The organism is Paeniglutamicibacter sp. MACA_103, from assembly GCF_045798555.1.
Taxonomy (GTDB): domain Bacteria; phylum Actinomycetota; class Actinomycetes; order Actinomycetales; family Micrococcaceae; genus Paeniglutamicibacter.
Map to the genome: position 1 here is coordinate 1 of NZ_JBIXLN010000011.1, position 115,343 is coordinate 115,343.

A 115,343-nucleotide genomic window follows, 5' to 3' on the forward strand; every position below is an offset into this window, starting at 1 on the left:
GGCCTTCGTCGTGGACGCTAGTTTTTCAGCGCAGCCCGCACCGCGGGCAGCACCTCGGTGGCCAGCAGCTCGATGGAGCGCAGCGTCTGTGACTGGGACAAGCCGCCGAGCCCTACCTGGGCCAGGAATCGGGTGTGCCCGAGGATCTCGTGCTCCCAGAGGATCTTCTCCACGATCTCCGCGGGGCTGCCGGCGAACACCGCACCGCGCGGCGATGCCCAGGCCTCGAAGGCCGCCCGGTCAAGCCGGCCAGCGCGGGGCATGTTCTGCCCGATGTACGAGCTGTAATGCGGGAAGAACGTGTCCTTGGCTCCCTGCGAGGTTTCCTCGACATAGAAGTGCGAGGTCACCCCGATCTGTCCGGGCTCCCGGCCCGCGGCCACCGCGGAGCGGCGGTAGAGCTCGGCCAGTGGCGCGAAGCGCGGCGGGTCACCGAGAATCGCCAGGTACAGCGGCAGGCCGAGTTTTCCGGCCCGTACGGCCGAGGCGGGGGTCCCGCCCACCGCGGCCCAGATCGGCAGGGACTCCTGGACCGGGCGCGGGAAGACCCCGGCCTCGTGCAGCGGCGGGCGCGTCGAACCATTCCATGTGACCGGGTTTTCGTCGCGGATCTTCAGCAGCAGCTCAAGCCGGTCATCGAAGTACTCGTCGTAGCGCTGCAGGTCCTGTCCGAAGAGCGGGAAGGACTCCAGGTAGGCGCCGCGGCCGGCGGTGAGTTCGGCCCGCCCCGAGCTGATCAGATCCAGCGTCGCGAAGTCCTCGAACACGCGGACCGGGTCGGCGCTGGAGAGCACCGTGACGGTGCTGGTCAGTCGGATGTTCTGGGTCTGAGCCGCGGCGGCGGCCAGCACGACCGGCGGGGAGGAGACCGCGAAGTCCTCGCGGTGGTGCTCCCCCACGCCAAAGACGTCGAGTCCGGCCGCGTCGGCGACCCGGGCCCATTCGAGGATATCGCGCATGCGCGTGGCTGCGTCGATCGGCTGGCCGGCGGAATCGCGGGTGAGCTCGCCGAAGGTGAAGATCCCGATCTCGAACGGATTGGCGGCACTCATGCGCCGGAGACCACCTCGGCGCCGAGCTGGGCGGTGACGAAGTCGCGGACGTCGTCGAGCTCGGCGGCGTTGATGCCGTGGGCCAGTCCCGGGTAGACCTTCTCCACCAGCGTGGAGTGGGCCGGCAGGAATTCGGTGGTGCGGGTGATCGCCACCGGGGCGATGACCCGGTCTACGGCACCGCGGCCCCAGAACACGGCCGGAAGGTTTTCGCGCAGCGACTCGTCGCCGGGCTGGGTGGCACCGAGCACGAATCCGCCGAGGATCACCGGTGCGATGACACGCTCGGGGCGGGTGCGCAGCAGCTGGCTGGCCATCAGGCCGCCCTGGGAGAATCCGACAGGAATGATGCGGCTGGACGGGTCGACGTTGGCCTCGATCCAGGCCCAGATAGCGGCGGTGGCCGATTCGACCGGCGCCGCGTCCGGTGCGCCCGGGGTGGTGATCTCAAACCAGGCTGCCCCGCCATTGCCGAGCTCGAGCGGTGCACGCAGCGAAGCCCACGGCAGGTCGAATCCGAGGGCCGGAGCCAGTCCGCTGAGGTCTTGTTCGTTGGAGCCGAAGCCGTGCAGGAAGAGCATGACGGCATCGGGTGTTTCGGTGGTGGTCCAACCGGTCGAGCGTACGTCGCGCAGTGTCGTGGTCATTTGTGGATCGACTCCTGGGGAAGGGGTGGGAGGGGGAGCTTGTTGCTTCTACGTTCAACGATACACGATTTACTTTAATCTTCAAGCATTGGCGATGAGTTTTTGGCCTCCCTCCGCGAGACTTTGCTGCCTGGTCAAGGTATCGCTGCTGACGAGGCTACAGTTCGCTTGTCCTCATGGTTGCCGTAACTCTCAACCCAATTCACCAGCCAACGGCGAGAACTGTTGAAGCAGAGGCAAAGAAAGCGCCAGAGGCTGGTAAACCGATTTCGGTTCACCAGCCCCTGGCGCTTTGATGTCCAGCCAACCTGCCGGCTCTGGCTACGGCGAGACCGTCTGCCGTTCCAGGGCAAAGCGGGCGTATGCCTTCAACAGCTCCGGATCATCCACCGAACCGAGATCCGCGACGGTTTCCAGTTGCGCACCTTGCAGCATCCGCTTGACGGGAACTTCCAGCTTCTTCCCGGTACGCGTGTGCGGAATTCCGCGCATGAAGACAATCTCGTCGGGCAGGTAGCGGACGGAGAGATGCTCGCGAATGGATTGGGTGATCGCTTCGTGGGCCGCCTCCGGCTTGATGCCCTCGGCCAGGTGGACGAACAGCGGCATGTAGTAATCGGTGCCCAGTTCCGCGCCGACCACCAAGGCCTCGGCAACCTCCGGAAGAGACTCCACGACCGAATAGATGTCAGCCGAACCGAGCCGCAGTCCGTTGCGGTTGAGGGTCGAATCCGAACGGCCATGGATCAGGATGCCCCGGTCCGTGAACTCGATGAAGTCCCCGTGCCGCCACACCCCCGGATACATCGCGAAGTAGCTCTCGTGGTAGCGGCTGCCATCGTCTCCCCAGAAGCTCAGCGGCATCGAGGGCATTGGCTTGGTGACCACCAGTTCGCCCTTGCCCCGGGTCTGATTGCCCACTTCGTCCCACGACTCCACGCGCACCCCGAGGGCCGGAGCCTGGATGTAGCCGACATGTACCGGCAGCGTCGGGGATCCTCCCACGAAGATGGATGCAATGTCGGTGCCGCCACTCATCGAAGCCAGCCAGATGTCACCCACATTGCCGTAGACCCAGCGATAGCCGTCGGCCGAGAGCGGCGACCCGGTGACCTGAAGGGACTTCAGGGCGCCCAGATCGTGATCCCGCATCGGCACCAGGGCTGCCTTCGCGCAGGAGTGGACAAAGCCCGCACCCACACCGAGGACCGCGACCCTCTCGGTTGCGGCAATCTGCCACACCCTATCGACCGACGGGAAGGTGGGGTTTCCGTCGACGAGCACCGCGGTCGCCCCCACGCCCAGGGCGGAAACAACTGCGTTCCACAGCACCCAGCTGGTCGAGGCAACGTTGAGGTATCGGTCCCCCTGACGCAGGTCTGAATGGATGAGGAGCATCTTCATTTCCTCGAGCAAGGCCCCGCCGTGTCCGTGCACGATGCCCTTGGGAATGCCAGTGGTCCCTGAGGAAAACAGCACCCAGAGGGGGTGGCTGAAATCGACGTCGTCAAAGACCAGCTCAGCCGGTTCGGCCACTGCCTGGGCCCACTGAACTGCCGGGGCCCGGGTCTCGATACTCGGGATCGAGGTATGCCGCCCCACCCAGATCACGTGCTCAACGGTGGGGAGCTGGGCAAAGATCTCCTCCAACTCCGCACGGCGGTCCCTGTCCTTGCCGCCGAGCATGTAGCCCGGCGCGGCGATGACGACCTTGGGGTCAAGCTGGGCGAACCGCGAAACGATCGCACCCGGGCCGAACTCCGGGGCGCAGACGGACCAAACGGCGCCGATCGAGGCGGTGGCCAGCAGCCCGGTCACTGCCTCGGCGACGTTGGGGAGGATCGCCACGACCCGGTCCCCGTGGCCCACGCCGCGGGCACGAAGGTGCGCAGCCAGGGAAGCCACCTCGCTGCGCAGCGCATCGAAGGTAACCTCCTCGCGTGTGCCGTCCTCGGCGATGCCGATCAGCGCGATTCCCTCGTGGCCCTGCAACAGGTGCCGGGCAAAGTTGAGGGTGCGCCCCGGGAACCAGCGCGTGTGGGGCATGGGATCGCCAGTGTGCACGGGGCCTGCCGTCCCGCCGAACTCGACTCCCGCAAAACGGGCGAAGTGCTCCCAGAACTGTTCCGGCTCATCCACCGACCATGCCCAGAGCTCGTCGTAGCCGGTGCCGGCGTCGATACCCTGGGCTCCCAGGAAGGCGGCGAAGCGGCCGACGCCGGTCTGCGCAGCATCTTCCGGCTCGGGCTGCCAGATCACCTCCCCGTCGGCTGCTTGGGCGTTGGTGATCATGCGCTCTCCATGGATCGGGCTGCAGCCTTGCGCTGCTCGGCGATCTGGGCCGCGGTTTGCGGCTCGGTCCCGATCAAGACGAACAGGACACGTGCGGTGGTGTCGGTGCGGTTGGACCAGGCGTGGCTGGTGGCGCGTTGCACTGCCACGTCGCCGGCTCGCATGGTCGCCTCGCCCTCGTCCACCAGCAGGGTGATCTCTCCCTCGAGTACGACTGCGTAGTCCAGCGAGTCGGTGCGGTGGAACCAGAAGTGCTTGGAGCCGCTGTGCTCGGCTCCGGCCTCGGCTTCTTCGTGCCCGTCGAGCTCACTGAAGATCACGGAGCCCGCTTCGTCCGGATAGACGGCATCCGGCGGGAAGTCGGCGATGCGCATGATTGTTTGGCCGGGGGCGGGGAAGCTGGGGATCTCGACCTCCGCCGAGGCCGGGTCCGCGTCGGTGACGTGGTCGATGGGTCCGGCGTCGGTCAGCCAGGGCACGGTGGCACCAAAACCGGGAATCAGGTCCGAGGACCAGTGGTTGGGTGCCGCCCCGTCCGAAAGGATGATGGCGCGTCCCGTGTCGTCGTGCCCGGTGACAATTCGGCGAACTGGGGGCCGGGTCATCAGGCCACCCATTCTTCGTGCGGGTAGGTGCGGGGCTCGGGCCACCAAGGGGCCTTTTCGCGTTCGGTGGAGATGGGGGTGCGCAGCGTGCCGACGCCCTCGAGCTCGAGCTCAATGACGTCGCCCGGCTTGAGGAACCTGCCGATCTCCACGCCGGCTCCGAAGCCCATGGTGCCCGATCCGATGAGGTCGCCCGGCTGCAGGCGGTCGGAGATCGAGACGTAGGCCAGCAGCTCCGCCGGGGTGTAGACGAAGTCCTCGACCTTGGTCTCGGAGAGTACCTCGCCGTTGACGCGGATCTGGCCGCGCAATCCCTCGATGGAGTCGATTTCGTCCATGGTGGTGACCCAGGGGCCAATGCCGTAGCCGAAGTCCTTGCACTTCTGCGGGCCCATGCCGATGGCCATTTCCGGACCTTGGATGTCGCGGGCGCTGAAATCGTTGAAGATGGTGATGCCGAAGAGGTGCTCCAGCGCGTTGTCAGGCGTCAGGTTGCTGCCCGACTTGCCCACGACGTAGCCGACCTCGAGCTCCCAGTCGAGGGCCTCGGTGAAGTCCGGGTAGGGCAGTTCCTGGTTGTGGCCGTAGGACATGGCCGTTGTCCCCTTGAAGTAGCCCGGGCGCTCATAGATCGAGCGCGCCGGCTGGGCCTTGGCGACAATCCGGTGGAAGTTCTGGATGTGCTGCTCAAAGGTGAGTCCATCGCGGATGACCGGCGAGTCAACGGCGGCGCGCCAGGAGACCTCGTCGATGGCGTACGAAGCGTCGTCTGCCGCGGCCAGCGCGTCGTGCGCGGCATCCAGGAAGATCGAGCCTCCGCCGATTCCCGCTGCCAGGCTTCCGGGAAGCACTGCCAGGGCGAGTGCACGGGCACGGTCCGGCTCGGCTGCCTTGCGCTGAAGCGTCAGGGCGTAAGCGCGGGCCAGGTCAATGACCCGGCCCTGTTCGGGCTGGGCCGCGACGAGGCGGATCTGTTCGCCGTCGGGCGTGGGCACTGCAATTCTTCCGATTTTCATGATGGCTCCTTTGAACTTCATTCATACGATACGTACAGTATCGCATCGATGTGACGCAGTTGGCAATAGGCAGGGGTCGCACCGGCATAGGTCCCGCGGACTGCAGCGGCACACGGCTCCGCGCTCACGGCGGATCTTGAACATGGGCGCAATGAGGCAGGCGCAGGCCCGGAAGCGCCGGTTCCGATTCGTCATCGGGGGTCGCACGCTTCCAACGCAGCGACGGCGTAGTCAAGAACGGTCTTGGCCCGCTTACTTGGCCTTGCCTCCGAGAGCCAGATGGCTACCACCGAGATAACGCCGCTGCGGGGGCCCTACGATCGGGTAAACATTGGGAGACCCTCGCTCGAGACGGACAGCTGGGTGCTGTGGCCCCGCGACGGCCAAGCCGACAGACGGCCGATTACCGCTTCTTCGTGTTGGTTCAAGAGAGGCCGCGAGTTGTAAGCGCGAGCATGATCTGCACACACATGCTCTTTCCCAAGTGAGGTAACACTGCAGCAGACAATTCAGGAACACGGCGGGGACCGAGCGTTCGATGGACCGCATGGAAATGCCCACGGATCCGGGACAATCCAAACGTCATCTCATTGAGACTCCGCGGTACGAGGCGTTCAATTACCTACCGGTTGCGGATAGGGTGGCCCGCTCGAGCGGAACGGCGGCGCAAAGTCCTTCGATGTCAATGCCGGGTGGCAGCATGCCCAGGCTTTTACGGATCTGTGTCAGGAGGTCCAAACCGCCGTGGTCAACGTCAAGCGTGCGGGCCCGCGAATCCCAGGCAGTCGCGGCCGCTGCCTGGTAACCGCAGCGTTCCAGCAGCTCGATGCCCTGGGCATCCGCCATGGAATTCCCAGCCATGACCCCGCGCACCAAGGCGCCCAAGTAGTGTTCCAGATCCTGGGTTTCGAGGACCTCTGCACGGACCACCAGTCCCTGGCCCGGGAGGTCCGGCAGCAGCACATTGACATCGACCATACGGGTGAACCCGGCCTTTTCGGCCAGTTTGTCGAACGGCGGCCCGAGCAGTGTCGCATCCGCGCTGCCGTCCAGCAGCGCATCCAGGCGTTCGCGCACACCACCGACCACCACAAAATCGACCTCGATGCCGGCGTCCCGCAGCAGTCGCTTGGCGATGAGCGCGAACCCGTTGTCTGGGGCGTCCACCGCGAACCGGCATCCTGCCAGATCCGCCAGCGTTTTTGCCTCGCCGCGGGCATGGATGCCCAGCGGCGTTCTCGCCTCGACCTGTGCCACCAGGCGAAGGTCGGCTCCGGCCCTGGTCCATTCGAAGAGGTTGTCGATCGCCGTGATGGCCATGTCTTGTTCCCCGGCAAGCAAGGCCCTCAGCTGCTCCGCGCTCGAGGTGGTCCGGGTGGGGACCACCTGAACGCCTCTCAGGAATCCCAGCTCGGCCGCCAGCAGATGGGACACCGGCGGCACGAAGTGGCTTTGGCGAAGGCTCACGCGGTGGCTCCGCCGGCCGCTGCGACAGCGACCGGCCGATCCACGTACCAGGGAGGCAACTGCCCGGAAGGCCCACGGACCGTCGAGCGTTGGGTGCCGAGACCGGAGATCTCCGCCTCCATCACGTCACCGTCTTGCAGGAACCGGCCCCAATGCGAACCGTTGCCCGCCGGCGAACCGGTGATAAGCACATCCCCGGGCAGCAGCACTGCAACCGAGGAGGCATAGGCGATCAGGCTCGGGATGTCGAAGAGCAGGTCATCGGCCAGGGCATCCTGCATCACCTGGCCGTTGAGGCTCAGCCGGATCCGCAGCTTCGTCGGGTCCGGCACGAACCGCTTCGGAACCACATAGGGACCGGAGGGGAAGAACGTTGGCTGGTTCTTCGCGCGGAACCAGTCGGTGCCCATCATCGCGATGTCGCTGCGCGGCACGAGCGCGCGCGAGGTGACATCGTTGACGATCGTGTACCCGGCCACAAAATCGAAGGCGTCCGCAGCCGAGACCCGGTGCGCCCTGCGGCCGATGACCACGCCAAGCTCCAATTCCCAGTCGACGTTGCCGCCGACATCCGGCAGTTGCACGTCGTCGTAGGCGCCGCAGACCGCCGAGGGGATTCCGGTCCAGACATAGGGGTCGCCCGTGCGCCCGCGCTCATCGATTTCGGCAGCCGCGTCGGCTGCCAGTTGCTGCGCATCGGCACCTTCGGCACCGAGCTTGTGGGCCACGCTCATCTGGACGACGTGTTCGCGGTAGTTCGCCCCGGCGGCCATGATGGTGCCTACCGGTTGCACCGGCGGGCACACCTTCAGTCCCTCCAGCGGGCGTGCACCGGAGGTTGCCAGATCCAGCCGCTCGAGCGCATCCAAGTGCGTTTCCCAGTCGGCGAAGAGATCCCCGATCCGGGTCACGCCCGGCAGCACCGTGCGCAGGTCAACCACGGTGTCCCCGAAGACTGCCCCGGGAAACTGCACCCCGGCATCCTCAAAGGTGCCCAGCCCGAATCCGATGACAGGTGCCTTTTCCATGAATCCTCCGTTGCTCATCATCGTCCGTGCTATACCGGTGGCGGGACGAACAGGCCCTTGTCCTTGTCGTTGAACATCTCCTTGGTGATGAAATCGTCCATGTCTCCGCCGGTGCCCCACTGGTCGGAGGTTTCGGGTTCGCGCACGTCGAAGATGCTGGGATGCCAGCTGTCCTCGTCGATCACGTCCAGTTCGGTGGTGTACTCCATGGTGTTGCCGTTGGGGTCCAGGAAGTAGGTGAAGGTGTTGTCCCCGGCCCGGTGGCGGCCCGGCCCCCAGAGCTTCTGGTGGCCCGAGCGCATCAGCTTTCCGGTGCCGCGCATGTACTCGTCGATGCCTCGCAGCTCGAATGAGGCATGCTGCAGCGAAGCGTGCGGGCCGCGGGCGATCGCCATGGAGTGGTGCTGCGCATTGCAGCGCATGAAGTAGAAGAGGTCCCCGACCTGCGGGTGGTTCAGGGTGTCGGAAAGGCGGAAGCCCAGGTGCTGCTCGTACCAAGTGCGCATCTTTTCGGGCTCCGGGGAGTTGAGCACCACGTGGGAAAGGCGCACCGGGATGGCTTCGCGTTCCTCGATCTTGCGGTGCTGACGCACCTCGACGTCGGATGAAACCTCGATGGTGCGCCCCTCCAGATCAAAGAAGCGGAAGCCGTATCCCCCGCCGAGGGTCTTGAGGTCATCGGGTTCGCCGATGAGCTTCACGCCTTTGGCGATGAGGTCCGAGGCAAGCTGGTCCACCGAGGAGTTGTCGGCGGCGCCGAACGCGACCATGTCAAGGCGCTTTTCGTCGGCCTTCCGCACGCGCACCGAATACTGTTCCGGGGAGCCCTCGGCGGCGAAGTAGGTGACCCCGCCGTCGTCCTCCATTTCGGTCAGTCCCCAGTGGTTCTTGTAGAAATCGACCTGCTTTTGGTAGTCGGGCACCGCGATGTCGAAGTGCCTCAGGTGTGTGATCGGGCTGAATGCCATGATGGTCTCCTGTAATTCGTTCCGTTGGGGGCGTAGGTGGTTTTAGTGGTGCGCCGGCACGTTGCGGCCGACTTGCGGGATGCTGCCGATGAGGCGTTCGAAGTCCTCGGGGGTATCCCCCAGGCCCAGGATGTAGCGGTCGGGGCGAACGACAACGATCTTGGCGCCGGCGGCCTCGAGGATCTGGCCGACCTTGGCCGGGTCAAAGAGGACGACGATTTCGTCATTTCCATCCAGCTGCTTGCGCAGCGAGGAGGGGAGCCCGGCATACAGTTCGCGGGTGGTTGCCACCAGGAAGCGGGAACCGACCATGTCATCCAGGCGCACCCCGTCGGCGAGGATCGGCTGCGTGGCCAGACGGCCGGCGCGTTCGTCAGTGCCGCCTTCATGCAGGCCCGGTCCCAGCGGGGGCGCAACGGGTGCCGAAGCTGCCGGGTTAGCCCGGATGAAGGCATCGCGCTGCTTGGCGACCTCCGCGTCCGTGGTCTGCAGGAAGCCTGCGGCGTTGGCCGCCTGCTCGACCCAGAACCGTGCGTGCGGCAGCCGCTCGGACTCATAGGTGTCAAGGAGGCTGTCATCCGCTGCACCGCGCTTGACGGCGTCCAGCTTCCACACCAGATTGGCCACATCGCGCATTCCCGCGCACAGGCCCTGCCCAAAGAGCGGCGGGGCCTGGTGCGCGGCATCGCCTGCCAGGAAGATGTTCCCGGCACGCCACTGTTGGGAGATGCGTCCGCGGAACGTGTAGGTCGCCAGCCGGTCCGCGGTGAATTTGTCTGCCGGCAGCACGCCGTGGCTCAGGCGTTCAAGCCCGGCCGAGGTCGTGATTTCCTCGGGATCGTCCCCGGGCATCAGCATGAACTCCATGCGCACGCGCTTGCCGGGGAGCCGGATCCACAAGGCGGGCCGGGTGTGGTGGCCCAGGAAGATCATGTCGGAGGTCAGCCCCGGACTGCCTTCAAGAATCCCGTCGGCGACCAGCCACTGCGTATCCTCGCCCACTCTGGCGCACTCGATACCCAGCGACTTGCGGCTCTGCGAGCGGGCTCCGTCCGCGGCGATGGCCCAACGGGCACGGATGAGGGATTGCTCGCCATCCGCGTTTTGCACCGCGACCTCGACGCCTTCGCCGACATTGCGCACCGAGAGAACTGTCATGCCGCGGCGCAGCTCGACACCGGGTAATTCCTCGACGACTTCCTGCAGCAGGACTTCGATGTCAGGCTGGTGGAAAGTAAGGTCGTCGTGCCAACCCTGGGCCCCAAGCCGGCCGGTCGGGACGGAAATGAGGACCTCGCGCTCCTCGTTCTCGATGTGCATCGAGGCCATCGGCAAGGTTGCCTTGGCGAACCGCTCGGCCACCCCGAGGGACTGGAGGGTACGGAAGGTCTCTCCGTCGAAGTGCACGGCACGGGCGGTCGGCCAAGCCTGGACCTCGCGCTCCACGCCGATGGCCCTCAGGCCGGCGCAGCCCAGCAACGCCAGGGCGGTGACCCCCACGGGTCCTCCGCCAACCACCACTACGTCAACATCAATGACGTTTGCCATCTCACTCCTTCATATTCAGTACGTATCGTTTCGAATAAATGTAACACCCGTCACGAGGCCACACAAGGGGACCAATCCGGTTCCGGGTGATCGTTGGGCCCCCAGGCTCAGGCCTTCCAAACGGTCTTGAGGTTGCAGAACTCCCGGATGCCGTCGGCGGCGAGCTCGCGCCCGAAGCCGGAGCGCTTAATTCCGCCAAAAGGCAGTTCCTGGTAGGAAACCGTCATGCCGTTGATGAACACCGCACCGGCGTCAAGGTTTCCCGTGAACCACTCTTCTTCCAGTGCGTCGCTGGTCCAGACGGAGCTGGAAAGTCCGAAGGTGGTCTGGTTGGCGATCCGCAGGGCGTCCTCGCGATCCGTCGCGCGGTACAGCGAGGCGACCGGCCCGAAGGTCTCCTCCTGGATGATCCGCATCTCTTCGGTGAGACCGGCGAGCACCGTGGGGGCGTAGAAGAAGCCCGGGCGCTCGGGGGCCGTCCCGCCGGTCAGCACCTGGGCACCAAGGGCTCGCGCGTCCTCAACGAGCTCGGCCAACTCGTCGCGTCCGGACGCGGTGGCCAGCGGTCCCACCTGGGTTGCGGGGTCCAGAGGGTCTCCGACAACCAGCTCCGACATCAGCTTCGCGAATTCGGCGGCGAACGCGTCATAGACCTCCGCATGAACGATGAAGCGCTTGCCTGCAATGCAGGACTGGCCATTGTTGCTGATCCGCGCGCGCACGGCCGTCGCGGCAGCGGCGGCAACATCGGCCGAGGGCATGACAATGAACGGGTCGGAGCCGCCCAACTCCAGCACGGATTTCTTCACGTGGTCAGCGGCGATGGAGGCCACCGAGCGTCCTGCCGGTTCGGAACCCGTCAGGGTCACCGCCTTGACCCGGGCGTCGGCAAGCACCGAACCAACCTCGGAGCCGCCGATCAGCAGCGTACGGAAGGAACCTGCCGGGAAGCCCGCCCGCTCAAAAAGCGTGTCGAGGAACAGTGCGGCCTGGGGCACGTTCGAGGCATGCTTTAGCAGTCCGGAGTTGCCTGCCATGAGCGCCGGGGCCGCGAAGCGGATGACCTGCCAAAGCGGGTAGTTCCACGGCATGACCGCCAGGACGGTGCCCAGTGGCTCGTAGCGGGTCCACGCCCGGCTCGCACCGACACTCGACGGGTCCGCCAGCGGGGCATCGGCCAGGAAACCCTCGGCCTCCGCGGCATAGAAACGCATGGCCTTGACGCACTTGTGCACTTCGGCGACCGATTGCGCGATCGGCTTGCCCATTTCGACCGTGATCAGTTCACCCAGGCCTTCGGCCTGGCCCTCCAGGCTGTCCGCCGCAGCCAGCATCCACGCCGCGCGCTGGGCAAAGGTGGTGCCGCGCAGCAGGCGCGCCGCTTCGGCGGCTTCCGCGATGCGGGCCTGGACTTCCTCAGCCGAATGCGACTCAATGATCATTTCGGTCGAACCGGTGGTCGGGTTGACGGTTGCGATTGCCATGGGCTGGGATCCTTTTCCTGGAGACGTGTTCTCTGTCACGACTATATAGGATACGATTCGTATCGGACACCATTTGGGATTGACAAAATGGATCCGCCCGCACCCGCAGCCCGTGGACCGGCTGCCCGAGATCCAAGGAGCGCCTCTATGAGCACCAATGGCGAGCTACCGAAAAACCTTCCACTATTTCTAACCGACGCCGATGTGGCCAGCCTTTCGGACTGGGCCGCGGCAATCGAGGCCATCCGCACCGCGTACAAGGCTCCCGGCGACGAGGCCGGAACTCCGGGGCGGATCTTTGCCCAGACTCCTCGGGAATGGTTGCGGATCATGCCCTCGGTACCGCCCAGCGGCCAGCTGTTCGGGGCCAAGTCGATCGCAGGGTCCTTCGCGGACGGCCTGCGCGTCAGCTATTTGATCTCGCTCTTTGACAAGGACACCGCGGACTTGGTGGCGCTGGTTGACGGAAATCGAGTGACCGGTCTGCGCACCGCAGCGACCACCGCCGCGGGCACCTCCACGATCGTGCCGCGGCGGCCGCTGGTCGTGGGAGTGGTCGGCTCCGGCTTTGAGGCGCGTTCCCACCTGACTGCCTTCTCCCACGTGCTCGAGTTCGCCGAAATCCGCGTGTTCAGCCCGACCCCCGCCAACCGCGAGGCCTTTGCGGCCGAGTTCGATGACGCGTTTGGCGCTCCCGCACGGGCCGTCGGCTCGGCCCGCGAAGCCGCGGAAGGAGCGGATCTGATCCTGTGCGCCGCACGCTCCCGCGATGAATCCCCGACGCTGCAGGCCGACTGGGTGGGCAATAACACCGCGGTGGTATCCATCGGTTCCACCACGGCAGCCCAGCGTGAACTTCCCGCTGAGCTGATCGCCCGTGCAGCGGTGGTTGTGGTGGATTCCCGCGACGAGGTCGTTAACGACAGCGGGGACATGATCGCAGCCCGGTCACACGGCGTCGATGTCGATTCGATTGTTGTCACACTCAATGCCGTCCTGTCCGGTGAAACCGAGATCGACTCGGAAAACGGGATCAGGATCTACAAGTCAACCGGTTCCGGACTGCAGGACATCGTGGTTGCCGAGATGCTCGTGGAGCGCGCCCGCGCCGAGGGCATCGGCACCGTCCTGCCCGTCGGCATCGTCACCAGCCGCAAATAACACCTCACAGACACTTAGGAGAACACCATGGTGGAATACACCAAAGCCGAAGCCCGATCCTGGGCCAAGGAGAACTTCACCGGCACCGTCGCGGTGACGCACCCATCCTTCACCCCCGATTTCTCGGGTATCAACGAGAATGCCATCCGCCACGACATCCTCTTACTCAAGGAACGCGGTTACGCCGGTTCCCTGATCATCGCCGAAGCGAATGTGACCCCGGAGGAAAACGCCCGGATCACTGCCGTCGCCCGCGAGGCTGCCGGGGAAGACTTCGGGCTTTTCTTCCACGCCATTTTCGGCACCCTGGAAGAGAACATCCACGCGGCAAATCTGGCCACCGCCGCCGGCGCCGACCGCGCCCTGCTGGCCTACCCCTCATCGTTCTGGCCGACCTCCTACGACGAGGTCTTCAACTACACCAAGCGCTTCACCGACGAAACCGACCTGGCCACCATGCTGTTCCCGCTTCCGGCCTGGGGCTTTGAGCGCATTCACCCGGCGGGCATGAGCGTTGACTTCGTGCGCCGTGTCCTGGATGCAATGCCGAGCATCGTCGCCATCAAGGCCGAGCAGGGCTACCCGGGCATCCCGGGCCTCATGGAGATGTACCACCACTTCCGCGACGAAGTGGTGATCTCCTGCCCCATCGAGGCCGAGCTGATCCCCCTGATGTCGGTCATGGATATCCAGTTCTCCGGCACCGCGAATACCAACTGGATGGGCGATTACTACCCCAAGGCCTTCGATATGGCCCGCAACGGCAAGTGGGAAGAAGCCATGAAGCTTTACTGGCAGACCCAGCCGGCCCGAGCCGCCAATATTGCTGTTTCGTCCACTTCCACCCCTGGCACCAGCGTTATCAACCGCACCCAGTGGAAGTACCAGGAATGGCTCTCCGGATTTAATGGCGGCGCACTGCGCCCGCCGGCAGCCCGGCTCCCCGACCGTTTCATGAAGCAGCTTCGCGCAAGCCTTGAAGCCTCCGGGCTGCCCGTCACCGATTCGCCTGACTCCGAATTCATGCGAGGACGCGTCAGCGCCTAAGTGCAGCCGGTCTTGTGCCGGCACCGGGAAACCCCGTGGAGGACCGAACCGGATTGGTTCGGTCCTCCACGGGGCTTCTTTCTTGGGGAGGCCTTCCGGCACCTGCACAAGCAACCGGTTGTTGGCCGCTCGGGCACGGGCCGTGTGGACCTCGCCGCCCAAGGGGCACCGGGAACGAATCGTTCGTGGCCACCAATACGGATCCCCGCTGGGAGGGCGGATTTCCAGAACGGACAATATTTCTCCGGCCGCGTAACCCGCGCAACTCGTGTCCGGCCCGGCCGCCGAGTTACACGGGGCAAAGAAACGGCATGGGCCCCCTCACCGGTATTGATTCGACATCAATTGGTGAAGGGGCCCATGCTGTTCCGATTCATGCCTGGAGCGGCGCAGGATCCCGGCCATGGTGGCAACGGGAACCCGGTGCAGTCAATCCATGGCGGTGGCGCGCTCGGTGCTTCCTTGTTCTAGAGCTGGGACAGTTGGAACGTCTTCGATGAGTTCCGGCCCCTGGGTCCGCCGCGACCGCGCACGAAGCCCCGCCAACGAACCGAGAAGCACTCCGATGGGCAACAGCAGGACCAAGAACAGGCCAGAAAGTCCCATTCCTCCGGCGATCAGCGTGCCACCGGCAATACCGCCGGTGGCAGCCCCCAGCCGTCCACCGAATTCCGCCACGCCTATGCCTGCACCCCGCATGCCGGCCGGGTAGGCCATGGCTGCCAAGACGCTGCGTGTGGGGCCAAGGGCGCTTGGCAGAATGAATCCAGTGATTCCCAAAACCACGAGCAGGGATTCGAAACCCGGATCAGGCAAGAGGTAGACCACGACCGACATGGCGGCAGCCAACCCGAGGACAATCCCGATGACCAGGAAACGTGACATCCGGACCAGAATGGCGCCGAGCACCACCCCGCCCACGACACTCGCCAATCCGTAGACACCGACGATGGTGCTGCTCTGCACGGTGTCGAGTCCCGGCTTGGGCAGCTGCAGCAATGTCGGCAGGTACTGGGCGATCAGCAATTGTGTGCCCAAGGAGAAGAAGCCGAAAAGCCACAACAGTACGGTGGTGAGGGCGATTGGACGGGCCAGAATGCTCCCCGCCGGCCCCTTGGGCCTGGATCGCCTGCCCGTCGAACCAAGGCCAGCCGTTGACACGATGCCAGTCGCCCGGCTCTTGGCGGCAAGGAATGCAGGGGATTCGGGGACCACTGCTGCAAGCACCGCGATCACTGCCAACGGAATCAGGCCTGCAACCACGAGTAACACGCGCCATCCTGCGGTGGGAATCAAGGTGCCGGCCAGAATTGCCCCGACAGTTGTCCCCAGGCCCACCCCGGCGTACGCGGTGGCCAGCAGCGCCGCGCGCCGATGCTCAGGAACCAGGTCCGCCAGCAGGGTGTTTCCCGACGCCATGGCGGCGCCCATCCCCAGGCAGGCCAGGATCCGCCAGGCGGCAAATGCCGAGAAGTCGCCCGAGGTGCCGCCCAGCGCGGTGGCCCCTCCGAAGATCAGAACGCTGCAGATGAGTACGGACTTGCGTCCCCATCTGTCGGACAGGCCGCCTGCCGCGACGGCACCAAGGCCCATGGCCAGGAAGCCAACGGCCACCACGAAGGCAATGCCGCCGCCGACGGAGACGCCCCAGCCCTTGATGAGCGTCGGGAATACGTGAGCGACAATCGTGACGTCCATGCCGTCGCAGAGCAGGACAAGCGTGATCAGGCTGAAGTAGATCCAGTGCTTGGCTGTCAGGCGCTCGGAGAGCGAGCCTTGGGCGGATCGGGCGGGTTCATTTCTCTTGCTCAAGGCTCGCTCCATCTTTTATTTCCCCGGGTTCGCGAAGAACTCGTTGAGGCGCTCGGTGGGCAGGTAGTCATCCGGTGCGCCGGCCAGGTCGGTCAGGTCACTGACATCCCATGAGGGGTCCGCAATGGCGGCGAGGTTTTCCCGATTGACGATCACCGACGGTTCAACGATCTGGTTGATCTTCGGGCCCTCGCCCTTCAGGATCCGCAGGGCCACGTCGACCACTGCCTCACCGGTGCGCACCGACGGAGTCGTGGTGCCGAAGTACGGGTAGTCGGGATTTGCCAGCGCCCAGGAGGAGAACCCGTGGCTGGAGCCGTCGTCAGCGATCGGCGGGACCTCCATGCCCGATTCCTCGAAGGCGTTGCGGATGCCCACGCCCATCGTTCCTGCCTGCAGCACGGCGTCAACGCCGGCGGGGTTGGTGGCCAGGAACTTCTGGACCTCGGCCTGGGCCGTGGCCGGCTGGAAGAAACCGGTGACCGATCCGGCGACCTTGATGTCGGGGCAGTTTTCCAGGACTGCGTCGATGCCCAGGGTTGCGAAGGTGGAGACCGGGATGCCGGGGATGCCGTCGACGCGCAGGACGTTGCCCTTGCCCCCGATGGCCCCCACGGTTCCGGCGGTGACCTGGGCGATGGCGAGCGGGGTGTTGCGCGTGACGCTCACTGCGTACTCGGAATCGATCGGCACCTGGGCGGCGACCAGCGGGATTCCGGCGTCGTGGGCGGCCTTGGCCAGGTCCACTGATGGCTCCGGGGCGATGGCCGTGTAGATGATCACGTCGGGCTTGAGCGAGAGTGCCTCGTTGAACTGCTGAAGCTGCAGGGGAACGTTCGACGGATCGTCCGGGGCGAATTCGCCAACGACCTCGACGCCCTCCGCCTTCAGGGCCTTGCGGATCGATTCCGACATGGAGGCGATGAAGGGGCTGGCCGGCGGCATGCCCACGATGGCCGCAGTGAAGCCCTCAGTCTTCTTTGACTTGTAATCGGCCCATGCCGACTTCCGGACCTCGTAGGGGTACAGGTCGTATCCCGCGGCGATTTCTTGGGGGAAATCGGCCAACAGGCCGTTGGGATCGTTGGCCGCATCCGTCGGCAGCGAACCGCAGGTGCCGGCGGCCGGCGATGCCTGCGCGACCGGGGCAGAGCCGGAGGCGGCGGGTTCCGCCGGCGCCGATGATGCGCATCCGCTCAGGGCCAGGGCGCCGGCCCCCAGGATCGCGGCGCCGAACGTGGTGAAGCGGGGGAAAGATGACGTCTTCTTCATGGTCTATCTCCTTGCCGAGTGAAACGATTCGTATCGTATGGAATTAGAGTGCCACATGCGGTACGATTCGTCTAGTTTCGAATGAGATCCACGCCACACAACTCGCATTTCTTAGGAGATCCTCCGTGAACAACCAACCCACCGGCCTGGTGCTCTCCGGGGTGAGCAAGCGCTTCGGGGCCACGCGTGCCCTCATCGACGGGGACCTGCATCTGCGGCCCGGCGAGATCCACACACTTTTGGGCGAAAACGGCTCGGGCAAGAGCACGCTCGTCAAGATCATGGGAGGCGTCCACCGGCCGGATTCCGGCACCGTCGTCTTGGACGGCGTCCCCGTCACCAGCCGGTCGCCACGAGCCTCTATGGATCTGGGGATTGCCACGGTGTTCCAGGAGGTCCTCACCGCCGGGAGCCAATCGGTCCTCGAGAACGTCTGGCTCGGATCCCACGGGACCTTCCGCCGCGCCCTGCCCCGCGCCGAGCAGCGCTCCATTGCACGCGACGTACTGACCCGCATTGCCGGGGACATACCGCTGGATCTTCCCGCCGGACAGCTCTCGCTCTCCGAGCGTCAGTCGGTGTGCATTGCCCGTGCCCTGGTCCGCAAGCCCAAGGTCCTCATCCTTGACGAGTCGACGGCCGCCCTTGATGTGAGATCCCGGGACCGGCTCTTCGTCGAGATGCGCCGACTCGCGTCCGAGGGAACAGCCATCTTGTTCATCTCGCACCGCATGGACGAGGTCGCGGAGATCTCCGACCGCGTCACCGTCCTGCGCTCAGGGCGCACCGTATCCACCGTGGAGCGCACGGAGCTGTCCATCGACCGGTTGATCTCGGACATGACGGGAAACACCGGCCACACCGAGACCCGACGACGGCCGCACGATCCCGGGGAGAGAATCCTGCAGGTATCCTCCGTCCGCCTGGCCCCGGAGTCGACCCCCATCGACTTCGAGCTGCGCGCCGGCGAGATCGTGGGCCTCGCCGGGCTCGAGGGCCACGGACAGGACCAGTTCATCAAGCGCCTGGCAGGCCTCGAAGCCGGGGCCGGCAGCGTCGAGCGGCTTCTGGCCGAGGGTGCGGCCCAGCTCACCGAGCGCAACGGCGATGACCTGGGGGTTGCCTACCTGCCGCGCGAACGTCGCGGCGAGTCGCTCTTCGAGTCCATGTCGATCAGGGAAAACTTCGCGCTCCCGACCCTGGACCAGCACCGCCGCGGCGGGCTGCTGGACTCCGGCAGCATCAACCGGAAGTTCGAGGCCTTTGCCCATCTGCTGTCCCTGCGTTTCGGTGCCGCGCACGATGCCATCTCCACCCTCTCCGGCGGCAACCAGCAGAAGGTGCTGCTGGCCCGCTGGCTTGCCACCGACCCGAAAGTCCTGCTGCTGAACGACCCCACCCGCGGGGTGGACATCGGGACCAAAAGGGAAATCTACGCGATCCTTGACCGGCTCAGCTCAACTGGCATGGGCATCGTGGTCCTCTCCAGTGAGGTCGAAGAGCTCGTGGACCTCGCCGACCGCGTTCTGGTCTTCCGCGACCAGGCGGTATTTGCCCAGATCCCCCACGCGCAGCTTTCCACCGAATCCATCGTCGCCGCCTACTTCGGCCAGAAATCAGAGGTCCTCACATGAACCGCGTCCTGACCCTGTTCCAGCGCTGGCCCTTCGCCTTTGCCTTGCTGCTCGCCCTGGTGCTGCTGGTGCTGAACCTTTTCGTCTCTCCCTCATTCCTCTCCCCCGCGCGCCTGCCCGGAACCCTGGCCACGCTGGCGCCGTTCGTGCTGGTGGGATTCGCCTCCACACCCTCGATCCTCGCCGGCGGCATCGACATCTCGGTCGGCCCCCTGGCCACGTTCATCAACTGTTTCTTCGTCGCCATCCTGATCCCCGCGGGGCTGGGCAACTGGCAGGTCGCGGCTCCCATCATCCTGGCAGTGGCCGCCGGCATCGGCGCCCTGAACGGAATCCTGATCGCCGTGGTTCGCCTGCACCCGGTCGTCGCAACCACCGGGATGCTGTTCCTGCTCGTGGGCATGTCGCTGACCATCGCGCAGAACCCTGTGGCCGCACCGGACAACTGGACCGAGGTCTTCGCCGGAGGCATCGGCATCCTCCCGGGTGCCCTGCTGACCATCGGCGCCGCCGGGCTCATCTGGTTCGGCCTGCGCCGCACCGCATTTGTCAGCAATCTCTTGGCCACCGGCGAGAGCGATGTCTCCGCCTACGGGTCCGGGGTCAACATCAAGGCGATCCGGATCCTGGCCTATACGCTCGGCGGGCTGTTTGCCGGAATCGCCGGAATCGCGTTGACCGCCATCGTGCAGTCCTCGCAGTCTTCGCTCGCCACCACCTATGCCCTGTTGGGGCTCGCCGCCGCGGTGCTGGGCGGAACCAGCCTGGCCGGTGGGCGCGGCGGCCTGTTGGGCGCCCTCTTCGGAGCGCTCTCCATCTACCTGCTCCAGCAACTGCTCACCGCCTCCGGCGTGGCACCGAGCCTCATCCAATTCGCCTATGGCTCGGTCCTCGTCCTTGGCGTTGTGCTGGGCGCAACGCTGCTGGCCCCCCGATTGAAGAGGAAAGCATCATGACCAGTGACACCCTGTCCCCCGCACCGGCGCCCGCCGTCCGGACCCCCCGGACCTGGGCCAGGTTCAAGGCCTGGATCTTCGAGGTCCCTGCCCTGCAGGTTCTGGTCGTGGTGGCCCTGGCGACCTGGCTGGTCATCACCATCCCGGCCATCGCAAACCCGCGGTCCATCACCTCGATCCTGGTCATCAGCTCCCTGCTCGCGCTGGCCGCCATGGGCCAGACGCTCGTGGTGATCCTGGGCGGACTGGACCTGGCCGCACCCGGCTACATCCTCTTCGGCGCCTTCGTGGCGGCAAACGTGGCGGGCAAGCTCGCCGTCCCGGCGATCGTGGCAGTGCTGATCACTGTCCTGCTCTGCGGCGGCATCGGCGCCCTGATCGGCTGGATCTGCCACCGCTTTGCGGTCCAGCCGCTGGTCGTCACGCTGGGCACCGGCGCGGCACTCACGGGCGCGACGTTGTTCCTCGCGGACGGCGATTATTCCTCCGCCCCGCCGCAGGCGTTGCGTTCCCTGGCAAGCCTGCGCGGCACCACCTTCGGCATGCCGTTCCCGCCGATCATCCTGATCGTGCTGCTGTGCGGGGTGGGCATGTGGATTTTCCTCAACCGCACCGCGGCAGGGCGTCGCTTCCACGCGACGGGAGTGAATTTCCGCGCCGCCCGGTTGACGAGGATCCGCACCTCCGCCGTCTGGACCCTCGTCTTCGCCGCCTCCGGCGCATTGGCCGGGATCTCCGGCATCTTCATTGCCGCCTACGGTTCGGGCTGGTCGCAGACCATCGGTGAGCCGTATCTGTTCTCCGGCCTGGCCGCCGTCCTGGTGGGCGGCACCATCTTCGGCTCGATCCGCGGCAGCTACACCCGGACACTGCTCGGCGCCCTCACCCTCACCATCCTGTCCACGATCATTGTGAGCAACGGACTCTCCGAGGCGCAAAGCCGGATCATCTTCGGCATCATCATCCTGGCCGTGGTCTCGCTTTACGGCCGCGAACGCCACGTGCGCGACAGGTTCTGAGTTCCGGTCCTGCTTGCACATACAACAGATGAATGAAGGCCATTGGTTCGGGGCTGAGACAATGCCCCACAGCTTGTGGCGCATCCTACTGGCGCAACATCCGCACCATTCCGGGCAAGGCTCAGGGTAAGGAGGAATGCCAGGGGTACACGGCCGAAGGGCCGAAACACGGCAGATCCCGCAGCAGCTCGTTGCAGAGGATGCCTGATCCGGTCAATGCAGCGCAACAACCAAACAGTTTCTCGCAACCCATATGAAAAGCAGTGTCAATACGATACGATACGACTCGAACGCAATAATGGATGAACGGTTTCATCCTGGTTCCATTGAAAAACCCAAGGAGAAAAAATGTCCTCCGAGACCTCCACCGTCGCCGAGGTGCTTTCCAGCCCCTGGAAAATCGACGGCCTGACCATCAAGAATCGCTATGTGCTCAGCCCCATGGCGGTGCTCCAGCCCACCAAGGACGGCCACCCCAGCGACCAAACGATCGCGTTCCTCACCACGCGCGCACGTGGCGGCGTCGGGCTCCTGATCATCGGTGGCACCGTTGCCACCGAACGCGGAAACCAGGAAGCGCCGTTCCAACCGCTGATGCGCTTCGACAGCGACAAGTTCATCCCGGGCCTGAAGCGCATGGTCGATGCCGTGCACGAGCACGACGTCCCCATCTTTGCCCAGATCTTCCCGAGCTTCGGCGCCATGGGCGTGCCCGGCGAGGGCAGGTCCACGCGGGCCGCGAGCCCGAAACCCGTCCGCATGGCAGCACCGCGCCTGCCTCACGGCCTCTACATCCCGGGCGGTCGCACCAACCCGACTCCGAATGAGATCACCAAGGATGAGATCCTGGAGGTCCAAAACTCCACTGTCGCCTCGGTGCTCCGGGCCAAGGCCGCCGGCTTCGACGGAATCGAGCTCGGTGCGCACATGCGCTACCTCTACTCCTCCTTCCTTTCGCCGCGCACCAACTGGAGGACAGATGAATACGGCGGCAGCGCCGAGAACCGCGCCCGCATCCTCGTGGACACGATTCGGGCCATTCGCGCCGAAGTCGGCACCGAATATCCGGTGGGCCTGCGCATGAGCGTCAACGACCACCTCCCCGACGGCCAGGGGCCAGAGGGGTTCGCGGAGGTCGCGGCGATCATCAACGAGGAAGGTCTCGGATACATCGCCCTCAGCGATGCAAACTACGAGTCGATGGACAACAACGTCACTTCCGAATCGGGCGCCATCATCGAGCACGGAGAGCCCCAAGCCTTCCGCGCGGCCATGCCCAACGTCCCCCTGCTGCTAAGCAGCACCTTTGATCCGCGGCAAAGCGCGGACGCCATCACCGCCGGGTTCGCCGACGGAATCATGCTGGCTCGGCAGTTGCTGGCCGATCCGGACTTCCCCAACAAGGTGCTGCAGGGACGCCAGAATGAAATCAACTGGTGTGATCACGACAATTCTTGCCTGCGCCGGCTGATCCTCAACGTGCCGGTGCGCTGCCACAAGAACCCGGCCATGGGGCGCGAAGCGGTTCTCGCCGGGACCAAGGAACCCGTGTCGATCAAGCTCAAGCGTCCGGTGGAGAACCTGCTCATCGCAGCGACCGGCTCCACCGTCCTCATGGGCATCGCCGACAAGCTGGCGACCGCCGGCCAGAAGGGCTCCAAGGGCTAACCCCTGCGCCGCGTCGGAGATCCGTCCAGCTGACGGTTCTCCGGCGCGGCTACCTCGGCACAAATGCGTGTGCGCCCGAACTCCACCTGGAGTCCGGGCGCACACGCATTTTGACCTATTTAACTGCTGCCGTTCCGAAAGACTTTAGCCGGCCGGGCGCAGCGCCCTGCCGGTTCCGCGGTAGATGGCCACGGTCCGGTCCCCCGCCCGCACCATCACATCCACAATCATCCGGCGGCCCTCATGGAAGCTCACCTCGGCGGTGGCAACCAGTTCGTCGGCGATGTGGGCCGGGGAAATGTAGGAGATGGAAGCCTCGGCGGTCGCAATTCCGGCACCGAAGGTATTGGCGGCCATGGCGAACGCGGTGTCGGCCAGCGCGAAGACCAATCCGCCGTGGGCAATCCCGTGCCCGTTGGCCATCTCTGGCACCACGGTCAGGATCGCCGTGGCGCGTCCCTCGCTGGCACTCAGCACCTGGATGCCGAGGCCCTCCAGGGCCCTGTCGGCTGCCAACATCGAGCGGGCCGGGTCTGCAATGAGCGGTGCCGGGTTCATGAGAGTCGCTCCACTACCATCGCCATGCCCTGCCCGCCGCCCACGCAGAGCGTTGCCAGGCCGAGGGAGCCGTCCGTGGTTTGCAGTCCGTTGACGAGGGTTCCCACCAGCCGCGCACCGGTCGCACCGAAGGGGTGGCCCAGGGCAATCGCCCCACCAAACGGGTTCACCTTTTCCGGGTCCGCACCAAGCTTGCGCACCACGGGCACCACCTGGGCCGCGAAGGCCTCGTTCAGCTCGACGATATCGATGTCGCCGATCGACAGGCCCAGCCGATCCAGCAGGCGGCTGGAGGCCTCCACCGGACCCAGTCCCATGATTTCCGGCGAGAGTCCACTGGCGCCACTGCCCAGGATGCGGGCCAGCGGCTTCAATCCGAGCTCGCCGGCACGCTTGGCGCTCATGACCACCAGGGCGGATGCACCGTCGTTGAGCGGGCTGGCGTTGCCCGCCGTGACGGTTCCGGATTCGTGGAACACCGGCTTGAGGCCGGAAAGCGCCTGGAGGGTGGTGCCCGGGCGCGGGCCGTCATCGGCCCTGACGACGGCGCCGGCAACCGTGGTCACCGGCACGATCTCGCGCGCGAAGTAGCCGGAGCCGATCGCCCGTTCCGCCCGGAGCTGGGACTCAAGCGCCCATTCGTCCTGGTCCTGGCGCGTGGTGCCGGTTTGGCGGGCCACGAACTCGGCGGTCTTGCCCATGGAAAGGGACACATCGGGGAGCTTCCCGGCTTCGCGGGGGTCAACCCACGGCCGTCCGGATTCGAAGACACCATCGGCGCGCTTTGCCGCGTCCGCGAAGGCGGGATGCGGGGACTCGACGACCGGCGGTGTCGAGCTGGTCGATTCGACGCCCGCAACCAGGAACGCTTTCCCGTCGCCGGCCTTCACCGCTTGGGCCGCCATCGCGGTGGCCTGCAGGGAAGAGGCGCAAAAGCGGTTTACCGTCACCGCCGGGACGCTGTCCATGCCCCCCAGCACCATGACACGGCGCCCGATGTTGTCGCCCTGGGCCCCCTGCGGGACCGCGCAGCCCATGTAGGCGTCGGCAAACTCGGTGTGCTCCAGCTGCGGAATGTCCGCGAGCGCGCCGCGGATTGCTGCCAGAGCGAGGTCTTCGGGGCGCTCATTGGCAAGCGATCCCTTGCGGGCCCGGCCGATCGGCGTCCTCCGGTAGGCGACGATGACCGCGTCGTTCGGCGCGAGGGCGGTGTTCACGATGATGTTTCCTTTCGTTGTCGACGTCCCGCCTATCGGACGGGCTCCACGGACTGCGAAGGGATGGGGCCAGAACGGATCGTGCACGTTTGACACGGGCACCGCAAGAGCATTCATCCAACGTCGACTCAAATATATACGAACCGTATCGTATTGCACAATGCCTTCGCATTCCCGGTGCCCGAACTGCCCCTACGCGCCGCGCCCTGCCGGCACCTTGCCCCCTCCCGCCCCCGGGACGCGCACGCCGCCCACACGGTCCCGAGCGACCGGGCCCCGCCGCCGCGAACCCCGCGTCGCCCCGCCGATCTTGACGTCAAGACGAGCCCCGCCCGACTGCTTGTGAGCCACATCACCACGTGCTACAGTCTTCCCACCAAGCAGACATCACTTCCCACTAGATGGGAAAATCCCGCACGAGGGCCCCGGTGAGCAAGGCTCTCGATACCGGGTGATCGCCGTACACAGACGCGCTCGTGAAGAGCAAAGTAGGAGAACCATGACCGATTATGAAATTGCCGTCATTCCCGGGGACGGAATCGGCACTGAAGTCGTTGACGCGGCCTTGGCCGTACTGAAGGAATGCGAAACGCGCTACGGGCTAAAGATCAACTACACGTTCCATGACTTCAGTGCGGACTTGTACCGCCGTACCGGACGGAAGATCACTGCTGCGGACATGGATGAGATCGGCAAGGCGGATGCAGTGCTGTTCGGTGCCATGGGACTGCCCGACGTACGCGGACCGGAGGGCCTCGAACTGGGCGCCCAGGTTGAAATGCGGGCCCACTACGGACTTTTCTCAAGCCTTCGGCCGGTTCGACTTTTTCCCGGCGTTGAGAGCGCGGTGAAGGCGAAGAACGTCGACATGCTCGTGATCCGCGAAACGTCCGAAGGAATGTTCGCGGGGATGGCCGACGTGCATGAACCCAGCGACGAGAGCGCAAGCGATCGCATGACGATTACGCGGGCCACCTGCGAGAAGCTTTTCGACGTTGCGTTCTCCCAGGCCCGGGCGCGCCGCAAGCGCGGAACCCCCGGGCACGTGACCCTGCTGCACAAGTCCAATGCCCTGCGCAGCAATGTGCTTATGGAGAAGGTATTCGACGAAGTCGCCGCGATGAACGACGATATCGGCAGCGCAAAGTTCTACATTGACGCGGGGTCGATGTACATGGTCACCGATCCGGAACGATACGACGTCATCGTCACGGAGAACATTTTCGGCGACATCGTTTCAGAGATTGCGGCAGGCCTCGTGGGAGGTCTTGGCGTCGCCCCGTCGGCCGACGTCAGCCAGACGCACGGCGTGTTCCAGCCATCCCACGGAAGCGCGCCCGATATCGCCGGCCTGGGGATCGCCAATCCGACGGCGATGATCCTGTCCGCCGCGATGATGCTGGAATGGCTGGCCGAGCGCCGCGGGGACGACCGTTGCGCCAAGGCTGCACGGAGCATCCAAGTCGCCGTCGAGTCAACGCTGGCAACAGGTCCTCGTGCACGCGACCTCGGCGGGACGGCGGACACCCAGGAAGTGGTTGACGCAGTCATCGGAGCCTTGCCGGCGTAGTTGAAACCCGGGGGCACGAACACCGTGCCCCCGCCATGACCGCAAGGTCCTCCCCCCACCGACGCGCACGCTCTGATCAGTCAGATTCCCGTGTTGCCGTCGACAGCTCTTGACGTACGAAAGGTGCGTACCAATGACCTACAAGGTCCTGTTCCTAAACCCCTTGAAGGACTACATAGAACGTCTCGTGGAATCAACCCCGGAGGGCTTCAGCGTCACCGTCATGCCGGCCGGGGCTGATGTTGCGGACATGTGCCGTGAAGCCGCGGATGCCGATTTCCTCATCTCCGGCATCGATGTTCCCGAAGAAGTTTTCCGGGCAGCGAAGAACGTGAAATTCATCCAGTACATGAGCTCCGGCTATGGGCAGCTGCCACTGGGCGTCCTGAACGAACTAGGTGTCCCGGTGGCCCAGATGAAGACCCATTCCATCTCCGTCGCGGAGCATGCGCTCACGTTGATGCTGACAGTGATGCGGCGAATTCCGGCGTCCACGCAGTTGATGCGCGACGGAAAATGGCGCCAGGACCTGGACGAGATGTCCTACTCTGAGCTGTACGGCAAGACCGTCGGGATCGTCGGTCTGGGGAACATCGGGCGCTGGGTCGGCAAGGTCGTGCACCACGGCTTCGGCGCCAACGTGGTCTTCCATGACAACGCGGAGATCCCGTTGACTGTTTCCGAGCTCATCGCGGCGCGCCCCGTCCCGCTGGAGGAGCTCATGGCGGTCTCCGACATCGTCTGCCTGAGTGTTCCGTTGAATGCGGAGTCCGACAAGATGATCGGGCGGGACGAACTGGCGCTGATGAAGCGCAGCGGCGTCCTCGTCAACGTCGGGCGCGGTGAGGTCCTCGATGAGGGTGCGCTCATCGAATGTCTGCGCGAAGGGCGCATCGCAGGGGCAGGACTTGATGTCTATGCAAGCGAACCGTTGGCCACCACCAGCGAACTGCTGAATATGGAGCAGGTCGTGTGCACACCTCATATGGCCGGTGTCGGCTGGGAGAACGTCGAGCGACGGATCGCGACCGTGTGGCAGAACTTCGATTCGGTATTGCGTGGCGGCATTCCCGGCGGGGTCGTCACGACCACGAAGCGAGCGGCGAACATGCATGCTCCCCTGCAGCTCGTCGCGGAAGCGACGCGAGTCTAACGGATCGCTGCCGGCGATCCTCCTCGGCGACGGAGTGGCTACTGCGCTCCGGTCAGCCACCTGCACGCGCCGGTCCGCTCCTGAACCAGCTTCCACCTCACCCCGGAAACACCTGCCTGACCCGACCCTAATGCAAAGGAACACCATGTCCACTACCTCGACCCCAAAGCCCGCGGGCACCACCGACGAGGCGAGGCGCGACGCCCTCGGGGCGCTCGAGCAGGAGATCAACGCCGGCACGGAGTCCGTACTGGCCCGTCCGGTCGACAAGACCGTCGACGGCCGCGGCGGCGTGCACCACCCGGGGGCCGGCTGGAAGCGGATCGCCAGCGTGCCGATCATGCTGTACCTGGTCATGGCCGCTGCCGTGGTCACGGCTGCCGTGACCGAGACGCTGCCGCCGTCGATGCTGTCCGGATTCGCCGTGACGATCCTGCTCGGCGGGCTGTTCATCTGGCTCGGCAACCGGGTGCCGGTGATCCGGGACTTCGGCCTGCCGACCATCCTGTGCACCTTTGCCCCGGCCACATTGGCCTTCTTCGGCCTCGTCCCGGAACCGATCATCACGGTGGCCAGCACCTTCATCGACGAGCAAGGCTTCCTGGACTTCTTCGTCATGGCGATCATCGCCGGCTCCATCCTTGGCATGCCACGGGCGCTGCTGGTGAAGGCCGGGCCGCGCTTCGCGGTCCCGGTCCTGGGCACCATCGCCGTCACGTTCCTGGTCATCGGCGCAATGTCCATGGCCTTCGGCAAGGGCTTCATCGAGGGCATCCTGCTGATCGCAGCGCCCATCATGGCCGGCGGCCTGGGCCTGGGAGCCCTGCCGATGTCCGAGATGTTCGCCGCCCGCACCGGGCAGGACGCCTCCGCCTTCATGGGCGACCTGATGTCCGCCGTCGTGCTGGCCAACGTCTTCTGCATCATCTTCGCCGGCCTGCTCAATGGCCTGGGCAAGAACCGGCCGACCCTGTTCGCCGGGTTCTCCGGCAACGGCGACCTGATCCGGGTCAAGGGCAACCGCCAGGACCTGTCGATGCCGAAGAAGGCAGGCCACTCCACCTTCATCACCCTCGGCAAGGGCCTGCTCTTCGCCGCCGTGATCTTCGTGGTCGGCGAAATGACGGGGGCATTCCTGACCTTCCTGCACCCCTATGCCTGGGCCATCATCATCATGGTGGTCCTCAAGCTGACCGGCTGGCTGCCGAAAGACCTCGAGGAATCCGCCACCGACTGGGGCGAACTCATCAACGCCGTGCTGGTCCCGGCCCTGCTGGTGGGCGTCTCCCTGACCTACATCAAGATCGACGAGGTCCTCGTCTCCCTGGCCGACCCTGCCTTCATCATCCTGACCTTCCTGTGCGTGCTCGTGGCAGGCCTTTCCTCCGGCGTCATCGGCTGGTTGGTGAAGTTCAACTTCGTAGAGGTGGCGATCGTCCCCGGACTCGTCATGGCGGACACCGGCGGCTCCGGCGACGTCTCGGTCCTCAGTGCCTCCGAGCGCATGCACCTGATGCCGTTTGCGGCGATCACCAACCGCATCGGCGGCACGCTGGTGCTGTTCCTCACCTCCCTGATGGTGCCTCTGCTGGCCCTGTGACACGGTGAGGACCTGATTTTCCTCCCGATACGAGTGCAGAACCGGTAACCCCCAGGTGCCCTGGGTCGATGTCAATCGACCCAGGGCACCTGGGGGTTTGCCAATGGCCTCCTGCTGACCGCTATGGTCCGGGACGGGCACCACATTCCGAACGTGGTTTCGGAGGGACCGGGTTGCGGCCACGTGGTCGAGGAGACTGCCGGAGCCGGCGCCGAGGGCGCGTGAAACACGAGTGTTTTAACAAATTGGTCTTCAAGGTCCGGATAGCTGGCTAGCGACCGGGGCGGGCCCCAGAGTCGGCACATGCCGGGCACCACCCCACCGGAACGGATGGAACAGGCCCACGCCCAAACCTTGGCCCGACTCACACCACAGCAGCGCGCCGCCGTGCAGGCCGGACTCGTAGAGCAGCTGCCAGCCAGCGCCCCGGGCCGGAGACATGTCGGTACGAACACTGCGCCGCTGGACAGTTTAGGCAGCGGCGTAAATTTCAATCGCACCCACCCAAGGCTCTAATGCACGTCGAATCTCACCATGGCTTCAACCCATCCGTCGCCAATGGCGCGGACGAAACGGCGTATCAATGTCGGCAGCTACCCCGCGGAAAGCCCCTCAAGAGCCGTCTGCATCATGACGCTGGTGACCTTGGCATCCAGGGGGCCGGACTGGAACAACAGCCGGAAGTAGATGGGTGCGTAGAGCAGTTCCGTGACGACCTTGGAATCGAGCCCCTCGCGCATCGACCCCTCACTGATGGCCCGCTCAACCAGGGATTCAACGACCTGCGCTCGCGGGGTCCAGAAATGCTTCTTGAACTCGGCCATCGTGGCCTCGTCCTGCTGGCACTCGCCAATGAGTTGGGCAACGAGCCGGCCCTCGCTACCCGCATAGACCTCTGCAAGCGAGGCCATGTGCTCACGGAGCGCTTCGATGGCGGAAACGTCCTCGCGCACCGGGGTGCGTGCGACGTGGTTGTCCAGGAACGTGTCGATCACTACGGCAACCTTGCTCGACCACCACCTGTAGATGGTGGTCTTGCTGACGCCGGCTTCGCGGGCAATGCGCTCAATGGAGAGCTTCTGCACCGTAAATCCGGCCGCCCCCGAACCGTCGAGCAACTTCATCGTTGCTTCCAAAACCGCCCGACGACTGTCTTCGCTTCTAATGGCCATGATTCAACCCTACTTGCAAAATTATCCAATACGAAACGTACACAATCATTTGTGGACATTCTGGTCCCAAGGACACCACAGGACGGTCTCCGCTGGCCGGTCAGCAAGGACGCGCCACGCAACGAGTACTGAAGCATGACACCCCGCAAGGAGAAGGCAACAAGTACCCAACGGCCGCGGCACGCATCCCCAGGGCGCCAGACCCAGAATCGTGACCCTTTGCCCGAGGCCCGTCGGCGGGTTGACGTAATATCTTTGCGCTGCCCTGTGATGCGGCTTACACTCAATACGAAACGGATCGGTTCTTATTGGGAGGCATCGTGTCTGTAGCCTCTGCCCCGGAGGTCGTGGCAGCAGAAAACTCAGCGAAGGTTCGGGCCTTGGTGGTGGGCTCGGTTGGCGCCCACCGTTCATTGCCTGGCGGGCATCTGCCCGCATCGCGGAACTCTCACCGAACCTCGTTCGAGGTGGACCAGTGACTTCCGTACTGGACACCAGGTCGGTTCCCGCTGCAGAACGCCGGGATTACTGGTCCGCCGGGATCGCCGAACGTTTCTTTCCGATGGAGGTCGAATCGGTCGAGGCTTCTTCCTTCGAGGCCCGCCTGGCCGGTGGCCAGATGGGACAGGTCGGGGTCCAGTCCATTCAGGGACTTGCGCACCGGGTGGCACGCACACAACGGATGATCGCCACCGCCGACCCTGAATGCCTGCTGCTGTATCTGATGACCAAGGGTTCGATCCACATCGATCAGGACGAACGCAGCTGCGTACTCCGCCCCGGTGACATTGCCTGTCAGGATACATCGCGCCCCTCCACCTTCGAGGGGCGGGAGGGCTTTGAGGTACTCGTCTTCAGCATTCCCAAATCGTTTGTCGGGGCGCAGGCCGAAGTCATCTCCCGGCATTCGGCGACACGGGTGGTTTCGGGCCCCGGACGGCTCACCGGGCCGGCAGCACCGTTCCTCGCACAGCTCGCCCGGATCACCACAATCGGTGGCGGGTTCTCGGGCCCTGACGGCGAAGCAGCGGCGGACATGATGTTGCCCCTGCTTCGGAGCATGTATGGGGCACAAGAGACTGCCGATCCGCGTTCGCGCCCCGAGGCACTGCTCGCTCGCATGCAGCGGTACGTCATGGAGAACCTGCACGACCCGGACCTCGGACCCGAGTCAATCGCACAGGCGCACTATGTGTCCACTCGCTATGTGCACAAGATCTTTGCAGCCTCCGGCACCGCGGTGTCGTCCTGGATCCGCGAACGCCGATTCGAAGGTGCCGTGGGCGAATTGCGCCGATCCCCGGAAACGACGATCGCAACCGTCGCGACGAGGTGGGGCTACCGACATCCGGCGAGCTTCAGCCGTGCGTTCCGCGAGGTCCACGGTTGCGCGCCTCGCGATGCACGGCAGCTGCCGCTCTCGGCATAAAGCCCCAACCAATTGGTGGGCAAAGGTTCTCCCGGCTACAGACAGGGAGGTTGTTTTGGCCCGGCATGATGCCGGGCCAAAACAACCTCATTCGAATATTCCCTGGCGCCCGGCCGAGTCGCTACTTGCCGACGTCGATGACGTCCAGGTCCCGACCCACGACCATGCGACCGTCGAAGCCCTTGGCGCATTCGGCCCACACCGATTCGGGCTGGATGACGGGAACGAGGTGCGAGAGCACCAGCGTGCCCACGTTTGCCTCGGCGGCGATGGATCCGACTTCCGACTTCAGCGTGTGTGCCTGGATGAGGTGCTGGTACAGGCCTTCCTCGGCTTCGCTTCGCGGGACGGGGAACAGCTGCCCTGCCCAGTCCTCGTCAATCACCTCGTGCACCAACACGTCCGCATTCCTTGCCAAGCGCACCAGGTTCGGGCACTTGGCGGTGTCACCGGAGAACACCACCGATCCGTCGTCCGTGTCGAAGCGGTATGCCAGGGCGGGGAAAACCGGCGCGTGGTTCACCAGCGTGGCGGAGACCTTGACGCGCTCGTCCTCGTAGAAGGTGAACGGCTTCATGTCCGGCGCCGGGGTGCCGTTGGGATCCTTCAGGTACCTTTCAGGGACCGGGACATCCTTGCCCTCCCACAACTGGGTCGGCGCCGGTTTCCGGTTGTCGAAGATCCTGTCGTTGAGATCGGTGGCAAACATCTGCACCATAAGATCAGTCATTTCCCTGGTGCCGGGCGTCGGATTCCCGGGACTGACCGGGGCGGGGGCGGGGCCCGTACCGAACAGCGGAGGAAGTGCCCCGCGGTTGCCGGGTCCCCAGACCGGGATTTTGTTGACGCTTTGCAGTCCGTTGTAGATCCCGTTGACCAGTACGTTGTTCAGGTCAACGACATGGTCGGAATGCAAATGGGTGAGGAAGATCCCCGCCAAGACGTCGAGCGGGCCGACCTGGGCAGCCGGATTCTCCGGGCCGAGGTTGGCCTTGCGCAGTTGCGTCAGTACGCCGTGTCCGGCATCAATGAGGTAGTAGCGGTCACCGACGACCAGCGCGGAGGCGATGCCCGCACTGTCATTTCCGGGAAAATGGGTGGGCCCACCGGCCGTCCCGAGCAGCACCAGCTTGGTCTTGGACCCGCGGGACGAAGGGGGCCCGAACTTGCGCAGGGGATTCTTGGCGGCGTTGGCTTCACCGGGCACGCCGGCACCCAGCGCAAGGCCGGCGGCACCGAGCCCCAGCCCCGCCATCAGACGACGGCGGCCAATGCCTGAACGCATTTCATTCGGCAGGTCAACACACATGGGTTTTCCTTTTCGTTCGACGGGCGAAGTGTGGGGCGATCCCGGAACCGGAGTCGAATGGGCAGCAAGGTTCCACCCCGAGGAGTTCGAGACGTTCCCCAAGATCGTCGGGGAAGCCCCCGCCCCTTGAATAGGGCGAGGACTTCCCCGACGCCGGGCGATCACATCTGCTGCGGGAAGCCTGCCTCGCGCAGGCGGGTGCCCCAGATCCCCGACTTGCCCGGGGCAATGATCCCGTTCGGGTCAAGCGTGTCCTTGATCTGCTCGTTGAAGCGGCGCAGCGCGTGGTCGTTGAACCCGAACTGGTCGGCCGCCAGGTCCATGAACGACAGGTGCGCCCGGTATTCGCCGTAGCCGCGCTTGCCGGCCTCGGCGACCATGCGCTTGGCCAGGGCATACGCATTGGCGACCTGTTCGGGGTTCTTCGTGTCGAAGGCGATCACGTTGATGAACGTCGTCGACCGCGCATTGATCGGAAGCATGCCGCCGAGGAAATCGAGGCCCGCCTCGGCGCACATTTCCCTCATCATCTTCTGCGCGGCGATTGCGTTTCGGCCGGTGAGCGGGATGACCGGCGAGAAGTCGACGTGGCCGCCCTCTTCGCCGCCGGACCAGCCGGCCATCTTGTACAGGTCCTGGCTCGGAACGCCGATCTGCACCCGCTCGTGCGGGTTGGGCAGCGTCTCCCACGCCTCTTTCCCGTGCTTCTGGCCCACCAGGTCTACGCTCGGGATCTGCAGGAAGCGCGCCTCGAGCTTCGCGAAGTTGTGATCGACCACCGCTTCATCTCCATAGAGGGCAAAGCGCATCATCCAGCGCCCCAGCCCCATCTCCTTGGCGATCTTGTCGATGACCTCCTCCGGCATCGGGCCCTCGCCCGTGTACCACTCGGCGCGGGTGGTGAGCATCGAGGCCATGCACAGCGTGTTCGACAACTGCGGGCGCATGTCGATGGTGCCGTCGAGCATGAGCTCACGCAGGGCATCGACCACCGCGGGCATCTGTTCCTCGTCCCAGACGCGCAGCCACAGCGGCATGTAGGTCTCGGGCTTGGGCATCAGCCAGTAGCCCATCTTGGTGACGATGCCGTAGTTGGACTGCATGAACATCTCGGTCGAGGTCGGACCCAGGCCGCGCTTGTACAGCGGCCAGGTCGGGTTGTTGTCCATGGCACCCGAGCCGGTGCGCATGAGGTCGCCGTTGGGGAGCACCACCTCGAAGCCGCAGTGCGAGGCCTGGTCGATCGAGTACGGCATGTAGGTGAGCCCGTGCTCGAGCGTGTTCGAGACGACGCCTCCCCAGCCGATGTCCACGATGGAGGCCACCAGGTTGTGTCCGCCGGCCTCGATGGCGTCGTGCAGGTCATACCAGCTGACTCCGGGCTCCACGATCGCGTAGCCAAGTTCCTCGTTGATCTCCAGGACCTTGTTCATCTCCCGGAAAGAGAGCATTACCGACCCGCGCACCTGGGGCGCGGCGCCGCCGTAGCCGTTGTTCTTGCCGCGGCCTATGGGCCACAGCGGCACGCGGTACTTGTTGGCGATCCGCACCAAAGCCTGGACGTCCTCGGCGCTTCGCGGGCTGACGACGCCGGAGGGACGGTTGGTGGCCGTTCCCGGGACCTGGAAGGGATCCTGGAAGTCGTCCAGGGATTCGGCATCGGTGGCGACGTTCTCGGCGCCGATGGCCTCGGCGAATGCGGCGAATGCGGCCTCGAGGTCGTCCTCGCTGACGCCTGGAGGAAGCGGGCGGGTCGAGGTCGCGGAAGTGTTGCTCATCTTTTCTGGTCTCCTACGTGCTGCGGTGTGGGTGTGTTGCGTGTCACCCATGGTGCGCGACTTTGCCAACGCATTCGATAGCCACGGGCCGATGGTGCAGTTCGTGCACAGAAGTGTGCACGAACTGCACCATCACCCCGTCGCGGCCTCCGGCCCACTGCGCCCTGTGGTTGCATGGGGCCACTTGGATAAGACGAAATTGAATGGAGAAGGAACCATGGTTGGTGGCCGTCTGGAAGGAAAAGTCGTCCTGTTGACAGGCATCGGAGGCGGCATGGGCCGGGAAACCGCCCGCTTGTTCGCGTCCCAAGGAGCAACGCTCGTCGGCTGCGATCTCGACGCCGCCGGGGCCGCGGAAACGGTAAGGATCATCGAAGCCGAGGGCGGCTCCATCGATTCAAGCGCCCCGGTGGATCTGGGCAACCGGGAGGAAATCGACACCTGGGTCGAGGGCGCGATTGAACGCCACGGCCGCATCGACGTGCTCTACAACAACGCCAGCAAGCCGAAATTCGGGCCGTTCGCGCAGATGAGCAGCGAAGACTACCGCTTCACCATCCAAAACGAGCTGGACCTGGTCTGGCATGCCTGCCAGGCGGCCTGGCCGCACCTGGCCACGGTCGGCGGAGCCATCGTGAACATCGGCTCCGTTGCAGGAGTGCAGGGCGCCCGGGCGCTGCCGCAGGCCGCCCACGCTGCGGCGAAAGGGGCGGTCATCGCCCTGACCCGGCAACTCGCCGCCGAAGGCGTGGCGGTCGGCGTACGGGTCAACTGCGTGAGCCCCGGGGTCATGGCAACCCCGCCGGTGTTGGCGATGTTCGAGGAGTTCGGCGAGAACGCACCCGTCGCGCCGATCCTTGAGCGCACCATCGACGGCAAGCCGGGCGATCCGCTCGCCGTCGCCTACGCCGGCCTGTACCTGGCCTCGGACGAAGCCAAATGGGTCACCGGATCCCACCTCGTGGTCGACGGCGGCGCGCACGCGGTGATGTAGTTTCTGGGCGCGGTCAACGTGAGGATGTCCAACGGCCAAGTGGCAGCTGGACATCCTCACCTATTTGCGTTCGCTGTCGCGGCAAAGCTGGGCAACCCGTTCTGTCTTCTGGTGCCCGTCGTAGGTCTTGTCCCCGCTGGGCCGACCCATGATCACGGTGTAGCCCAGGCCGCGCCCCACCACCGAGCGGATCGTCTCCACGTTGCGCAAGCGCCACCGGACATTGGGCGTGAAGCCCGCGGCCTGCGTCATGGCCATAATGAGGTCGGGTGCCGGTTTCAGGCCAAGGAGCACGGCCGGTTCATCGCCGAGCTCCGCAAAGTGGATTTCGTCCCGGTGCGCCAGCCGGTGGCCTGCCGAAGGCTTCGGCGAACGCGACCTCGAGGTCGCTCTCGGTGTCGCATAGAGAACCGGGGGGTCGATGACGCGGAGGCGTTGCTCATCTCTTCTGCTGTGCCCCCCCGTGCTGCGGTGAGGGTGAGATGTGCTATGACATGGAGCGCCAACTCGCCACCGCATCCGATGGTCGCGGGCAACGATGCGGGTCGCGACCAGGAGTATGCACGAATTGCACCGCCGATTTGAAGCCTCCAGCCTGCCGGTATGATTGCATATTTGGCCAATAAATATACATCTCAGTCAAAGCCAAGTAGAATGGATTTTCCCTTGGTTTAGGTACAGCCTGGCTGTGGGTTCACTACCACCCGAATTGCTAACCATCTCACTTCTCGTCGTTCTCCTTCTAGTACTTCTATGGCCCTCCATTATGGCCGCATCCAAGAAGATCTGGAACTACGGAAAGGAGATAGTCATGGGCGTAATTTCAAGCTACATCTACGACCTCATTACATCTGACACTTCAGTTGGTAGCTGGACCTAGATCAAGGGCATAGCAATACAATTGACACCGCTTTGTCTCAGCGGATTCGCTCTGCAGCCCGTTCACCTTCAGGAGCCAGGAATGCGGAACATCGCGGTTATTTCATAAGCCAACGACTTCGTCTAGCGCGCCGCAGCGCTCGCCGAAGTCAGGACGCTGACCGGCATATCGCGGTGCAGCTTCCAAGTAATTGCGATCGGCTTGGATCCCTTGTGCTCGACGTAGTCAACGGTTCCCAAGCAGGTGAACGGAATGACCAGCCCGTCTATGTCCTTCGCAGCATCGCGGGTAAAGAGCAAAATGTGCGAGGCGTGGTCTTTCCGGTTCAAGTAGCGCTTGCCGGTCGGGCTGGTTGGACTGGTTGCGTTCTGCGATTCCCAATGGAAGAGTCGCGAACTGATCGCATAATCCTTGTACAGCGTGTTCGGGTTGTGGACCGTCTCGTCCTTGTCCAGTGTCACGAACAGCGCATCGGTGCTCGCCTGCGGGCACCAGGCCACTCCTTCGCGGTGGCTGACGCCCCTGCCCTGCTCCAAGGAACCGTACTCGAGGGCCGCGAGAACTTCCGATCGCCAGTACGTGGCGTGCGAGTACAACGGAATCTGTTGCAGGCCGAGCGGCAGCCCCTTCGGCGCATGCGCACTGCGAGCCACACCTCGGGCAAACGCTGCTCGCAATTCCTCGACAAGGTATCCGTTCTCGCGGATCCGGTCCAGCCCTTCGTCATAGGAGTCGTAGCCATTGCCGTTGTCCCAGAACGTGTAGAACAGCATCCGAGCAAAGGTCTGCTCACGTTGATCCAGCTCCGCATATCGAGGGGCAGCGTTGGACAGAAGGGTGGAATAGGCATCGGCGCGCTCGGCGTCGTCAACGTGGAGGAATCGAGTGACCCGTTTGAGCAGCTCGCGTTCCTCGTCTTGTTGGCCAGCCGCGATGGCAACAAGGCCTTCTTCCCAGGGCGAGCGCGAGGAGATCAGGCCAGCACGACGAATGAGATCTGTCCAGGAATCCCCTGTTCTGCGGTAGACGTCTTTGATGTCCCGACCTGATTCCTCGAGATAGTCATCCAATCCAAGCAACCCATGGGACTTGATCTCACGAACCAGCGCCGGCTTGTTCAACTTGAGCTGCGAGCGGATGTTCTCCAGCACAATGGTTCGCGCCACTCGATCAAGCATGAGCTGGCAACCCGATGGCAGCCCGGGCGCACCATCATCGATGATGCGTTCCAGCTTCCTGCGCGGCACATCCAGCAAGGCACGGTACTTGACGTCGAAGCGAAACTCCCGGCGCTGCTGGCCAATGAAGTCCAGCACCGTGAGGACGGCCTTGTCGTCGGCCCGGCGAAGGCCGCGACCGAGTTGCTGCAGGAAAATGGTTGAGCTCTGCGTAGGACGCAGCAGGAGGATCGTGTCGATCTCCGGCACGTCGAGCCCCTCGTTGAAGAGGTCGACGGCAAAGATGCAGTTCAGCTCCCGTGCTCGCAGCTTGGCCAGAGCACCCTCGCGTTCCTCCGTGCTGGAGTTCCCCGACACCGCCACCGAGGGAATGCCGGCCTCGTTGAAGACCTTGGCCATGTAGTGCGCGTGCTGGACCGAGACGCAGAAACCCAGGGCACGCATCACGGACGGGCTGAGTACCTTGTCCCGAAGTTCGTTGATGATCTTCAGGGCGCGGATGTCATTGCCGGTGTAGACATTACTGAGCTGTTCCAGGTCATAGGAACCGCGTTTCCATTCGATTGCTGTCAGGTCGACATCATCGGCCACCCCGAAGTAGTGGAAGGGAACCAGCAGGTCGGCATCCAATGCATCCCAGAGACGCAGCTCCGAGGCAATCTTTCCGTCAAAGTAGGTATCGGCAACGTTGATGCCGTCGCCGCGTTCGGGTGTTGCTGTGAGCCCCAGCAGTTCGATGGGCCTCAGATGCTCAATAAGCCTGCGGTAGGAGTTTGCCTCTGCATGGTGGAACTCGTCGATCACCACAACGTCAAAGGCACGCGGTTCGACCTTGGAAAGTCCGAAGGCGGCCAGAGACTGGACACTGGCGAAAACATGTTTCCAGGCCTCAGGTTTTTGTCCATCCACGAACAGCTCTCCAAAGGCGCCCTTACCCAGGACCCTGCGATACGTTTTGAGCGATTGTTCGAGGATCTCCTTCCGGTGCGCCACGAACAACAGAGTTAGCTCCCGGCCGGCGGCTTCGCACAAGCGTTTGTAGTCCAACGCAGCGAGCACGGTCTTGCCGGTCCCAGTAGCGGCAACCACCAAGTTCCGATGTTCGTTGCGGTTGGTCCGGGCGGCGTCGAGTTCTTCGAGCATTTCCTTTTGATGCAACAGCGGAAGCACTTCCAATCCGGTGGAGCCAAGCATTCGTTCAGCCGTGGTTCCACCTGCCCGCTTCAACGCTGCATCCAGGCGTTCGGCATCCTTATCCGGATCGTAGGGAACGAAGGCGTCGTCTTCCCAATAGCTGTCGAATGTCATCGAGAACTTTTGCAGGAGACCGGGAGTCGCCACGCCAGAGAGCCGGACATTCCATTCGAGCCCGTCAAGAAGGGCCGGACGGCTGAGGTTGGAGCTCCCAACGTAGGCGGTGTCGAATCCAGAATTCCGGTGGAACATCCAGGCCTTTGCGTGAAGTCTGGTCGCATTCGTCTCGTAGTTGATGCGGACTTCTGCGCCGAAACGGCGAACCAGTTCGTCAATGGCGTGGCGTTGGGTTGCGCCCATATATGTCGTGGTGATGACCCGTATCTGGATGCCGTAATCCTTAAGCGCCTCGAGCGATTCGGAAAGCAGTCGCAGGCCCTCCCACTTGATGAAAGCGCACAACAGGTCAACGCGATCGGCCGAGGAGAGTTCGGCTCGCAGTTCGGCGGCCAGTTGCGGATCTTCGCGACTATTCGTGAGCAGTGCTGCCGAGCTCAACGAGGTCTGCGGTCGTTTGAACGAGCGAGCACGGACACCATCGTCGCGTTGCAGCTTCATAAGTTTCTGGGGACCTGGAAGCACATCTTCGGTGTGCCCAACAATGCCAAGAAGCTGGTTGGTCAGCGCAATCATATGGTCAGGTTCAAGCGCGCTTAATCGTGCCTCAATTGCATGGCCAAGAAATCGGGCCAATTCGCCGGGGGCAGTTTCGGCATCGACCGATTCCACTGAGCGCGTGTAGCCGGTCAAGGATTGCAAGCGACCAGCCAGATGATCCGTAATCAGGCTCTCGAAAATTCCTTCGCCCAAGTCGAAAGCGCTATTTCCTTCACGGTTGTCCATCTTGCCAGGCTACGGGACAACCAGGACACTTCGAGGTAGAACCGAAGCCGATCAAGTATCTATACTCTCATTCCACCCTCGACAACGGCGACTCGGTCTCTATTGTCTGCTTCGGCTTCTTTGACGAAGAATCAGAACGCTTGCCGGTCACAGCTGTACATGTACTTCAATGAAATGATGATCGTCGCCACCGATTCGGACCATGGCGGCAGCCGTCGGAGAACGAAAAGGTGGCAAATACCGGCTCCGAGCCGGGTTCGATCCGCAACTACTGCGGGCATTCTGCGCATGCTGCAGCGGCCGGCAATCGTCAGTAGATAAATTGTCACCGTGCCACTATCGATTCACCAGCTTTTCCGGCAGCAGATTATGCAAAGATAGCCTGCCGGAAGACCTGATCAGGACGTCTGTTCGTGGTTAAGGTCATTACCCGAGAGCCAAGCTTGCTCCGCCTTCAGCACCTGCGACATCAGGCCACAGTCGAAGACAATCAAAGGGTACGAATCACGCGGAAACCTTTTATAAGTCGCGAACGATTCACGAAGCTGACCCGTAACGAACACGCTTGCGATCCCAACGGCCGCCGCGTCGATGGCCTTTGGGACGGCCAGGTTGGCTTCGTCCACCATGGACATTTCAATCGTGAGCGCTTTAGAAGCGCCTTTAGTGGTGTGCCTACTGTTAAGCTACTTAGCGGGGGCTCAAAATGAAATCCACGGGAGTTCCCGGCCGATGGGCTAAAAGCACCCCTGATATCTCTTGACCTAAGAAGACGGAGCAACAGCTGGCGATGAAGGACGATTCTCCCCTATGGCATGAACTGGGCGAGCCAGCATCTCCCGCCGAACGGTTAGCGCTTGAGGCCTTTCGAAAGATTTTGCCAGATGATGGGATCACAACTGCCTGGTCAAACCTGACGTTCATCGACGAACAAGGACGCACATCCGAGATCGACGTTTTGCTGCTGACACCCGCTGGCTTTTTCCTGGTGGAGCTTAAGGGATGGCACGGCACGATCCGTGGTGACTCGCATCGTTGGGATCTTCCCGCCAGAAATGTCGCAAACCCACTGCTTTTGACGGATCTCAAGGCCAAGAGGCTGTCCAGTCTTCTAAAAAGCGCCTTCACCAACCAGCAGCAAGCGCAAACGATTTTGCCCTTCATCAAGCCTCTAGTTGTGCTGCATGGGGCCGGGTCCCGTATTGACTTGGATGCGCTCGGTTCAACAGGAGTGCTCATTCTTGACGGATATGACGTCAAGGCGACGGGAGCGCCACTTAATAGCTTCAGTCATTTCCTTGCCGAGCCGCCGGCCAATAAGTGGTCTGCCGTTGATTTGCAACGTGCCCGGGCAATCCGGCACATATGCAAAGAAGCTGGATTCCGCAAGACCCCGAAGGTTCGCATGGTCGCGGACTACCAAGTAAGCGAATCCACGCCCATCGCCGACGGCCCCGACTGGCAGGATGTTCTGGTGGACATGCCCGCCATGCCAGGGGTAAAACGACGCCTGCGCCTCTACGATATCTACCCTAAGGCGCCAGCATCGGAGCGGGTGCGGGTGGAGCAATTGGCCCTGCGCGAGTACCAGCTGACGTATGGCATCAAGCACGACGGGATCACGGTTCCTGTCGACTTCAAGAAAACCGACGATGGTCCGGCGCTCCTCTTCGAATACAACGATGCCGAAATCCCATTGGACGCATACCTTGCCTCGGAGGCAGGGAAATCACTCCAGTTTGAGGATCGTATCGCCTTCGTGCTGCAGCTCGGAGAGACCCTTCGTTACGCGCATCAGCGGCATCTGATCCACCGCGCTTTGGCCCCGCAACGGGTATGGGTTGCTCCATCTTCGTCCGGGCGCCCGCCGCGCCCTATGGTCCGGGATTGGTACACAGGACAAAAAGAACGCACGACATCCGCTGCCACCATTACCGTTATCTCTGGCGGGGCCACGGACATCATGGGGATCAGCAACAGCGACGGTTGGCTCTACCTTGCACCCGAAGCCCGGTCCTCCACAGCGGATGTACCCGGTGTCCCCTTGGACGTCTACGGTTTCGGAGCCTTGGCGTACCTCGTATTGTCAGGCAAGGCCCCTGCCGCGAATTTCCCCGAACTTGAAGAACTACTGAGAACCGAAGGGGCACTGGATCCACGCCGCGCAGGTGCGGGCATGCCGGATGCCGTGGCGGATGCTGTGGTCCAGGCGACCACACAGCGCGAAGCCGATCGCTCAGCAACCCTCGATGAGGTCCTCACGTCCCTACGCACAGCCTGGGATCAAATACGACGCCCCGACCCTGAAGCCGAGCCCGTCGAGGTCGCCGACCCCATCGACGCACAGGCCGGCGACGCCCTGGACGATCGATTCCTGGTGCTCTCACGCCGCGGCGAAGGCTCTTCCGGCGTTGCCCTGGGTGTCGGCGACACCGCCGCTGCCGATCCAGACCGTGAGGTCGTGATGAAAGTAGCCCGCACCGACGCCGCTGCCGGCCGCCTGAGCTCCGAAGCACAAACACTTTCCACTCTGGATCACAAGCGGATCGTGCGTCTTCTTGAAGGTCCCACACAAGTGGGTAGTCGTACGGCCATCGTCATGACGGACGCTGGGACCGAAACCCTGGCAACACGCCTCCTGAAGGAAGGCCGCTCCACGGTGGGCCAATTGGAACGGTTCGGCGGACAGCTCCTGGAAGCTCTGTCGTACTTGGAATCCAAGGGCATCTTCCACCGGGATATCAAACCGGCGAACATCGGCACCTTGACCACCCGCCAACCCGACCTTGTCCTCTTCGACTTTTCCTTGGCCTCGGAGCCGTTGGATTCGATCTCAGCCGGAACCCCGGGCTATTTGGATCCGTTCCTTGGCAAGGGCCGCCGACAACGGTACGACCGGGCTGCAGAGCTTTGGGCTGCCGCTGTCACACTCTTCGAAATGTCTACCGGCCAACTGCCGTGGTGGCCGGAGGGTTCCGGGCAGCCTTCCTCCCCTGCCGAGGCACCGGTGGTACAGCGAGCGAGCTTCGAGACAAGCGTGTCCGAACACCTCGTCGAATTCTTCACCAAGGCCCTGCACCCTGACTCACGCAAGAGATTTGCTTCCGCGGATGAGATGGCGGCCGCCTGGTACCAGGTATTCGCCGCTCTGGATGCCGGAAACGACGATGCCCAAGCCAATGACGACCTCTCAAATCAGGCGACCCTCGAAACCCCGCTGGAACGTGCCGGCTTGTCCGCCAGGGCCCTTTCCGGCGCCCTGCGCTTGGACGAAGTCATCACCGTAGGCGATCTCCTGGGCGTCTCTCCCGTACTGATCAACCGGATCCGCGGTCTGGGCGAGGTCTACCGCAAGGAATTGGTTGCCCACATTCGGCAGTGGCGCGAACAACTTGCCCAAGATGATCCGTCCCAACAGGTCCATGGCACCGAGCAGTTGGTACTGGAGCTGCTCAAAAAAATACGAAAAGCCGACGACCGTGCGGTGATCAAGGCTGTTTTGGAAGGTGACCCGGAAAACGACTGGCCCACTCCATCGGAGGTCGGAAAGCTGCTCGGTCTATCCCGCGATCAGGTCGCCGGTGTCCTGCAGGCCGCTGCGGAGACATGGTCCCGCACCAAAGATCGTTCTTTGGAATCCGTCCGAGACGACGTGCTGGCGATACTGCATCGTTCCGGGCGCGTCATGACGCGCCCGGAACTTGCCAAGGCTCTCGTCGCGGAACGGGGATCCCTACTTGATGGGGGAGCTCGTCTCTGTCAGGGATCGGCCCTGCTGCGTGCTGTCGTTGAGTTGGATGCGCGCCTGCCCGAACCGGCCATCGAGTTGCGGCGCCGTCGTGGCGGTCGCGTGGACCTAGTCGCGCTGCACGAATCTTCTGATCCGGAGCAGACTGGCTCGGATCATCCTGCGGCGGACCTGCTCACCGAGCTGGCCGGCGAACTCGGCGACACCGCAGACGGCTTGGTCGCAGATGGCAGGATTGTGCCTTTCTCACAAGCCTCCGAAGCACTTCGGGATGTTTGGCTGCGCGTCGCGGGAACAGATGCCTTCGGGATGATCACCGAACGTCGACTATTGCGCCTGGCAGCGGCAGCGTCGATGACAGCTGAAGTCTCGGCCGGGTTCGACGAACTCTACCCGGCAAGTTTGGACGCAGTCTCGGCACTGGAAGCGGCATTGCGCGGCAAACCAGGACGCAGCATTTCCGTTGATGCGGTGCGCCGCAACGTGAGCGCCCGATTCCCGAACGTACAAATACCGGCATCACAAGCTCAGCTGGATGCAATCGTTCATAAGGTTCTGCCGGGGGTGCAACGCAACGGGGATACATACGCCGTCCAGACAGCACGGACGCGGACGCAGGAAGCCACCCGCACCCACGTAGGTTTCATGGCTGCGTCTCCGGATGCCTCACGTGCATTGCAGACATCATTCGCCCGGCGTTCCGCCTTGACGCTGTGCACCGCATCAAAAGACTACGCACGCACCGCTCGCGACCTACCAAGCCTCTACACCGCGCAGGGCTTGGCTGTGTTGGATGCCGCTGCGCTACTAGTGGATGCGACCAAGAAGCTTGCCGCGCAGTTCCAGATCAAGTGGGACTTCGTGGTCGACATGGATGCGAAGCCACACTCCACACCTGATTGGGCACAGCTCTCCCAACTCGTACGACAGGCAGTCACACCCACATGGCACCAAGCGCTGACCCAGGATGTTCCCTTGCTCATTGTCAACGTTTCGGCGTTGGTTCGGTACGGGATGACACCACTTCTGGCCGAACTGCTCGACCTTGGTACCCCACGCCCGGCAGCCCGATGGCTCCTGGTGGCGCGGGACGGACGCAACGAAGTACCGCTGCTTGATGGCGACCCCGTACCAGTGGGCCCCTCCGGGTGGCTCGACCTACCCTCCGACCTCTCGGCGTTCAACACCGATCCGACCAGCATGACCACAGGAGCACCACAATGATCGATTCCGCCAGCCTACTCAAGGACCTCAAAGGCCGGCTCAAGCTCCTGCAGACCGACCTCAAGGCCCGAGCCGACGACTCGACCAATGATTGGGGTGCACGTCTCAAGGAGGAGTACGTTGCCGCGCTCAAACGCGAACGCACCGGACATTCGTGGAGCGTGTGGCGGGACAACGAAGTCGACCAAGCGGCCGTTGCCTGGATCATTTCCACCACGTTCCTGCGGTTCTGCGAGGACAACAATCTGCTGGCCGGTGCTGAGCTCGACGGGAAACCGGTGGCAGTCGGATGGATCTCCGGCCCCGGGGACAGTGTCACCCGCTCCGAGGAAAACCTCAGCGCCTACTTCCTGGAGCATCCGGACCACAACCGCCGCCACTGGCTGCAACAGGGCTTCCACGTTCTCGCCGCCCAACCGGCGGGTTCGCTGCTGATCGACCCGGACCACAACCCCGTATGGGCTGCGACAATTTCGCAGGATGCAGCGTCTTCCCTCATCGAATTCTGGCGCACCGCCGACGCGAACGGCGTGTTGTTACATGACTTCACCGACCCTACTTTGGATACCCGCTTCCTTGGAGACCTCTACCAGGACCTCTCCGACCACGCGAAGAAAACCTACGCGCTGTTGCAGACGCCGGTCTTCGTCGAGGAGTTCATCCTTGACCAGACGCTTGAACCAGCAGTGAAAGAGTTCGGGCTCGACGGGTTCAAGATGATCGACCCAACTTGCGGCTCCGGGCACTTCCTGTTGGGCGCGTTTGCCCGCCTGCACCAAAAGTGGCAGGCAGAGTCCCCCGCCATGGGTCCCAAGGAACTGGTCCGCAAGGCCATGGATTCCATCCATGGTGTTGACCTCAACCCGTTCGCGGTTGCGATCGCCCGCTTCCGCCTCACCGTTGCAGGACTCCAAGCCGCAGGCGAAACATCTCTCGTCGGGGTTGCTCCCATGGGCTTCCACCTTGCCATCGGCGACTCACTGCTCGGAGAACAGGGCGGTGCCCGGGCCGGCGAATTCGACATCTTCGGTACCCAGAATGAGTCAACCTTTGAATATGATGGGGAAGACCTCTCCGAGTATGCAGGAATCCTCACACCGGGCAAATACCACGCTGTGGTCGGCAACCCGCCCTACATCACTGTCAAAGACAAGATCCTCAACCTAAAGTATCGGGAGTCATACAAAACGACAAAGGGCAAATACGCCTTGTCTGTGCCGTTCATGGAGCTCTTCTTCCGCCTCGCGATCAAGGGCGCACCTGGCCAGCCTGCGGGATTCACTGGGCAGATCACGTCGAACTCCTTCATGAAGCGCGAATTTGGCAAGAAGCTCATTGAGGAATTTTTCGCAGGATTCCACACGGACAACCCCGTTGATCTGCTGCAGGTCATCGACACTTCCGGTGCGTACATCCCAGGCCACGGCACCCCCACAGTTATCATCGTTGGTCGCCGCCGCCGCCCGCAAACGGAGACTATTCGCGCCGTCCTAGGCGTTCGCGGTGAACCTGGACAACCGAAGGACCCAGCCAAGGGCTTGGTCTGGACCGAAATCACCCAAAACATCACTGACCCTGGGTTCGAGGGGTCCTATGTATCTGTCGCTGACTTATACAGGGCAACATTGACAATGTTCCCATGGTCGCTCAGCGGCGGCGGCGCTAACAAGCTGAAGGAACGGATCGAAGGATCAGCGCTAGAACGACTCATCAATACGATTGATGATGTTGGATTCTCTGACATTACAGGGAACGACGAAGTGTTCTTGATGCCAGGACGTGTAACCCGTGAACTGCACATCGCAGATCAGTGTCTACCATTTGTCGAAGGCGATGTTCTTCGAGATTTTGCATTCGAGGCGCGGTCCATGGCCTACCTTCCCGTAACGCAGAAGGGTATAGAAATTGCCCCTCTACCGGGAGCTGCAAGGCATCTATGGAATTATCGTTCAGTGTTGCGATCTGCCATCTACTTCGGAAAGACAGCTGAGCAAAGGGGTCTCAGATGGTTCGATCACGCGATCTATCAACCCCGAAAACACTCCAATGGCCTCTTATTAGCTTTTGCTTTCGTGGCGACGCACAATCACTTCGCATTGGAGCGTGGTGGTCACCTTTTCAATAAGTCTGCACCGGTCATCAAGCTGCCCACGGGTGCAACAGAGGAACAGCACCTGGAACTGCTCGGGGTGCTGAACTCCTCAGCGGCCTGCTTCTGGCTCAAGCAAGTCAGCTATCCCAAGGGCGGAGACCCCGTCGGCAATAGCGGTGCACGTGTAAGCGCCTCTGGCTGGGATGAGCGTTATGAATTCACCGGAACGAAGCTTCAAGAATTCCCGTTGCCGTCCGGATTGACGGCTGATCGTGCCCGAGTGCTGGACCGGTTGGCACAAGAATTGCAGGCAGTGTCCCCGGATAACGTCATCAAAATCTGGGAGACACTCTCCGAACGCAACCCCTTGCACGCAGCCCTCTCTCGGGCCGCTGCGGACGCGGATCAACTAAGAGCACGCATGATCTTCGAACAGGAAGAGCTCGACTGGGCGATCTACCGCCTTTACGGGCTGATCGAAGAGGACCTCACCTACCAAGGTGAAGGCATTGACCAGATCGCGCTTGGGGAACGAGCGTTCGAGATTACCTTGGCGCGACGCGTTCTGGACGGGACTGAGGAAACAGCTTGGTTTGAACGCCATGCATCCATCCCCCTCGCTGACATCCCCGCGGGTTGGCCGGAGGACTACAGGGGCCTTGTCCAAAAACGTTTGGACCTGATGGAGTCGGATCGCAACATCCGGTTGTTGGAGAAGCCCGAATTCAAGCGGCGGTGGGTCACCGAAACGTGGGACAAGCAGCAGCAGGCTGCGCTGCGAGGCGCCATCCTGGAGCGCTTGGAAGATCCGACGCTATGGCACGATTCCCAGGGACCGGGGCTGCGTACAATATCGGATTTGGCACATGCCCTGCGTGGGGACGCGATCCTTCAGGAGTTGGCTGAAGTCCATTCGGGCACCACTCACCCGGAATTGGTTGACGTGCTTCATTTGGCCTTGACCCAAGCCGTACCGTACCTTGCTGCGCAGCGGTACAAACCCAGTGGTCTGGAGAAGTTCGGGGAGTGGCAAAAAGTCTGGGACCTTCAACGTCTCGAGGATCTGGGAGGGAAGGTTTCCATCCCGGTGCCACCCAAGTACTCGACTCCTGACTTCCAAAAAGTTGAATACTGGAAAGCCCGGGGCAAGCTCGATGTCCCGAAGGAGCGGTTCATCTCCTACCCGGATTTGTCCAAGCCCAACGATCCCACAGCCGTGCTCGGGTGGGCGGGCTGGTCCCACCGCGACCAGGCACTCGCGCTCGCTCGTGAACTACCTGGGCGTATGGCTTTGATCCCGGAGTCGGGCACCGATGCGGTCGTCCCCCTGCTGGCCGGTCTGGTGGAGCTGGAACCGTGGCTGCAGCAGTGGCACCAGAAGATCGAACCGGAGTTCGGCATGTCCCCGGCATCCATGATCACCCAAGTCCTCGACACCGCACTGTCCGGACTGGCCCTGACCCGCGACCAAGTCACTGCCTGGACTCCGCCTGCACCGAGCCGCGGGCGAGGATCCAAAAAGTAATCCGGCCATGTGTGGCCCTGTTAGTACCTTGACCAGGGCCACACCCTAACTTATAGCTGGGGCGCCCGATGGCACCCCAGTAAGACTTGACGAAGGAATCAACGGTGACGAACCTCCAGATGCTCCTGCGGGACGCTATCCATATCCAGCCCGAGGTCCATGACGACGATTTCGTGCTGCAAATCAACCGCATCGGTGAGGCCTCGGCACAAATGGTGCGCGACTATGTGGTCACCGATGACATCGCGACCCAGTTCGATGAGGGCCTCTCGATGGTTTCCGCCGCGGTTAATGGTCAGAACCGTTCCAAGGGCGCGTTTGTCCACGGGTCCTTCGGATCCGGCAAATCCCACTTCATGGCCATGATGCACCTGCTGCTGACAGGCGACGCGGCCGCGCGCAGCATCCCGGGTCTCGCAGGTGTTGTGGGCAAATACCAGGACTTGTTGTCGAAGAACTTCCTGGCAGTCGACTACCACCTCATTGGCGCCACAAGCTTTGAAGACGCACTGTTCTCCGGGTACTTGAAGACCATCAAGGCAAAGCACCCCGACGCCCCGGTCCCAGTGTTGCACCGCTCCGACAGCTTGCTCGAGAACGCCGACCAGCTGCGTGATCGCATGGGGGATGAAAAATTCTTCGAGCCGATGCTGGGCCTCGGCGGCGAAGCATCACCGGGATGGGGTTCCTTCGCCCCACAACACATGAACGCGGCCGAATACGACGCCGCACGGATCAAACCTGCCGGAGACCCGGCGCGCGATCACCTGGTGGCGCAGCTGATCAAACACCATTTCCCCTCAGCGGAAAACACCGGCACCTGGCTTGGCATGACCGAAGGGCTGCAGGCCATGACCCGGCATGCCAAGGCTCTCGGGTACGACGGCATGGTCCTGTTCCTCGATGAACTGGTGCTGTGGCTCTCCAACCACCTGCGCAACAGCGAGTTCATCGCCACCGAAACCTCCAAGGTCACCAAGCTCGTTGAAACCGGCGCGGCACACCTTGACCTGCCACTCATCAGCTTTGTGGCCAGGCAACGCAACCTCAAGGACTTCCTCGGCGACACGGGTGTCGGTGCCGAAAAGGTCGCAGTCGACGATAACTTCAAGCACTGGGAGTCTCGCTTCACCCCGATCACCCTGCCGGCAACCTCGCTGCCGCAGATCGTGCACAAACGACTGTTGCAGGCCACCGGCCCTGATGGCACGGCCGCCTTGAAAGCCGCCTACCAGCAGATCAGCACCCATCCGCTGGCCCAACAGCACCTTTTATTGGATGGGGCCAAATCCGATGGGGTGGCGTTCGAGCAGGTATTCCCGTTCGCGCCGGCACTCATCGATGCGATGATCGCCCTGTCAAATGTCATGCAGCGTTCCCGCACGGCGCTAAAGATCATGAGTGAACTGCTCGCCCGCGGGTACGACAACCTCACCGTCAGCGACGTCATCCAGGCCGGTGACATCTTCGACCTCGTGGTTCTCGAAGACACCAAGGGACCCCTGGATTCCGATCTCAAACCGATGTTCGCCGCCGCCCGCGACTTCTACATCCAAAAGATGCGCCCCTATCTGCTCGCCAAACACCACCTAGGCGAGCCCCAGGCCACGGAGCAGGGCCGCGACTCCGCCTTCAGACGCGAAGACCGCCTAGCCAAGACCCTGCTGATCGCCGCGTTGGTACCCAATGCCCCGTCCCTGAAGAACCTGACCGCTTCCAAACTTGCTGCATTGAACTTTGGTTCCGTCAAGGCGATGATCGCAGGGTTCGAAGCCCACACGGTAGTGAGCATGGTCTCGGAGTGGGCCGCTGAATTCGGGGAAATTTCCATCGCCCAAGGTGTGACGGATCCCGTCATCACCCTGACGCTTACCGGTGTCGATGTCGATTCCATCCTGGGACAGGTCGTCATGGAAGACCGCCCCGCAAATCGCATATCACTGGTGCGACGCATGCTCGCGGAACAAATCAAAGCCGGCAAGGACCCGTCCATATCGGGTGGCGATTACACGCTGCAACACACCTGGCGCGGGCAGAAGCGCGATGTGGACATCGTCTTCGGCAACCTGCGCGATACCGAGAACCTCAAGGTTGAATCCATTCGCGCCCAAGAAGGCCGGTGGAGGCTCATCATCGATTACCCTTTCGACGATGACAATAAAAGCCCCCAGGACGACGTTGTACGTTTGCAAACGCTGCGGGAGGACGGGGAGGAAACCGACACCATCGCCTGGATGCCTCAATTCCTCACCGCCTCGCGCGTCAAAGACCTCGGCTTGCTGGTTCAGCTTGAGTACCTGCTAAACGGCAGCATGTTCGACAAGCATGCGAGTTCTCTTGCGGTCGCGGATCGGGAGCCGGCACGTCGGCAGCTAACCAGCCAGCGCGATAGCCTCAGGGCACAACTTCTCACCGCGCTCAAACAAGCCTACGGACTTGAGTCCCCCACCGACGCGCATGTCTCATCCAGCAAACCCGGATGGCACACATTCCGTACCCTCGCACCGGATTTCGAACCAACCAACCCGGCTGCCGCCACGTTTGACGTGGTTATCAAGGACGTCTTGGCTTCGGCGCTGGATGCCCGTTTCCCTCAGCATCCGAAAATCGAGAACTCTGAGACCGAAGTACGCCGCGGTGAACTAACCGCAGTGCTGGAACTCGTCCGTACTGCCATGCCGACCGGCGGGCGCATTGAAAACGTGGACAAAGCTACTTTGTCCAAGGTGCGCCGCGTCATCAACGGCTACGGTATCGGCACCCTGAAGGAGTCCACCTACTACCTGGCTCCTTCGACTTTCCGTTGGAACGATCAATTTCTCAAAGCCTCCATCACCGACCCCACGGTGGCCTCACTGCGCACCGCACTATCGGAGTTCGGGCTGACCGATGATGCCGAAGATCTCCTGATCCTGGCATGGGCGGAGCTTTCAGACCGGCAGCTGGTGCGTCAGGGGAACGTGCTGCCTCCACTCACCCTTGGCGGCCCCATCAGATTGACTGCAGAGGTTGTATTGCGCGAACCTCCACTACCTGATGCCGCCCAATGGGCCACCGCACTGGATCGCGCCCGCGAAGTGTTTTCCGTGGCCAAGAATGAGCATGCATTCCTCAGCTCCGTTGTGGCCCGCGTGGCACAGGAAATCAAGGCACGAGCCACCGCCTTGGCCCCTGGTGCAGGAAAGCTCGTCAAGGAATTGACGGATCACCAGTCGACCCTGGGGTTGGGCGATGACAGTCCCCGTATGTCCACCGCACAAAGTGGAGCCGAGCTGGTCAATGAGCTCGTTGGAGAACGAGATGACCTCGCCCTGCTGGAGTTGCTGGCCCAATTCGATATCTCCGGGAGCATCCCCGCCTTGAGGATCAGCCTGGAAACCGCAGCGGAAGTAGCAGGCCGCATCCAGGGGGCCAACTGGCAGCTTATCGACAAGCTTTCCACTCTTGGCATCGAGGGCTCAGCCTCATTGGCAGAGCTTCAGGAGGTTGCAGCCCGCGATCAGCTGTCCGCACCCCTTCAAAACGCCCTGACACAAGCGGCGTCCGCTGCGACCACGCTCCTGTCAAAACCTGGCAGAGGAGGTGCGGATCCGGATGAGGACGCCGATAAGAAGGCGCGTGAGGAGGCGCGTGAGGAGGCGGAACGGAAGGCTGCTGAGGAAGGCCGCAAGCGCAGGGAACTCGAAGCCGAGCTGGACCGCGTCAAGAAGGAAGCAGAAGCACGGGAACGCGAACACGAAGAGCGACGAAAACGTGAAGATGAAGAACGTAAGAGACGTGAAGACGAAGAACGTAAGAGACGTGAAGACGAAGAACGTAAGGCCGCTCATAGCATGGCACTGGCGAAGGCCGCGGACATCAATGATCTCGGCAGCCAGCTAGCCAGCGAGTTCCTGAAACCTGTCGATGGCAAGACCTTGACGGTCACGTGGAGATGGCAGTGAATACGAACCGCATCCCGCTGGCTTCAAAAGCACTGGTGGCGCAAAAGGCACTCAGTCTGCTCGCCTCCCCCACACGAGAACAAATCATGGTCCTGCGCGCCCGCCCCGAGTGGAACCACGACAGCGTGCTCACGGTCAGCGGTCAAAAGGTCCGGGTTATCGCAGGGATTTCCCACATCGGCATCCTTGAATCGATCGTGCGCTTGGAACACGGTGAAAAGGCAGTCATCCTGACGGATCGGCCCAGAAGCGACCTGGGTGACACGATTTTGACCCTCGCGTATGGGCAAGACGTGCAGATCCCCGAGGAGTGGGGAGCAGTCCCTGGTCTCTTCCCTGGTGCCAGTGAGGTTTCCCGCGATCTGCGTGCCCACAAGTGGGCTGCGACCGCGCTCCTTGACCATGCACCGGTCGGAGGATGGGCATCCTCCCAACAGATGGCCGTCACAGCAAAACATGCGCTGGGTGGGTTACTCGCCCATGTACTAGGTTTTGGCATGTCCACCGAGGTCGACCAGGCCATGCTGCTGACCCAACTGGACAAACATGAAGTCCGGGCCTCCTGGTCCGGTGTCGATCCAAAACTCCGGGAAAACCTGATCCGCTGGGCCGGAATGGATCTGGGTCCAACTGCTGCTTTTGCCCTTCGCGTGGCCCAGCACAACGAACATATCGGCCCGCTCCCTGTCGCCCTCGCACTAGATGTCTTGTGGCCCGCCGATGATGATGCTCCGGTCCCGGAGCAAGTAGCCGCTCGGGTACGGGTTGAAAAATATCTCGGCGGCAAGAGCATCGAACCCGGCGAGGCACGTGCTGTCGCCCGTATGGCACGCACCCTCATTCTGCGCCTGGATGCGGACCGCGGCAACGACGGAACACTCGGTATGCCACTCATGCAGGCCACCGCCCTGCTCGATGACATCGGCTGGGCCGCCGGCGCCGAACGCTCCCTCGTGCTTCATACAGGGCTCCTGCACCGTCTCCGCGCCCTAGCCGTGGCTCTTGACCGCGGCACCGCCTACGAAGAAGCCCTCACAGCCGTGCTGCAACACCGCGAAGGCCCTGCTTCCTCCGACGCCCCCCGCATGGCCGTGCGGCTCGCGCGCTGGCTTGAAACCCCCGAACCCTCAACCAACTCACTATCCCAGGATCTGTCCCTCCAAATGAGCGACGGGTCCTGGGTCGATGATGCAATGGGGAACATCTGGGCAGGATCCCACGATCCCCTAGTCAGCGACGCTTACAAGCGTCTGGCGGAAAAAGTCAGGGCCCGGCGAAAGCAAAGGGACCGTATCGCCGCCCAGCGGATCGACCAGGTCCAGCCGTGGAACGCCGAGAAATCCATCGACGACGTCTGCAGAGACGTCATGGGGATCGAAGATGTTTTGCGCGCCGTCGTTGCCCCGTGGAAGAACCGCAAGGACACCGGCGGCACCCTACTGGTGGTCCTTGATGGAATGAGTGCCGCGATCGCGCACCAGATCGTGGCCGATACCACGCAGGTCGGGTTGATGGAGTGGGTTCCCACCGCCACCCAGCAGCGCCTCGCGGTAGCTGCCGCGCTGCCATCCCTGACCGAGGTCTCGCGTGCGAGCCTGTGGGGCGGACGCATCATGCTTGGTGATGCCAGAACCGAGGCACGTCAGCTCAACATTGCTTTCCCGGGATCCACGCTGTTCCACAAGAATGACCTGCGTGCTCCGGCCGGGGCAGCACTGTCCCAGGGGGTGCTCGAAGCCATTCAGGCTGAGGTAGGTAAGGTTCCAGTTGTCGGGGTTGTCATCAACGCCATCGACGATGCCACACACAGAAACGACATGTCCGCGCAGAAGTGGGGCATCGATTCGCTGGCACCGATGACCGCACTGCTCAGGGCCGCCGTGGCGGCCGGTCGCACCATTGTGCTGACCTCAGACCACGGACATGTCGTCGAACGAGAGACCCAGCAGATCTCCTCGACCGGGAGCGGATCCCGGTGGCGGCCTGCGGATTCCGGACCGGTGAAGGACGGCGAGATCCTGGTATCAGGTCCGCGGGTCAGTGCCGATGGATCGTCGGAAGCCGTGCTGTTGTGGGCCGATGACACCCACTACGGGCCGCGGGCTGCCGGTTACCACGGAGGTGCCTCGCTGGCCGAAATCACGGTTCCTGTTATCGTCCTGCAAGCGGCAACCATTCACGAAGGAGCCCCCGGTTGGAGCATCGCTCCCCTGCAACAGCCGCTCTGGTGGAACGAACGCACCTCTACACTCGAAGAATCCATAGCGGAACGAACAACGTCGACAGACACAAGGAAACGCAAACGCACGCCGGCCGCCGACATCCAATTCGCTCCGTCCACCGATCGCAGTGACGGGCTTTTCGAAATCGAAAAGGTCATTCAAAACGAACCAGGTTCCAACGACGGCGCGGTGCCGGCTCCGGACCTGATTGATAGCTTGCTTGCTTCTCCGATCTATGCGGAACAAAAGGCCATGGCAAAAAAAGCCGCGGAGGGTGCTGATGAGTTGGTCTCCGCAGCCCTGCGGGTGTTGCTCGCCCACAACGACCGAGCCCACCAAAACACCGTCGCTGTCGCGCTTGGTGTCCAGGCTGGAGCGATGTCCCAGGTCCTCGCGACGATTCGCCGTATGCTCAACGTTGATGGGTACGCCGTCATCGAAACCGACGCCGATGGCACAATCCGACTGGACAAGCCGCTGTTGCTTGAACAGTTCGCCCTCTAAAGGACCCACGAAGGAGAACGTTGAACACCCCACAGGTCAGTCCACGTCGCCGCCGCGACATCATCGACGCCCTGCGCCGCGGTACGGTCCCCCAACGCGGCCTGGACGTTATGGCAGTGGGCCTGGACCGGTTCTCGGCGGCCTTGGACGACGAGCTTGACGCCGTCAGCCAAGGCAGCGCCCACTTCAAGGCGCTGCGCGGTGAATACGGGTCCGGCAAGACCTTCTTCTCCCGCTGGCTGACCGAATCCGCCAAGAAGAAAGGGTTCGCGACCGTTGAGATTCAAGTCTCCGAGACCGAAGCACCCCTGCATAAACTGGAAAAGGTTTACAGGCGCATCGTTGAAGACCTTGAAACACCGACGACCAACAAGGGCGCATTCCGGGACATCATCGACGGGTGGTTCTACCTACTGGACAAGTCGATAGCAGCATCCGGCGACGAGACATCCGAGACCATCGATGAACAAATAGACAAGCTGCTTGAACAGCGTCTTGCCAAGGTGTCCCAAGGCGCCCCGATGTTCGCCCAGGCACTGCGAGGCTATCGTCGGCTCACCCAAGAAGGCAACCGCGCCGACGCCGAAGGCGTCTTGGCCTGGCTCGGCGGGCAACCGCAAGTGGCTGCCCAAGCAAAGCGTGAAGCCGGGGTCAGGGGGGACTTGGATGCGGTGGGCGCTTTGAGCTTCCTGCAAGGACTGCTGACCGTGCTGCGCGATTCCGATTATTCCGGACTTGTGCTTGTGCTTGACGAGGTCGAGACCCTCCAACGCGTGCGGTCCGATGTCCGGGAAAAAGCGCTCAACGGATTGCGACAGCTCATGGATGAGATTGATGCCGGCCGGTTCCCCGGTTTGTACCTTTTAGTCACCGGCACTCCCGCGTTCTTCGACGGCCAGCAAGGCGTACAGCGTTTGGCCCCACTGGCACAACGGCTGCAGACCGACTTCGGCGACCCTCGCTGGGACAACCCCCGGGCGGTGCAGATCCGTCTCCAGGGGTTCACCGGCGAAGCCTTGATCGAACTGGGGTTGAGGGTCCGCGACATCTACGCTTCCGGAGCGCAGAACCCGGAGCGGATCACCTCGCTCGTAGATGATTCCTACGTACAGATCCTGGCAGAAGCCGTCAGCGGGGAACTCGGCGGCAAGGCAGGGGTGGCCCCGCGCTTGTTCCTCAAGAAGCTCATCGCCGACGTACTCGACCGTGTTGACCAGTTCCCCGACTTCGACCCACGCCGTCACTACCAGCTAACCATCGCAAGCAGTGAAATGGATGTCGCAGAGGCGGACGCCCGCGCACTCGGTGATCGGCGGCAGGCGGACACCATCGATGACATCGACCTGGACATCGATCTCGACCTGGATGCCAGTCTGTGAGTACGGAGGATAGTCTCCATCCGACCATCGAATACCACTTGGTCAACACACTGCAGTGGCCGGCCCTGCGTCCACTGCAGAAAGCCTCCATTTCCCCGGTGCGTTCCTCCGCGGATTGCGTGCTGGTCGCTCCCACGGCCGGTGGCAAGACCGAAGCCGCATTGTTCCCCTTGCTCACGCAAATGGAACAGGAGAACTGGACCGGGACCTCAGTACTGTATGTGACTCCGCTGCGTGCACTGCTCAACAACCTGCACCCCCGGGTGACAACGTACGCCTCCTGGCTTGGACGGACGGTGGGGTTGTGGCACGGTGACGTGGGGCAAAGCGCCCGCAAGCGTATGCTCTCCGATCGCCCGGACGTGCTGCTAACCACTCCGGAATCCCTGGAAGCCATGCTGGTCTCCCGCAACGTGGACCACGGGAGGTTCCTTGGAAGCGTGAGGGCAATGATTGTCGACGAGTTGCACTCCTTTGCCGCCGGGGACCGAGGTTGGCATTTGCTAGGCGTAATGGAGCGCATCGAGCGAATCGGTGGCCGGCCGATCCAGCGCATCGGCCTTTCGGCCACGGTCGGCAATCCCGAAACCGTCGGCCGCTGGCTGCAAGGGTCCACTCCGGATCGGCGTGAGCTTAAAGTGGTGCGGGACGGCACCCCGGAAAACCTGCTCGACGCCGAAGTCACCCTGGACTACGTCGGGTCGCTGGAAAATGCAGCGCTCGTGATCTCTCGCCTCCATCGCGGGGAAAAACGCTTGGTTTTCTGCGAGTCCCGCAAGACGGCAGAGCTCCTGACGTTCTCCTTGCGTGAGCTCGGTATAGAAACCTTCGTCTCTCATTCCTCGCTGTCCTCCGATGAACGGCGGTTAAGCGAGCAGGCATTTGCCGAGGGCCAGAACACCGTCATCGTGGCAACCTCAACCCTGGAGCTAGGCGTCGACATCGGCGACCTCGATCGAGTCATCCAGATCGATGCGCCCCGCACCGTATCGTCCTTCCTGCAAAGGCTTGGCCGGACCGGACGAAGGCCCGGCACCCGGCGGAACACCTTGTTCCTCACGACCAGCGGACAGGCCTTGCTGGAGGCTGCTGCAGTCCTGCTGCTGTGGGAGCGTGGATTCGTTGAGGATGTCGTGGCCCCGCCTCATCCGCGGCATCTGGCAGCCCAGCAGCTACTCGCCGTTGCTTTGCAGGAGGGGTTCCTCGCCGCCTCCGCCTGGCAACGTTGGTGGCGGGATCTTTCTCTGATGGACGATGGGGCCGAGATCCTGGCGTACCTGCGAGAGCAGGAATTCCTTGTCGAAGATTCAGGCCGATTCATGATCGGACCCAGTGCTGAGAAGGTGTTTGGGCGGCGGCACTTCATGGAACTGTTGAGCTCGTTCATCGCCGAGCCCGAGCTGCGGGTGCTGACCGGGCAGAAAGAGGTCGGGTTCGTCTCGCCCCTCGTCATTCCGTCCAAGGAGTCCCGTGAGAACCAGCTATTGGTTCTTGCCGGTCGTGGCTGGCAGATCGACGACGTCGACTGGGACAGGTTCACCGTTCATGTCACCGAAGTCCAGCTCAAGGGTCGAGCACGATGGCATTCCGGGGCGATCGCTTGGTCCTATGCTCTTTGCCAGGCGCAACGCGAAATCCTGCTCGGCGCCGTGCCCGGGGTGACGGTCTCCAAAAGGGTTCCGGACGTTTTGGATCTCTTGCGCGAGGAACACTCGAATAAAGTCAGCAGGCGAGGCGCGATCATCCACCAGCGCAGCGACGAGACTTTGCGCTGGTGGACATGGGCCGGACTGAAAGCGAACGCTACGTTGGCAGCAGCATTGGGCGTGGACGCCCCTCAACCGAAAAACGAATACCTCGACCTACTCGTCGGGACAGATTTCGCCCAGCGCGTCGAGGCGGTGACCGCCGAAACCGTGCCCTACATTCCACCTGAAGCTGTCGCCGGCTTGAAGTTCTCGGCTGCGCTGCCCCTGGAGCTCGCAACCCGTACGATGGCGCAGCGTCTGGCTGACGCAGAAGGAGCCAGATATGCGGCAGAGACAGCTATGGTTCGGCTGCCTGACCCCATAAGTTGAGCAATACGGCGACAGCAAAGTGTGCAATTCATAGGCACGCTTGGATGTAATGCGCCTCTGGCTGCCGCTTACAACTTGTCGATCCAGGTATCTTCTTCTCGGTTGTCCCACGTGGAGCCCGTCATGGGCGCGTCTGATTTCCCTGAGCTTGCAATTCGGCGCATGACCACATTGAACTCGCGAGCGTAAAGCTGGCGAATGGTTTCAATCGGACGAATCATGCAGCCTTGTATAAGCTCCCGCCGTTCGGACATGTCGCTAATCTGGGCTTCGTCAAACGCACGACGAAGCCATGCGATCTGTTCCTCACTGATCAGCATCTCGTCGAGCCGTTGCGGCACTAGTTCGGCATCCAACTGCACCTCAAAGAGGCCTGGCTGGCTAGAAGTCATCGGTATTTTCCATCGATTTGTATTGGCGCGGCCAAGTCATTCTAGCTGCATACTCGGCAGAGTCAGGATCCGTTTACTTTGAAGTCTCGGCGGCGAAAGGCAACGAAATGAGGCAGCCCGTTGAGATCGAACAGCTCAATGAAGGCTCCCCCGTCCGGTTGTTAATGGTGCTAAGGGGGATCACGGCAATTGACTCGATGTCGCAAAGTCCACGACGATGCGCTCTCCCGCAATTCGGCACGCCCATTGTGTTTTCGTTGCGCATGTACCTCGGCTCAGGAATCGATTTGGTCAGCAATGCAGACACACCGAAGTTGCCCAAACCATTTGGCTCCAGGTAGACACTGTCGCCACCGACCGAAGATTTGTCCCCAGTGAAATCAACCCAGAATTTCACCAAAGCGGTTGTACCTCAGTCGCGGGGTTGTCAACTCGGAGCGCATTTTGGCGGAAAGCCTTGAATAACGTCCTGCCAGGCTCCTTCAGGTGGAAACAAGTCCAGTTTCGCGGCACTTCCTTCCTTTGGATCGTGGGTTGGCGTGGCCGAGCCCAGCACCAGTTGCACACTGGCCTGCTTCAGGTTCGGCCTAGACACTAGATGCTTTGCCATGTCGGCGAGCAGCACCGATATCATCGCCACACTCAATGCCCCATTTATCCAGTAAGGAACAACGCATGGTTAGGTTGCTATCAGCTCGGGGATCTCCCTCGGTGGTGGGTGGCAGGCCGGCGGCGTTCCCCGCCAGGACCGGCGACCTTCAGTAGCAGGTGCGGGCGAGGGAGCGTTCTGCGATGAGATTGATTTCAAGAACGCGACTCCTTTTCCCAAGACGTTTAGGACGGCGTCCGAGGACGCCAGTTATCCGCGGGTGCGTTCGTAGGCGGCCCGTTCGGCGGCCAGCGCCTTGGCCAGCTGGGCGATCTCGGACTGCTCGGCGGAGTTCTTCGGTCGGCCGCAGGGCGCCGCCGATTTCTTCTCGAAGACCCCGGTTTTGACGGCTGCGCGCCATTCCTGGATACGTGAGCCGTAGAGCCGTTCGCGGCGCAGGATCGATCCTTTGGTTCCGTTCGAGGCAGCATCGCATTCGTACACGATCGCGTGCTTGAACTCGGTGGTGAACGTCCGGCGTGCCGATCGGTTGGTGCGCGGCCCCTGGCCCTGGTCCGGGCGGTTCCGGCTGGGTGCATCTTCGGGATCGGGCTGTCCGGTTCCTGCTGGTGTCGGGTGGTCATGGCGTGGTTTCCCCACTGCCTTCAGTTTCTATTCTCGTTCTAGAGGCGGTCTCTAACGAGCCTGGCGGAGCGGAGACCCTCGTCGTCCGAGCCCCAATGTCGGCACCACTCGCGCCAAAGCGCTGCGGGCGCAAAAAGCCTGTGCCTGTGATCAGATCTTATGGATTTGAGCCCGGACTTTGTTCATTCGGTGGCAAATACTGGATTGGGACAAGTGCAAGCGTTGCCAGTTGATTTACAGTGATTTCACGTATGTGATCAACTGGTGCACGCCACGTCATCCCGTCTGGCAATCAGTGGGAAACAACGGAAGCATGGAGGGCAACAGGTCATCTCATGTCGGGCCGTGTCGTGTGGTGCGTGCTCACAGGGTGATCACCGCGAGGTGAATTAGGGGATCAAAGATGAAGCCCGAAGGGCGGCAGGCGGCGTGCGATCAGGAAAATGTCCGCCCCATGTGCCAAAATTGATGAAGAAGATGATCGGGCTAGGCTGGGGAATGTGGGGATTCTGTTGAGTGACGAGTGGTCACACCAAAACAAGGAGTGGCAAATAACCCTCGACTTGGCCAGAAAATTCGGCTGGACCAGCGTGAAGAACACAAACCATGGCGGTTTGAATCTCATGTGCCCTGGAGGGGTACATGAGTTCCCTGTCTACTCCACTGGCCGCTCCACGGAAAACGTTGCACGGACCAAAAGACGTGTCATTCGCAGCTGTCAGCATCGCAACATTACTGAACCTTTGGACCAGGTCGAAGAGTGGCTCGATAGCGCGGAAAGACTACTCTCCGCCGCCGAGCAGCTGATGTCTCGGTCTGCAGCAGAAAGCAGGATGAAAGAAGCGCTGGAGATGCTCGGTCTCGCTGAAGATAACCTGACGCAAGCCGAAGCGACGTTCGACACCGCCGCTCAAGAACTGGACCGCGCCACGGAAGCACTGGATGACATGCCGCCCAGTGTTATCTCAGCAGGCGCGAGTAGCCTCGTCGGAGACGCGGCATCCCAAATCCGGGAAGCGACACTAGCCCTCCGAGACCTACCTGAGGGTCATGAGCGTGTGGTCTTCCTCCATGAACAAGCAACTGACCTGAGGAATCGGGCGCGGGCTCTCAAAGCCCGCCTTTCAAGCCAGTAAGACGGCCGCAAAAAGATGCCGCAAAGTTACCTACAAGAGTTGGCAACTGCCAACCCCATATGCAATAGTCAATACACGACAAGTAGGGGGTTCACACATGATTGAGGTGACACTTCGCGTCCAAGGTACGGACATTTCAGATGCTTCCGTAGACGCGGTCATTGCCGAACATTTTCCAGACACATCGTGGGATAAAGTCGACGGCCTGACTACCTTGACTGTCTTCGTTGAGCGCGAAGATGCAGTAACCGAAACCGTAGGCATCGTACGCCGCGTAGAAGCAGCAATACCTGGCCTGAAAATTATTGGCGTTCATCGCGACCTTGTAGGCACTACGGACGTTGCTTTACGCGTTGGCGTTAGCCGCGAGGGTGCACGCAAGTGGAGCCTTTCCGCTGACTTCCCGACTCCCTTTGACTACATAGGCGCAGGTTCCATGAAGGTATGGGTTTGGGCAGAGGTTGTTCAATGGCTGGAAGAAGCACGGGCTCTGGACATGGACCAGGAACTGCCCAGCCTGGAGCTCATGACTCATATAGAGAACTGCATCATGCGCAATCCGGACCACACAACGGTTCAGTGGCATCAAACTATGCCGAAATTTCCAAATGTGCAAAAGCCCATTTTCCAAGTGGTTCAGCCGGCAGCTCGCGTTTCAGCGGGCGGCCGTGCCCAAGAGTTCGCGGTCAACTTCCGTGAGCTCGTGGGGGCGGCCGCCCCAAGAACTTAGATTGAATCGGAGAAATTGTGACCTTGCTGCGAATTCGTACGGGAGAGAAGGATACGCCTGTCGCTGCTTCTGACGTAGCGATGATCATAGGATCAACGGAACCCATTGAGGTCCGGTTGGACGAGGTACACGCAGGTCCTGTGCAGGCAGCGGCAAATGAAATGCAGGTCAAGCTGGAGCGTGGAGACCCCGGTTTTGCCTATATTGAAGAAAGCAACGTACTGATGGTTCGCCTTGAGCATAAGGTGAGCTGCTTTACTGAAGCTGAACCAGACTCTGCAACCACCTTGCACCTCCATCACATTGTGGCGTTCAAAGTTCTGCAGGAGCTTGAGACCAGCGAAGCCGCGATTGGGGCTTTCATTGAGACAAATGCTTATTTCATCGCCTATCCGTATGTCAGGCAGTCGATCACGCAGCTAACCGCTGCCTTGGGCTTGCCTCCTGTCGTCCTGGGGTTCATGAAGCGCGACGAGTGGCCCTTCCAAGAAGATCCGAGCGAATCCGCTTCCAATTCAAGCCAAGGGGCCTTGGAGGCAAGTAAGTAGGTTTCCACTGGCAGATACAGCCACCTGGGTACTTCTTGGCCTACCTCAATCTTGGGGTACGCAATTTTCGTTTACCCCAGCCGAAATCACCGGTTGCCTCCCAGCCCTCGATCACCCCGCGATTCCTACTCTCCTGCCGAACGGCAGCGTAGGTGGCGCTCGCTATTCACTCGCCTGTGGTCCAGGCCATTCCGAGATGATCAAGTCGGCCATGGAAGAGCTTCTCTCATCAATAGTTGATTCGTCGAAGACCAAAGGATGGTCGCTCACTAAGTGCGCGTTGAGCCGCAGAGCACTGTGCTTTGCGAGTTCCTTTCGTTTGAACTCCCACGGGTCGTTGCCCAATGCGGGATTCAAGTTGGAGGTTACTAGGGTCAGGTTACCGATGCGGTGGAGGTGGGTCTTTCTACTGTCTTCAGCTTCTGCACTGGAGGGAGACGGTAGGGGCCAAGTTTTCATCCAGGTCTGCGGGATGATGTGTTCGATGGACAGTCTCGAGGGTAGAACTAACTTCTCCGTCTTGGACGAGAAAAGGCCCGCCTCCACTGCTTTGAGGAGCATACGCACGCGCGCTTGGGGCAGCCATTTGTACAGGTCCCGATTGAGCAGGTGGTATCGGAAAGCTTCGTCCGTTGGCCACCATCCACTGGCGGTGTCTTCGTCAAAGGATTTCAGGTGCCCGATGATGGAACCGACAGGGTCTGCTGCCCCATCCGTGCTTTTCAGCAGTTCAAGCATGATCCTGTTGTAGTTCTTGGTGGTTAACCTGAGCGTCATCCGTCGAACCAACCATGATTCCAATGCCGCAAGAGCGTCATGGAGGCGTATCTGGGAAATCTGCCCCTGCTGTACGCTGCGCCACACCCGCAGAGCTACAGGATAAATAACCCCAATATCCAGGACTTCTCTCCGGGAGAAGAACAGCCGTTCCCTAGTTCCTTCTTCCAGGTCGTGGAAATTGCGGTAAATCCCGGCGTCAGAGACCAAGTCATCAATGAACGCTTTAACACCTTCTTTGCTATCCGCATGGTTCCCGAAGAGGCGGCTGAATTCAACGAAGAGACCCGTTGCGGAGATTTCCGAGTTCGTCCGTTCCGTTAGCCAATGCATGAGGAACAACTCCGCCCGAGGCCTCAGGTAGCGCCCCTGCTTGGTTTTTTCACGCCACCAGGGTTCCCCGAAGGTGGCCTGCCATACTTCACGGTCGAGCTTATCCAGATCGAGGCCAAACGTTTTTGCACTGCGGAACACGTGGTTTTTGACCAGGTCAATGGCAAGCAGTCGTTCACCTTGCGCATTGAGGGACTCGAAAATACCTTGCGGATTATCTCCTGGTTGGAGTTCTATTACGACAAACAGAAGTTGCTCATACAAAGTGTCTCGTAGGCCATCGAAGTACTCATCGAGCCGATCTGCGGGAAGTTCGGAAGCCCAGTCCTGAAGGCTTCGTTCGAAGAATTCACGTGCTTTCCAGACCAACGCCTGGGATTCTGACTCATGCTCGTTGGCCTGCATAGTTTCGGTAAAAACGTCACGGTCATGTCTTGTGGGCCTGAGCTTGAAAACGTCTTCTTCATCAACTTCGACGTCGTCGTCCTGCGTCCAGAGTTTGCGGAGCCGGGATGCATGTTTGGGTTTGTCCCATGTTGCGCAAACGGCTGTGGCCGCTGACAAGAGCAACTGGGAAGTAGTTAACCGCTGCTGGCCATCGATGACTTCCTGTGCCACAACTCCGCCCTTGCCTGTGGAGGGTTCCCCGATCACAACAGCACCAAAAAAGTGCGGCGTCATCGGCGCCACTTTTGAAGGATCACCTGCTTGCTGCTCAAGTCGACGGTGGTCCACGAGGCGGTCCACAGTCTGTTTCACGTCATCCCAGAAAGGGCCAATCCGATCGTTTTCCGGATCTTCTTCACGATGTTGCCAAACATAGGGACGCTGGTAGAGCGGGACCTCGTACCGCACTGAACCTTGGAAAATACGTTTCAGAGACTGCGACTCAGCTTTCACAACTCAAGACTAACTTGCGCCGCCAACATCCTCAGGTGCGGTTATTCCAAACTCCACACCTTAACTTTTTCTGGTTGGCTCTGTGGCTTGGCTTCATACTTCGAATGAAGAACACAGAGTTCAGGCGCTCGCCATAGCGTCCCGCGGCAAGTACCGCGGGCCACCAATGCCGTTCAAGCCCGCCAAGCAACGAATTGGAAGACACAAAGTTTGACCAGCCCCGCGATCATAGACGCGGTGAGTTGGACCCTGGTACGGAGTGGGATCGATTTTCAGGTGGCCAATACCGGCATTCACCCCGTCGTGACAAGGTCACGTCCTATACTCATTAAATGTCTACATATGAACCTGTCGAACTTGCCCGAGAACTTGGCTACACGAGCGAGCAACGACCTGGAAAGGTAGTCCGGGATTATCTTCGCAAGAAATACCCAGAGCACCCGAAATACCAGCGGTGGGTGCTCGATGACGTCCAGGCGGCCGATGTTCGCGCCAACATCCCCCGGAGAATTTGACACTTCGCACAGATAGTAAATCCGCGATCGAAACAGTTCTGGACTACGGCATGCTGCGGAACGTGGGAGACCCTCACCTCGGGTCTGCCCAAATCCCAAAAACTTCCACGTCGCGCCCGTGCGAACGAACGTCTTCGGAATTTATGCCTCGAATTCACCAACCCTAATCAAGACCTTCGAGGACGCGGCCGAATCCAGTGCCATGGCGAAAGCAGCCTCGGCTTCGGCCAGCGGGAAGTCATGGCTGATGACCTGCGCCAGGAAAGGGTGTTTGGCCAGCAGCTCCACTGCTTCATCCAACTCGGTCTCGAAACGCTGCGAGCCAAACACTGTCAGCTCGCGCAGACCGAGTTCCGAGAGCGAGATCGGCACCTTGTCCTTGGGCAATATCCCCAGCTGCACGACCGTTCCGCCACGACGAGTCGCATCCAGCACCGTCTGCAGGCTCGCGGCAGCTCCTGCCGCTTCCACGCTCACGTCGTAGCCGAGAGATTCAGGACCTTCGCCTTGCAGGACGTTGAAAGTCTCTTCGACGCCCATTGAACTAGCCACATCCAGCGCACGCTGCTGCAGATCGGAAATCGCCACCGATGCCGCGCCGCGCAACTTCAACACCGCCGCGGCCAGCAGCCCAATCGGCCCCGCCCCGCTGACGAAGCAGCGCGATCCCTCGATGCGGCCCGCTGCCCGGTCGATCCCGTGCAGGGCAATTGCCAGCGGCTCGGCCAACGCGGCTGTTCGCAGGTCCAGGCCTTGGGGCAATCGGCGCAGCTGTTGCGCTTGGACGTGCAGCACCTCGACCAGACCTCCCTGGGTGTGCGGCGTGGTGCTCGCGCTTCCCAGATAGGTGCCGCCCTGGATCAGGTGCATGCCCATTGGCTTTGCCCCGAGCTCGGGGCACGGCGTTGCCGGGTGGATCGCCACGGCGTCCCCGACGCTCCATCCCGTGACGCCGTCTCCCAGCTCACGCACGCGCCCGACCACCTCGTGGCCCAGGACCAGCGGTTCCTTGACCTCGAAGGAACCATTGCGGCCATGCTGCCAATAGTGCAGATCGGACCCGCAGATCCCGCCGTAGGCGATATCCACGGCCACTTCCCCGGGACCAACCGGGGATTCCGGGACCTCTTCAACGCACAGGTCCTTGGGCCCGTGCACAACTACTGCTTTCACTATAACTCCTTGGTTTTTGTCTGTCTGGTCTTGCCTGCTAGCCCTATCGGGGGCTTCTTAGCGGGCCACCGGTTCGGTGTGCTCGAGCAGCCCGAGCTCGTCGCGTCGCGGCATGCCCTCCCAGTCGCCCGGGACCATGCAGGCAAAGGCACCGGTGCGAACGGCGGTTTCCAGCCGCTGGTGCGGATCCAGGCCGTTCAACAACTCGGCAATGTATCCGGCGACAAATGCGTCACCTGCGCCGACGGTGTCAAGGACCGGGACCTTCACGGCGTCCAACCGGAACTCGTTGCCGTCAATCAGCGCCGCGCAGCCAGCACTGCCGAGCTTGATGATGACCTGGCGCGGGCCCAACGCGGCGATCCGGCGGGCCAGCTCCATGGGGTCCTCGCTCGGCCCCACGGCGATGGCTGCTTCCTCGTCCCCGGCAATGACCACGTCGACCTTGGGCAGGATGGCGCGGTAGGCCGCCCCCGCTTCTTCCTCGCTCCACAGCGCGGCGCGGTAGTTCAGGTCGAAGGACACCAGCACCCCGGCGGCGTGTGCCATCTGGATGGCGGCGTCCACCGCACCTGCGGCTTGTGTCGAGAGTGCCGGGGTGATCCCGGTTAGGTGTAGCAACCGGGCACGCGAGATCAGCGAAACCGGAAGGTCGGCTGCGCACAGCTTCGAACCGGCGGAACCGGCGCGATAGTACCAGACCTTCTGGTGCGCTTCGGTGCGGCGTTCCTTGATCATCAGACCCGTGGGGGCTGACTCGTCGCGGACCACCACGGTGTTCACGTCCTCGGCCCGGATCTCGCGCTGCACCAGGTCTCCGAGGCTGTCCGCCCCCAGCCGCCCGATCCAGGACACGGACGTTCCCAGTCGGCGCAGTGCGATGGCGAAGTTCGATTCGGAGCCGCCCATGCCCAACCCCAGGGTGGAGGCGTGGGCCAGCGGACCGGCACTGGTGCCGCGCATCAGCGCCATGGTCTCCCCCAGGGTCACCACGTCGGTGTGCTTGTCCTGACTCATGCCTTTTCCTCGTCCCTGGCCTCGGCCACGGCGTTGACCAGGGCCTTGGCCCGGGCCGTGAGCTCGTCCAGGTCCCCGCCCTTGAACGCGTCACCCAGCAGTGGCCCGCCCACGCTGACGGCCAGCGCCCCGGCACGGATCCATTCCACGGCCTCGGCAACGCCTACCCCGCCCGAGGGAACCGCCTGGATGTCCGGGAACGGTCCGCGCAGGTCCTTGAGGAACCCGGGGCCCACCTGGGATGCGGGGAACACCTTGACCGCGGTGGCCCCGGCCTTCCATCCCGCGAAGAGCTCGGTGGGGGTCATTCCGCCCGGGTAGACGGGAATGTTCGCCTTGACCGCCGCGCGGACGATCGCCGTGTCGGTGATCGGGGTGACAATGAAACCGGCGCCTCCGGCGATGGCGGCCTCTGCCTCCTCCACCGTGGTGATGGTGCCGACACCGATATCCGCGCTCGCTCCGTAGCGGGCGCGGAGGGACGGAAGTTCCTCGAACACGCCGGCGGTGCTCAGCGTCAGCTCGATGCTGGTGATGCCTCCTGCGACAAGCGCGTCGATGACCGGGGCGTATTCGCTTGCGTGCTTGGCACGCAAGACAGCCACGATCGGGGTTTTCTGCAACAGCGCACCGGGAGCGGTGCGAATCGTTTCGGTGTTCATCGCGAGAGCCACCCGCCGTCCACCGGAAGAACTGTTCCGTGGATGTAGTCTGCGGCGCCGCTGGCCAGGAAGAGGACAGCGCCGGTCAGGTCGTCCGGGTTGCCCCAGCGTCCGGCCGGGATGCGCACCAGGATCTGCTCGTTGCGTGCCTCGTCGGCCAGCAGCGCCTCGTTCATGTCGGTGGCGATGTAGCCCGGGGCCACGGCGTTGACGTTCACTCCGCGTCCTGCCCATTCGTTGCACAGGGCCTTGGTCAGCTGCGACACCGCACCCTTGGAGGCGGCATAGGCGGGAACCCGGAAGCCGCCCTGGAAGGTGAGCATCGAGGCGAGGTTGATGATCTTGCCGTTCCCGCGTTCGAGCATCGGCGCGCCGAAGAGCTGGCAGAGCTGGAACACCGCACGGGTGTTCACGTTCATCACGGTGTCGAAGTCGGCCAGCGGGAATTCGACCGCGTCGTGGCGGATCTGGGTTCCTGCGTTGTTCACCAGGATGTCCACCTGCCCCAGGGCCAGCGCCTGCTCGGCGGCCGCGGACACCGAGGCCTCGTCGGTGAGGTCCACCGCGATGGCGTGTGCGGTGTGCCCGGTTTCATTGGCCAGTGCGGCCAGCTCGGGGGCGAGCTCGCCGCGCTGCAGGGTGATCACGTTGGCCCCCTGGCGCATGAGCCCTGCGGCAATGTGCAGTCCGATGCCGCGGGATGCTCCCGTGATGACTGCGGTTCGGCCGGAGATGTCGAAGACTCCCCCGGCCCGGGTCGTGTTGGTGGACACGGTAGAGCTCCTAGCGGGCAACAGCGAGTGCTGCCGGGTTGTAGATGTTGCGTGGTTCCTCGCCCTGGCACACGTCAATGACGTTGCCCAGGGCGCGTGACTTCAGTTCGGTGTAGGACTCCTCGGAGTACCAGGCCGCGTGCGGGGTCAGGACCGCGTTGGGCTCGGTGAGCAGGTCCGAGTCCGTGGGGAGTGGTTCTTCCTCAAAGACGTCCAGACCCGCGCCGTAGAGCTTGCCGCTGCGGAGGGCGCGGACCACGGCGGCGGATTCGACAACCCCGCCACGGCAGGTGTTGATGAGCACCGCGCCGTCCTTGGCCTTGGCCAGGAACGCGTCGTTGACCAGGTGGTGGGTGTGGCTGTTCAGTGGCACGTGCAGGGAGATGACATCCGCCTGCTCGAGCACCTGCTCCATGGTGAGCACCTCGATGCCTTCTTCGGTGGTGGTGCCGACTTCGCGGGCAGGGTCTGAGCCGATGACCTGGTAGCCCAGGCCCTTGGCCTTGCGTCCGGTGGCGGCACCGATCAGGCCCAGGCCGATTACGCCGAAGACGCGTCCGCGGATGCGGCGCAGCGGCTTGACCGATTCGAGCGAGAAGGACCCGTCGCGCAGCTCGCGGTCCAGGCGGGTGATCCCGCGGGCCAGGGTGGCGGCCAGGCAGATCGCGTGGTCCGAGACGTCCTCGGTGCCGTAGTCAGGGACGTTGGAGACCACGATTCCGCGTGCGGTGGCTGCCTCGATGTCCAGGGTGTCAACGCCCACGCCGTAGCGGCCAATGGCCTTGAGCTTGGGCAGTGCGTCCATGACGCGTGCGGTGATCGGTGCGTACTGCACCACGATTCCGTCGAAGTCGGCGGCCGCGGCAATCACCTCGTCCTCGGTGTGGCACTGGGCCAGGACCAGCTCGACGCCGGCCGCGGCGGCGACCTCCTGCTCGACGGCGATCGAGTCGTGGTCGCAGTCGGTGATCAAGATGCGGATGCTCATTTGTGGGCGTCTTCTTCCGTGAGTAGGTCGCGGTCCCGGGTTTCGGGGGCCTTGAGTGCGGCGATGAAGGTGATGGCCATCATCAACATCATGTAGATGGCCACGGGAATCCAGGAGCCCGAGGCCCAGGTGACCAGGGCCGAGCAGATCAGCGGGGCGATGCCGCCGCCGAAGACCGAGGAGAATTCGCGTCCCAGGGCCACGCCGGCGTAGCGGTAGCGGGAGCCGAAGAGCTCCGGGAAGTAGGCTGCCTGCACGCCCACGGTGCCCTGTGCGGCGAAGATGAAGCCGAGCACGATGACCACGCCGATCCAGAACAGGTTGCCGGTGTTCAGCAGCATGAAGGCGGGGAACGGGAAGAGCAGCAGGAAGCCGGTGATGCTCAGGTAGAGCGGGCGGCGTCCGAACTTGTCGGAGAGGTTGCCGGCGATCCAGGCCGAGATGCACGCGAACATGGCGCCGATGAACAGCACCTTCGGGATGAAGGTCGAATCCACCGCGAGGTAGGTGATCAGGTAGGAACCCATGAAGGTCTGGAAGATGTAGGAGTGGGCGTTGGCGCCCACGTTCATGAAGAACACGCTGAACAGGCCGCGGCGGCCGTTCTTGAACACGTCGGCGGCGGGGGTCTTCTGGCGTTCGGCCATGCCGACCTCGGCCTTGAGCTCCGCCATGACCGGGGATTCCTTGAGGTTGCGGCGGATCAGCCAGGCCGCGATGGTGACGAAGATCGAGGAGAAGAAGACCAGGCGCCAGCCGTAGGACAGCAGGGCTTCCTTCGGCATCAGCTGCACCAGCATCCAGACGACGGCGCCCATGGCGGTACCCGCCGCGGCACCGACGAAGACCAGCGAGGCGAAGCGGCCGCGCCTGCCCTTGGCGGCGATCTCGGTCAGCAGCACCACGCCGCCGGCCTGTTCGGCTCCGGCGCCGAAGCCCTGGAGGAAGCGGCAGGCCACCAGCAGGATCGGTGCCCAGACGCCGGCCTGTGCGTAGGTCGGCAGCAGGCCGATCGCGAAGGTCGCAACGCCCATCAGCATCAAGGTACAGACCAGCACCCACTTGCGTCCGAGGCGGTCGCCGTAGCGGGAGAAGAACAGCCCGCCGAGCGGGCGTGCGCCGAAGCCGACGGCGTAGGCGCCGAAGGAGGCGATGATGCCCACTGCCGGGCTGACGTTGGGGAAGAAGATCGTATTGAAGATGATCGCCGACGCGGTCCCGTAGATCACGAAGTCGTACTGCTCGAGTGCCGTGCCGACCAGGCCTGCCCAAGCGGCCCGGCGGACGTTCTTCTGGTCATGCCGGGCAGTCGTGGCGGCGGGCTGAGGGCCAGCCGTCACTGTTCCGCCGGCGGGAACACCGTTGTTCTCGTTCATAGTCACCAATCCAAAGAATTGTGCCATCCCTATTATCGGGATGACGTCCCACTTTCAATAAACCAACTATAAGCCACCTCACACCCCGAAATGCAACCCCGGTCACACCCGCCGGAGGCCCGGCAGGGAAAGCCCCAAGTCATGTAAGACTGTTGGCATGGAAAAAACGACCGGAGCCAAGACTCTCGAGCGAGGCCTCGATCTGCTGGACCACGTTGCAGCGGGTGTCGACAGGCTCGACGAGATCGCCGCAGCTGCCGGCCTGAGCCGCTCCTCCACCCACCGGATGTTGACTTCGCTGGTGGCCGGACGCTACCTCTCTTTGGGCCCGGACAACCGCTACAAGCTCGGCCTCAAGCTGATGGAGCTCGGCGCCCAGACCCAAAAAAGCCTGAACCTGCCGGAGGAAATCCAGTCCAGGCTGGCCGAGATCGCCGTGGCCACCCGCGACACCACGCACCTGGGAATCCTGGAGGCGGACGACGTCCTCTATCTCGCCAAGGCGCGCGGAACTCGCGGCATAGAAATGGCATCACGGCCCGGCGGCCGGCTGCGCGCCCAAAACACCGCGATGGGAAAGATGATCCTCTCGCTGCGGCCGCGAGCGGAGGCGCTGACCCATTTCGATCCCACCGCCACGATCACCGATTTCTCCATCAAGACCGTTGAGGATTTCGACCGCGAGCTGACTCTGGTCCGCGACCGCGGTTACTCGCTGGACAACCAGGAAAACGAGCTCGGCATCATCTGCGTGGCCATCCCCATTCCGGATCTCAGCGGCCAGCCGGTCGCTTCGATCTCGGTCTCGGCCCCCAGCGTCTACATGACCCCGGAACGGATCTCTGACCTGGTCGCGCTGTTGAACTCACACGCGCCCCAGATCACCAGCTGCCTGCCGCCGGGGTTCAAGGACTCCTGGGAATGAACCGGAACTTCTGTACCGCGTGACCTGGGTGCCTGCATCCTCCGTTCCACTGAATCACGATTGTTAGAGCTTGCTCCTCTTCGCCGGAAGGCGTCCGGGATCGGGCTCGTTCTTGGGCACGCCACACGATCGATCGGTTCCTGGAAGCTGCGATTCCAGCCCCTTCCCGCTCCCCCTCGACAGACATCCCGGGTCCAGCTGCCCGGGCCGTGAAGCCGCGCCCTCAATGATCGGCAAGCCGGCCTGTATTGCTGTGGACATCCAGCCGGCCACCGCGTCGTGCCCACTCCGTTCACACGGTCTGAAATGCCCGCCGAGCGCCGCAAAAGTCCATCAACGCATTGGCCCCCGTCAAGAAGATGTCGCCTCCCTGCACAGGTTTTACAGCGCTTTCATGCTTCGGAAACATCAGGTCTATCAAGATTTTTCCCTTATTCTGCGCGAAACAAAACCGAAAGCCGTGCGGAATCTTGCGCCGATACGTTTGTCCTACTCGGACAAACATTTTGGGAAGGGAGCATCGCATGGAACCCGCAGATACCGCATGGATACTCTCTGCTTTCGCCTTGGTTCTACTGATGTTCCCGGGCATTGCCATGCTCTACGGCGGCATGCTCAACGGACGCAACGTCCTGAACATGGTGCTGATGGTCCTCAGCTCACTGGCCGTGACGGCGGTGGTGTACGTCGTGGTGGGTCACGGTTTGGTCATGGGCGACTCGGTCGGAGGGGCAGGCATCATCGGCAACCCCTTCGAGCACTCGTTCCTCACCTCCATGATGGAGGATGACGGTAGCGGCGGCCCGCTCTGGGCAGCGTTCTACATTCTCTTTGCCGGCATCAGCGTCGCCCTGGTTGCCTCCGGCGCCGCGGGCCGCATGAAGTTCGGCGCATGGCTCGTCTTTGTCGCCATCTGGGTGCTGCTGGTCTACGCACCGCTGGGCCATTGGGTCTTCGCCTTTTCCAACGAGGAAACCGGAGCCGTAGGAGGCTGGATGCGCACCCAGCTGAAACTGCACGACTTTGCCGGCGGCACCGCCGTGCACCTGAACGCCGGCGCGGCCGGCCTGGCTCTCGCGTTGGTCCTGGGCCGACGCAGTTCCCCCGCCGGGCGTCCGCACAACCTTCCCTTGATGCTCGTGGGTGTCGCCCTGATCGTCACCGGGTGGATGGGGTTCAACGGCGGCACGGCGGGCGGCGCAAACTTCCTGGCCCAGTACGTCACGCTCACCTCCCTGCTGTCCCTGGCCGGCGGCATGCTTGGCTTTATCACCATTGAACGGTTCCGCGACGGCCACGCCACCATGCTGGGCCTGGGCACCGGAGCGATCGCCGGGTTGGTCGGGATCACACCGATCGCCGACGCCGTGGGCCCCCTCGGTGCCCTGGTGGTCGGCTTCGTGGCCTCGGCAGCGGCCGCCTGGGCCATCACCTGGAAGCGGCGGCACCGGATCGATGATGCACTGGATGTCTTTGCCATCCACGGCATTGCCGGAATCACCGGTTCCCTGTTCGCGGCCTTCTTTGCCAATGCAGCAGCCCCGGCGGGATTCAGCGGTATCGTCTTCGGCGGCAGCTTCGACCTGCTGTGGCACGAGGGCCTGGCCCTGCTGGTCACCATGGTCTACAGCTTCGCCATGACCTACGCCATCGCGTGGACCATGAACAAGATCGTTCCCCTCCGAGTGAGCGCCGGGGAGGAGGAACTCGGCCTTGATCGTTCTCTCCACGCCGAAACGGCCTACGAGGGCCGCACCTTCTGAATCCCCCAAGTGGCACACACTCCCCAAACGCGTGAAAGGCACCCAAGCATGAAACTCATTACCGCAGTGATCAAACCGATCCGCGTCGAATCGGTGTCCAAGGAATTGGAAAGGGCCGGCTTCACCGGATTGAGCGTCATCGAGATGCAGGGCCGCGGCGCCCAGGCCGGACGCACCGAGTACTACCGCGGCCAGGCGTTCGCCGTGGAGTTCCGCACCAAGATGTGCATCGAGCTGCTGGTCGACGATGAGGAAGTCGACAAGGCCATTGACGTGATTGTCGCCAACGCTCGCACCGGAGATGACGGCGAGATCGGCGACGGCAAGGTCTGGGTGACACCGGTGGAACGCATTGTGCGTGTGCGCACCGGCGAGCTCAACGAAGCGGCCATCTAACCCATCACCCTAATTCCTGCTGCGGCGGCGCCCCGGTCCTTGCGGCCGATCGGCCGCCGCAGCAGCAGTACCAGCATGGCCGGCCTCCCGGCCCTCGTGTCTATTCCCACTAGTTCTGCCAGAACGGATAGTCGGTGTAGCCGCGGCGCCCTCGGTGTAGAACGTGGAGGCATCCGGTTCGTTCAGCGGCAGGACCTCCTGCCAGCGGCGCACCAGCAGGTGGGCTGGCTACTGGATGAGAACGGCAGGGCCACCCGCGGCGTGGTGGTCTGATTTCCAACGACCTCCCAGGGATATCCGCCACGTGCGACATGCCGCACAACTAACCTCAAGCACTCATTAACTGGGCGATGATTACGGCCATATGGTTTCCGGGCAGGTTTCCATGACGACCGGCCTTCAACGCTGACGAATGCCCCCCGGGGTTTAAGTTGCCTCCGGAGCAGCTGGCCGTATGAAGTTCGGTGCGTGGCTGGTCTTCGTCGCCATCCGGTGCACCGAAGTAACCACCAAACCAATCCAGGCCGGCGCTTCAGTGCCCGCTGGGCAGACGCTGGTCCAGCTGCGAAAAACCCTGCTCAAAAGCGGAGCGGAGCATCCACTTCGGCCACGGCAGTTGGACGGTGTCAAGTGCCTCCTCGATACCAGCACCCGCTGCATGGGCACTCTTAATAGCATCCTCCACCGCATGCAGGGCAATGGCTTGCCGCGTGACAAACTCCCTGTCAACCAGCCGCCCATGCCCCGGGACCACCACGTCGTTCGGCTGCATCCTGAGCAGAACCTCGTCCAATGCCGCTGGCCATTCAATTGGCCAACAGCCAGAACCGAACATGGGTGGGCCGGATTCCTCGATCGCGTCACCGAGCGCCCAGACCCCGGCGTCGGGCACATATACGATCAGGTCCGTGTCGGTGTGGCCGCGGGAGATCGGAATGAGTTCGATGTTGCGCCCGCTTGCGGTGAGCGTCGTGGACCGTTGGATAAGGACCGTCGGCTGCGTCAAGACCACGTGGTCCCACTGTTTGTCGGGTTCGCGAGCCGGGTCGGCTTGCCAGGCGCGCAGCCGGGGCCCTTCGAAGGCAGCGTAGTGATCGGGAATCCGATGGTGCCCAATCACCGGAACACCGAGGTCGACAAAGACTGAGTTGCCGAAGCTGTGGTCGTAGTGTGCATGGGTGTTGACCGCACCAACGATCGGTGTGCCGAATCGTTTCGCCACGTCCCCGACGATCTCGCGCGCCTCCGCCGGCGAGCCTCGCGTGTCGATGACAGTCACTCCCTTGGGTCCCAGGATTGCCACCACGTTGACGTCGCCCGCTTCATATCTCTTGACGAAAACGTCGGCTGCTACTTCATCCCATGCCATGTAGTTGATGCTACTCCGGGTCATTACTTCTCGACGGGCAGCCAAAGTTCGCACGAAGCGTAGGTGTCGGTGAGCTCGAGGTAGCGCAGCATCGATGGTCCGGGACGCATTCGCCACGGATTCGAGGGGAACCACTCCGTCGCCGTCGCGGCCCAGAGTTGTTGCAGCGCCTCTGGGAACGGGCCTCGGGAGGAAAACACCGCCCAGGTCCCCGTCTCGAGCCGGATGGTGTCGAGGTCATCCGGAAGCGCGGTTGCCGCATTGACCGCGACCCCGTGGAGGTAGGTGAGCATCGACCCCTCCGGCGCGTCCGGTCCCACGTCTGCTGTGACGGCCAGGATCCCGGCGGGGTCGCTGTCCCCCAGCGCCTTGAGCCGTACGTGTTCCTCGGGCGCGATGCCGGCAATGTGCTGCTGGATGTGCGGGTTGACGCCCTCGTGGATGAGCGGGACCTGCGCCGCGTATCCTGCGAGAACGAATTCGGGCTTGTGGGTGATGGTTACGTCCATCGGGGTGCTCCCTTCGACGCTCAGGCGGAACCTGAGCATGGGTTGTGTGCTGAGCGGACCGCCATGACGGCGCACCTCGGCCGGACCGGTGCCGTGCACCGAGCGGAATGCCCGCCCGAACGCCTCCGTCGATCCGTAGCCGTAGCGCACAGCTACATCCAGCAGGTTGGGATCCCCCGCCGCGAGGTCGGCTCCGGCGAGCGTCATCCGACGGCGGCGCGCATATTCGGACAGGGGCATCCGGGCCAGCGCCGAGAACATCCTGCGCAGGTGGTATTCGGTTGTCCCGTGTTTGCGGGCGAAGGCCGCAACGTCGATCGAATCGCTGGAGTTTCGCTCGACGAGGTCTATCAGGGCATTGAGTGTACCGATCATGTGGTCCTCCTTTCAGAAACAATCCTCTCCCAACCGATGTGGGGTGCACCCGATCATCGTGGCCACATTCGATCGGCTGCAAGGGAGACATGCCGAGTCTACGAAACAGTGCAAGACGAGACCGCGCCCTGGCGATCGCTGGAACACCGTGGCTCGTTCGAGAGTTGCAACGATTCCCCATGCGGGACCGTTTCGCCGTGGACTGCGGCAGGGCCGCCTGCCCACGGGGAACCATCATCAGGCGGGCTTCCGCCTTAGTTCTCCCAGAACGGGTAGTCGGCTTAGCCTTCAGCACCCTCGGTGTCGAAGGTGGAGGCCTCGGGCTCGTTCAGCAGCAGGCCCTCCTGCCAGCGGCGCACCAGGTCGAGGTTGGCAATCGCCGGGCGTTCGACAACTACGGCGTCTCCCCAGCCATTGGCAGCAAACGCGGCGGCGTCGTCGTCGAAGGTGGTGACGGTCTGGAACCCGGTGTTCAGCCCCGACCTTGCAACCTGGTGGCGCTGTCGAACTCCCACATGTATCCAGCGGCCAGGCCAGTGCCCCATTTTCCCAACAACGGATATATCTGGGAAAAGGGGCCCCTGAATTCCCACTGGGACCCGAGACACGGCCGCGCAACCAGCACCACGCGAGGCACCCATGGGCATCGCCCGCACCAGTTGGCCCGCGATTCACGTCGAGAAAGCCCCCAGGACGTGCTTACCGATGCCAGTGCATCCAACGCATCCATGCAGACTTCGGTGGCCGCCGCCGGCCTGGCGACGGCAGCCTCCGAACCAGCGGTTAATTCTGCTAGTTCTGCCAGAACGGGTAGTCGGTGTATCCGGCCGCGCCCTCGGTGTAGAACGTGGACGCATCGGGCTCGTTCAGCGGCAGGCCCTCCTGCCAGCGGCGCACCAGGTCGGGGTTGGCGATCGCCGGGCGGCCGACCACCACGGCGTCTCCCCATCCGTTGGCGGCCATCGCGGCCGCGTCGTCGAAGGTGGTGACGGTCTGGAACCCGGTGTTCAGCAGGACCGGTCCGTCGAACCGCGAACGCAGGTCCTGGACGAGAGCCCCGGACGGATCGGCGTGCAGGATGCTCAGCGCGGCCAGGCCCAGGGGCGCGATCCCCTCGATGAGCGCGGCATAGGTGGCAGCGACATCGGCCGGGTCGCTCTCCACCGCGCCCTGGACATTGTGCTCGGGGGAAATGCGCAGCCCCGTGCGCCCCGCCCCGATGGCGTTGGCCACGGCTGTGACGACCTCGATGACGAAGCGCGCCCGGTTTTCCGGGGATCCACCGTAGGCGTCGGTGCGGGTGTTGGCGCTGGGTGCCAGGAACTCGTGCAGCAGGTAGCCGTTGGCGCCGTGCAGTTCCACGCCGTCGAACCCCGCGGCCATCGCATTGCGGCATGCCGTCACGAACTCCTCAACGATGCCCGGCAGCTCGCCGGCCTCCAGGGCGTGCGGGACCGGGTAGGCATGCTTACCGGTGTACGTCCGGGAGACGCCGTCCACCGCGATGGCGCTCGGGGCCACGACATGGCCCTGCCCCGTGGTCTCCGGGTGCGTGACCCGGCCGGCATGCATCACCTGGGCGACGATCAGGCCGCCCTCGGCATGCACGGCATCGGTGACGCGCTTCCATCCGGCGACCTGTTCCTCGGTGGCCAGGCCCGGCTGGCGGACGAACCCCTGTCCGGTGACGCTGGGGTAGACGCCCTCGGACACGATCAGGCCCATCGAGGCGCGCTGGCGGTAATACTCGACGACGTCGTCGTTGGGCACGCCGTCCACGCGGGAACGGGAGCGGGTCAGCGGCGCCATGATGAGTCGGTTGGGCAGCTCGAGGTCACCGAGGGTGAGCGGGGAAAACAGGTCCATGGGGTGGGACTCCAGAGGTTGGGGGTGGTTGTTTGGTGCAACCGGCCCCGCTGCGGCGATATTCCTTTCACGTCCTACGAGTGAGGCGGAACGCGGTTCCTGAGGCGTCGGCCATGCCGTGTCGACTCGACTTCAGTGGCTTGGCAGCTGTGCGGATTCTGGACCCTTTGCAGGCGCTTCAGCGGCGGATCACCACCCACTTCGGGCGTCAACCAACTTCCCCAAAGGTTATCGTCCGCCCGGGGATTTAGCGTCACACGGCAGAGTTTGAAAACAAATTCTTGTGCGATCCAGATCACAGTGCTAGATTCTTGTCGCTTTCTGGAGGATCGAGTCCTTACATGCAGGACAGTCACCTTCGTCGGACCACCAACCAAGGACGTTCATGAGTACCGCCGCAACACAGCAAAGACCGCCCCAACAGATCATGCATCCCCGGTGGCTGGGGGCGCTGCAGCCCAACAGGCTCAGTGCGGCCCGAAGCTTCGTCGCCAAGATGGTTCGGGAGCAATGGGACATCCAGCTGGTCAGCACCGAGGTCGATGGCCAGGGCAACGGCACCATGGTCTACCGGCTCGACACCCCTGGCGGCATCATGTCGTTTGTCGCGTTCGTGTCCGAACCCCGCTCGGTCAACCGGACATCCAGGATAATCGGTTCCAGCTGGGACATGCTGGGAAGCCTCATGGACGGCGAACCGGATCCGGCCCGAATCGAACAAAACCGCCGCGAACTGCCCAAGCTCTACGCCGGCCGGGCACCGGAAGGCACCCTCACCTGGTTCCGCGCCAACCAGAGCGTGCGCCTCTTCGAACACGTCCGCGAACGCCTGGCCGCCGGCCGCCAGCCGGAGACGGAACTGGTCGCCGAGGTCGGCTACCTGATGCGCAACACCGGCCTCGATGGCAACGGCACCTTCGGCACCCGCGATTTCCGGGAGCTCGGCCCCGACCACCCGCTGTCCGCCCCGTACCACGCCCAAATGCTCTCCGCCTACCTGATGCGCGAGCTCTCCATCGACCTGGTGCAGCACCTGGCCAAACTCGACCACGAGGGTGCAGCCACCCTCTCCCCCGCCATCCGGCGCGGCATCGCAATCGGCAACGGCTCGGCCCTGGGCCTGGTGCTCTTCGCCTTCAACCGGCCGCACCTGATCGGCACCCTCATCGGGCAATACGAAATGGCGCTGGCACATGCGCTGGACCTCCCGCTCACCATCGACGACCCGGCCTGGGAGCGACTGGAGACTCTGGTCAACCGATCCATTCTCTACCGGCAGCAGGACGTTGGCCGCTACGTCACGCTGCCCAACGGGCCGCAAATCTCCTCGGATCTCCGCTCGGTCAAGCGCCTCATCGATGCGGCACGCACCAGCGGGGCCCCCCGATCCCTGCGGGTGCTGGAGGAATCCATGAACGGGATGTTCTTGCCCGAAACCATCGAGACCATTCACGCGATCTTGCTGGAACTGGATCCGGAGGCAACCGACTCGTTCCTGCTGGCCGACGCGGTCGACGAGAGCCTGCTGGCCGACGGGGCACAGACCATTGATGCCCTGCGGCTGGACATCCAGGAGCACTTCGATTGGGCGCTGGAGCTCCAGCTCGCCGACGACCACGAAGCCAACCGCGTTTGGTACAAGTCCAGGGATTCGGAGGAGCCGCGGTGCGGCCCGGCCGGAGAGGTCCCCGAGGGCACCGTCGACCTTGCCTTCGACATTCCGCGCGAGATCCAGCGCCTATTGGGCCGGATCGACCGGGACTCCAGGTTCAAGACCGTCGGCGCCCTGCTGGTCGCCGACCCGACGCTCGAACAGACCGTCGCCCACGTGCAGAACCTGGCGGAGCTCCCCTACGCTATTCCACGCATGGACATCAAGGACGATTACCTGGTGCCCGTCCACCTCATCCACCTGCTCAACGGCTTCGCCTTCGGCCTGGACAAGACGGTGGACAGGCTCGAGCGCATCCTGCGCGGAGTCATCTTCGACGGCGCCCCCTACCGCGACGAATTGGCCGGCCCGGAAGCCGCGGACTGGTACTGGGCACCGCACCACGACACCTATGCCCTGCCCGTCATCGAAGCCATCCAATGGAGCGAGAAATAATGACCATCGAAAAGACAGCAACCGGCGGGACCAACCTGCTGAGCACCGGAGTGAAGATGCTCCAGGTCATCGACGCCGTGGCCGACTACAAGAACGGCGTGGGGGTCTCCGAGCTGGCGCGGGTGCTCGGCTGGTCGCGCAACGTCACCCACCAGTACCTGACCACCGGGGTGGCGGCGGATTGGTTGGTCCAGGGCGAGAACCAAAAATACTCGGTGGGTTTCCATGCCGCCGTGGTGGCCAGGAACGCCTCTCCGCACGGCCGGATCCGCTCGCTGCTGCTGGCCGAAATGAACGACCTGGTGCAGATCGTGAACGCGGCGGTGTCCTACGCGGTCCTCGACAAGGAAAGCCCGATCGTCATCGACCGCGTCGAACCCGACCGCGCCATCCAGATACGGAGCGGGCTGGAGTCGCGCTTCTCGCTGCGCACCTCCGCCTCCGGGCAGGTGTTCCTCGCCCACGCACCCGGACTCATCGAATCGTCCGCGATCGACAGCAACGAGGAGGAACTGCAGCAAATCGTGCACCGGGTCAAGACCCGCGGCGCCTCGCGCGTGCACTCGCGCTGGCTCGGCGACGAGATCATCGCCGTGGCCAGCCCGGTGTTCCTGCGCGGACACTGCGTCGGTGCGCTCAGTGTCATCATGCCCGCGACACGCAACGATGCGGATGCCGTCGAGGCCGCACTGGTTGCCCGCAGCGAATCCATCAACCAGCAAATCCTGAACCAACAGAACGGAATGAGCCAGTGGTGAACCCCATGAACCCGGCCCAGGACCATCTCGACATGGTCGACCTGGAGAAAATCGGCGACGAGCCGCTGCTGCTCAAGCGCCGCGAGCTCACGCTCATCAGCGAGCGGGTCTTCCAGCACCGGGGCGTGCCCAACGGGGCCTGGGCAGCGGCCCGCAACAACTTTCTCGACGTCGCGGTGCTGCTCAAGGCCGAGGCCGTGGCAGGACTGATGGAGATCATCGCCTCCCCCCATCCGGTACACCCCGATGGACTGGGCGTGGACATCTCCCACGACGGCCACAGGATCGATGCACGCCACCAGCATGCGCTGGTCGTCGGTGCCATCCTCGGAAACGCCATCGAATCGCTGCTCGCCCACACGGACAGCGCCACGCTGTCGGTGCTGAACGTCGCCAGTCCCCGCTTCCTCGCCGGGATCGTGCACCGGCTGGCCCGCCGCGGCGTGAGGGTGCAGATCGTCGAGGGAGAGAACTCGGCGACCTTCCTGGCCCAGGGCACGATCCAGCGCACGCGGCCCTCCAGCCACGGCGACCTCGTGGAGGGAATCACCGTCGACCCGTCCCTGTGGTGGCCGATCTACAACGCCTCGACCCTGGCCCTGAGCCACGTCACCGAGATCTCCCGCTTCCACACGGGCAACACCCCCTCCCCCACCCCTCGCCGCCTGGCGATCACTTAAGGAAACGGCATGTATTTGGATAGCTTGATCTGTTCGCGCCTGGACCGGGCCGGCCTGCAGGACCTGGTCGACGGCGGCGTCCGTTGCGCCACGGTGACCTGCGGCTTCTGGGAGGACGCCACCGAATCCATGGATTCACTGGTCTCCTGGCACCGGCTCATCGCCGAAAATTCCGACCTCGCCGGGCTCGGCACCAGCGCCGCAGAGATCGAGGCCATCGCGGCCGACGGCCGCGTGGCCATCATCCTGGGGTTCCAGAACAGCGCCTTCCTGCAGGGGCGCCTTGGCTACGTCGAGATGTTCCACAAGATGGGAGTGCGCGTCGCCCAGCTGACCTACAACATCCAGAACGACATTGGCGGCAGCTGCTACGACCCCGTGGATTCGGGGCTGACGCGGTTCGGCGAGGAAGCGGTGGGGGAAATGAACCGCGTGGGCATGGTCGTGGACCTGTCCCACGTCGGAAACCGCACCTCGCTCGACGCCATCGAAGCCTCCTCCAAGCCCGTCGCGGTGACCCACGCCAACTGCTCGGACCTGGTTGAGCACCCGCGCAACAAGCCCTCCCACGTGCTGAAGGAACTTGCGACACGCGGCGGCATGGTCGGGCTGACGACCTACCACAACATCACGCGCGGCTTCAATGCGACCCCCGACGACTGGGCCGTCATGGTGGCCAAGACCGCCGACCTGATCGGTGCCGGGAACATCGGCATCGGCACCGACGACAACCAGGGCGGGGACGCCGCCTACCTGGCGTGGATGCGCAACGGGCGCTGGAGCTTCCGCACGCAGGAGGGCGCAAGCGTCGGCCCGGGACTCGCCGGCGGCGTCAAGACCGAGTGGTACCGGGGTCCCGGCGACTTCCAGGTCTTCGGCCCGGCCCTGCGCCGCGTGGGATTCAGCGCCGACGAAACCGACAACATCCTCTGGGGAAACTGGAACCGCTTCTACAAGGAGGTCATGTAATGACTGCCGCACTCACGGAGTTGCCGGCCACCCAGGCCACCGCCATCTCGATCCAGTCCGTCACCAAGCGCTACCACCGGGCCGGCAAGACCATCCACGCGCTGGCCGAGACCTCGCTGGACTTCGAGGCCGGGAAGTTCATCTCGCTGATCGGTCCCAGCGGCTGCGGGAAGTCCACGCTGCTCAAGATCATGGCGGGGCTCGAAACCGCCACCTCCGGGCGGGTCGTGATCGACGGGAAGACCCTGACCGGGCCGCAGGACGGCGTCAGCGTCGCGTTCCAGAAGCCCACCCTGCTGCCCTGGCGCAACGTCATGGACAACCTGCTGCTGCCGATCCAGATCTCCGGCAGGAAGATCGATGCCGAACTCAAGGACCGCGCCCAGCAGCTCCTCAAGGTCATGGGCCTGGAGGACTTCTCCGGCCACTACCCCCGCGAGCTCTCCGGCGGCATGGAACAGCGTGCAGCCATCGCCCGGTCCCTGATCTCCCGGCCCAACCTGCTGCTGATGGACGAGCCCTTCGGTGCGCTGGACGAGTTCACCCGCGAGGACCTCAACGACGAGCTGCTCTCCCTCTGGGCCCGCGAACCCAAGACCCTGGTTTTCGTCACGCACAGCATCTCCGAGGCCGTCTTCCTCTCGGACCAGATCGTGGTCATGAAGGCCCGCCCCGGAGCGGTCCACGAGGTGATCGATGTGCCGCTGGCGCGTCCCCGCCACCGGGACATCCGCAACAGCCAGGAGTTCTACGACCTCATCCGCACGGTGCGGCTCAGCCTCGAAGAGGCCAAGTCCGGCCACGACGCGCAGCAGAAACGGAAGGCATCATGAGCATCCTCGAGAAGACACCGAAGCTCGAGCGGCCGGGGGCCATCACCACCACGGCGGCCGACGAGTTGCCGACCCGGCTGGCCCTCATACTGAAATCGACGTCGTTCCGCGCGGGCGTCATCGCCCTGGTGCTGCTGGTCGGCGGGTTCATCCTCTGGAATGTCTCCACCAAGAACGAATGGGTCTCGCCCCTGGTGATCGCACCGCCAGACGAGGTCGGCAAGGCGCTGCAGGACATGTTCGCCACCGGGGCGGTGTGGAAGAACCTGGGGGCCACGGCCTACGTCACGCTCATCGGGTTCGTCGTGGCGACCGCCGCCGCGCTGCTGGTCAGCTTCATCTTCGTCTTTTCGGAGTCGCTGCAGAAGGCCATCTACCCGTTCCTGGTCATCATCCAGACCTTCCCCAAGGTCGCCATCGCCCCGCTGATCATCGCTTCCTTCGGCTACGGCCTGCTGCCCAAGGTCGTGCTCGCCGCGTTGATGGCCTTCTTCCCGGTCCTGGTCAACGCCATGGTCGGCCTGACCAACATCAACGCAGACCAGCTCAACCTGTTCAAGTCGATGCGGGCCAACACCTGGCAGGTGCTGTTCAAGCTCCGGATCCCCAACGCCATCAGCTACATCCTCCCGGCCCTCAACACGGCCCTGGTGCTGTCGCTGATCGGCACCATCGTGGCGGAGTTCGTCTCCGCCCGCCAGGGCCTGGGCTTCGCCATCCAGTCGGCGACACAGACCGGCAGCGTCGCAACCACCTATGCGCTGCTGCTCGTGCTCGGTGTCTTCGGCGCCATGATCTGGGTCGTCATGGCCATCCTCAACCGCGTTTTCAAGAACTACAAGCAGTAGGAAAGGACCAACCATGAACATCAAGAATCTCGCAGCGTCCTCGGCCGCGCTGGCCCTGGCCATCGGACTCACCGGATGCGCAGGCTCCGCCACGGAAGCCGACGGCCTGGACAAGGTCACCTTTGCCGTGGCCGACCAGTCGCTGAGCGCCACCTCGGCCAGCTACGCCACGGTCCCCGGATCCATGGGCTACTTCAAGGAGGCGGGCCTCGAGGTGGAGATGCAGCCGGTCGAATCCGCCCTGGCGGCGATCCAGTCGGTGGCCTCGGGCAACTCCTTCTGCACCTACGCCTCGACCTACAACGCGCTCTCCGCCATCAAGGACGACCCGAACCTCGTGATCGTCGGAACCACCACCGGCAACATCTTCCGCGTCATCTCCCCCGAATCGCTGGGCATCAAGACCTCCAAAGACCTGACTGGCAAGAGCATCGGCGTCTCCTCGCTGACCTCGATCGCCACCGACATCGCCAGCATCGGCATGCGGTACGACGGGGTGGAGCCGGATCCCAACCAGTTCCTCGCCGTGGGCTACGGGGCCCAGACCGCACAGGCCTTCAAGAACAACGACATCCAGGCATACTCCGGATTCGACGGACCCAACATGGTCATCGAGTCACTGCTCGGTGAACCCGTGGTCAACGTTGCTTCGGCGGCCGACTCGATGACCGGGACCTCCTCGCTGGTGTGCCGGGCCAAGGACGTAGCCGAAAAGCCGGACATGGTGTCGGGACTGTGGACGGCGTTCTTCAAGGCCCTGGTCTTCTCCCAGGAAAACCCGGAAGCCGCCGTGAAGATGCACTGGGAGAAGTTCCCGGCCAGCAAGCCGACCCAGGGCGACGAGGCAGAGAACCTGAAGATGGCCACCGGCCAGTTGGCATTGCGGATGAAGACCACGGCACAGGTCGGTTCCGCCGGCCACTATGGCGAGCAGACCGACAAGGACATGCAGCGCCTGATCGACGACGGCCTCGAGGGCGGAATCCTCGAGGGCTCGGGCTCCGACTACGCACTGGAAAAGATGTTCAACTACGACCTGGTCGACGAGTACAACGACTTCGACGCCAAGGCGGTCATCAAGCAGGCCCGCGAATGGCAGGGCAAGTGAGTCCCGCGGCCCCAAACCCGCCCATGTTCTCACGCGTCGGCGAGATCGTGTGGACCGGCGGCCACCTGCCCCGGCTCCCCGACGGCACCGTCCCGGCAACCTTCGCGGAGCAGGTGACACTGGTGTTGGCGAAGGTCGCCCGGACGCTCGAGTCTGCAGGTTCCGGGGTGGACCGGCTGGTCAAGGTCAACGCCTACCTGTCCGACATCGACAACCTTCCGGAGTTCAACGACATCTACTACGGGTTCCTGGCCGGTCACCCGCTGCCGCCGCGCACATCGGTGGAAGTGACCCGCTTCAGGGATGCGTCCATGCTCGAAATCGAGGTCGTCGCGCACTCCAATTAGCGGCTGTCGGGGTTGGGATCCGGGTTCGCTGAATCCGGATCCCAACCCCGATTTTTCCGTCTCTCGCCGGCCGAGGTCCACCTGACAATGCGGGATCATCAGAGCAAGGCCGGTTGCCTTGCAGGGACCGCGACCTCGCGGGACATGACTGCCGCTGGCCTTGGCCCCTGTACCGGCGTGGCGGACAGCTGCCCGGCACCGACCTTGATGACGCTGAACCAACTGGTGTCCAGGTCGTGGACCTGGCCGTCGGGCGCCAAGAGGTTGTGGTTGTAGGAGACTGCCGGGCCGATCCAGACCGGAATGGATCCGAGGCTTCCGAAAGTGGGCAGGTGGTAGTGGCCGCAGAGGATGCCCTTGACATCGCTGCCGGCCAGCACGGCGGCCAGTTCCTCGGGGCGGGTCAGTCCCCGGCCCGCCAGGGCCGGCAGGACGGAGTCGATCGGCGGATGGTGCAGCGCGAGCACCGTCCCGCGTGGCGCGGGTATCGCCAGCACGGCACGCAGCCAGTGAAGCTGCGGCCGGCTGAGCCGCCCTGCCGACTCGCGGAACCCGTGGGTGTCCAGCCCAATGATCCGCAAGCCCCCGTTCATGTGCACCGTGTCGGCGGGATTGGGGCCGCTGGCGATGCGCTTGCGGTTGAACGTCGCACCCACCGAGCCGGCCGGGTCGTGGTTGCCCGGCACCACGATGACCGGGCACCGCAGTTCCCTCGCCGCGTGCTCAAACAGCTTGGCCGCACCGGCATGGACCTGCGCACCGCGGTCGGCAATGTCTCCAGTCACCACGACGGCGTCGGGGGAAAAGCGGGCGGCGGCCTCCAGCGCCTCGGCGGTGCGCGCCCAGGTGTCGATCCGCCCGTGCAACAGGGCTCCGCCTGCCAACAGGTGGGTGTCCGTCACGTGCACCAGGGTGAGGTCGTTTGCGCTCATACGTCGGGGCCGGCTTCCTCCGCGGCGCCGGGACCTGCCAGTTCCTCGCGCAGGATGGTCAGGTCGGCGGGGTCCAGCCCGTGGGCCAACAGGTAGCAGGCGGCGGAGCCGAAGCGCGCTTCGACCATGTCCAAGGCTTCATCCAAGGCGGCGGCCGGGCTGTCCAGATGCAGGTGCAGCGCCGCCTGCAACTCCGCGCTGTCCCCCAGCGCACAGGTCAGCTCCTGGTTCACGCGCTCGCGGTATCCGGCAGGTAGGTCCCGGGCGCTGCGCGCATAGTCGCCAAGCAGGATCTGGCGCGGCACGCCCGCGACCTCCAGCACCAGGGCCACCACCAGGCCGGTGCGGTCCTTGCCCGCGGCACAATGCACCAGCACGCCTCCCGGCAGGCCGGCGGCGACGGCGCCCACCGCCTTGGCGATTTCCGTGCCCCGGGTGGTGAGCAATCGGCAGTAGACGTCCTCGATGGCCGTGGCCACGGGCAGCGGCCCGAGGTACAGCGGGACCGAGACGTGCTCGGCGCCTTCGGGGACGTAGCCGCGGCGTTCGGCAATTTCGAACGGCTCGCGCAGGTCCACGACCGTACCAACCTCGAGGGAGTTCAGTTGCCGGATGCCCTCTGGTTCAAGTCCGCTGGGGGCAGCGGACCGGAACAGCCGACCCGCGCCGGCGGAGGGGACCCGGCGCAGGTTCGGCACCGCGGTGGTGGCTTCCATGGTGCGGGGCATACCGGACTTTCCTCAATGACTTGCCTCGTTTCCCTCCAGTGGGAAACCTGCTGGACATTGATTCAAGCTTGGCCACATGACCGATTGGTTAACATCCGACCACCCTCCGGTGGCCCAACGGTCAAGTCTTTGTCGCCGACTTCGTCAGCGTCAGCGTTCAGTGCCGAAATTCCCGGCTGCGGCCGCATGACGGCCGTAGTCCAAATGAGACAGCCCTGTCCATGCCTGCGGATACCGGCTGTACGATCTCCACGACATGGGCGGGACAAACAGGCCGACCTGGCACCATCCCGACTGCTCCGCAGGCAGCCATGCGTCGGTGACGTCCGAATTCTCAAAGCATCGGTACGTGTAGGAATCCGTGGCTACGATTTACAGATAGTGGGCCCGTGAACTCCCCGCCGGCCCTGCAGCTCGCGTCCCTTCCCTGCCAGATGCCACCCGTGGCCTGAAGCGCGCGCACGTCGTCGTCGGACTTCATTCAGTCCAGTTGGAACCGCCTGAACCGTCTAAGCTTTAGCGAGCTTCCGCTGATTCGTTCTCGCTGGTTTCTACGGACGTTGAGACGGTTCCGCCCCTCTTCGTTGCGCGGGACCGAACCATCAGCGTTGCCAAGCCGGCGAGCACGAGCGGAACGGCGAGCACCATGAAGTATCCGGACACCCCGAGGCCGGTCAGAATGAAACCACCGAGTGCCGAACCGACAATCGAACCCAGCCGGCCAATGCCGATTCCCCAGCCGGTCGCGGTGGCCCGAAGCTGGGTGGGGTAGGCATTGGCGATCAGGTAGTTCAGCGCGAGTTGCTGCCCTCCGATACCAAAACCGGCCAGTGCAATCAGGATGAAAACGACAGTGAAGTTGGATCCTGCAAGACCCAGGCCCAACGCGACAACGATGCCGGTGGCAAACATGCCCAACAGCAGTTTCCTGGCATCCACCTTCGGCAACAGGATGGACAGCGGGATCGCGAACAGGATGAATGCCCCGTTGACTGTCACGGTTCCCATGGCAGCCTGCGAAGCTTCGAGCCCGAGCATCTTGAGGGCGGTTGGCATCCAGAGAAGCAGCAAGAACCAGGCGATCCAGTTCAGCAGGTATGTAGCGAAGACCGCGATGGTGACCGTGCGGTACTGGGCCGAGAAGAGTGCGGCAATGGAGCCGCGCGCTTCCTTCTTGTCATCGGTAACGAGCACGGCGTCGGCTTCGAGGGTGTGGCCCGAAATGCTGGACATGATCTTTCGAGCGTGAGTGTCCGCATCTGCCGTGCCCTTGTTTGCAAGGAACACCGGGGATTCGACCAGCCCCTTCAGGCTCATCAGCAGAAGAGCCAGCGGAATGATGCCGCCGATGAAGAAGATCCCTCGCCAGCCGACCACCGGCAGCCATGCGGCAGCAACCAAGCCACCGATCAGTGCACCGCCTGGCAGACCCAGAAGTACCAAGGTCATGAACGTGCCCCGGCGGTTCTTTGGACTGAACTCTGCAGTCAGGGCCAACAAGGCAGGCGTGGCCCCGCCCATGCCTAGGCCGATCAAGAAGCGAAGCAGCACGATTTGCTCGAGCGACTGAGCGAAGGCACCGGCCAAGGAGAACACACCGAAAATCGCAAGCGCCAGCAGAATCGTCTTCTTGCGGCCAATCCTGTCACCGAAGGTTCCCAGCGTGATGGCGCCCAAGGCCATGCCTATGGTGCTGGCAGTGATCACCCAGGTCATATCTGTCGCCTGTAGCTGGAAATCTTCTGCGATGGATGGGCCGATGAAGGCAATCGACTGGGTATCGAACCCGTCCAGGAGCGCGATCACAAAGCAGAAGACTATAACAGTCCATCGCTTGCGGCCCATCGGGGTGGTGTCAATAACGTTTTGGACGTTATAGGAACGATTTTTCACGAGGCATACTTTCTTACCGAACGAGGTCTTGCCGACACGCCAGTTAGGCACGGCAAAGTGACGTAATTCATGGGAGATTTTCGTCAAGCTTGCCGCAGGTTCACAATTAAGAGAAATATATAGATTGGTCAGATTAAGACCTTCTAGATATATGATCCGAATTCAGTCTGGAACTCGGGGGAATAGCACTCATCGGTGCAAGCCAGAACGCTCCCACCATTTTGGGGAACTCGTCAATTGTGGCGTTTCGGTCGATGAGCGCATCGGCATCCTGCGTTGTCACCGGGTCGTGATCCAAGCGCCAATCCACGGTTGAGCCACCCTCCTGATTGGAGGTTCCTCGTCTAGTTCTGATATCAGCAGATCCGTATCGTCAGCTGCCGGCTTGGGATCGACATGCCGAGCGCGCGAATCACGGGATTGCTGGATCAGCATGGATTGGATCCCCATGGGAAGGCCTGGTTCGGAGTCCTTACTCATCAGATCGTGCGCAACTATTCTGCGTAACTGTCCCAAGTCATAAAAAGGATGTGAGCGTCGGTGCGAAAGTCCTGGAGGCAAAGACGGCGGGCTGAACCATCCAGCCATCAGTGCTGCTGCTCCCGCAGACGAGCGGAAACGTCGTCGTGGCTAGGCGCGTTGCTGGTCCACCGGCGGGTGCTCGGCCACGCAGAACAGGTTTCCTTCCGGATCGGCGAGGGTGGTCCACTGGACGTAGGGCACCTCGTCGAGAACGTCCCACTTGTGCGTGGCGCCGAGCCCGATCAGGCGCTGGACCTCGGATTCCCGCGAACCCCATGGGACGGTGAGGTCCCAGTGGGCCACCTGATTCTCGGCCCGCGGCGTGGTTCCCGGCTGGAAGAACATCCCGAATCCTCCCGCCCCGTTGGGCGGCAGGTAGACGCTGTCCCCGCCGGCCGAGCGTTCGGCTCCGGTGACCGCCGCCCAGAACGCGGCCAGGGCGGTGGGATCCTCGGCCTCCAGGTTGATGGCGCCGAGGGTGATTGCATGGTTTGTCATGGGTGCAAGACTACGCCGCGGCACTCAGCGTTTGGATCACCCGTGGACGAGCGTGCGCATCGGCAACCAGGACCACGTCCGCCCGATATCCCGCTTCCAAGACGCCCCGGTCGTGCAGTCCCGCGGCCACCGCGGGATTCACGGTGACCATGGCGATGGCCGCCGGAAGCGTTGCGTGGCCCAGCCGGGCAAGTTCGAAGGCGGCGGAAAGCAGGCTCGAGGGCAGGTAGTCCGAGGCCAGGATATCCAGCACTCCGGCCCGTGCCAGCTCCAGGGCCGAGACGTTCCCCGAGTGGGACCTCCCGAGCAGCACGTTCGGCGCCCCGGCGACCGTGGAAATTCCCCTCATCGATGCGTGCCGAGCCGCCTCCAGGGTCGTGGGAAACTCTGCAATGGATGCGTTGCGTTCGATGAGCTCGTCGACTTCCTTGGGAGTCACGGGATCGTGGCCCATGAGCCTGATGGACTTGGCCGCGGCCAATTCTCCAAGCCAGGCCAGGGTCTCGACCCTGAAAGGCAGTTCCTCGTCGCGTTCGGAAATCAGCCGATCCACGTGGTCGGCCGCCGACCTGGCATCCATGTGCTGGGCCTCGCGCAGCCAGCGTTCCATCACCGTTCGGTCGCGATACTGACCTTGCCCCGGGGTGTGGTCCTCGTAGGAGACCAGCGGGATGTGGCCCGTGCCGAGTCGTTCGCGGAACATCTCAACGCCGCCGCGGCAACGCACATCGAGGCGGTGCAACACCCGGTGATCCATCCGCGGATCCCGGTAGTTGTTCACCGCGTCGTGCACGTCCGGTGCCCGGGGCGAACCAATGGGAATCCCGACGGCGGACTTGAGCTGGAAGGACACGGCGTGGAAGGCGGTGGTGACGCCAGCTGCCAGCAGGTTGCCCTCGGCCGCCTGCATTGCCAAGTCGATGGGAAGAAAAGCACCCGGGCGGGGACGGTATTCCCTGGCCAGGGCGTCGCTGTGCAGGTCGACGAGGCCCGGCAGGCAGAGCATGCCGCGGCCATCGATGTCGGCGCGGAAGCCGGCCGGGTGCGAACGCACCTCCTCGATTCTCCCGTCGACCACACTGATGAGCCGGTCCTCAAGGATCCGGTCCCCGGCGAGCGCCCGGACGTGCCCCAGGGTGTAGGTGGCTACCACTTGCCCACCTCGGTGACCACGTCAAAGACGTCCGGGCGCAGGTAGCTTTCCACGTATTCAAGTTTCTGTCCGGAATCGGCGCAGGACACGAGTCCGCGCAGCAGGATCTGCGGCGGGCGTCCGCGCAGGCCCAGCGCCTCGGCGACCTCGGGCGGCGGCGAGGCGAGGCGGCTTTGGCTCCATTGGCGCACCGGCGTGTAGCCGTAGACCCGGCGCAGCACGGCATCCAGCGAATCGTCGGAGGCCATCGACGCGGCAAGGCGCGGCACCCCGGCCGCGGGCAACACCGAAGTTGCCGTGCTTACGGGTGCCCCGTCGATGAAGCGCACGCGCTCCAGCACCGTCACCTGGGCGCTGGCCGCCAGACCGAGGATTTCCCGTTCGGTCGCATTGGCCGGGCGCGTCACGGGCTTGCTGTTCTCGGTGCGCGGTTCCGCGCCTGCTGCCCGCACGGTTCGCGTGAAGGACGGGGCAATGTCCGGGCCGATCCGGTATTCATAGCGTCGCGTGCGGAAGGTTCCGCTGCCCTTGACCCGCCGGATCAGCCAACGACGCTCCAGCTCCTCCAGCGCGGCCCTGATGGTCTGGCGGTTGACACCAAACTGAGCTCCCAGAACATGCTCGGACGGCAGCGGGCGCTGCGGTGGAACATCCGCATACTGCTCCAAGATCTGTTGGGACAACTTGAGATAGGTGGCTTCTGCTTGCATATCCAGATCCTAGCCCAAAATCCGAGAAATTCCTTATGAAACAAGGGAACCAACGTTAGGTGAACATTCAACAAACGACCCCAATCTGTCTAGACAAATTCCTTTTCCGGCGGTCATGCTGAATACGAACGCGCCACCGAAGCCCGACTTCGAGGCCCTGCCCAAACCCCACACCGCAGAACAGGTTTCCCCCCATGAAACGCAAAGCACTCGCCATGACCGCCGCACTGGCAGCAGCCACCCTGCTCACCGCATGTGCCCCGGCCGAACCCGAAATCAACGCCGCCGGATTCCCCGCCGAAATCGTCATTGGCGCCATCCCAAACGAAAACTCCGCCGACCTCACCGGCACCTACGAGCCGTTGATCCAGATGCTCGAGAAGGAAACCGGCTCCACGGTGAAGCTGCAGCAGGCCAGCGACTACGCGGGCATCGTCGAGGGCATGATCGCCGACCGCGTGGACATCGCCTTCCTCGGCCCGTTCTCCTACGTCATCGCGACCACCAACCAGGCCGACATCAAGCCGCTGGGCGCGCTGGCCGGGGAAAAGGGCGAACCCTCGGGCTACCACGCACTGGGCATCACCCAGGCCGGGAACACCGGGGTCAACGACATCAAGGACTTCGCCGGCAAGGACACCTGCTTCGTCGATCCGGGCTCCACCTCCGGGTTCCTCTACCCCTCGGCCGGGCTCATCCAGGCGGGGGTTGCCGCAAGCGGCAAGGAAGCTGACATCAGCGCCGCGCTGAAGCCCATCTACGCCGGCGGCCACGACGCCTCGGCACTCTCGGTGAAGAACGGCGACTGCGAGGTCGGCTTCGCCATGCAGTCAATGGTCGAGGAAACGCTGCCGGGCAAGGGCGAACTGGCCGAAGGGGACCTCAAATCGGTCTGGACCTCGGAAAAGATCCCGGGCTCGGTCTTCGCCGTCCGCAACTCCCTCGGCGATGAAACCACCAACAAGCTCACCTCGCTGTTCACCGAAAAGGCCAACGCCGACTACTTCGAATCCCAGGGCTACTGCGAGGCCGAGGACTGCCTGATCACCGGCGAACACGCCTGGGGCGTCGTGCCGGCCACCGACACCGACTACGACGGCATCCGCACCGTCTGCGCCGCCACCAAGTCCGAAAAGTGCGAATCATGAGCCTGATGCAAGGGACCCACGTCGAACCGGGGCATGACATGGCACCCGAACCCGAAATCGCCATCGACGCGACCGGGCTGCGCAAGAGCTTCGGCGAAACCCACGCCCTGAAGGGCGTCGACCTGCAGGTGGCCAAGGGAGAAATGACGGTCCTGCTGGGTCTCTCCGGATCCGGCAAGTCCACCCTGCTGCGCTGCCTCAACGGACTGCACCCGCTGACCGGCGGCGAGGCCACGGTGCTGGGCGAACCCGTGCACAAGACCAGGGCCCGGCGGCTGCGCGCACTGCGCTCGCGCGTGGGCTTCATCTTCCAGCACTTCAACCTGGTCGGGCGGCTGTCCTGCCTGGAAAACGTGCTGATCGGGTCGGCGGGGCGGATCCGCGGACCGCGCTACGGCCTGCTCAGCTACACCAAGGCCCAGCGCCGCGAGGCCCTGGGTCTCCTCGAACGCGTGGGGTTGGGCGAACTGGCCTTCCAACGCGCAGATGCGCTCTCCGGCGGCCAGCAACAGCGCGTTGCCATCGCCCGGGCCCTGATGCAGAAGCCCGAGCTCATCCTGGCCGATGAGCCGGTCGCCTCCCTGGACCCGCAGAACGCCGCAAACGTCATGGACCTGCTCTTCCAGGTCTGCCTGGAAAACCGCATCACCGTGGTGTGCACCCTGCACCAGGTGGACCTGGCCCTGAACTGGGCCCACCGGATCGTGGGCCTGCGCAACGGCGAAAAGGTCCTGGACGAGGCCACCTCCACCCTGACCAAGGAACGCGTGCTGGATGTCTACCGGCAGCTGGATCCGGGCGCGGGTGCCACCACCCCATGATGCCCACCGAGACCCGCCCCGCCGCACCCTCGAAGCCGAACGACGCCCCGGCACCCGGCCGGCCGGCGACATTGCTGCCCCCGGTCACCCGCGAAAAGACGACCCTCTGGCTCCTGCTCGCGGCCTTGGTCCCGCTGACCCTGGCCGGTGCCGGCCACATCGAGTTCGACCTGCGCGCCCTGGGCGGCGGCTTCAGCGACGTGGCAAACCTGCTCGCGCGCATGCTCCCGCCCGATCTCAGCGATCCCCCGCGGATCGGCGAGCTGCTGCTCGAAACCCTCATGATGGCGCTGCTGGGCACCGTGCTCGCCACGCTCATCTCCGTCCCGCTGGCCTTCCTGGCCGCGGCGAACACCACCCCGCACCCACTGGTCCACCGTGCCGCGCGCATGGTGATCACCATGTGCCGTGCCATCCCGGACCTGGTCTTCGCGGTCCTGTTCGTCCGCGCCCTGGGCATCGGCGTGCTGCCGGGCATCCTGGCCCTGGGCCTGCACTCGGTGGGCATGATGGCCAAGCTCTTCGCCGACGCGATCGAGTCCTCCGAGGCCGGACCCCGCGAGGCGGTGCGCGCCACCGGCGCCGGACGCCTGGGCGAGCTGGTCATGGGCGTGCTGCCCCAGGTGGTCCCCGCCTGGTTGGGCACCTTCATTTACCGCATCGACATCAACCTGCGCACCTCCGTGGTGCTGGGCTTCGTCGGCGCCGGCGGCATCGGCTTCGCCCTGCAGGATTCCCTGCGCGGGCTGATGTACGAAAGCGCCATGGGGATCGTGTTGGTCATCCTGCTGGTCATCGCCGCCATGGAGCTGGCGTCCATCGCGCTGCGCCGCACCCTGCTGAACCCCGTGGGTTCCGGGCCCGCACCCCGGGTCATTGATCCGGGCTCGGCCGTCAGGCCTCCGTGGACCAGTGACCGGCTGACCCGCAGCCTCGCGGGCCTCGCCTTGTTCGCCGCAATAATTTATTCCTTCATCCACCTGCGCATCAACCCGCTGACGCCGCTTTTGGGCTTCGGCGAACTCGCCGCGGTATTCGGCCGGTTGCTGCCGCCCTCGATCGAGGGCGTGGAGGAGTTGCTGCTGACCGCGGTGGTGGAAACCCTTGCGATCGGGTTGGTGGCCACCGTCATCGGGGCCGTGCTTGCGGTGCCGGTGGGCATCCTTGCCGCCTCCAACATCTCGCCCTCGCGTCCCGTCTATGCCGCGGCGCGCGCCGTGGTGCTGGTGGTGCGGGCCATCCCGGAGCTGATCCTGGCCGTCATCTTCGTCGCGGCGATCGGCCTGGGACCCATGGCGGGCGCCATGGCCCTGGCCGTGGGAACCATTGGCTTCTTGGGCAAGCTGGTCGCCGACTCCATCGAGGAAATCCCGGTGGGTCCCCTCGAGGCGGTGCGCGCGGTCGGCGGCGGATGGTGGGACACGCTGCTGAATGCGGTGATCCCCCAGGCCCTGCCGCAACTGGTGGGGCACGCGATGTACATGCTGGACGTGAACATCCGCACCTCCACGGTGCTGGGCATCGTGGGCGCCGGCGGCATCGGGTTCCTGCTGATGGAATCGGTGCGCACCCTGAACTTCAACGTGGCCGGAACCATCATCCTGATCATCTTCGCCATTGTCTTCATCATCGAAAGGCTGTCCGCATGGATACGCAAACACGTCGCCTGACCCTGGGCGCGCAACTCTGGACCGGCGGGCGGGACTTCCAGGCCCGCACCCTCGAGCTGCCGGAACTTGCCGCCGGCGAGGCGTTGGCCAGGATCGACCTGGCGACCGTCTGCGGATCCGACATCCACACGGTCTCCGGGCGCCGCCCCGGGCCCTTCCCCTCGATCCTGGGACACGAGGCGGTCGGCACGATTCTTGCCACCGGTCCGGGCGGGGTCCGGGATTTCCAGGGCAAGGAGCTGCACGCGGGCGACCGGGTCATCTGGAGCGTGACGGTTTCCTGCGGACAATGCGACAGGTGCACCGCCGGGCGCACCGCCAAGTGCAGGTCCCTGCTCAAGACCGGCCACGAACCGCTCGACGGACCGTGGGGGATTTCCGGCGGATACGCCTCGCACATCCTGCTGCCGCGCGGCATCACCCTGGTCTCGGTGCCCGATTCGGTCACCGATGCGGCGGCCGCACCCGCGGCCTGCGCCACCGCCACCGTGATGGCGGTGCTCGAGGCCGCAGGCGAATTGCGCGACAAGCGTGTCCTGGTCAGCGGCGCGGGGATGCTGGGCATCGTCGCCTGCGCCGTGGCCCGGCACCGCGGGGCAGCAGCGGTTCAGGTGCGGGATCTGGACCCCGAGCGCCTGAGCCTGGCCCGCGCATTCGGCGCCACCGCCACCCGGCGCGCCGACGAGGAAAGCGCAGCCGGTGTCCATGACGTGGCCGTGGAACTTTCCGGGGCCCAACCCGCGGTCCTGGCCTCCCTCGATGAGCTGGATACCGGGGGCCGGCTGGTGCTGGCAGGCTCGGTCTCCCCCGGGCCCGCCGTCGCCCTTGACCCCGAACGCCTGGTGCGTTCGCTGCTGTCCATCACCGGCGTGCACAACTACGAACCGCGGCACCTGCAGCAGGCCATGGATTTCCTCACCGAAACCCGGGACGTCCACGACTGGGACTCGCTGGTGGCGCCGCCGGCCCCGGCCACGGCACTCGGCTCGCTCATGAGCCCTCCGGCCGGCGGCATCCTGCGCAACTCGGTGACTTTCTTCTAGCTCCGGCCCCTGCAGGTTCCGCCCGCCGCTTTCGTGGCGGGCCATAAATCCACGAACACCAAGGAAAAGAATCATGATCGAACTAGTGGTGCTGGACATGGCCGGCACAACCATCAACGAGCACGGCGATGTCTACAAGGCCCTGGCCCACGCGGTCACCTCGGCCGGGGCAACCCTCACCCCGGAGGACCTCCAGGCGTGGATGGGGGCGGACAAGACCGAGGCCATCGCCGCCCTGCTGGAACTCGGTGGCGTCGCGGCCGACCCCGCACTGGTGGAGCAGCAATTCGCCGCGTTCCGCCGGCACCTGTCGGAGGTGTACGCCGAAAACCCGCCCGTGGCGCTGCCCGGCGTCGAGGCCGCTCTGGCCGAGCTGAAGGCCCGCGGCATCAAGATCGGGTTGACCACCGGGTTCTCCCGCGACGTGGCCGCACCAATCCTGACGGCCTTGGGCTGGGGCATCGGCGAAGGCCAGCTGCTGGATGCCGTGGTCACCAGCGACGAGGTGGCGGCCGGGCGGCCCGCGCCCTTCATGATCCACCGGATCATGGAGGCAACGGGTGTGCATGATGTCCGTGCCGTCGTGGCCGGCGGGGATACCGTGGTCGACCTGCTCACCGGACGAAATGCGGGTGTGCGCACCCTGGGCGTGCTCACCGGGGCGCTGGACCGCGAACAGCTCGAGGCCCACCCCCACGACTGGGTGCTGGACGGAGTGAAGGACTTGCCCGGCGTCATCTAGGCGGCTTGGGTGGGCTCGCCCCTGCCGGGCCCCGGTCCGCATCTGTCCGGGTTGGCCTCCGGGTTCTAGAATCGGGATGGACGCAACCGGGACGTGCCTGCGGAGGCTGCCCGCGTATGGGGTTCCGGGAAAGGACACAGACCATGGCCGATGCCCGGGGACCCGCCGACCCGCTGCGGCCCGGGCGCGGCTCCGGTGCACGGGCGAGGCGCGAAAACGGGTCCGTCCGGGATGTGGCCATCGGCTACCTGGACGGCCAGGTCACCGAGTTGCTTACCCAGGATCCCGAGGTTCGTTCCGGAAGCCCGGAGGCCGTCCACGACATGAGGTCGGCAACCCGGCGGCTGCGCTCCGCCCTGGAAATCTACGCCGGTATTTTTGACCCACATGCCACGGCAGATCTTGGGCACGAGTTGAAATGGCTGGCCAAGGTTCTTGGCCGTCCCCGGGACGCCGAGGTCGTGCGCGAACGACTCCGTGCTCGAATCGCTGAACTGCCCAAGGAATCGGGAACCGAACGCGTTGCCGGGCCCATCGAGCAAAGAATCGGCGCGGCGTACGATGTCGCTTACGCCAGGGCCCGCAAGGCCCTGAAATCCAAGCGCTACCACCGGCTGCTGGAGGACCTCGGGGACTTCCGCGACCATCCCCCGGCCACGGACAGGGCCCGCCGAACGGCCATTTCCGCGGCAGCCGGACTGGTCAACCACCAGGCCAGGATCGTTGACCGCGCTCACCGGGCCATGGTGCGATCCTCACCCGGGCACGCTCGCGACGTCGCGCTGCACCGGCTCCGCAAGGCCACCAAGCGACTGCTGCACGGGGCCGAATCCGTCGCCGGGATCTACCCGAAACACGCCCTCACCCTCGCCCGAACGGCCCGCCGGCTACAAAGGATCCTGGGCAACCACCAGGACAGCGTGATGACCCGGGCGTTCCTGGATTCCCTCGCAGCGGACCCGGACCTGCCCGCAGATACCCAGCTCGCCTGCCGCCGGATTAGTGACATCGAGGAAGACATCGCGCGGACCGCGGCGAAGACGTACGCCAGGACGCGAAGGAAGTCGCCGGCGCTCCGGCTGCGCCGCTGACAAACAGGCCTGCCAGGCACCGTCCGCCCTGCCCTGGAATAAAGTGCGCAAAAAACGCGCCACGCACCAAGCGCTGTGGAAGTATCGGGACCAGCAATTTCACGCAGGAGCAGGTATCGGGAAAGGAAGCGGCCGGGCATGCGCACCAGCCGCTTGGAGGCATTCAGTGATGGCGTATTGGCCATCATCATCACGATCATGGTCCTGGAACTCAAGGTCCCGGACGGCCACGACCTGGCCTCGCTCCTCCCGGTCATCGGTTCCAGCCTGCTGACCTACCTGCTGAGCTTCGTCTACATCGGCATCTACTGGAACAACCACCACCACATGTTCCAGGTCACCGAGAAGATCACCGGCGGAGTCCTCTGGGCCAACCTCCACCTGTTGTTCTGGCTTTCCCTCCTGCCGTTCAGCACCGCCTGGATGGATGAAAGCTCACTGGCCAGGACGCCCGTCGTCGCCTACGGCATCAACCTATTGGCGGCGGCCGCCGCCTACCTCATCCTGCAGCGCGTGATCATTCGCGGGCAGGGTGCCGACTCGGCGCTCAAGCGCGCCATGGGACGGGACTTCAAGGGCAAGGCATCCCTGGTGCTCTACACCGCCGGCGTGCTCACCGCGTTGCTGGGCGGAGAGCACGACAGGATCTTTGCCTACGTCGGCGTGGGGCTCTTCGTGGTCGTCGCCATCCTGTGGCTGGTCCCGGATCGCCGGATCGAGCGCAACCTCGGCGCGGGGCATCAACCCGCCTGAGCCGGCGTTCAGGACTCCTCGTCGGAAATGGCTTCCACGTCCTGTTGGCCCTCCGCGATCGGCGCGCTCTCCGGAGCCGTGGCATAGGCGACCGAGAGCCGCCGGTACGACCGCGTGGTCAAGGCTGCGAGCCCCAGGAAGATCGAGGCGATGCCGGACACCAGGAACACCAGCGCGATCCCTCGGGCGTTCCCCTCCCCCAGCAGCCAGCCCCAGCTTTGCTTGCCCTGCTCGGATGCCATGTAGGGAATGATCCAAAACTCGGCCAGCGGCGCAATCATGAACGCGGTGATCGGGGCGGCGGCCGACTCGAAAGTCATGGCGAAGCCGAACACCCTGCCCTGGATCTTGTACGGGACCACCTTCTGGATCACGGTCTGCTCCGCTGCCTCGACTGCGGGGATGAGCATCATGTAGATCCAGATGCCCAGGGCGTAGAGCCACCACCATTCGCGGATCGTGAAGGTCGCTCCCAACACGCCGCTGAAGGCGACCATGATCAGCATTGTGCGGATCGGGTTCTTGCCCAGCCCGAACTTGGCCACCAATCCGCCGCCGATCAGGAACCCGGTGGCCGTCACCCCGAGCACGACGCCCCAGATCTCCACCGGGAAGATCGTCAGGCCATAGGGGTCCATCAGCGCCATGAACACGCCTCCGGTCAGGTTGTTGAACGTGGTGAACAGGATCAGCGCGAACAGGCCCTGGGTCGCGTGGACCGCGGCGATCCCGGCGCGCAGCTCGGCGAAATTCTCACGTCCCTCGGCGCGCACGATCTTGGGCTCCGGAATCCTCAGGAACAGCAGGTGCACCAGCACCGCCCCGCAGGCCACGAGCGCAATGATGATCGTGCCGCCCATGCCGAGGAACCCGATGGCCAGGCCGCTGAAGACGGAGGTGATCATGAACGCGAGTCCCTGCACCGTGCCCACCAGGCCGTTGGCGTTGGCCCGGCGGTCCGCGGGCACCAGCAGGGTCACGGTGGTGGACAGTGCGATGTTGCGCAGCTGCTCGACCACCGCGCCGATGAGCACCACGAGGGCAAAGAGCCAGAACCAGATCCCCGTCAGGCTCATCAGCTCGGCCTCGGGAACCAGCATGAACATCGCCCCGGCCACCGCGAAGCAGGCCACGGTGAACAGCGTGGAGCCCACCATCACCGCGTGCTTGCGGTAGCGGTCGACCAGGACGCCGAAGAACAGGCCGAAGAACGCGACCAACAGCATGTAGGTGCCACCAATGAGGCCGGTGGCCAGCACCGAACGGGTCTCCAGGTACACCCAGAAGGTCAGGGCAAACCAGAGAAAACTGGTGATCACGTTCGCGAGGGCCGTATTGACCAGCACATGCATGAACGTGCGGTGCCCCGCTTTTGGTGGCGTCGCGTTGGTGGCGGTTTGCCTGTCGGTCGTTCCTACGTCCGCGGAGGACGGATCTTCCTGCGACATGTTCCAAGCCTAGAACCGGGGACCGATGCTTCGGTAGGGGTTAGACCGGCAAGAATGGCTCGTTCCCCGCTGCCCCCAGGCCTTCCGCGCAGACTGCCCAAGCCGCGGGCCTTCGGGGTGACCTTGCTGAAGCTTACGGGCGCGAGAAGCTGTAAGCAATATTAAGCAGCCCTTGCCTTCCCCGAGCATGCGCGCCCGACAATGTCCGACATTATCGGCCTGATTTCGGCCTCGGCAGCCAGGTCCTCTTGCCCCCGGTCACTTAACGTTGCTTAACGCTGAGCTGTGGTCTGTAATGGTGATCACACGCCAAGGATTTACCGGCTCTGGACCCAACACCGAAAAGGAGGCACACATGACGAGCACCGCCAGCACCGCGACGGACCGACCCACCCGGGTGTCCGCCGCCGCGGTGGCCCGCGCATCTGGTGTCTCCACGGCTACGGTCAGCTACATCATGAACGGGCGTCCCGGAGCCTCGATGGAAACCCGGCGGCACGTCGTGAAGATCGCCAACGAGATGGGCTTCCGGCCCTCCGGCAACTCGGCGGGCCGCGATCCGCTGCTGACTCGGGTCGTGGGGTTGATCCTTCCCAACATCGTCAACCAGATGTACACGGGGTGGGCGCAGCACATCATCAACGCCACCGCCGCCGAGGGGTTCGAGGTCTTCGTCGCCACCACCCAGGACGACCCCGAGTCGCTCGCCCAGGTGGCCGGAACCTTGGCGGCCCGCAACGTGGACGGTGTCATCATTGCCGCCGCGTTGCGCGAGGACTCCCGGGCGCTGCGGACCCTGCGCCAAAAGCGCATCCCGTACGTGTGCCTCTCGCGGCGTTCGGACCACCTGCCCGGCGACTTCGTGGGCATCGACGACGACGCCGCGGCCGCCGACCTGATGGGACATATCCTGGGCCATGGCTACACGGAAATCTCCACGGTCATCGGCCCCCGTTTCTCCACCGCGTCGCTGGCCCGCGAACAAGCCTTCGTGCGCACGGCGAGCGCGGCAGGCGTCACCATCACCGGGGATCGGAAAATCAGCACCCGGCTCAATTCCGACGGCGGTCGGGTCGCAGGCGAAAAGCTGCTCGGTTCGCCCAACCCGCCACGGGCCATCGTCTGCGGATCCGACGAGATCGCCATCGGCGTCATGGAACACGCACTCTCCTTGGGGTTGCGCATCCCGGAGGATGTGGCGGTGGTCGGCAGCGACGGATTACCGCGCAGCCGTTCCCTGCTCATCGGCCTGACCACGATCGTCCAACCGGTCAAGGAAATGGCCGAGCGTTCCTTCGAGCTACTCCTTGACCAAATCACCCGCCCGCGCGGCACCTACAAGCACTCGGTGTGCGCCCACCGACTGCACATCGGCAGAACCTGCGGATGCCCTCCCGACACGGGCGCCCGGTAACCCACTCCCTTCCCTTTGCCCCACCACTCCACGAGGCGCTCGCGCCCCGTTCCCCGCCATGCCCCGATCCAGAAAGACATGACCATGCCCACCACAGCTAGGACGACCACCATGCGGTCCCCCGAAGTCGTCAACAAGATCATTTTCCGGCGCATCATGCCGCTGCTGATTGCCGCTTACGTCATGGCATTCATCGACCGGACGAACATCGGCATGGCCAAGGACCGAATGGAAATCGACCTCGGCATCTCGGCCACGGCCTATGGCATCGGCGCCGGGCTGTTCTTCCTGACCTATGCCCTGTCCGAGATCCCTTCCAACCTGATCATGCACAAGGTCGGCGCCCGCTTCTGGATCATGCGCATCATGATCACCTGGGGCATCCTCTCGGCCTGCATGGCGTTCGTGCAGGGCGAATGGTCCTTCTACATCCTGCGCATGCTGCTGGGCGTCGCCGAGGCCGGGCTGTTCCCCGGCGTCATCTACTTCATCACCCAGTGGTTCGTGGTCAAGGACCGCGCCAAGGCCAACGGCATGTTCCTGCTCGGCGTCTCCATCGCCAACATCGTCGGTGCCCCGCTGGGCGGCGTGCTGCTGACCCTTGACGGATTTGGCGGCCTGCACGGCTGGCAGTGGATGTTCATCATCGAGGGCATCCCGGCCTGTTTCTTGGCCTTCGTCGTCTGGAAGGCCTTGCCCAACAAGCCCACCGAATCCAGGTTCCTCACGAGAGAGGAGGCCGAGGACCTCGAGGCCCGCATCCTGGCCGAGGAGACCGCCGGTGCCAAGGCCTCGGGCAACTCGAAGCTGCGCCACGTGCTCAAGGACAAGCAGATCCTGCTGGTCGTGGCCATCTACTTCACCCACCAGATCGCCGTCTACGCGCTGAGCTTCTTCCTCCCCTCGATCATCGGCACCTACGGTGAGCTGAACACCATCCAGATCGGCCTGCTGACCTCCATCCCGTGGATCTTCTCGGCCGCCGGAGCCCTGCTGCTGCCGCGCCTGGCCACCAATGCGTCGCGCTCCCGCCTGATCGCCACCTCAACCATGGTCGGCATCGTCGCCGGCTTCACGCTCGGGGCCGTCGGCGGACCGATCCTGGGCATGCTCGGCTTCTGCCTGGCCGCCTTCAACTTCTTCGCCCTGCAGCCGATCCTCTTCACCTACCCCGCAACGCGCCTCTCCGGCGCGGCCCTGGCCGGCGGCATCGCCTTCGTGAACACCGTGGGCCTCTTCGGCGGGTTCCTGGGCCCCTACGTCATGGGCTTCATGGAGGAAACCACCGGAAGCAAGCTCTCGGGCCTCTGGTTCATCGTCGCCATGTGCGCCATCGGCGCGTTGCTGACCCGCAAGCTCAAGCGCGGCACCGAGGACCCCGCCAAGTCCTCCGTCGCCGCCCACTAGATTCCCCCACGACCAGGAAGACACGCATTATGGACAACAACAGACTCGACTTCACCCACCGCAGGGTGCTGGTCACCGCGGGAGCCGCCGGCATCGGCCTGGCCATCGCCACCGCATTCAAGGACCTCGGCGCGGCCGTGTTCGTCACCGACATCAACCCGGCCGCCGTCGAGGCCGCCCGCGAGGCAGGATTCGCCGCAATGGTGAGCGACGTGTCGGACGAATCCCAGGTCATCGAGCTCGCCACCGCGGTCGGCACCGAGCTTGGCGGACTGGACGTGCTGGTCAACAATGCGGGCATCGCCGGCCCCACCGGACCCATCGACACTCTCGACTCCGAGGCCTGGAAAACCACCTTCGACGTGAACGTCCACGGCCAGTTCTACTGCATCAAGCACCTGCTCCCGCTGCTGCGCGAGGGGCGCGACACCTCGATCATCAACCTCTCCTCGGCCGCCGGCCGCCTGGGCATGGCCGGTCGCAGCCCCTACTCGGCGTCCAAGTGGGCCGTGATCGGGTTGACCAAGACCCTGGCCATCGAGCTGGGTGAGGAGCGCATCCGCGTCAACGCCATCTGCCCCGGAGCCGTGAACGGCCCGCGCATCGAATCGGTCATCCAGGCCAAGGCCGCCATGCTGGACCGCCCGCTGGAGGAGGTCTCGGACCTCTACCACCGCCAGTCCTCGCTGAACCAACTGGTCGATGCCGGCGACATCGCAGACATGGCCCTCTTCCTGGCCAGTACCCTGGCCCGCAACGTCAACGGCCAGGCAATGGCCGTCGACGGCAACACCGAAAAGCTCTACTAAGGAATTCGACACCACCATGGCAAATACACGCAAGGTCATCATCACCTCGGCCGTCACCGGCGCGATCCACACCCCCACCATGTCCCCGCACTTGCCGGTGACGGCCGATGAGATCGCCGACGCGGCGATCGGTGCCGCCGAGGCCGGGGCCTCGATCGTGCACATGCACGCCCGCGATCCCAAGGACGGGCGTCCCTCCCAAGACCCCGCACATTTCGAGCCGATCCTGGCCAAGCTGAAGGCCAACACCGACGCCGTCATCAACATCACCACCGGCGGCTCCCCGCATATGAGCGTCGAGGAACGCATGCGCCCGGTGATGGAGTTCAAGCCGGAGCTCGCCTCGCTGAACATGGGCTCGATGAACTTCGGCCTCTACCCGATGCTCGATCGCTTCAAGGAATTCGGGCACGAATGGGAACGCGAAGGCCTGGAAAATTCCCGGGATTTGGTCTTCAAGAACACCTTCGCCGACATCCAGAAGATCCTGGAGATCGGCAACACGAACGACACCCGCTTCGAGTTCGAGTGCTACGACATCTCGCACCTGAACAACCTCGCGCACTTCCAAGCGCGGGGCCTGGCCCGCGGCCCGCTCTTCGTCCAATCCGTGTTCGGGCTGCTCGGCGGCATCGGGGCGCACCCCGAGGACCTGATGCACATGCGCCGCACCGCCGACCGGCTTTTCGGCGACTCCTACGAGTGGTCGATCCTGGGTGCCGGAAAGAACCAGATGCCGCTGGCCACCATCGGTGCGGCCATGGGCTCCCACGTCCGCGTGGGCCTGGAGGATTCGCTCTGGATCGGCCCGGGCCAGCTGGCCGTCTCCAACGCCGAGCAGGTCACCCGCATCCGCACCATCCTCGAGGCGCTGAACTTCGAGGTCGCCTCCCCTGACGAGGCCCGCGAAATGCTGCAGCTCAAGGGTCGCGAAAACGTCGGTTTCTAGGAAAGAACCATGAAAATCCTTATTGCCCCCGACAGCTTCAAGGGCACCTTCACCGCCGCCCAGGTCGCCGCGGCGATCGCCGGTGGCATCAGGTCCATGGGTGCCGAAGCCATGGAACTGCCGGTGGCCGACGGCGGGGAAGGCACCGAGGAAATCCTTGGTGCCGCCCTCGGCGCCGAGCGGATCCATGCGGACACCGTGGGCCCCTGGCGGGATCCGTTACGAGCCGCCTACTCGCTGTGCCCGGACGGCACGGCCTACATCAACCTGGCCGCGGCCAGCGGCATCACCCTGCCGGCCCCGGGCGGGCGCAATGCGCCCACTGCCGACACCTATGGCACCGGCCTGCTCATGGTCGATGCGGTGAAGCGCGGTGCCGGGCGGCTCGTGGTTGCAGCGGGCGGGTCGGCCACCACCGACGGCGGAGCAGGTGCGTGCGCGGCGATCACCGAACACGGCGGGCTGCGCGGCGCACAGGTTGTGGTGCTCAGCGACGTCACCACGGCTTTCGAGGACGCCGCAGTGGTCTTTGGCCCGCAGAAGGGCGCGACCGTGGACGAGGTGCAGTTGCTGACCGCGCGCCTGCACGCACTGGCCGCCACCCTGCCGCGGGACCCGCGGGGCGTGCCTGCCACCGGCGCAGCCGGCGGATTCAGCGGCGGGCTCTGGGCCTGCTATGGGGCCGAGCTGCGCTCCGGCGCCGACTTCGTGCTCGACGCGATCGATTTCGACCATGCCGTCGCGGACGCCGACGCGGTGGTGGTCGGCGAGGGGCGCCTGGATTCCCAGACCCTGCAGGGCAAGATCATTTCGGTCATCATGGCCCGTTGCGGGGGCATTCCGGTCTACGCCGTGGTCGGTTCTGTCACCGAAGATGCTCCGCGCGAAGCCTTTGCGCGGGTTCTGGTGGCCGGCGACGAGGTGCACATGCGCGCCGCCGGCGCGCAGATCGCCCGCGAGATCCTCGCCACCGGGAGCCGATGACAGCCGCAGGCAATCAGCCCGGCGATCCCACGCCCGCCGCCCCACTACCGGGAAGGGCACCGCGATAGGCCAATCGGAGAGGCATCGGCGCCTGAATCTGCAATGCCGAACAATGGCTGTTAAAAGGAGAGGGACGGTGCTTGCGCACCGTCCCTCTCCCCATGGCATGGGGTAATTAGTACCCCGAGGTTGCCGCGGTTCCCTGCAACAGATTCCGGGTGCCGGAAACTCCCAGCCGGGTGGCCCCGGCAGCAATCATGGCCAGTGCGGTTTCCTGGTTCCGGATGCCGCCGGAGGCCTTGACGCCCAAACGCCCGCCCACGGTCTTGGCCATCAATTCCACGGCGTGGATGCTGGCACCACCGGCCGGGTGGAAGCCGGTGGAGGTCTTGACGAAATCGGCGCCCGCGCGTTCGGAGGCCTCGCAGCAGCCGATGACCTGCGCATCGCTGAGCGCTGCCGATTCGATGATCACCTTCAGGACGCGTGGCGCCGACACCGCCGCCCGGACAGCCGCGATTTCGGCTTCCACGGCTGCGAAGTCCCCGGCCGTGGCCAGACCCAGGTTGATGACCATGTCGATCTCTGAAGCGCCGTTGGCCACGGCCTCGGCGGCCTCGGCGGCCTTGATGGCGGCCGAATGCTTGCCGGAGGGGAATCCGCACACCGCCACCACGGGAACCGTGCTTTCGGGCAGCGGCAGCATGGCCGGGGAAACGCAAAGCGAATAGGTGCCCAGCGCGGCCGCCTCGGCCGCCGCGGCCAACACATCTTTCCGGGTCGCCTCGGGCGTCAGCAGCGTGTGGTCAATCAGGCCGGCCAGTTCGGGGCCGCCCACGGTGTTCTCGGTCATCGTTGTTCCTGTCTTGTTGCCTGTTACTTGCATGTGGTGGCGTCGCCGAGGCCGGTGAGGTAGTCGCAGAACCCGGCGACGTCGTCCTTGACGACGATCCGGCCCTGCAAGACCTGTTCCTTGTTGACGTCGTTTCCGGCGGCAACCTCCCCGGCGATCCGCACGACTTCCTGGCCGAGGGCGAAGGGGGACTCGGCGTTTGTCGCATACATCTGGCCGGCCTTTACCGCGCTCAGGGCATCTCCGATGCCGTCGTTGCCGACGATCTGCACTTGGCCCACGAGGTTGCGGGACTTCACGGCGGCCACCGAGCCCAGGGCCATTTCGTCGTTGGCCGCATAGATGCCGTCGAGGGACGGGTTGGCCTGGAGGATGTTGTTGGTGACGTCCAGGGACTTTCCGCGGTCAAAGTTGGCGGTCTGCGTCGCCACGATCTTCACGCCGGGGCATTCCTTCATGCCCTCGCGGAAGCCGTTGGAACGGTCGCGTGCCACGGACGTGCCCAGGATGCCCTGGACCTCGGCCACATTGCCCTTCCCTCCAACGGCCTCGCACAAGGCCTTGGCACCGTTCTTGCCCGCCTCCACGGCGTCGTATCCGATGAAGGCACGCAATTCGCCCTTGTCGGGCATGCGGTCAAAGGCGACCACGGGAACGTCCGCGGCGTTGGCCTGCTGCACGATCGAGCCACCCGATTCACTCGAGGTCGGGTCCAGGATCAATACGTCGGGCTTCTTGACCAATGCCGTGGTGGCCTGGTTCAACGCGGCGGTGTCGTCGTTGTTGGCGTTTTGCACATCCAGGGCAATCTCGTCCGCCTCGGCCTGGGCCTTGGACCCGTCGGCAACGGAGACGAAGAACGGGTTGTTCAGCGTGGAGATCACCAGGGTCGCGCTCTTGGCCTCGGCGACGGCGGAATTGCCGCGGTTCACCACCGTGACGACGGCAATGACGGCGATGGCGACGATGACGGCGATGGCGGGCAGCACAAATTTTCCATTGGGCCGCTTGGTCGCCTTGCCCACGGGTGTGCCCCTGAAGATGCGCGCCAGCATGCCTGAGTTCCGGTCAAGGTAGACGGCGATCAGGATGACCAGGCCCTTGACGACATTCTGCAGGAAGGGCGAGACGTTGAGCAGGTTCAGCCCGTTGTCGATCGTGGCCAGCAGGATGCCGCCGATCACGGTGCCGATGATGGCGCCGCGGCCTCCGGCCAAGGAGGTGCCGCCGATGATGACCGCGGCAATGGCTGCAAGTTCGAGTCCCGTGCCGGCCGTCGGCTGGGCGGTTCCCAGGCGGGCCGTGAGGATGAATCCGGCGATGGCCGCGAGCAGGCCCGAAATCGTGAAGGCCAGGATCTTGACCCGGTCGGTGGAGATGCCCGAGAGCCTCGAGGCTTCGACGTTGTCACCGGTGGCGTAGAGTTCGCGGCCGAACTTGGTGCGGGCCAATATGTATCCTGCGACCGCGGCGACCACCAGCATGATCCAGATGGGGTTGGCGATGCCCAGGAACTTGCCCTGGCCCATGGCCAGGAACGCGTTGGACGTGACGCCCACCGGGTTGCCCTGGGAGAGCTGCAGCGCCAACCCGGCAAAAATCGACATGGTGGCCAGCGTGGCAATGAAGGATGGCATCCGGGTCTTGGTGACCAGCAGCCCGTTGACCAGTCCTGCCCCGGCGCCAACGCCAAGTCCGACGAGGAAGCCGGCAATGAAGCCGTGCTCGGCCATGACCATGGCGGAGGACATGGCGCTGAAGCCCAGGACGGCACCGACGGAGAGGTCGATCTCGGCCAGGATGATGACATATGTCTGGCCGATGGCCAGCAGGGTGACCACCGCCGCGGTGACCAGGATGTTCAAGAGGTTGGTGGGCTGCTGGAACAACGGGGTTGCGATGACCAAGGCGATGGCCACGATGGCCAGCATCCAGACCGCGCGGAGTTGATCCGCTACTGCTGCAAATCGATTCATGACGAGGTACTCTCCAAAGCGTGTTCAAGGACTGAATGCTGGGTTAGTTGGGGGCCGCTCAACTCGGCGACCGGGGTGCCATTGCGCATGACGATCACCCGGTCCGACATCTCCACCAGTTCGGGGAGGTCCGAGGAGACCATCACCACGGCCATTCCCTCGGCCGCGGCGTTTTGGATGATCCGGTAGATCTCTGCCTTCGCGCCGACGTCCACCCCGCGCGTGGGCTCGTCCATGAGCAGGACCTTCGGGTTGCTCAAGAGCCACCGCGCGAGCAGGACCTTTTGCTGGTTTCCGCCGGACAGGGACGAGACCAGGGCGTTGACGCTCGTGGTCTTGATGTTCAGCTTGCCCGAGACCTCCAAGGACCGTGCACGTTCCCTGGATCGGCTGACGATGCCGCCGGTGCTGATCTCTTCGAGCGTGGCCAGTGACTGGTTGTGCGCGATGGATTGGCCCAGGGCCAGGCCCTCGGCCTGCCGGTCGGGTGTCAGGTAGGCGATGGACCGGGAGATGGCCTGCTTGGGGTTCTTGGCCCGTGCATCCTTCCCGTCGATGCGCACCTGCCCCTGCGCCTGCTCGAGTCCGAAGAGCGAGCGCAAGATCTCGCTCTTGCCGCTGCCCATCACTCCCCCGATGCCCAGGACCTCTCCGGCGTTCACGGTGAAGCTGACGTCGTGGAAGTCGTCGCCACGTGAGAGCCCGGAAACGACCAGTCGTTCCGTGGAGGTGGCGTGCTCTTCCTTGGGGTAGAAGTCGTCAACCTGCTCGCCGACCATGGCCGCGACCACCTGCTTTTCGGTCAGCTCATCCGGGGTCCCGCGCAGCGAGACCTGTCCGTCGCGCAGCACCACGATGTGGTCCGAGAGGGCAAAGACCTCCGGGAGCCTGTGGCTGATGTAGATGATGGCCACGCCTTCGGACTTGAGCTTGTTGACCTGCTCAAAAAGCTGCTCGGACTCGCGCTGGTCAAGGGCCGCGGTGGGCTCATCCAGGATCAGCACCCGCACCTGGTTGTGGATGGTCTTGGCGATCTGGACCATCTGTTGCTCCCCCACGGACAGCGAGGAGACCGGCGCTCGGGTGTCCACCTTCAGGCCCACCCGGGCCAGGACGTCGGCGGCCGTGGCATGCATGAGGTTCTTGCGGACGAACAGCGAGCCGAAGCTGCGCTCGTGGTCGCGGGCAAAGAGGTTGGTGGCCACGTCCAGGTGCGGGAAGAGGTTCTGCTTGATCTCCTGGTAGATGACCTGGATGCCTTCGGCCATGGCCTGTTGCGGGGAGGAAAACCTGTGCTCGGTCCCGTCGACGAGGATCTTGCCGGAGTCCTGCTTGTGGGCTCCGGAGATGATGCTGGTCAGCGTGGACTTGCCGGCGCCGTTCTCCCCCACCAGGGACACGATTTCTCCCGGGGCCAGGGACAGGTTGATGCCGCGCAGGACCTCGTTTTCGCCAAAGGACTTGTGGATGTCGACTATTTCAACGCCCATGCTTAGTACACCACCCCGGCCTGGAGAATGACGTTTGCGTACGAGGTCGTTTCACCGGAGCGGACCGCCGCGCGAGCGCCCTTGGTGCGTTCCTTGAAGTCGGTGTGCGGGATCAGTCGCAGGGCGATGCCCAATTCATCGAAGCGGGATTTGATCTCCGCGAACATCGCTGGACTCTGGTCCTGGATTTCCCGGGCGAGAACCACTCCCTCGACCTCCATCTCGTTGAGCACCACATCCAGCACCTCGAGGAATCCGGGGGTGCCGGGCTTCAGGGCGAAATCGATCCGCTCGACGCCGGCCGGAATGGGCAGTCCGGCGTCGGTGATGACGATTTCGTCGGTGTGACCTGTCTCGGAGATGACCCGGCTCAGTGCCGGATTCAGTGTTCCGTTGTTCTTGCGCACGCTTGACGTCCTTGTCGTTCGGGGTGGGCCTGGGTCTATTTGTGTGCGGCGAGGAATTCCTCGACCGCAGCACGGGTGGGGATGCTGGGGCTGGCTCCGGCGACCGTCACGGCCAGCGCACCGGAGGCCATGGCGGTGTTGAGTGCTTCTTCCCAGTCGTTGCCGGCCGCCATGGCGGAGCCAAGTGCGCCGGCGAATGCGTCTCCGGCCGCGGTGGTGTCGATGGCCGTCACCTTGAACGCCGGGTAGTGCTCCGCACCCCCGGAGGAGACCACGACGGTTCCTGCCCCGGCCAGGGTGACAATGGCCCGGCCCACGCCGCGGTCGGTGAACCAGCGTCCTGCCTCGACCGCCGTGGCGGCATCGGTGACGTTGATGCCGGTGATGAGCCGGGCCTCGGTTTCGTTGGGGGTCACGATGTCCACGGAGGCCCACAACGACTCGTCCAGGGCGGTGGCCGGCGCCGGTGCGGGATCCAGCACCACGGTCATGCCGGAGGCGTGGGCCAGGTGGGCCGCGGCGATCGCGCTGGCGTGCGGGATCTCAAGCTGGATCAAGGCCACGTCGCCTGGGCCACCGAGCGGGGCCAGCGCGTCCCTGACCTGCTGCACGCCGAGCTTGGCGTTGGCCAAGGGAACCATGACGATGTCGTTCTCGGCGGAATCGTCAACCCGGATGTGCGCGATTCCGGTGGGACCGGCGACACTGAGCACCGAGGTGGTGTCGATGTTCTCGGCGTTCAGTGAATCCAGCACCAGGTCCCGGAAGGAATCGTCGCCCACGCACCCGATCATGTGGACCTCGCTGTCGGCCCGCGCGGCGGCGATCGCCTGGTTGGCGCCCTTGCCGCCCAGGACCATGGAGAAGTCGTTGCCCAATATGGTTTCGCCGGGCTTTGGCAGGCGGGTGGAGAACGTGGTCAGGTCGCAGGTGATGCTGCCAATGACCACGACCTTGCTGGCGCGGGGCGTAGTGGGGTTCATTTTTGGTGGCCGTGTCCTTTGTACTGGGCTGGGTGCCGGGAAAAGCTGGTGGTTGAAGGCGTCTAGGGCGCCGTGGGCGGAGCCGCCGTTGAGGCACGCAAGGTCAGGCTCACCGGCAGGATCCGCTTGACCGCGGGGGTGTCGGGCTCGGCGAGCCGGTGCAGGATCCGCTCGCCGGCAATCTGGCCCTCGAGGCCTGCCGGTCGCGAGATGACCGAGTGCGGGGGGTTCAGAAGTTCAGCCAGGGCGAAGTCGTCGAAGCTCAGCATGGACAGCTCGGCAGGCACGGCGATACGGGCCTCGTTGAGCGCCTTGAGTGCACCGTGTGCCATGAGGTTGTTGCCGACGAAAATGGCGGTGGGCCGCTCGGCTTCGGCCAGCAGTTCGCGGGTGGCCGCGTACCCATATTCCTGGGTGAATTGCCCGATCTTGCGGAACGATTCGGGGATGAAGACATTCGCCTCGGCAGCGGCGGCAATGAATTGTTCGTGGCGGATCCGGCCGGGCAGTGAAGTCTGGGGGCCGCTGATGATTGCCAGGCGTGTGTGGCCGAGCCCGGTCAGGTGCCGGGCTGCCAGCTCGGCACCTGCTGCGTTGTCCACGACGACGACGTCGAAGGCCGATTCCTCATGCAGGACGCGGTCGACCAGGACCGTGGGCAGGGCAATCCTTTCCAGCGCGACCTTGGTGGCATCGGATTCGATGGCGGGTACCAGCACGAAGGCGTCAACGGCATCGCTGAGTCGGTTCAGCAACTGGACCTCGGTGTCCGCGTCCTCATTGCTGCTGGCGACGACAACGCGCAGGCCAGCCGGGGCGATGGTTTCCTCCAGACCACGCACGATCTGGGCGAAATAGGGGTTGGAGATGTCCGGAACGATGGCCGCGACCGTGTTGTGGCGCCCCAGCCTGAGACCGCGCGCACTGGTGTTGGGACGGAAATCCAGTTCCGCAATGGCTCTTTCAACCGCAGAAGTGGAGCGGATCCGCTGGCCCGCCAGGTGCCGGGAAACGGTGGCGATCGAAACGCCCGCGGCACGTGCAACATCGTGGATATTTGCCACGTCGTCCCTTCGCTTTCACTGTCTTCGTTGACGAGTTCAGGGTCCCGAATGCTGCACCAGTGGTGCCGGTCACCAAAACTGTAAAGGTTTACAGTAAACCAGAATGAGGCAAGTCACACCGGCTGTCAAGCGGGCCTTTAGCATCTCCGGCGGCCACGGGAGTTGAATCGCCACAACCTTGCAAGCCCCGTCAGACGCGGGGATGTGTTGGGTAAGCACAGGTCATCAACCCTTTACGGGCTACCGCAAAGGACCGATCGGAACATCGGGCGCAGTCGCCCGGACGGGCCGGTTTTCAATGCCGGGCCCCGACAAGGTGAGGGCTGGTCGCGTGAAGTCGGCTGCGGATTGCCTGCCCTCAGCCCGCCGCCGGTGGCCGGAGGAAAGGGCTCGGTTCAGCGAACGGGCAGCGCCTGTTCGCCGCGCAACTTCTTCGACAGCTCGTGGGCATGGTGCATCAGCAGGCGTCCCATTTCGGGGCGTCGCTCGGGCGAGAAACGCGACTCGACTCCGGTCAGGCTCAATGCCCAGGCGGGCTGGCCGGCTGCGTCGAAGACGGCGGCACCCATCCCCCAGCTTCCCTCCACGATCAGTGCCGGGTTTTCCGCCCATCCGCGCTCACGCGTCTCGGCAATGCGCCGGCGCAACGGCTCGGGGGCGTGGTCGCTTCCATGTTCCGTAGCCAGGTCCCTGCCCTCCAGATAGCGCTCGATCGCCTTTTCGGACAGGAACGACAGGATCGCCAACCCCGCCGAGGCTACACCGAGCGGGAATCGCTTGCCCTCGTAGAGCACGAAGGAGCGGATCGGGAATGCCCCGTCGGCCCGCAGCAGGCAAACGGTCTCATCTCCGCGGCGCACCGAGAGAAACGCGCTCTCGCCCGTGGCCTCGGCCAGGGCCGCGACATGGGGACGGGCGATCTCGGTAATGTCGTAGCGTTCGGCCGCCACGGTGCCCATCAGGTACATTTCGGGACCCAGCAGCCACAGACCCTCCCGGTTGTCGTGGTCACAAAACCCCTCGGCCGCCAACGCGGCCAGCAAGCGGTGGACCGTGGGGCGCGCCAGCCCTGTCCTCCGGGCCACCTCCGCCGTGGAAATGCCCCTGGGCATCGCGGTGCTGACGGCACGCAGCACGGCCGCCATCCGGCCCACCACCTGGGCCCCGGGAAACGCGTTATTCATGTCCATATTATGGACGAGATTCAATCAACAAACCACCAGCCGAGCAATCCAGGTCACATTGACCCGATTCGTTGACCGGAAATGCTCGCAATCAGTACGGTCAAAGCAGGCAAGTGATCCAATCCACATCGTGGACGAATCAAGGAGAATCATGGCAACGAAAGTCATCGGCGATGCCGCTGCGGCATTGGCCGCAACCGTGCGCGACGGAATGACCATCGCGGTGGGCGGCTTCGGCCTTAGCGGAATCCCCACCCGGCTGATCACCGCCCTGCGCGACTCGGGGGCGACCGGCCTGACCATCGTCTCGAACAACATGGGCGTGGACGGCAAGGGGCTTGGCCTGCTGCTGGAGAACAAGCAGGTTTCCAAGGTGCTGGCCTCCTACGTGGGCGAGAACAAGCTCTTCGCCCAGCAGTTCCTGGACGGCGAGCTCGAGGTCGAGTTCGTTCCCCAGGGCACGCTGGCCGAGCGCCTGCGGGCAGGCGGCGCGGGCATCCCCGCCTTCTACACCCCCACCGGCGTCGGCACCCCGGTCGCCGAGGGCAAGGAAACCATGGAGTTCGACGGCCGTGCCGCGATCCTGGAGCGCGGCATCGTCGCCGACATCTCCCTGGTCCGCGCATTCGAGGCAGACCCGGAGGGCAACCTGCGCTACCGGATGACCGCACGGAACTTCAACCCGCTCGTCGCCGCGGCCGGGCGAATCACCTTCGCCGAGGCCGAGCTCATCCACGACGACTACCTGGATCCGTCCCTCGTAGACACCCCCGGCATCTTCGTGCAGCACGTCGTCGCCGCCGACGGCATCAAGGACATCGAACAGCGGACCGTGCGCGTCCGCCAGGAGGCATAAGCAGCATGTGGACACGCGATGAAATGGCGGCCATTGCCGCCAGCGAACTGACGGACGGCCAATACGTGAACCTGGGCATCG

92 protein-coding genes (1 of these 92 running past the window's edge) are annotated in these 115,343 nt (G+C 63.8%); 45 read left to right on the forward strand and 47 right to left on the reverse strand.

The features are described 5' to 3' along the window. Positions 1-17 precede the first annotated feature (17 nt). The 10 genes from ACIPVK_RS07030 to ACIPVK_RS07075 all read right to left on the reverse strand — a co-directional run bounded on the left by ACIPVK_RS07030 (position 18) and on the right by ACIPVK_RS07075 (position 12,107). On the reverse strand, positions 18-1,052 hold the full coding sequence (locus tag ACIPVK_RS07030) for an LLM class flavin-dependent oxidoreductase (RefSeq protein WP_407611246.1): 1,035 nt from the start codon (positions 1,050-1,052) through the stop codon (positions 18-20). Next, the gene (locus ACIPVK_RS07035) at positions 1,049-1,699 is read right to left on the reverse strand and encodes an alpha/beta hydrolase (protein ID WP_407611247.1); all 651 of its coding nucleotides are present in this window, start codon (positions 1,697-1,699) and stop codon (positions 1,049-1,051) included. Before ACIPVK_RS07035 ends, ACIPVK_RS07030 begins: the two co-directional genes overlap by 4 nt. Before the next feature lie 321 nt (positions 1,700-2,020). After that, a complete protein-coding gene (locus ACIPVK_RS07040) occupies positions 2,021-3,991 on the reverse strand; it encodes an acetoacetate--CoA ligase (protein WP_407611248.1) in 1,971 nt (656 codons plus the stop codon). Then, the gene (locus tag ACIPVK_RS07045; protein WP_407611249.1) at positions 3,988-4,596 is read right to left on the reverse strand and encodes a cupin domain-containing protein; all 609 of its coding nucleotides are present in this window, start codon (positions 4,594-4,596) and stop codon (positions 3,988-3,990) included. The genes ACIPVK_RS07040 and ACIPVK_RS07045 overlap by 4 nt, the downstream gene beginning before the upstream one ends. Beyond that, positions 4,596-5,612: a fumarylacetoacetate hydrolase family protein gene (locus tag ACIPVK_RS07050; protein ID WP_407611250.1), complete on the reverse strand. Its 1,017-nt coding sequence runs from the start codon at positions 5,610-5,612 to the stop codon at positions 4,596-4,598. The genes ACIPVK_RS07045 and ACIPVK_RS07050 overlap by 1 nt, the downstream gene beginning before the upstream one ends. 618 nt (positions 5,613-6,230) lie before the next feature. After that, complete coding sequence (locus ACIPVK_RS07055) at positions 6,231-7,079, reverse strand: ABC transporter substrate-binding protein (protein ID WP_407611251.1); 849 nt, start codon at positions 7,077-7,079, stop codon at positions 6,231-6,233. Then, the gene (locus tag ACIPVK_RS07060; RefSeq protein ID WP_407611252.1) at positions 7,076-8,107 is read right to left on the reverse strand and encodes a fumarylacetoacetate hydrolase family protein; all 1,032 of its coding nucleotides are present in this window, start codon (positions 8,105-8,107) and stop codon (positions 7,076-7,078) included. The genes ACIPVK_RS07055 and ACIPVK_RS07060 overlap by 4 nt, the downstream gene beginning before the upstream one ends. A gap of 29 nt (positions 8,108-8,136) precedes the next feature. After that, positions 8,137-9,075 carry a VOC family protein gene (locus ACIPVK_RS07065; RefSeq protein ID WP_407611253.1) on the reverse strand — a complete coding sequence of 313 codons (939 nt, stop codon included), beginning with the start codon at positions 9,073-9,075 and terminating at the stop codon, positions 8,137-8,139. A 42-nt stretch (positions 9,076-9,117) separates the two neighbouring features. Next, a complete protein-coding gene (locus ACIPVK_RS07070; RefSeq protein ID WP_407611254.1) occupies positions 9,118-10,623 on the reverse strand; it encodes a bifunctional 3-(3-hydroxy-phenyl)propionate/3-hydroxycinnamic acid hydroxylase in 1,506 nt (501 codons plus the stop codon). A gap of 107 nt (positions 10,624-10,730) precedes the next feature. Continuing rightward, entirely contained in the window at positions 10,731-12,107 is a 1,377-nt protein-coding gene (locus ACIPVK_RS07075) for an aldehyde dehydrogenase family protein (RefSeq protein WP_407611255.1), read from the reverse strand. Between the two features lie 147 nt (positions 12,108-12,254). On the opposite strand from ACIPVK_RS07075, the gene ACIPVK_RS07080 reads away from it, so the two are divergent. Both ACIPVK_RS07080 and ACIPVK_RS07085 read left to right on the forward strand, forming a co-directional pair. Beyond that, complete coding sequence (locus ACIPVK_RS07080) at positions 12,255-13,268, forward strand: ornithine cyclodeaminase family protein (protein WP_407611256.1); 1,014 nt, start codon at positions 12,255-12,257, stop codon at positions 13,266-13,268. A gap of 27 nt (positions 13,269-13,295) precedes the next feature. Beyond that, positions 13,296-14,315 carry a dihydrodipicolinate synthase family protein gene (locus ACIPVK_RS07085; RefSeq protein WP_407611257.1) on the forward strand — a complete coding sequence of 340 codons (1,020 nt, stop codon included), beginning with the start codon at positions 13,296-13,298 and terminating at the stop codon, positions 14,313-14,315. A gap of 429 nt (positions 14,316-14,744) precedes the next feature. Here the strand turns inward: ACIPVK_RS07085 and ACIPVK_RS07090 are convergent, their stop codons facing one another. Beyond that, positions 14,745-16,127, reverse strand: coding sequence for an MFS transporter (locus ACIPVK_RS07090; RefSeq protein ID WP_407611258.1), 1,383 nt, complete (start codon positions 16,125-16,127; stop codon positions 14,745-14,747). Positions 16,128-16,142: 15 nt separating this feature from the next. Then, positions 16,143-17,399: a substrate-binding domain-containing protein gene (locus ACIPVK_RS07095; RefSeq protein ID WP_407611259.1), complete on the reverse strand. Its 1,257-nt coding sequence runs from the start codon at positions 17,397-17,399 to the stop codon at positions 16,143-16,145. 125 nt (positions 17,400-17,524) lie between these two features. On the opposite strand from ACIPVK_RS07095, the gene ACIPVK_RS07100 reads away from it, so the two are divergent. From ACIPVK_RS07100 to ACIPVK_RS07115, 4 genes are all read left to right on the forward strand, one after another. Then, positions 17,525-19,033, forward strand: coding sequence for a sugar ABC transporter ATP-binding protein (locus ACIPVK_RS07100; RefSeq protein WP_407611260.1), 1,509 nt, complete (start codon positions 17,525-17,527; stop codon positions 19,031-19,033). Then, positions 19,030-19,989, forward strand: coding sequence for an ABC transporter permease (locus ACIPVK_RS07105; protein WP_407611261.1), 960 nt, complete (start codon positions 19,030-19,032; stop codon positions 19,987-19,989). Before ACIPVK_RS07100 ends, ACIPVK_RS07105 begins: the two co-directional genes overlap by 4 nt. Continuing rightward, the gene (locus ACIPVK_RS07110; RefSeq protein ID WP_407611262.1) at positions 19,986-21,008 is read left to right on the forward strand and encodes an ABC transporter permease; all 1,023 of its coding nucleotides are present in this window, start codon (positions 19,986-19,988) and stop codon (positions 21,006-21,008) included. The genes ACIPVK_RS07105 and ACIPVK_RS07110 overlap by 4 nt, the downstream gene beginning before the upstream one ends. Before the next feature lie 348 nt (positions 21,009-21,356). Then, positions 21,357-22,676, forward strand: coding sequence for an NADH:flavin oxidoreductase (locus ACIPVK_RS07115; RefSeq protein ID WP_407611263.1), 1,320 nt, complete (start codon positions 21,357-21,359; stop codon positions 22,674-22,676). 144 nt (positions 22,677-22,820) lie between these two features. On the opposite strand, the gene ACIPVK_RS07120 is transcribed toward ACIPVK_RS07115, so the two are convergent. After that, entirely contained in the window at positions 22,821-23,234 is a 414-nt protein-coding gene (locus ACIPVK_RS07120) for a hotdog fold thioesterase (protein WP_407611264.1), read from the reverse strand. After that, positions 23,231-24,451: an acetyl-CoA C-acyltransferase gene (locus tag ACIPVK_RS07125; protein WP_407611265.1), complete on the reverse strand. Its 1,221-nt coding sequence runs from the start codon at positions 24,449-24,451 to the stop codon at positions 23,231-23,233. The genes ACIPVK_RS07120 and ACIPVK_RS07125 overlap by 4 nt, the downstream gene beginning before the upstream one ends. Positions 24,452-24,902: 451 nt before the next feature. On the opposite strand from ACIPVK_RS07125, the gene ACIPVK_RS07130 reads away from it, so the two are divergent. From ACIPVK_RS07130 to ACIPVK_RS07140, 3 genes are all read left to right on the forward strand, one after another. Next, positions 24,903-26,021 (forward strand): isocitrate/isopropylmalate dehydrogenase family protein, encoded by a 1,119-nt coding sequence (locus ACIPVK_RS07130; RefSeq protein WP_407611266.1) that lies wholly within the window; start codon positions 24,903-24,905, stop codon positions 26,019-26,021. 133 nt (positions 26,022-26,154) lie between these two features. Next, positions 26,155-27,174 (forward strand): NAD(P)-dependent oxidoreductase, encoded by a 1,020-nt coding sequence (locus ACIPVK_RS07135; protein ID WP_407611267.1) that lies wholly within the window; start codon positions 26,155-26,157, stop codon positions 27,172-27,174. 145 nt (positions 27,175-27,319) lie between these two features. Beyond that, on the forward strand, positions 27,320-28,774 hold the full coding sequence (locus ACIPVK_RS07140; protein WP_407611268.1) for a 2-hydroxycarboxylate transporter family protein: 1,455 nt from the start codon (positions 27,320-27,322) through the stop codon (positions 28,772-28,774). Positions 28,775-29,367: 593 nt separating this feature from the next. Here ACIPVK_RS07140 and ACIPVK_RS07145 read toward each other — a convergent pair. After that, a complete protein-coding gene (locus ACIPVK_RS07145; RefSeq protein ID WP_407611269.1) occupies positions 29,368-29,898 on the reverse strand; it encodes a TetR/AcrR family transcriptional regulator in 531 nt (176 codons plus the stop codon). A gap of 523 nt (positions 29,899-30,421) precedes the next feature. Between ACIPVK_RS07145 and ACIPVK_RS07150 the strand changes: the two genes are divergently transcribed. After that, complete coding sequence (locus tag ACIPVK_RS07150; protein WP_407611270.1) at positions 30,422-31,375, forward strand: helix-turn-helix domain-containing protein; 954 nt, start codon at positions 30,422-30,424, stop codon at positions 31,373-31,375. A gap of 121 nt (positions 31,376-31,496) precedes the next feature. On the opposite strand, the gene ACIPVK_RS07155 is transcribed toward ACIPVK_RS07150, so the two are convergent. Then, the gene (locus ACIPVK_RS07155; RefSeq protein ID WP_407611271.1) at positions 31,497-32,684 is read right to left on the reverse strand and encodes an MBL fold metallo-hydrolase; all 1,188 of its coding nucleotides are present in this window, start codon (positions 32,682-32,684) and stop codon (positions 31,497-31,499) included. Between the two features lie 161 nt (positions 32,685-32,845). After that, positions 32,846-34,462, reverse strand: a complete 1,617-nt coding sequence (locus ACIPVK_RS07160) for an FAD-binding oxidoreductase (protein ID WP_407611272.1) — start codon at positions 34,460-34,462, stop codon at positions 32,846-32,848. A 217-nt stretch (positions 34,463-34,679) separates the two neighbouring features. Between ACIPVK_RS07160 and ACIPVK_RS07165 the strand changes: the two genes are divergently transcribed. Continuing rightward, a complete protein-coding gene (locus ACIPVK_RS07165) occupies positions 34,680-35,456 on the forward strand; it encodes an SDR family NAD(P)-dependent oxidoreductase (protein WP_407611273.1) in 777 nt (258 codons plus the stop codon). 60 nt (positions 35,457-35,516) lie between these two features. Here ACIPVK_RS07165 and ACIPVK_RS07170 read toward each other — a convergent pair whose 3' ends face one another. The 3 genes from ACIPVK_RS07170 to ACIPVK_RS07180 all read right to left on the reverse strand — a co-directional run bounded on the left by ACIPVK_RS07170 (position 35,517) and on the right by ACIPVK_RS07180 (position 40,240). Continuing rightward, positions 35,517-35,975, reverse strand: coding sequence for a LysR substrate-binding domain-containing protein (locus ACIPVK_RS07170; RefSeq protein ID WP_407611274.1), 459 nt, complete (start codon positions 35,973-35,975; stop codon positions 35,517-35,519). A 483-nt stretch (positions 35,976-36,458) separates the two neighbouring features. After that, entirely contained in the window at positions 36,459-39,611 is a 3,153-nt protein-coding gene (locus ACIPVK_RS07175; RefSeq protein ID WP_407611275.1) for a DUF3427 domain-containing protein, read from the reverse strand. Positions 39,612-40,009: 398 nt separating this feature from the next. Continuing rightward, the gene (locus ACIPVK_RS07180; protein WP_407611276.1) at positions 40,010-40,240 is read right to left on the reverse strand and encodes a hypothetical protein; all 231 of its coding nucleotides are present in this window, start codon (positions 40,238-40,240) and stop codon (positions 40,010-40,012) included. A gap of 161 nt (positions 40,241-40,401) precedes the next feature. Between ACIPVK_RS07180 and pglW the strand changes: the two genes are divergently transcribed. The 6 genes from pglW (at position 40,402) to ACIPVK_RS07210 (ending at position 58,327) form a co-directional block, all read left to right on the forward strand. Continuing rightward, positions 40,402-44,583, forward strand: coding sequence for a BREX system serine/threonine kinase PglW (pglW, locus tag ACIPVK_RS07185; RefSeq protein ID WP_407611277.1), 4,182 nt, complete (start codon positions 40,402-40,404; stop codon positions 44,581-44,583). Next, on the forward strand, positions 44,580-48,200 hold the full coding sequence (pglX, locus tag ACIPVK_RS07190) for a BREX-2 system adenine-specific DNA-methyltransferase PglX (RefSeq protein WP_407611278.1): 3,621 nt from the start codon (positions 44,580-44,582) through the stop codon (positions 48,198-48,200). The genes pglW and pglX overlap by 4 nt, the downstream gene beginning before the upstream one ends. A 104-nt stretch (positions 48,201-48,304) precedes the next feature. Next, on the forward strand, positions 48,305-52,144 hold the full coding sequence (locus tag ACIPVK_RS07195; protein WP_407611279.1) for a DUF6079 family protein: 3,840 nt from the start codon (positions 48,305-48,307) through the stop codon (positions 52,142-52,144). Further along, complete coding sequence (gene pglZ / locus ACIPVK_RS07200) at positions 52,141-54,870, forward strand: BREX-2 system phosphatase PglZ (protein WP_407611280.1); 2,730 nt, start codon at positions 52,141-52,143, stop codon at positions 54,868-54,870. Before ACIPVK_RS07195 ends, pglZ begins: the two co-directional genes overlap by 4 nt. A 20-nt stretch (positions 54,871-54,890) precedes the next feature. Then, a complete protein-coding gene (gene brxD, locus ACIPVK_RS07205; protein ID WP_407611281.1) occupies positions 54,891-56,249 on the forward strand; it encodes a BREX system ATP-binding protein BrxD in 1,359 nt (452 codons plus the stop codon). A gap of 38 nt (positions 56,250-56,287) precedes the next feature. Beyond that, a complete protein-coding gene (locus tag ACIPVK_RS07210) occupies positions 56,288-58,327 on the forward strand; it encodes a DEAD/DEAH box helicase (protein WP_407611282.1) in 2,040 nt (679 codons plus the stop codon). A 68-nt stretch (positions 58,328-58,395) separates the two neighbouring features. Here the strand turns inward: ACIPVK_RS07210 and ACIPVK_RS07215 are convergent, their stop codons facing one another. After that, positions 58,396-58,719: a hypothetical protein gene (locus ACIPVK_RS07215; RefSeq protein WP_407611283.1), complete on the reverse strand. Its 324-nt coding sequence runs from the start codon at positions 58,717-58,719 to the stop codon at positions 58,396-58,398. An 859-nt stretch (positions 58,720-59,578) separates the two neighbouring features. Beyond that, positions 59,579-59,968 carry a hypothetical protein gene (locus tag ACIPVK_RS07220; RefSeq protein ID WP_407611284.1) on the reverse strand — a complete coding sequence of 130 codons (390 nt, stop codon included), beginning with the start codon at positions 59,966-59,968 and terminating at the stop codon, positions 59,579-59,581. Positions 59,969-60,453: 485 nt separating this feature from the next. Here ACIPVK_RS07220 and ACIPVK_RS07225 point away from each other — a divergent pair, with 485 nt between their 5' ends. From ACIPVK_RS07225 to ACIPVK_RS07235, 3 genes are all read left to right on the forward strand, one after another. After that, positions 60,454-61,089, forward strand: coding sequence for a hypothetical protein (locus ACIPVK_RS07225; protein WP_407611285.1), 636 nt, complete (start codon positions 60,454-60,456; stop codon positions 61,087-61,089). 97 nt (positions 61,090-61,186) lie between these two features. Then, the gene (locus tag ACIPVK_RS07230) at positions 61,187-61,819 is read left to right on the forward strand and encodes a helix-turn-helix transcriptional regulator (protein ID WP_407611286.1); all 633 of its coding nucleotides are present in this window, start codon (positions 61,187-61,189) and stop codon (positions 61,817-61,819) included. A gap of 17 nt (positions 61,820-61,836) precedes the next feature. Continuing rightward, the gene (locus tag ACIPVK_RS07235; RefSeq protein WP_407611287.1) at positions 61,837-62,367 is read left to right on the forward strand and encodes a hypothetical protein; all 531 of its coding nucleotides are present in this window, start codon (positions 61,837-61,839) and stop codon (positions 62,365-62,367) included. A 162-nt stretch (positions 62,368-62,529) separates the two neighbouring features. On the opposite strand, the gene ACIPVK_RS07240 is transcribed toward ACIPVK_RS07235, so the two are convergent. The 7 genes from ACIPVK_RS07240 to ACIPVK_RS07270 form a co-directional block, all read right to left on the reverse strand. Then, positions 62,530-64,377, reverse strand: a complete 1,848-nt coding sequence (locus tag ACIPVK_RS07240) for a DUF262 domain-containing protein (protein WP_407611288.1) — start codon at positions 64,375-64,377, stop codon at positions 62,530-62,532. Positions 64,378-65,033: 656 nt separating this feature from the next. Next, positions 65,034-66,065 carry an L-idonate 5-dehydrogenase gene (locus tag ACIPVK_RS07245; RefSeq protein ID WP_407611289.1) on the reverse strand — a complete coding sequence of 344 codons (1,032 nt, stop codon included), beginning with the start codon at positions 66,063-66,065 and terminating at the stop codon, positions 65,034-65,036. Between the two features lie 57 nt (positions 66,066-66,122). Beyond that, complete coding sequence (locus ACIPVK_RS07250) at positions 66,123-67,082, reverse strand: sugar kinase (RefSeq protein ID WP_407611290.1); 960 nt, start codon at positions 67,080-67,082, stop codon at positions 66,123-66,125. Then, the gene (locus ACIPVK_RS07255; RefSeq protein WP_407611291.1) at positions 67,079-67,744 is read right to left on the reverse strand and encodes a bifunctional 4-hydroxy-2-oxoglutarate aldolase/2-dehydro-3-deoxy-phosphogluconate aldolase; all 666 of its coding nucleotides are present in this window, start codon (positions 67,742-67,744) and stop codon (positions 67,079-67,081) included. Before ACIPVK_RS07255 ends, ACIPVK_RS07250 begins: the two co-directional genes overlap by 4 nt. After that, the gene (locus tag ACIPVK_RS07260) at positions 67,741-68,517 is read right to left on the reverse strand and encodes a glucose 1-dehydrogenase (protein ID WP_407611292.1); all 777 of its coding nucleotides are present in this window, start codon (positions 68,515-68,517) and stop codon (positions 67,741-67,743) included. The genes ACIPVK_RS07255 and ACIPVK_RS07260 overlap by 4 nt, the downstream gene beginning before the upstream one ends. A 10-nt stretch (positions 68,518-68,527) precedes the next feature. Further along, positions 68,528-69,505, reverse strand: coding sequence for a C-terminal binding protein (locus ACIPVK_RS07265; protein ID WP_407611293.1), 978 nt, complete (start codon positions 69,503-69,505; stop codon positions 68,528-68,530). Next, complete coding sequence (locus tag ACIPVK_RS07270; RefSeq protein WP_407611294.1) at positions 69,502-70,881, reverse strand: MFS transporter; 1,380 nt, start codon at positions 70,879-70,881, stop codon at positions 69,502-69,504. Before ACIPVK_RS07270 ends, ACIPVK_RS07265 begins: the two co-directional genes overlap by 4 nt. Positions 70,882-71,038: 157 nt before the next feature. Here ACIPVK_RS07270 and ACIPVK_RS07275 point away from each other — a divergent pair, with 157 nt between their 5' ends. The 3 genes from ACIPVK_RS07275 (at position 71,039) to ACIPVK_RS07285 (ending at position 73,965) form a co-directional block, all read left to right on the forward strand. Continuing rightward, positions 71,039-71,806: an IclR family transcriptional regulator gene (locus tag ACIPVK_RS07275; RefSeq protein WP_407611295.1), complete on the forward strand. Its 768-nt coding sequence runs from the start codon at positions 71,039-71,041 to the stop codon at positions 71,804-71,806. Between the two features lie 524 nt (positions 71,807-72,330). Beyond that, the gene (locus tag ACIPVK_RS07280; RefSeq protein ID WP_407611296.1) at positions 72,331-73,569 is read left to right on the forward strand and encodes an ammonium transporter; all 1,239 of its coding nucleotides are present in this window, start codon (positions 72,331-72,333) and stop codon (positions 73,567-73,569) included. A 48-nt stretch (positions 73,570-73,617) separates the two neighbouring features. Then, positions 73,618-73,965, forward strand: a complete 348-nt coding sequence (locus tag ACIPVK_RS07285; RefSeq protein ID WP_407611297.1) for a P-II family nitrogen regulator — start codon at positions 73,618-73,620, stop codon at positions 73,963-73,965. A 532-nt stretch (positions 73,966-74,497) separates the two neighbouring features. On the opposite strand, the gene ACIPVK_RS07290 is transcribed toward ACIPVK_RS07285, so the two are convergent. The 4 genes from ACIPVK_RS07290 to ACIPVK_RS07305 form a co-directional block, all read right to left on the reverse strand. Further along, the gene (locus ACIPVK_RS07290) at positions 74,498-75,334 is read right to left on the reverse strand and encodes an MBL fold metallo-hydrolase (RefSeq protein ID WP_407611298.1); all 837 of its coding nucleotides are present in this window, start codon (positions 75,332-75,334) and stop codon (positions 74,498-74,500) included. A 23-nt stretch (positions 75,335-75,357) separates the two neighbouring features. After that, entirely contained in the window at positions 75,358-76,218 is an 861-nt protein-coding gene (locus tag ACIPVK_RS07295; RefSeq protein WP_407611299.1) for a GyrI-like domain-containing protein, read from the reverse strand. 281 nt (positions 76,219-76,499) lie between these two features. Continuing rightward, positions 76,500-76,733 carry a hypothetical protein gene (locus tag ACIPVK_RS07300; protein WP_407611300.1) on the reverse strand — a complete coding sequence of 78 codons (234 nt, stop codon included), beginning with the start codon at positions 76,731-76,733 and terminating at the stop codon, positions 76,500-76,502. Between the two features lie 277 nt (positions 76,734-77,010). After that, complete coding sequence (locus tag ACIPVK_RS07305; protein ID WP_407611301.1) at positions 77,011-78,084, reverse strand: alkene reductase; 1,074 nt, start codon at positions 78,082-78,084, stop codon at positions 77,011-77,013. A gap of 385 nt (positions 78,085-78,469) precedes the next feature. Between ACIPVK_RS07305 and ACIPVK_RS07310 the strand changes: the two genes are divergently transcribed. Genes ACIPVK_RS07310 through ACIPVK_RS07345 form a run of 8 tightly spaced genes read left to right on the forward strand, consistent with a single transcriptional unit; the run spans position 78,470 to position 85,734 of the window. Then, the gene (locus ACIPVK_RS07310; RefSeq protein ID WP_407611302.1) at positions 78,470-80,191 is read left to right on the forward strand and encodes a hypothetical protein; all 1,722 of its coding nucleotides are present in this window, start codon (positions 78,470-78,472) and stop codon (positions 80,189-80,191) included. Then, the gene (locus tag ACIPVK_RS07315) at positions 80,191-80,949 is read left to right on the forward strand and encodes an IclR family transcriptional regulator (protein WP_407611303.1); all 759 of its coding nucleotides are present in this window, start codon (positions 80,191-80,193) and stop codon (positions 80,947-80,949) included. The genes ACIPVK_RS07310 and ACIPVK_RS07315 overlap by 1 nt, the downstream gene beginning before the upstream one ends. Further along, positions 80,946-81,629, forward strand: coding sequence for a hypothetical protein (locus tag ACIPVK_RS07320; RefSeq protein ID WP_407611304.1), 684 nt, complete (start codon positions 80,946-80,948; stop codon positions 81,627-81,629). The genes ACIPVK_RS07315 and ACIPVK_RS07320 overlap by 4 nt, the downstream gene beginning before the upstream one ends. 9 nt (positions 81,630-81,638) lie before the next feature. After that, complete coding sequence (locus tag ACIPVK_RS07325; RefSeq protein ID WP_407611305.1) at positions 81,639-82,598, forward strand: membrane dipeptidase; 960 nt, start codon at positions 81,639-81,641, stop codon at positions 82,596-82,598. Continuing rightward, positions 82,598-83,431 (forward strand): ABC transporter ATP-binding protein, encoded by an 834-nt coding sequence (locus tag ACIPVK_RS07330; RefSeq protein WP_407611306.1) that lies wholly within the window; start codon positions 82,598-82,600, stop codon positions 83,429-83,431. The genes ACIPVK_RS07325 and ACIPVK_RS07330 overlap by 1 nt, the downstream gene beginning before the upstream one ends. Then, positions 83,428-84,279, forward strand: a complete 852-nt coding sequence (locus tag ACIPVK_RS07335; protein WP_407611307.1) for an ABC transporter permease — start codon at positions 83,428-83,430, stop codon at positions 84,277-84,279. The genes ACIPVK_RS07330 and ACIPVK_RS07335 overlap by 4 nt, the downstream gene beginning before the upstream one ends. 13 nt (positions 84,280-84,292) lie before the next feature. After that, entirely contained in the window at positions 84,293-85,387 is a 1,095-nt protein-coding gene (locus tag ACIPVK_RS07340) for an ABC transporter substrate-binding protein (RefSeq protein ID WP_407611308.1), read from the forward strand. Next, positions 85,384-85,734 (forward strand): RidA family protein, encoded by a 351-nt coding sequence (locus tag ACIPVK_RS07345; protein ID WP_407611309.1) that lies wholly within the window; start codon positions 85,384-85,386, stop codon positions 85,732-85,734. Before ACIPVK_RS07340 ends, ACIPVK_RS07345 begins: the two co-directional genes overlap by 4 nt. Positions 85,735-85,832: 98 nt before the next feature. Here ACIPVK_RS07345 and ACIPVK_RS07350 read toward each other — a convergent pair whose 3' ends face one another. From ACIPVK_RS07350 to ACIPVK_RS07375, 6 genes are all read right to left on the reverse strand, one after another. After that, a complete protein-coding gene (locus ACIPVK_RS07350; RefSeq protein WP_407611310.1) occupies positions 85,833-86,666 on the reverse strand; it encodes a metallophosphoesterase in 834 nt (277 codons plus the stop codon). Further along, the gene (locus tag ACIPVK_RS07355) at positions 86,663-87,394 is read right to left on the reverse strand and encodes a tyrosine-protein phosphatase (protein ID WP_407611311.1); all 732 of its coding nucleotides are present in this window, start codon (positions 87,392-87,394) and stop codon (positions 86,663-86,665) included. Before ACIPVK_RS07355 ends, ACIPVK_RS07350 begins: the two co-directional genes overlap by 4 nt. Before the next feature lie 516 nt (positions 87,395-87,910). Further along, a complete protein-coding gene (locus ACIPVK_RS07360) occupies positions 87,911-89,287 on the reverse strand; it encodes an MFS transporter (protein ID WP_407611312.1) in 1,377 nt (458 codons plus the stop codon). Positions 89,288-89,917: 630 nt separating this feature from the next. After that, a complete protein-coding gene (locus ACIPVK_RS07365) occupies positions 89,918-90,307 on the reverse strand; it encodes a VOC family protein (protein ID WP_407611313.1) in 390 nt (129 codons plus the stop codon). 10 nt (positions 90,308-90,317) lie between these two features. Further along, entirely contained in the window at positions 90,318-91,460 is a 1,143-nt protein-coding gene (locus tag ACIPVK_RS07370) for an alpha-D-ribose 1-methylphosphonate 5-triphosphate diphosphatase (protein ID WP_407611314.1), read from the reverse strand. After that, the gene (locus ACIPVK_RS07375) at positions 91,454-92,170 is read right to left on the reverse strand and encodes a GntR family transcriptional regulator (RefSeq protein WP_407611315.1); all 717 of its coding nucleotides are present in this window, start codon (positions 92,168-92,170) and stop codon (positions 91,454-91,456) included. Before ACIPVK_RS07375 ends, ACIPVK_RS07370 begins: the two co-directional genes overlap by 7 nt. A 194-nt stretch (positions 92,171-92,364) precedes the next feature. On the opposite strand from ACIPVK_RS07375, the gene ACIPVK_RS07380 reads away from it, so the two are divergent. From ACIPVK_RS07380 to ACIPVK_RS07410, 7 genes are all read left to right on the forward strand, one after another. Beyond that, positions 92,365-93,318 (forward strand): phosphate/phosphite/phosphonate ABC transporter substrate-binding protein, encoded by a 954-nt coding sequence (locus ACIPVK_RS07380; RefSeq protein WP_407611316.1) that lies wholly within the window; start codon positions 92,365-92,367, stop codon positions 93,316-93,318. After that, positions 93,315-94,139 carry a phosphonate ABC transporter ATP-binding protein gene (gene phnC, locus ACIPVK_RS07385; protein WP_407611317.1) on the forward strand — a complete coding sequence of 275 codons (825 nt, stop codon included), beginning with the start codon at positions 93,315-93,317 and terminating at the stop codon, positions 94,137-94,139. Before ACIPVK_RS07380 ends, phnC begins: the two co-directional genes overlap by 4 nt. Further along, positions 94,136-95,809: a phosphonate ABC transporter, permease protein PhnE gene (gene phnE, locus ACIPVK_RS07390; RefSeq protein ID WP_407611318.1), complete on the forward strand. Its 1,674-nt coding sequence runs from the start codon at positions 94,136-94,138 to the stop codon at positions 95,807-95,809. Before phnC ends, phnE begins: the two co-directional genes overlap by 4 nt. After that, a complete protein-coding gene (locus tag ACIPVK_RS07395; protein ID WP_407611319.1) occupies positions 95,785-96,852 on the forward strand; it encodes a zinc-binding dehydrogenase in 1,068 nt (355 codons plus the stop codon). Before phnE ends, ACIPVK_RS07395 begins: the two co-directional genes overlap by 25 nt. A gap of 73 nt (positions 96,853-96,925) precedes the next feature. After that, positions 96,926-97,594: a phosphonatase-like hydrolase gene (locus ACIPVK_RS07400; protein WP_407611320.1), complete on the forward strand. Its 669-nt coding sequence runs from the start codon at positions 96,926-96,928 to the stop codon at positions 97,592-97,594. Positions 97,595-97,737: 143 nt separating this feature from the next. Beyond that, complete coding sequence (locus ACIPVK_RS07405; protein WP_407611321.1) at positions 97,738-98,685, forward strand: CHAD domain-containing protein; 948 nt, start codon at positions 97,738-97,740, stop codon at positions 98,683-98,685. Positions 98,686-98,823: 138 nt separating this feature from the next. Further along, a complete protein-coding gene (locus ACIPVK_RS07410; RefSeq protein ID WP_407611322.1) occupies positions 98,824-99,438 on the forward strand; it encodes a TMEM175 family protein in 615 nt (204 codons plus the stop codon). Between the two features lie 8 nt (positions 99,439-99,446). Here ACIPVK_RS07410 and ACIPVK_RS07415 read toward each other — a convergent pair whose 3' ends face one another. Further along, on the reverse strand, positions 99,447-100,886 hold the full coding sequence (locus ACIPVK_RS07415; protein ID WP_407611323.1) for an MFS transporter: 1,440 nt from the start codon (positions 100,884-100,886) through the stop codon (positions 99,447-99,449). Between the two features lie 355 nt (positions 100,887-101,241). On the opposite strand from ACIPVK_RS07415, the gene ACIPVK_RS07420 reads away from it, so the two are divergent. The 5 genes from ACIPVK_RS07420 to ACIPVK_RS07440 all read left to right on the forward strand — a co-directional run bounded on the left by ACIPVK_RS07420 (position 101,242) and on the right by ACIPVK_RS07440 (position 106,449). Next, the gene (locus tag ACIPVK_RS07420) at positions 101,242-102,300 is read left to right on the forward strand and encodes a LacI family DNA-binding transcriptional regulator (protein WP_407611324.1); all 1,059 of its coding nucleotides are present in this window, start codon (positions 101,242-101,244) and stop codon (positions 102,298-102,300) included. Between the two features lie 84 nt (positions 102,301-102,384). Further along, positions 102,385-103,707, forward strand: a complete 1,323-nt coding sequence (locus tag ACIPVK_RS07425; protein WP_407611325.1) for an MFS transporter — start codon at positions 102,385-102,387, stop codon at positions 103,705-103,707. Positions 103,708-103,736: 29 nt separating this feature from the next. Beyond that, complete coding sequence (locus tag ACIPVK_RS07430) at positions 103,737-104,516, forward strand: SDR family oxidoreductase (RefSeq protein WP_407611326.1); 780 nt, start codon at positions 103,737-103,739, stop codon at positions 104,514-104,516. 16 nt (positions 104,517-104,532) lie between these two features. Next, complete coding sequence (locus tag ACIPVK_RS07435; RefSeq protein ID WP_407611327.1) at positions 104,533-105,465, forward strand: 3-keto-5-aminohexanoate cleavage protein; 933 nt, start codon at positions 104,533-104,535, stop codon at positions 105,463-105,465. A 9-nt stretch (positions 105,466-105,474) separates the two neighbouring features. Then, complete coding sequence (locus tag ACIPVK_RS07440; protein WP_407611328.1) at positions 105,475-106,449, forward strand: glycerate kinase; 975 nt, start codon at positions 105,475-105,477, stop codon at positions 106,447-106,449. 175 nt (positions 106,450-106,624) lie between these two features. Here the strand turns inward: ACIPVK_RS07440 and deoC are convergent, their stop codons facing one another. The 7 genes from deoC to ACIPVK_RS07475 all read right to left on the reverse strand — a co-directional run bounded on the left by deoC (position 106,625) and on the right by ACIPVK_RS07475 (position 114,406). Beyond that, positions 106,625-107,302: a deoxyribose-phosphate aldolase gene (gene deoC, locus ACIPVK_RS07445; protein WP_407611329.1), complete on the reverse strand. Its 678-nt coding sequence runs from the start codon at positions 107,300-107,302 to the stop codon at positions 106,625-106,627. Positions 107,303-107,325: 23 nt separating this feature from the next. Continuing rightward, entirely contained in the window at positions 107,326-109,278 is a 1,953-nt protein-coding gene (locus tag ACIPVK_RS07450; RefSeq protein WP_407611330.1) for a substrate-binding domain-containing protein, read from the reverse strand. Then, positions 109,275-110,768, reverse strand: a complete 1,494-nt coding sequence (locus ACIPVK_RS07455) for a sugar ABC transporter ATP-binding protein (protein ID WP_407611331.1) — start codon at positions 110,766-110,768, stop codon at positions 109,275-109,277. Before ACIPVK_RS07455 ends, ACIPVK_RS07450 begins: the two co-directional genes overlap by 4 nt. A gap of 2 nt (positions 110,769-110,770) precedes the next feature. Next, positions 110,771-111,175, reverse strand: a complete 405-nt coding sequence (gene rbsD / locus ACIPVK_RS07460; protein ID WP_407611332.1) for a D-ribose pyranase — start codon at positions 111,173-111,175, stop codon at positions 110,771-110,773. A gap of 35 nt (positions 111,176-111,210) precedes the next feature. Beyond that, the gene (locus tag ACIPVK_RS07465) at positions 111,211-112,158 is read right to left on the reverse strand and encodes a ribokinase (RefSeq protein ID WP_407611333.1); all 948 of its coding nucleotides are present in this window, start codon (positions 112,156-112,158) and stop codon (positions 111,211-111,213) included. 62 nt (positions 112,159-112,220) lie between these two features. Then, a complete protein-coding gene (locus tag ACIPVK_RS07470; protein WP_407611334.1) occupies positions 112,221-113,222 on the reverse strand; it encodes a LacI family DNA-binding transcriptional regulator in 1,002 nt (333 codons plus the stop codon). Between the two features lie 395 nt (positions 113,223-113,617). After that, positions 113,618-114,406, reverse strand: a complete 789-nt coding sequence (locus tag ACIPVK_RS07475) for an IclR family transcriptional regulator (RefSeq protein WP_407611335.1) — start codon at positions 114,404-114,406, stop codon at positions 113,618-113,620. Positions 114,407-114,557: 151 nt separating this feature from the next. Between ACIPVK_RS07475 and ACIPVK_RS07480 the strand changes: the two genes are divergently transcribed. Both ACIPVK_RS07480 and ACIPVK_RS07485 read left to right on the forward strand, forming a co-directional pair. After that, positions 114,558-115,262, forward strand: coding sequence for a CoA transferase subunit A (locus tag ACIPVK_RS07480; protein WP_407611336.1), 705 nt, complete (start codon positions 114,558-114,560; stop codon positions 115,260-115,262). A 5-nt stretch (positions 115,263-115,267) separates the two neighbouring features. Continuing rightward, a protein-coding gene (locus tag ACIPVK_RS07485; RefSeq protein WP_407611337.1) for a CoA transferase subunit B crosses the window boundary here: on the forward strand, positions 115,268-115,343 show its start. Its footprint extends 575 nt past the window's final position; 76 of the gene's 651 nt are visible here — the first part of the coding sequence; the start codon lies at positions 115,268-115,270; its stop codon lies off the right edge, out of view.

Coding starts and splice junctions, on each gene's coding strand:
- ACIPVK_RS07420 (WP_407611324.1), top strand. CDS start 101,242: ATGACGAGCACCGCCAGCACCGCGACGGACCGACCCACCCGGGTGTCC.
- ACIPVK_RS07380 (WP_407611316.1), top strand. CDS start 92,365: ATGAAACGCAAAGCACTCGCCATGACCGCCGCACTGGCAGCAGCCACC.
- ACIPVK_RS07080 (WP_407611256.1), top strand. CDS start 12,255: ATGAGCACCAATGGCGAGCTACCGAAAAACCTTCCACTATTTCTAACC.
- ACIPVK_RS07095 (WP_407611259.1), bottom strand. CDS start 17,399: ATGAAGAAGACGTCATCTTTCCCCCGCTTCACCACGTTCGGCGCCGCG.
- ACIPVK_RS07400 (WP_407611320.1), top strand. CDS start 96,926: ATGATCGAACTAGTGGTGCTGGACATGGCCGGCACAACCATCAACGAG.
- ACIPVK_RS07280 (WP_407611296.1), top strand. CDS start 72,331: ATGGAACCCGCAGATACCGCATGGATACTCTCTGCTTTCGCCTTGGTT.
- ACIPVK_RS07070 (WP_407611254.1), bottom strand. CDS start 10,623: ATGGCAAACGTCATTGATGTTGACGTAGTGGTGGTTGGCGGAGGACCC.
- ACIPVK_RS07170 (WP_407611274.1), bottom strand. CDS start 35,975: ATGCGGTGGCGAGTTGGCGCTCCATGTCATAGCACATCTCACCCTCAC.
- ACIPVK_RS07440 (WP_407611328.1), top strand. CDS start 105,475: ATGAAAATCCTTATTGCCCCCGACAGCTTCAAGGGCACCTTCACCGCC.
- ACIPVK_RS07305 (WP_407611301.1), bottom strand. CDS start 78,084: ATGGACCTGTTTTCCCCGCTCACCCTCGGTGACCTCGAGCTGCCCAAC.
- ACIPVK_RS07230 (WP_407611286.1), top strand. CDS start 61,187: ATGATTGAGGTGACACTTCGCGTCCAAGGTACGGACATTTCAGATGCT.
- ACIPVK_RS07035 (WP_407611247.1), bottom strand. CDS start 1,699: ATGACCACGACACTGCGCGACGTACGCTCGACCGGTTGGACCACCACC.
- ACIPVK_RS07160 (WP_407611272.1), bottom strand. CDS start 34,462: ATGAGCAACACTTCCGCGACCTCGACCCGCCCGCTTCCTCCAGGCGTC.
- ACIPVK_RS07410 (WP_407611322.1), top strand. CDS start 98,824: ATGCGCACCAGCCGCTTGGAGGCATTCAGTGATGGCGTATTGGCCATC.
- ACIPVK_RS07040 (WP_407611248.1), bottom strand. CDS start 3,991: ATGATCACCAACGCCCAAGCAGCCGACGGGGAGGTGATCTGGCAGCCC.
- pglX (WP_407611278.1), top strand. CDS start 44,580: ATGATCGATTCCGCCAGCCTACTCAAGGACCTCAAAGGCCGGCTCAAG.
- ACIPVK_RS07145 (WP_407611269.1), bottom strand. CDS start 29,898: ATGAAGTTGCTCGACGGTTCGGGGGCGGCCGGATTTACGGTGCAGAAG.
- ACIPVK_RS07165 (WP_407611273.1), top strand. CDS start 34,680: ATGGTTGGTGGCCGTCTGGAAGGAAAAGTCGTCCTGTTGACAGGCATC.
- ACIPVK_RS07110 (WP_407611262.1), top strand. CDS start 19,986: ATGACCAGTGACACCCTGTCCCCCGCACCGGCGCCCGCCGTCCGGACC.
- ACIPVK_RS07120 (WP_407611264.1), bottom strand. CDS start 23,234: ATGAACCCGGCACCGCTCATTGCAGACCCGGCCCGCTCGATGTTGGCA.
- ACIPVK_RS07215 (WP_407611283.1), bottom strand. CDS start 58,719: ATGACTTCTAGCCAGCCAGGCCTCTTTGAGGTGCAGTTGGATGCCGAA.
- ACIPVK_RS07330 (WP_407611306.1), top strand. CDS start 82,598: ATGACTGCCGCACTCACGGAGTTGCCGGCCACCCAGGCCACCGCCATC.
- ACIPVK_RS07415 (WP_407611323.1), bottom strand. CDS start 100,886: ATGTCGCAGGAAGATCCGTCCTCCGCGGACGTAGGAACGACCGACAGG.
- ACIPVK_RS07295 (WP_407611299.1), bottom strand. CDS start 76,218: ATGATCGGTACACTCAATGCCCTGATAGACCTCGTCGAGCGAAACTCC.
- ACIPVK_RS07065 (WP_407611253.1), bottom strand. CDS start 9,075: ATGGCATTCAGCCCGATCACACACCTGAGGCACTTCGACATCGCGGTG.
- ACIPVK_RS07455 (WP_407611331.1), bottom strand. CDS start 110,768: ATGGGCGTTGAAATAGTCGACATCCACAAGTCCTTTGGCGAAAACGAG.
- ACIPVK_RS07395 (WP_407611319.1), top strand. CDS start 95,785: ATGGATACGCAAACACGTCGCCTGACCCTGGGCGCGCAACTCTGGACC.
- ACIPVK_RS07085 (WP_407611257.1), top strand. CDS start 13,296: ATGGTGGAATACACCAAAGCCGAAGCCCGATCCTGGGCCAAGGAGAAC.
- ACIPVK_RS07155 (WP_407611271.1), bottom strand. CDS start 32,684: ATGTGTGTTGACCTGCCGAATGAAATGCGTTCAGGCATTGGCCGCCGT.
- ACIPVK_RS07405 (WP_407611321.1), top strand. CDS start 97,738: ATGGCCGATGCCCGGGGACCCGCCGACCCGCTGCGGCCCGGGCGCGGC.
- ACIPVK_RS07435 (WP_407611327.1), top strand. CDS start 104,533: ATGGCAAATACACGCAAGGTCATCATCACCTCGGCCGTCACCGGCGCG.
- ACIPVK_RS07480 (WP_407611336.1), top strand. CDS start 114,558: ATGGCAACGAAAGTCATCGGCGATGCCGCTGCGGCATTGGCCGCAACC.
- ACIPVK_RS07355 (WP_407611311.1), bottom strand. CDS start 87,394: ATGCCCCGCACCATGGAAGCCACCACCGCGGTGCCGAACCTGCGCCGG.
- ACIPVK_RS07250 (WP_407611290.1), bottom strand. CDS start 67,082: ATGAGTCAGGACAAGCACACCGACGTGGTGACCCTGGGGGAGACCATG.
- ACIPVK_RS07050 (WP_407611250.1), bottom strand. CDS start 5,612: ATGAAAATCGGAAGAATTGCAGTGCCCACGCCCGACGGCGAACAGATC.
- phnE (WP_407611318.1), top strand. CDS start 94,136: ATGATGCCCACCGAGACCCGCCCCGCCGCACCCTCGAAGCCGAACGAC.
- ACIPVK_RS07175 (WP_407611275.1), bottom strand. CDS start 39,611: ATGGACAACCGTGAAGGAAATAGCGCTTTCGACTTGGGCGAAGGAATT.
- ACIPVK_RS07105 (WP_407611261.1), top strand. CDS start 19,030: ATGAACCGCGTCCTGACCCTGTTCCAGCGCTGGCCCTTCGCCTTTGCC.
- ACIPVK_RS07115 (WP_407611263.1), top strand. CDS start 21,357: ATGTCCTCCGAGACCTCCACCGTCGCCGAGGTGCTTTCCAGCCCCTGG.
- pglW (WP_407611277.1), top strand. CDS start 40,402: ATGAAGGACGATTCTCCCCTATGGCATGAACTGGGCGAGCCAGCATCT.
- ACIPVK_RS07060 (WP_407611252.1), bottom strand. CDS start 8,107: ATGGAAAAGGCACCTGTCATCGGATTCGGGCTGGGCACCTTTGAGGAT.
- ACIPVK_RS07375 (WP_407611315.1), bottom strand. CDS start 92,170: ATGCAAGCAGAAGCCACCTATCTCAAGTTGTCCCAACAGATCTTGGAG.
- ACIPVK_RS07270 (WP_407611294.1), bottom strand. CDS start 70,881: ATGAACGAGAACAACGGTGTTCCCGCCGGCGGAACAGTGACGGCTGGC.
- ACIPVK_RS07285 (WP_407611297.1), top strand. CDS start 73,618: ATGAAACTCATTACCGCAGTGATCAAACCGATCCGCGTCGAATCGGTG.
- ACIPVK_RS07045 (WP_407611249.1), bottom strand. CDS start 4,596: ATGACCCGGCCCCCAGTTCGCCGAATTGTCACCGGGCACGACGACACG.
- ACIPVK_RS07140 (WP_407611268.1), top strand. CDS start 27,320: ATGTCCACTACCTCGACCCCAAAGCCCGCGGGCACCACCGACGAGGCG.
- ACIPVK_RS07450 (WP_407611330.1), bottom strand. CDS start 109,278: ATGAATCGATTTGCAGCAGTAGCGGATCAACTCCGCGCGGTCTGGATG.
- ACIPVK_RS07335 (WP_407611307.1), top strand. CDS start 83,428: ATGAGCATCCTCGAGAAGACACCGAAGCTCGAGCGGCCGGGGGCCATC.
- ACIPVK_RS07075 (WP_407611255.1), bottom strand. CDS start 12,107: ATGGCAATCGCAACCGTCAACCCGACCACCGGTTCGACCGAAATGATC.
- ACIPVK_RS07290 (WP_407611298.1), bottom strand. CDS start 75,334: ATGGCATGGGATGAAGTAGCAGCCGACGTTTTCGTCAAGAGATATGAA.
- phnC (WP_407611317.1), top strand. CDS start 93,315: ATGAGCCTGATGCAAGGGACCCACGTCGAACCGGGGCATGACATGGCA.
- ACIPVK_RS07310 (WP_407611302.1), top strand. CDS start 78,470: ATGAGTACCGCCGCAACACAGCAAAGACCGCCCCAACAGATCATGCAT.
- ACIPVK_RS07135 (WP_407611267.1), top strand. CDS start 26,155: ATGACCTACAAGGTCCTGTTCCTAAACCCCTTGAAGGACTACATAGAA.
- ACIPVK_RS07425 (WP_407611325.1), top strand. CDS start 102,385: ATGCCCACCACAGCTAGGACGACCACCATGCGGTCCCCCGAAGTCGTC.
- ACIPVK_RS07340 (WP_407611308.1), top strand. CDS start 84,293: ATGAACATCAAGAATCTCGCAGCGTCCTCGGCCGCGCTGGCCCTGGCC.
- ACIPVK_RS07255 (WP_407611291.1), bottom strand. CDS start 67,744: ATGAACACCGAAACGATTCGCACCGCTCCCGGTGCGCTGTTGCAGAAA.
- ACIPVK_RS07180 (WP_407611276.1), bottom strand. CDS start 40,240: ATGGTGGACGAAGCCAACCTGGCCGTCCCAAAGGCCATCGACGCGGCG.
- ACIPVK_RS07475 (WP_407611335.1), bottom strand. CDS start 114,406: ATGAATAACGCGTTTCCCGGGGCCCAGGTGGTGGGCCGGATGGCGGCC.
- ACIPVK_RS07030 (WP_407611246.1), bottom strand. CDS start 1,052: ATGAGTGCCGCCAATCCGTTCGAGATCGGGATCTTCACCTTCGGCGAG.
- ACIPVK_RS07465 (WP_407611333.1), bottom strand. CDS start 112,158: ATGAACCCCACTACGCCCCGCGCCAGCAAGGTCGTGGTCATTGGCAGC.
- ACIPVK_RS07350 (WP_407611310.1), bottom strand. CDS start 86,666: ATGAGCGCAAACGACCTCACCCTGGTGCACGTGACGGACACCCACCTG.
- ACIPVK_RS07265 (WP_407611293.1), bottom strand. CDS start 69,505: ATGAGCATCCGCATCTTGATCACCGACTGCGACCACGACTCGATCGCC.
- ACIPVK_RS07430 (WP_407611326.1), top strand. CDS start 103,737: ATGGACAACAACAGACTCGACTTCACCCACCGCAGGGTGCTGGTCACC.
- ACIPVK_RS07275 (WP_407611295.1), top strand. CDS start 71,039: ATGGAAAAAACGACCGGAGCCAAGACTCTCGAGCGAGGCCTCGATCTG.
- ACIPVK_RS07325 (WP_407611305.1), top strand. CDS start 81,639: ATGTATTTGGATAGCTTGATCTGTTCGCGCCTGGACCGGGCCGGCCTG.
- ACIPVK_RS07365 (WP_407611313.1), bottom strand. CDS start 90,307: ATGACAAACCATGCAATCACCCTCGGCGCCATCAACCTGGAGGCCGAG.
- ACIPVK_RS07315 (WP_407611303.1), top strand. CDS start 80,191: ATGACCATCGAAAAGACAGCAACCGGCGGGACCAACCTGCTGAGCACC.
- deoC (WP_407611329.1), bottom strand. CDS start 107,302: ATGACCGAGAACACCGTGGGCGGCCCCGAACTGGCCGGCCTGATTGAC.